The following is a 111282-nucleotide window of genomic DNA, read 5'->3' as shown; positions in this document are numbered from 1 at the left end:
CCTATTGTCTCCGCTGGGAATTGAGGCGGTGTCGGCGAAAAATCTTGGCCTTGAGGACCCGGAAGAGACCGGCACGACCTTCGCCGAGAACGCCGAATTGAAGGCGCTGACCGCTGCGCGGGCCGCAAACCTGCCGGCGCTGGCGGATGATTCCGGCCTGGCGGTGACGGCGCTGGGCGGCGCGCCGGGGATTTTCTCCGCCCGCTGGGCCGGCGAGCCCCGCGATTTCACCCTCGCCATGAAAAAGGTCGAAACGTCGCTTTTCGACAGCGGCACGGAAGATTTTTCCGCCCGCTTTGTCTGCGCCCTGTCCCTCGCTTGGCCGGACGGGCATACCGAGACTTTCGAAGGCGACGTTAAAGGCGTGCTGGTGTTTCCGCCGCGCGGCGACAAAGGGTTCGGCTATGATCCGATCTTCGTGCCGGAAGGCTATCACGTCACCTTTGCGGAAATGGACCCGGAAGAAAAACACTCCATCTCCCACCGCGCCGATGCATTCCGTAAGCTGATGAAAGCGCATTTTTGATGTTGAAGAAATTTTTCGCCGCCGGGTTTTTGATTTTCTCAAGCGCCTGCTCGAGTCTTGGCGGCAAGACGGCGCAGCCCGAGCCGCTGCCGGAACCATCGCTGGAAAAGATCGCCGACAATGTATGGATCCACAAAAGCTATGCCATGGCCGGCTCCTGGGGCCTCGTCCTCTCGCAAGGGCTGGTCGTCGATACGGGCGCCGGAGTCGCGCTGGTGGACACCGCATGGACTGATGAAGAAACGCAAACTTTGTTGAATCTGATCGAGGCCGAACTCGGCGTGCTGCCGGATATTGCGATTGTCACCCATGCGCATTCGGACAAGATGGGCGGCGTCAAAACCCTGCAGGACAACGGTATTGGCGGGCGCGCCCATCGCTTCACCAATGAAGATGCGCCAGCGCGCGGCCTGCGCAAAACCATGTTCACCATTCTTGATACAAGCGATCGCGACGAATTGCTCGGCGCGCAAGACGAAGACGGAGTGATCGCCTTTTATCCCGGCGCCGGACATACGCGCGACAATATCGTTGTCTATTACGCCCCGGCGAAAGTGCTGTTTGGCGGTTGCCTGATCCGTCCCGGCGATACGGATAATCTCGGCAACACCGCCGATGGCGATGTTGGGCATTGGGCGCAAGCGGTTCGCAATGTCGCCGAAGCTTTTCCCGATGCGCAGATCATCATCCCGAGCCACGGGGCGCCGGGCGGACGCGAATTGCTCGATCACACTATCGCGCTTGCCGAAGCGGCGGCCGCCGCACCATGAACAAACCGCTCGGGGTTTATGTTCACTGGCCCTATTGCGCCCGCATCTGCCCCTATTGCGATTTCAACGTCTATAAGAACCGCGAGATCGACGCGGCGGCGTGGATCGCGGCGCTGACCCGCGATCTTGAGTTCTTTGCAACAAGAACATCAGGGCGGAAACTCAACAGCCTTTATTTTGGCGGCGGCACGCCGTCGCTGGCGCCCTTGCCGGTGATCGAGGCCGTCATTGAAACCTGCGAAAAGCTCTGGGGCTTTGCGCCGGACGCGGAAATCACCCTTGAGGCCAATCCGACGGATGCGGAGCAATCGCTGTTCGAAGGCTTTGCGCAAGCGGGCGTCAACCGCCTGTCGCTGGGGGTGCAGTCCCTGCGCGATGAACCGCTCACCTTTCTCGGGCGCGATCATGACGCAGCGAGCGCGCGGCGCGCGATTGAAGCGGCGCAAAGAAATTTTGCGCGCGTCACGTTTGATCTCATCTATGCGCGCCCCGGCCAGTCTCTGGATGACTGGCGCGCCGAACTTTCCGAAGCGCTGACGCTCGGCGTAACCCATTTGTCGCTCTATCAACTCACCATCGAGCCGGGCACAGCCTTCGCCAAGGCCGTCGAAAAGGGGCGCTGGGCGCCGGTCGATGACGATCTCTGCGCCGATATGTTCGATGCGGCGCAGGAAATGACGGCAGCTGCGGGCCTTCCCGCTTATGAAATCTCAAACCACGCGGCGCCGGGCGAGGAGAGCCGGCATAATCTCGTCTACTGGACCTATGGCGACTATCTGGGCGTTGGTCCCGGCGGGCATGGCCGCCTGACGGAAAACGATATTCGCATCGCAACGGAAACGCCGCTGGCGCCGAAGGACTATCTCGCCGGCGCGCCCCACACAGAGGCGCCGCTGTCCGCGCGCGAGGCGGCTATGGAGCGCCTTTCCATGGGGCTGCGGCTGGTCGCCGGCATTCCCTTCACGGAGACCGATCCTTATTTCGCAGAAGCCGGCGGCTATGAAAAACTCGACCGGCTGATCGGCGACAAACTGCTCCTGTGGGACGGGGAAATCCTCGCCGCCACGGCGGATGGGCGGCGGATTTTGAACCGCGTGCTTTACGAACTCTTCGGATGATCGCAGAAAGACCCTCATGAACGAACTTTCCGACATCGCCCATCTTGTTGAGCTTGCGGTCGCGCCGGTTTTCCTGCTGGCGGGGATTGGCTCGCTGCTCGGCGTCGTCACCACGCGCCTCGCCCGCGTCATTGACCGCGCGCGCATTCTTGAAGAGCGTCTTTACCAACCGCGCAATGACGATGAGGAAGCGCGCATGCGTGGCGAGCTTTCCTCCCTCGACCGGCGCATGGTGCTGGCGCAGCGCGCGATTTTTGTTCTCGACCGCAGCCCTGATGGTCTGCCTCGTCGTTGCGATGCTGTTTGTCGGTGAATTCATCGCCATCTCAGCAGCGCCGGTCGTGGCGATGATGTTCATCGCCGCGATGTTCGCGATGATCGGCGGGCTGACGCTATTCCTGATGGAAATCTCCATCGCCACCGGCGCCATCCGCGTACGCGCCGAATTGCTGTCAAAATGACCCCTGAAGAACGAGAACGCTACGCCCGCCACATCCTGCTTCGCGAGGTTGGCGGACAGGGCCAGCAAAAACTGAACGCCGCGCGGGTGCTGGTCGTCGGCGCCGGCGGGCTCGGCAGTCCAATCCTTTCCTATTTGGCGGCGGCGGGAGTCGGAACCATTGGCATCGCCGATGACGATGCGGTCGCGCTGTCAAACCTGCAGCGGCAAACGCTGTTCCGCACGGAGGATGTGGGCCGCGACAAGGTGGAAGCCGCGGCGGGCGCCCTTGCGCGGCTCAACCCGCATGTGAAAACCGCGAGCCATCCGCGCATTGACGAGGCCAACGCGCGCAGCATTGTTTCCGCTTATGATCTGGTGGTTGAAGGCGTCGATAATTTTGCAACGCGTTATGCGCTGAACCGCGCCTGCATCACCGAGAAGAAACCGCTGGTCTCCGCCGCTGTGGGCCGGTTTGAGGGCCAGCTTTCAACCTTCAAACCCTTCGCCGATCCGGGCGTTTTGCCCTGTTATCGCTGCCTGGTGCCGGAAGAACCGCCGCGCGATGAACAGGTGAACTGCGCCGAGGAAGGCGTTTTGGGCGCCGTCACCGGCGTGATGGGCACGCTCGCCGCCATGGAAGCGCTCAAGGAATTGTTATCCCTTGGCGACGGCCTTGCGGGCAGGCTCATGCTATATGACGGGCTTGCCGGGGCCTTCCGCACGGTGCGCCTGCCCGCCGATCCCGCCTGCCCCGATTGCGGGAGCGGCCAATAGGCGGAAAGGCAGAGAGAAAGAGAATTCATGTCGCTTCTCCGCCTGCTGATCATTCCTGCAATCGCGCTTCTCGCCGGATGCGCATCGGCGCTGGCCCCGGTGCTGAAACCCAATGTGGAGCAAGGCGCGAGCGCCCTGCGCGCCGGACAATATGAACTGGATGAAACCCATGCGGCGCTGATTTTTCGCATCAATCATCTGGGTTTTTCAGAATTTGTCGGACGCTTCGACGCCTTCAGCGCCAGCCTTGATTTCGATGAGGCTGACCCCGACGCGGCGAAGATCGACGCGGTGATCGACATGACCAGCCTCGATGTCGCCAATGACGATTTCGCCGCAACCTTGATGGGCCCGCAATGGTTTGATGCGGCGGCATACCCACAGGCGCGCTTCACCTCCACCGCCATCGCCATCACTGGCGAAACCACAGGAACGATGACCGGCGAGTTGACGCTGCATGGCGTCACCCGGCCGGTGACGCTGGATGTCGTGTTTAATGGCGGCGCGCGCGACCGGCTTCGCGGCAATGCTTATATCGCCGGATTTTCCGCCCACGGAACAATCAGCCGCGCCGCCTTCGGCGTCGACCGGTTTTCAGGCGTGATTACGGATGATGTGGAAATTGAAATCCAGGCGGAATTCAAGAAGCGCTAGGGCTTAGTCGTCCAGCGTGATGACGACGACGCTGCCCGGGCCCGCATAGACTTTTGTTTCGTCATAACGGGGCTTGCGCAATTTCGGCTTTACGCCATTGGAAAAAGCCACCGGCTCTTTCGGACGCCCGAGCACCTTGCCGCGATTGAGCACGCCATCGCCATTCTCATCGAGATAGGCGGCGAAAGCGTATTCGCCGGGCTCGAGATCGCCAAGCGACAGCACCGCGACGCCATCCGCATCGAGCAGCGCCGCATGTTTGGCGCGCGCATGCTCAAGAAAGCCTTCTTCGCTGTCATAGATGGTGAGGCGCACAGCCTGGCCCGCCGCCGCCCGGAAGTCGGTCTTCACCGCAGCGACGATGTGGGACGGGTCGGAATATTTGGCAAAGCCGTCAATGCTCGCGGGAACGGAATCCGCATGGGCGACACTCGCCGCGGCGCACAACAGCCCAATCCCCAACAATTTACGCACTTCAGGCTCTCTTTCGGCAACGAAATAGGGCATTCTTTTGCGCCCGCGAAGTCATTTACAGTAAATCCGGCATGTAGAGAAGGCGCCAGAGAGGCGGCTTTACCGGACCTTAACTCAATGATGCGCCCTGATCGTTGCGATTCAACTAAAATTGGCGTCATTCGCGCGGAAGTGAGCCGATGTTACTTCACGGCCACGCCGCCGGTCACAAATCCCGCTATTTTCGGCATTCCCGGCAGGTAATGCTGGTCCATCGACTCGATCCGGAACCCGGCGGCGGAGACCAGTTCCGCCGGTTTGCGGTTGAGATGACAGCCGCCGGCGAGGCTCGCCCACAGGCCGTTCAGGCGGTTCTGCCAGCGGGCGACGCCGCGATCCGGGGCCGCCCCATGCTCGAGGAAGACCAGCTTGCCCTCGGGCTTCAGGACCCGGCGCATGCCCGCCAGCGCCTCTTCAACGCCCGGGATCGTGCACAGCGAAAAGGTCACCAGCACCGTATCCACCGACGCCTCGGGCAGCGGGATCTGCTCGCCGGGAAGGTCCAGCCACTCAACCGGAAAGGGCAAGTCCTTGACGCGCGGGGCGGCGAGCTTGCGCCACGAGGCGGAGGGCTCCAGCGCGTAAAGATGGGTGATATTCGCGCGATCATAATAGGGCGCGTTGTGACCCGAGCCGAAACCGATCTCGAGCACCTGACCCTTGGCGTCCGGCACAATCCGCGCGCGCTCTTTTGAGATCTGCGGCGACCCGCAAATGCACGAGACAAGGCGTGGTTCGATCTGATTGGCGTAAAAACCCATAATAGCGCTTTCCTGACTTTAGCGGACCGGCGAATAGCCGATGGCGCCGGCCGCCCCCACAAACATCCGATACGCATGCGCAGCTATCTTTAGTTATGGGCGGCCCGATGTTATGGCGGCGTCGACGCTTACACGATCCTTCCGGAGACCTCATGCGACACAACGCTGGCTTGGCGGCCTTGTCGACCTGCATCCTCGCGTTCTTCCCGACGCTCCTGCTCGCGCAGGACGAGGAGAGCGCGCGGCTTGTCGATGACAGCGCCACCTGGTCATTCGTATGGGAAAACGACTATTTCGCCAATACCGACCGCAATTACACCAATGGCTTGCGGATATCCTATCTGTCCGGGCTGAAGAAGCCGAAAGGCGTCTCCAGCATCCTCGCCTATGACATTCTCGGCGCCGATGCGGATGCCGGCATTCGCCGCGGTTTCGCCATCGGACATTCGATTTTCACGCCGGAAGACATCGCCGCAACCACGCCTTTGCCGGATCAGCATCCTTATGCGGGCTGGCTCTATGGCGAATATTCCGTCGTCGTCCAGCAGCGCCGTCATGTGCATCAGATCACGCTGCAGGCCGGCGTTGTCGGCCCCGCCGCGCAAGGCGAATGGGTGCAGAATAACTGGCACCGCGTGATAAACGGCGATCCGGTTTTGGGCTGGGACAACCAGATCCGCAATGAGGCGGGATTTGTGCTGTCCTATGACCGCCAGTTCCGGTCGGTGCGCGATTTTGGCGATTCCGGTTTCGGCGCGGATATCACGCCAAATGTGGGCGTTTCCGTCGGCAATGTGGACACCCGCGCGCGCGGCGGACTGACCCTGCGCATCGGCAATGATCTGCGTAATGATTATGGGCCGGTGCGCGTGCGCCCGGCGCTGGCCGGCGCCGGATTTTTCTCGCCGGTCGACGAGTTCAGCTGGTATCTGTTTCTCGGCGTCAATGGCAGCGCCGTCGCGCACAACATCTTTCTTGACGGCAGCCTGTTTCGCGACGGCGACCCAAGCGTCGATAAAAAAATCTTCGTCGGCGAAGTGCAGGCCGGCCTCGCGGTGCAGTTCCGCCGTGTACAGATCGCTTACACCTTCGTGACCCGCACACGGGAATTCGACATGCAAAACGGCGCGCAGCAATTCGGCGCGGTCAGCATCTCCACCAAGTTTTAAAACTAGCCCGCTTTGGGCAAGCGGCCGTCATCAAGGCCGAGGATCACCCGGTCCGGCGGCTTATGGCCGTCAGCGAACATCTTGATATTGATGATCATCCGCTCGCCCATTTCCATGCGGCTTTCCACCGTCGCCGACGCCATATGCGGCAGCAGCACCACATTCGGCGCTTTCAGCAGCTTTTCACTGGGCGCGCCGCGCTCATAGACATCGAGGCCGGCGCCGGCGAGACGGCCTTCCTCGATCATGCTGGCGAGCGCTTCTTCATCGACGATTTCGCCGCGCGAGACATTCACCACATAGGCTTGCGGCTGCAGCAATTCGAGACGCCGCCGCGACAGCAAATGAAACGTCGCCGGCGTATGCGGACAATTGATCGATACAATGTCGACCCGCGCCAGCATCTGATCGAGGCTTTCCCAATAGGTCGCGTCGAGTTCGTCTTCGATATGCGGATTGATCGGCGAGCGATTGTGATAGTGGATCGACAGGCCGAAAGCGCGGGCGCGCCGGGCGATCGCCTCGCCGACGCGGCCGAGCCCGATAATGCCGAGCTTCTTTCCGCGCACCCGGTGACCAAGCATCCATGTGGGCGACCAGCCGTGAAATTCTCCGGTCTCAAGCGCGCGCACGCCTTCGACAAGACGGCGCGGCACCGCAAGGATCAGCGCCATCGCCATATCGGCGGCGTCTTCGGCAAGCACGGAGGGCGTATTGGTGACAGTGATGCCGCGCGCATTGGCGGCGGCGACATCGATATGGTCTGTCCCGGCGCCGAAATTGGCGATCAGCTTCAGCCTGTCGCCCGCCGCTTCGAAAAACGCCGCATCGAGTTTATCGCCCAGCGTCGGCGCCAGAACATCCGCTTCGCGGGCGCGCTCAAGCAAGGCCGTGCGCGACAGCGGCGCGTCGCCATCATACAGCACCGTGTCGAAGAGATCGCGCAGCCGCGCCTCCACCGGCGCGGGCAGCTTGCGGGTCAGCACGACTTTCACGCTTTTTCCGCTCATCGGGCGCACTCCTGCGCGTAAATTACCGCCACGCCGCTTGCGCCGCCGCGCGAAACAGAAAATGAGCCCGTGGTTAACTCAAGATTAACGGCTTTGGCGTTGATTAAGGGTATATTCATCATTCGACAAATTTTTGAGCGTCTCCGCATGCCGCGTAACCGATCCGTATTGTACTTCAACCTGACGCTATGTCTCTATTTGACCGGAGCCGCCCCGGCGGCGCAAGCCGCCAATAGCGTGGTGACGGCGCTAGCCGCCAATAGCGTGATCGCCGCGCAAGCCGTCAATAGCGCAAGCGCCGCGCAAGCCGCTGGCGACAAGGACCGGGGGCAAATGGCCATACGCCTTGATACGCCATCCGGCCTGCCTGTGCCGCGTCTGGTTTCGTTGAAATCGGAAACCACTTTTTGCCGGGCGGGACCTAGCTTCGCCCATCCGGTTCGCCTGACCTTCATGCGCCAGGGTCTGCCGGTATTGATTGTCGCCGAAACCCGCGATCACTGGCGGAAAATCCGCGATGTTGAGGGCGATGAGTGCTGGACCCACAAATCCAAGCTTTCCGGCGCGGAGACCGCGCTGGTGCTGGAAGACGGGCTCGCCCTGCGGGCCAAGCCGGATGTCCGCGCCCCGGCGCGGGCGCGCCTCGGCCGCGGCGTCATCGCCCGGGTGGAGAGCGAAAAAAGCGGCTGGCTGCGGGTTTCCGCCGACGGGATGAAGGGCTGGGCCCGCGCTTCCGCGTTTTGGGGCTCGCGGGCCGAGGCCCCCTTGCCGGCCGCCTCGCGCCCCTGACCCGCAGCGATGGCGCCCGGGATCGCCTCCCGCGTGCATCAAACTGGCGATAAGAGCCAAATTCTTGACAGTAACGGCGTCAAAGGGGGCTGCTTCAGGGAATGTTGCAACGCATAATTGACCCTGTGCATGGCCGCCTTTACCAAGCGGTCTACTCGCGCGACAATCCGCTCGCGCGGTCGACTTACAACCCCTAAGGACGCATGAGCGAACAGAAAAACAGTTACAGCCGCGAGGAGCTCCTCGAGTGCGGCTATCACGGTCTGCGGGGCCCGGGCACAGCCCAGCTCCCGGTGCCTCCGATGCTGATGTTTGACCGGGTCACGGTGATCACGGGAGACGGCGGCGCGTATAATAAGGGCCGCATTGAAGCTGAACTCGATATCAATCCGGATCTGTGGTTCTTCGGCTGCCATTTCCCGAATGACCCGGTGATGCCGGGCTGTCTCGGTCTTGATGCGCTCTGGCAACTTGTCGGCTTCTTTCTTACATGGTCGGGACATCCGGGCCATGGACGGGCGCTGGGCGCCAAGGACGTGCGGTTTTCCGGCATGGTCACGCCGGAGGCCAAACGGGTCACCTATGAGATCGATGTGCGCCGGATGATGGCGCGGCCGCTGATTCTCGGCATTGCCGACGGCGCGGTAAAAGTCGACGGTCGCCAGATCTATGCGGCGAAGGACCTTCGGGTTGGATTGTTCTCCCGCGAGCAGCTTGAAGCGGGCGTGTCGCTTTAGCAAAAGCGGCGCAGCGTTTTCGCGAGATGACGAAAGGATATTTATGCGGCGCGTAGTCATTACCGGTATGGGGGTTGTCGCTTCCATCGGCGCCAATGTTGAGGAAGTCAAAGCATCTCTCATGGAGGGACGCTCGGGCATTGCTCATGATCCGAGCTTCGCCGAGCACGGCTTCAAGTGCCAGGTGTCGGCGCGGCCATCAGTGAAAATCGAAGAGGTTCTTGACCGCCGCACCCGCCGTTTCATGGGCGAAGGCGCGGGCTGGAACTATCTCGCCATGAAGGAAGCGCTGGAGCAATCCGGCCTTACCGATGACCAGGTCAGCCATCCGATGACCGGCATCATCATGGGCTCCGGCGGGCCGTCGACAAAGGCCATCGTCGAAGCCGCCGACATCACGCGCGCCACCGGCGCCACCAAGAAAATCGGCCCGACCGTCGTGCCGAAAGCCATGGCGTCGACCAATTCCGCCACGCTCGCCGTGCCGTTCAAGATTTTGGGCGTCAATTATTCAATCTCTTCAGCCTGCGCGACATCGGTGCATTGCATCGGCGCGGCGGCGGAACAGATCATGTGGGGCAAGCAGGACATCGTCTTCGCCGGCGGCGGCGAGGAACTCGACTGGACGCTCGCCAATATTTTCGACGCCATGGGCGCCATGTCGACCGGACACAACGACCATCCCGCAACCGCCAGCCGCGCCTATGACAAAGACCGCGACGGCTTCGTCATCGCCGGCGGCGCGGCGACTGTCGTGCTCGAAGAATATGAGCATGCGAAAAAACGCGGCGCCAATATTCTCGGCGAGATCGTCGGCTATTTCGCCAATTCCGACGGCTATGACATGGTGCAGCTTTCCGGCGAAGGCGCAGTGCGCTGCATGCGCGGCGCGCTGGAGACGGTTCGCCAGTCCATCGATTATGTGAACCCGCACGGCACCTCGACCCCGGTGGGCGATCAGAAAGAGACGCAAGCGATCCGCGAAGTGTTCGGCTCGGAAATTCCGCCCTTCTCCTCGACCAAATCGCTGACCGGCCACTCGCTCGGCGCGGTCGGCGCGCAGGAGCTGGTCTATGGGCTGATCATGATGCGCGACAAATTTCTCGCCGCCTCAGCGCATATTGAAAATATCGATCCGGAATTCGCTGACCTGCCGGTCATTCGCGAACGCGTCGATAATGCGAAAATCGACACTTTCCTCACCAACAGCTTCGGCTTTGGCGGCACCAATGGCTGCCTCGTGGTCTCACGGGTCTAGGGCGTGAACGAACAGATGATCGGCGCGGGATTTGTGGCTGCGGTGATCGCAAGCCTCGGCCTGTGGTGGTTTCGTCTGATTCTGCCCGTAGTGCGAAAGCAACCGCAAGCGACGCGCTTCGGCGTTTACGCATTTGTCTGGCTCGCCTATTTCATTCTCACCATCATGGTGATCAATCTCCGCGGCGCGTAAGCCCCGCGCCAGTAAGGGACGACACATTATGAGCGCCGAAACCACCTTTCCGAAGGGCGATCTGATGAAGGGCAAGCGCGGCCTGATCATGGGCGTCGCTAATAAAAACTCCATCGCCTGGGGCATCGCGCAGCAATTGGCGGCGCAGGGCGCGGAGATCGCCTTTTCCTATGTTCCCGCCATGGAAGGCCGGGTGCGCCAGCTTGCAGACTCAATCGGCGTTGAATTTCTCGTTCAGGCCGACGTGATGAGCGACGAAGACATGGATAAGGCCTTCGCCGAAATCAAAGACAAATGGGGCAAGATCGACTTTCTGGTGCACGCCATCGCCTTCACCGACAAGGAAGCGCTGAAAGGCTCTTTCGTTGAAAACACCACGCGCCAGAATTTCAAGGACACGATGGATGTGTCGGCGTTTTCTTTTGTCGATGCAGCGCGCCGCTCGGCTGAGATCATGCCTGATGGCGGCTCGATGATCACCCTCACCTATCTCGGCTCTGAACGCATCGTGCCGAATTACAATGTCATGGGCGTCGCCAAGGCCGCGCTTGAAGCCTCCATGCGCTATGTGGCGCGCGATCTCGGGCCGAAAGGCATTCGCGTCAACGCAATCTCCGCCGGGCCGATGAAAACGCTGGCCATGGCCGGCATCACCGGCGGTCGCCAGTTGATGTCCACGGGCCGCGAATGGTCGCTGCTGAAAGAAGACACCTCGATGGAAGGCGTCGCGGGTTCCGCGCTCTATCTTCTGTCCGATCTCGGCTTTTCCTGCGCCGGGGAAGTGCTGCATGTGGATGCGGGCTTCCACGCCGTCGCCGTGCCGGACGTCGCCGGCGCGTGACCGCTGACGAAATCATCGCCAAGCTGAAGCTTGCGCCCCACCCAGAGGGCGGCTGGTTCAAAGAGACTTGGCGCGCGGATGCGAAAGACGGTGAGCGCGCTAGCGGCACCGCGATCTATTACCTCCTGAAAGCCGGAGAGCGATCCCACTGGCACCGCGTCGATGCGACCGAAATCTGGCATTATTACGCCGGCGCGCCCTTGCAGCTTTCACTGTCCGAAGACGGAAAGACAGCGCGTGACGTCGTCCTCGGTCCCGATCTCGCCAGCAACCAGGCGCCGCAAATCGCGCTCGCGCCGTTCTGCTGGCAGGCGGCCCAAAGCCTCGGGGACTGGACGCTGGTCGGCTGCACCGTGTCGCCGGGATTTGAATTTTCAGGCTTTGAAATGGCCCCGAAGGGCTGGGCGCCGGGCGCGTAGTTTATTCCGCCGCGAGCGCCGCCGGCTCGCGACGTTCGCTCAACGCCGGGCCGGTGGCGTTTCCGTCGAAATCCGTCCACTGATGATTTTCATAATCATATAGCTTGCAGGCGCGCAGGATGCGGAAATAGTCGCGGAAAGAAAACTCATAGGCCGTCACCGCATCGCCATAATGGGCGCGCAGTAATTTTCCGGCCTTGTCGAGATGATAGATCGGGATGGTGGACAGCGCGTGATGGGCGGTGTGCTCCATCACATTGTAATAAAGCCCGAGCCATTTCAGCGAGGGGATTTCAAGATGCGTCGTGCCTTCGATGCAGGACTGATAAAACGACCATTCTTCCGGCTTGTCGAACCAGTGACCGTCTTCATGGGCGTGGTGCAGATAGAAACTGAACGAAGCGAGGAAGTTCCAGACGATCATCGGCACAACCCAGGCGATAGCAAAGATCGCCAGCAGGCTGCGCTCGGGCTGCCAGAATTTTCCAAGCATCAAGATCGCCGCGATGATCGCGCCATGGCCAACAACCACCAGCACGGAATCCCAGAAATAACGCTTCCACTGCGCGCGCACTTCCGGCGCGACAGGCAGGATCTGTTTCGGAAGCCAGATGCTCAGCGGATAGTTGAAAAACTGTCCCGGCAATCCGCGATTAAGCCGCTCGACAAACCGGCGTAGCGGCGAGGCGGCGCGATATTCCGCCAGCGACATGGGCGTCCAGACATAATCGACGCCTTTGAAATTGGTCTTGCCGTGATGAAAGCGATTATGCCCCGCCTCCCACAGGCTCGCCGAATGAGCCGACGGCAGAAACGCGATGCGCCCCATAATCTGGTTGGCGCGCAGCGGCGGGAAATAGCATTTGTGCACGCAGTCATGGCCGATGATGAAAAGCAGGCCGAGACAAAAGCCATTGGCGATTCCGGCGAGCAAATTCACCGCAAGCGGGAACGGCCCGATGGCGAGATAGAGCGTTGCGAAATAGGCGGCGAAATGCACCAGCGCGATCTGCGCGCCTTTCGACCAGGACGGCGTTTCCACCATCTTGCGGTCTTCCTCGCTCAGCCATTCATAGGGACGGCCGGTCTGTTGCGTGCTCGTGGCCACTGGCGCCCTCGCTTTTTCCACAAGAGAGATTAGCGGTTAGGACGTCGCAATCAAGATGGCGCGTCGCCACGCCGCTATTCGCCGGTCTTTTCCTTGATCCAGCGGTTGATTTTGCGCTCCAGCACAGGGAGCGGCATGGCCCCGGTCATCAGCACTTCGTCATGGAATTCGCGGATGTCGAAATCCGGCCCGAGCGCTTCTTCAGCGCGCTGGCGCAATTCGTTGATCTTCATCATGCCGAGCTTGTAGGAGCAGGCCTGTCCCGGCCAGACCGCATAGCGCTCCACCTCGCGGGTCACCTGATCGCGCGTATCGCCTGTGATCCCCTGCATATAGTCGATCGCCTGTTCGCGGGACCATTGCTTGTGGTGCAGTCCCGTATCGACAACCAGCCGCGCGGCGCGGAACAATTCCGATTGCAGCCTGCCGAGATCGCCCAGCGGATCGTCCGCATAGAGCGCCATTTCCGCCGCGAGCTGTTCGGCGTAAAGCGCCCAGCCTTCGGAAAATTCCGAATAGCCCAACATGTTGCGAATAACCGGAAGCCCCGCCGAACGCTCCAGCGAGCGCATGAAATGATGGCCCGGCGCCGCCTCGTGATAGGTCAGCGTCTTCAGCATGTGCTTCGGCCAGTCGGCGGTGTTTTTCAGATTGATCCAGTAAATGCCGGGCCGCGACCCATCGAGCGGCGCCGCAGAATAATATCCGCCCGGCGAGGAATCCTGTTCATAGACCGGAATGCGCCGCACTTCGACCGGCTGGCTGGGCAGCGTGCCGAACCAGTCGCCCGAGCGCGCCATGACGTCAGTGATCTGATCATTAAGATCGGCCAGCAATTCTTCACGCCCTGCATCATCATTGGCGTAGCGCATGCCGGGGCGCTGGCCGATGGCGGCGAAGCGTTCCGCGACGGAGCCTTGCGACAGACCTTGCGCCTTCAGGATCGCATCCATCTCAGCGGAAATCCTCTCCACTTCCGCAAGGCCGAGATCATGGACTTCATCGGGGGTCATGCCGCCCGCGCCATAGGCCGAAAGCGCATGGGCGTAGAACGCCGCACCCTCATCGCCGAGGCGCCAGATGCCCGCATCGGGCCCGGCCTGCACTTTGAGATTTTCCAGCGCCGCCGCCAGCCGCGCATAGGCGGGATAAACATTCTGTTCGACCTGCGACACGGCGCGGGCCGCCAGATCGGCGCGCTCATCCGCGGACAAACCCTCAACCGCCTCAAGCCTTGCGGCAAAGCTTTTCGCCAGCGGGTTTTCCGCCGGCGGCGCGGCGGTGAAACCGGCGATTGAATTCAGCGCGCCCTCAATCGCAAAGGCCGGCGGCGTCACCAGCAATGCCGCATCGCCGCTGACGGTCTCCACCGTTTCGTCAAAGGCGCGGCTGAATTCCCCGAGCCGCGAAATATAATCCTCCGCATCCTGATAGCTTTCGATCGGATGCTGCGTGAGCATCAGGCGCGGCAGGAAAAGATGCGGGCCGGAAAGCTGCGTCACCAGATAGGGACTGGCCGAGGCGAAGGGCGCGCCGCCGCCGAAGGAAAACTGGTTGCGCCTGGCGCCGGTCTGATAGGCGTCGCGCAACACGTCATAGGTAACCAGCGCCTGGCCCGTCAGCGCATCGCGGTCGAGGCTGCGGATCTCCTGCAGGAAGTCCTCGTTCAGCGACCGCACTCGTTCATTCGCTTCAAAGCCATAACCGCCAAGGCGCGCCGCAAACCCCTCGCCCGCCATATCGGCGCCGACGCCGAGCAAGGTCGCAAATTCCGGCGCGGCGGCGAGCACTTCGCGCGCATGGCGGTCGGCCATCGCCGCAAGCTGTTCATTGGCGGAAAGCGGCGCGGCTTCCGCCGGCGCTTCTTGTTGCTGGGCGCCGGTCTTGGGCGTCTCGCCGCCGCGCTCGCCACAGGAGACCAGCATCGCCGAAGCGGCGAGAGCCGATGTCACGAGAATTACTTGCCGGAAATCACGCATGCTCAATTCCCCTTCAAATGAGCCAAGCAGGTCGCAGTGTAGCCCCGCCCCGTCCTTCGCCATAGCCTTGCAGCAACTATCGCCGGTTAAAAAAAGAAAACCGGCGCCGGTTTGCCACAGAAGCCGCTTTTATTCATTTCGGCAATCAATTCAAGCGCTTACTAACTGCATCCGGTTTCCCCGCTCTGCCGGTCTGAAAACCCCGAACGAACATAGCGCCGCCTCTTCCAGATCATGACAGCCCGCCCCGCAGCAGCGCGGCGCCGAATTGACCTTTTGCCGCCACAAAGGAAGGATAGCCACACGAGCATCACTAGTAATCGTGAAGGGGGAAAGATGACTTCACACCGGAAAATGACCGCCCGCCTGCTGGCGGGGTCCGCGCTTGCGCTCCTTGTCGGAGCGGCGACAGCGCCCGCCGCTTATGCGGAAGAAAACGCGGATGATAATTACGACCAGCCGCTTCGGCTTATGAAGGCGAAACTCAAACAGAAATTTCCGAACCGCCCCGCGGTGATCGTCACCTCTTCCGACGGCCAAACCTTCACGGATGCGCGCCTGCGTCTCGGGAACCTGTCACCCTGGCGCATGTCGGCGGAATATAAATGCCCCAGCGGGGGATACACGCCCAACGGAAACTACATGCTGGCGCCGGCGCAGTTGAAAGAGCTCCGGTTTGAAGGAAGCTGGTTTCAGGAACTGGAGGAGACCCAGGGCTTGCTCGATTCCAATAGCGGCGAAGTGGACCTGTTTTACTGGAACGACGCATCGCAATCGCAGCAAGCGGAAATCACTGAAATCGCGCTGAACGCCTGCAACAACAAAGCCAGCCAGCTACGGGCCGCAAGTCCCGGCATGAGCGCAAAAACCGCGATGAGCCAAGTCGGCACGATCTATCCGTTCCGCAGCGCAGACCGGCGCTTCATGACCGGCGTCGGCGCAAAGCTGAAAGGCAAATGCCTCGCCGGCAGATATGAGCGCAATACGAGCAACCCCGGCATCTATGATAATTTTTCCGGATTTGAATCTTCAGATACGGGCGAGCTTTCTGTCAGTCTTGAGCTGCCGGTCAATTGCAGCGCCAAGGTGACGCCGCCCGAACCGGCCTCCGCCAGCCTGACCGCCGGCTTCACCATCACCGCCGTCGCCCTGGAGGCGCAGCCAAAGCTAGTCGCCGGGGTTTGTCCGCGTACGGTGAAATTCAACGGCCGGATTTCCGGGCAAGGCGCGGGCACGGTGCGCTATCGCATTCGCGGCAGTGACGGAAGCTTGAGCCCGATCCGCTCGGTGCGGGTCCGCTCCGGGCTGGAGCCGGGCGACATTGCGTTCAAGCACACATTTGGCGAAGACAGCACGGGCGGTCTGACAACGCCGCCGCCGGGCTCTTCCGACGCGCCGCGCGGGCTCTCCATTCAAGGCCCGCGTCCGGACCCGTCAGGCCCCGCCTTTGAAACCACGGCGCCGCCGCCTTCGGATCCGCCTTCCAGAGCGGGCGCGAGCTCGCTCGCCGGCGCCAAGGCCGAGGGAGAGCATTCAGGCTGGTACCGGATTGAAATCGTGTCGCCGCAAAGCGCTGTCTCCAAGTCGGACGAGGCGAATTACAAGGTGATCTGTCAGGAGCCGGAGCCGGGCCTTTCCGCCACGCCGCCTTCGGAACCGCCATCGGAAAGATCATTCCGCAGCAACAACTAGAACAAAAAAAGGGGACCGAAACGGTCCCCTTTTTTCTTCGATTACATGAACGCTTATTCGCTGCGTTCGATTTCCTTGCCAGTTTCCTGATCGACGATTTTCATCGACAGGCGAACCTTGCCGCGGTCGTCAAAGCCGAGAAGCTTCACAAAGACTTCATCGCCTTCCTTGACCACATCCGTGGTTTTTTCCGGACGGCCGTCAGACAGCTGAGAAATATGCACCAGCCCGTCGCGCGCGCCGAAGAAATTCACAAAGGCGCCGAAGTCCATCGTTTTCACGACCTTGCCTTTGTAGATCTCGCCAACTTCCGGCTCGGCGACAATGGAGTGAATCCATTTATACGCCGCGTCGATTTTCTCTTTGTCGCTGGAGGCGATCTTGATCAGGCCCTCATCATCGACATTGATCTTGGCGCCGGTCTCTTCAACGATCTGACGGATAACCTTGCCGCCTGAACCGATGACATCGCGGATTTTGTCTTTCGGGATCTGCATGGTTTCGATCCGCGGCGCATAATCGCCGAGGTCAGCGCGGGAGCTGTCGAGCGCTTTCGACATTTCGCCGAGAATGTGCATGCGGCCGTCTTTGGCCTGATCGAGGGCGACCTGCATGATCTCCTCGGTGATGCCGGCGATCTTGATGTCCATCTGCAACGATGTGACGCCCTGATCGGTGCCGGCGACTTTGAAGTCCATGTCGCCAAGGTGATCTTCATCGCCGAGAATGTCGGACAGAACCGCAAAGCGTTCGCCCTCAAGGATGAGGCCCATGGCGATGCCCGCCACCGGACGCTTGATCGGCACGCCGCCATCCATCATCGCCAGCGAACCGCCGCAAACCGTCGCCATGGACGACGAGCCGTTCGACTCGGTGATTTCCGACACAAGACGGATCACATAAGGGAATTCTTCCTGGCTCGGAATAACCGCTTTCAAAGCGCGCCATGCGAGCTTGCCGTGGCCGATTTCGCGGCGGCCGGTAAAGCCCATGCGGCCCACTTCGCCGACCGAATATGGCGGGAAGTTATAATGCAGCAGGAATTGTTCTTTGTAGGTGCCGGCCAGCGCGTCGATGAACTGCTCATCTTCGCCGGTGCCGAGCGTGGCGACGACCATCGCCTGGGTTTCGCCGCGCGTAAACAGCGACGAGCCATGGGTGCGCGGCAGGATGCCGGCTTCGGCGACAATCGGGCGAACCGTTTTGGTGTCGCGTCCGTCAATACGGCTGCCCGTATCGAGAATGCCGTTGCGGACGATGTCTGCTTCGATCGACTTGAACAATCCGCCGACAACGGATTTCGACAAGGCGTTCTCGTCTTCTTCGCCGCAGAAAGCTTCAATCGCCTTGGCTTTCGCCGCGTTGATTTTCTCAACCCGGTCCTGCTTGACGGTCGTTTTATAGGCTTCACGCAGATCGGATTCGACCAGTGCGCGAATTTTGCCTTCATGTTCGGAATGGTCAGCCGGGGTGAAGTCCCAGGCGTCTTTCGCGGATTCTTCGGCGAAATCGATGATCAGGCCGATGGCTTCTTTCGCTGCTTTGTGACCAAAGGCGACAGAGCCGAGCATGACTTCCTCGGAAAGCTCCTTGGCTTCCGATTCCACCATCATCACGGCGTCGGACGTGCCGGCCATGACCAGATCGAGCTGGGTTTCCGGCATCTCGTCGATGGTCGGGTTCAGCACATATTCGCCATTGATGTAGCCGACGCGCGCTGCGCCAATCGGGCCCATGAACGGCACGCCGGAAATCGTCAGCGCTGCGGAGACCGCAATCATCGCCACGACATCGGGATCGTTTTCAAGATCATGGCTCAGCACCTGCGCCACGACGAGCACTTCGTTTTTGAAGCCTTTGACGAAAAGCGGGCGAACCGGACGGTCGATAAGACGCGAGGTCAGCGTTTCTTTTTCAGTCGGGCGCGCTTCGCGTTTGAAATATCCGCCCGGCACGCGGCCAGCGGCGTAATAACGCTCTTGATAATGCACAGTAAGCGGAAAGAAATCGAAATTCGGGTTCGGTTCTTTCGCAGCGGTGACAGCGGCAAGCACAGTCGTGTCGCCATAAGTGGCGAGTACGGCGCCATCGGCCTGGCGTGCAATGCGTCCTGTTTCCAGGGTCAGCGTGCGGCCGCCCCATTCAATCGATTTTTTCGTGATATTAAACATGTTTTCTTTTCTCTTCTCGTAATGCGCCTTACGCGGATCGCAAGACGCCGTGGATATGAAGCCGAAAGCAATTGCGCCGCCCGTCTGGGGCGGCGCTTGCCTTATCTCGGCTGCATTCTGATGGCTCCATCGAGCCGAATTGTTTCACCGTTCATCATCACATTGCGACAGATCTCCATCGCCAGTGATGCGTATTCTTCCGGTTTGCCAAGGCGTTTGGGAAACGGGATCATGGCGGCGAGCGCATCCTGAACCTTCTGGTCCATGCCCGCCATCATCGGCGTCCAGAAAATGCCCGGCGCAATCGTGTTGACGCGAATGCCGATATTCATCAGGTCGCGCGCAATCGGCAAAGTCATGCCGACGATCCCGGCCTTGGAGGCGGAATAGGCCGCCTGCCCGATCTGGCCGTCATAAGCGGCGACCGAAGCGGTGTTGATGATGACGCCGCGTTCGCCATCCGCTTGGCAGTCATTCTTTTCCATCTCCGCCGCAACCAGGCGGATGCAATTGAAAGTGCCGACGAGATTGATGTCGATGACGCGCTTGTAATGGTCGAGACTGTGAACGCCGTTCTTGCCGAGGGTTTTCTCGGCCGTGCCGACGCCCGCGCAATTAACGAGGATCGACGGCGTTCCATGGGCGCTGACCGCTTTCGCAATCGACGCGGTCACGCTGTCTTCATCGGCGACATTGGTCTTGCAGAAAACGCCGCCCAATTGCTTGGCCAGCGCTTCGCCTTTTTCCTCATTGAGGTCGAACAGCGCGACTTTCACGCCTTCCTTCGCCAGCGCCTCAGCGGTTGCGGCGCCAAGACCTGATGCGCCGCCAGTGATGATTGCTGAGGTTCCGGAAAATTTCATAAAGGCGTCTCCTGGCCGGGCCAGATTTGGGGGCGTTTCCGCATGCGCCCGTTCAGAGCGCACGCGGCTGATAGCTTAGCGGCGCAGACCGAGTTCTTCGATCAGCTTCTGGTAGCGGGCTTCGTCGCCGCGCTTAACATAGTCCAGCAGCCGGCGGCGCTGAGAAACCATCTTCAACAGACCGCGGCGCGAATGGTTGTCTTTCTTGTGCTCTTTGAAGTGCTCTGTGAGGTTTGCAATGCGCTCTGACAGGATCGCAACCTGGACTTCCGGCGAGCCGGTGTCGTCAGCTTTAAGGGCGAATTTTTTGATGAGTTCAGCCTTACGGCCAGCCGTAATCGACATATGATCTTCTCCGCGACGTCGCTGAAATAACGGCCTCGCCGGGACGCCGTCCAGCAAGGTCATGGAATTGGGCGGCTTATGGGGGAAAAGAGCCGCCGATGCAAGGCTGGGATACGCCCCGCCGGGGCCTAATTACACGGCCCGGACAGCGCCCGAAAGCCGCTCTGGGCGGGCGGGCTGGCTCCATTTTAGCAATATCGCCTTCAATGGCTCGGGCTTGATGGGTTTTGAGAGATAATCGTCCATTCCGGCCGCCAGACAGCGCCCTTCATCGCTGTCCAGCGCATAGGCCGTAGCAGCGATAATCGGCGTTGGGGCAAGCTTTTCAGCCGCCTCCATCTCGCGGATTTGGGCGGTCGCCTCAAATCCGTTCATATTCGGCATCGAGACGTCCATGATGATGACGTCCGGCTGGAACCGCCGCCAGGCCTCCACCGCAAGCGCCCCATCCATGGCGGTTTCAACCTCCACCGGCTCGCTCGCCAGCAGCGTTTTCAGGACCATCTGATTGACCAGATTATCCTCCGCCAGCAGCACCCGCATGGGCGGCAGCACCGTTTTCGCCGCCGGATCTGGCGCAGGCTCCCTGGACTTGGCGTCCCCGGCCGCATGGGCGGCTTCGGCCCGGCCGCGGCTCACGGTTTCCGAGATCACCCGGCGCAAATGACCGGCGCTGACCGGCTTGCTGAGCCACGCGCTGATTTGCCCGTTGAGGCGCTTTTCGAGCGCATACTGATCCCCGACGGATGAGAGGATGATGAAGGGCGTGTTCCGCCATTGCTCGCTGGCGCGCACCGCGATAGCGAAATCTTCGCCATTCTGCTCGGGCATCTGGAAGTCGGAAATGATGAGGTCGAAGCCTTCCCCGCGGGCGGCGGATTTTTCCAGAACCGCGAGCGCCTCACGCACGCTGGCGCAGGCGACGGTGGAGACGCCCCATTGCTCGGCATATTCTTTCAGCACCTGGCGATTGACCAGATTGTCATCGACGATGAGCACGCGGGCGCCGGCGATATCCGCCAGCTGCACCGGCGGCGCTTCATAGGCGTCCTTTTCCAGCGGCAAATCCGCCCAGAATTTCGTGCCCACGCCAAATTCGCTTTCAAGACCAACCGAGCCGCCCATGGTTTCGACGAGGCCTTTGGTGATCGCCAATCCGAGCCCGGTGCCCTGAAAGCGCCTTGTGCTCGACATGTCCGCTTGCGTGAATTTGTCGAACACGGTCGAAATTTTGTCTTCCTTGATGCCGACGCCGGAATCTTCAACCGACAAGCGCACGCCTGATCCCTCGCCATCGCCCGCCGGACGCGCATGGATCAGCACATGACCGGCTTCGGTGAATTTCACCGCGTTGTTCACATAATTGGTGATGACCTGGCGCACGCGGCCGGCGTCGCCGAGAAATCGCTCCGGCAGAGTGGGATCATACCGAACGCAAATGTCGATCCCCTTCTGGTCGCACTGACCGGCAAACAGGGTCGCCGTATCCTCCATCAGCTTGCGCAGGTCAAAACCTTCCGCATACAGCTCTAGCTGGCCGGCCTCGATTTTTGAGAAATCGAGAATATCGTTGATGATGGTCAGCAGCGATTCCCCGGAAGAAATAATGACTTCCGCGATTTCGCGCTGCTTTGGCGTCAGGTCCATGCCCACCAGCACTTCGGCCATGCCGATGACGCCATTCATTGGCGTACGGATTTCATGGCTCATATTGGCCAGAAATTCCGACTTGGCGAGGGTCGCCGCTTCGGCGCGCTCCTTTTCAATCCGCAACTGATCCGCCAGCGCGCGAAGCTGCTGCGCTTCCTGCTCTTTTTGCACCGCCATGCGGCGGTCGAAATTCGCGGCGCTCAGCCCGGTCACCACCACCAGCACCGTCAGTCCGAGAATACTGACGTCAAGCATATCGCCGCGCAGGATCAACTCTGTGCTCGACGCATTGTCGATCGGCGCCATGGTCAGCGCCGCCATGCCGGAAAAATGCAGGGCGCAAATTGCGGTCAGCATGGCGATCATGCTGCCGATCATGCGCAGGGTTCTGGCGCCCGGCTTAAAGCTGAAAAAGAACGCGGCGCTCAGCGCAAAACAAACGCCCAGAGAAAAGGCGACAAGATTGTAGTCCCAGGACAGCACCGCGCTGGTCCGGTATGCGGACATGCCGGTGTAGTGCATGGAGCCGACCGCAATGACGAAAATCAGACTGGCGAAAAGTTTTCCGGGCGCGCCTTTTAAATAAGTATGCGCGCTGAAAGCGAGGAAGGAGACTATCACCGCCAATACCCAGGAAATCGCGGTCTGCCACAATCCGATGCCGGATGAAATCGCATATTCATACGCAATCATTGCAGTGAAATGCGTCGCCCAAATGCCGGACCCCGCGCAAAAGCCCGCAAGCGTCAGCCAGCGCAGGCGCGAAAGCCCTTGCGTGGCTTGCGCCCGGCCGGAAATGCTGATCGCCGCGCTACATCCCAGCGCGCAAATCGCCAACGCAACAAGAATCAACCTGAAATCATGCTGTTCCGTGATGCAGGCGTAGATTTTTACAAACACTTTGGCGCTCCGGTATTGATCGGCCAGATACGCAAAACTTGGTAAACAAATTCTTCTCCGGAGCGCGAATGTGCTGAATTTTCGGTAAAAATCCGTCACTTGCTCAAATTAGGAAACGCCGCAAATGCGGCGGCGCGCGTCAAGTTTTTTGACGGGCATACTTGCGATTAGCCGCAAGCGCGCCAACACTTGGCGCGATCCAATCATGAGTGAGGAATGACATGCGTTTCGCCGCCCCGGCCTTTATCCTGTTCGCCACCGCCTGCTCCGCGCCGAGCGATACGCAAGAGGCGCAAACCGAAGCGCACACAGCGCCGACGCTAGAGCAATTATGGGTCGCGGAGGGCTTTTCCTCGCCGGAAGGCGCAGCCGAAGCCCCGGGCGGCGGCTATTTCATTTCAAATGTCGCGGGCGAAGGCGCGGCCAAGGATGGCGAGGGCTGGGTTTCGCTGATCGACGCCAATGGCGGGATCGTCAATGAGCGCTTTGCAGACGGGTTCGATGCGCCAAAGGGCATGGCGGTGCTGGACGGCGTTCTTTACGTCGCCGATATCGACCGGGTGCGGACTTTCGACGCGGCGAGCGGCGAGGCGAAGGGCGACATTGAAGTCGACGGCGCGAAATTTCTGAACGACGCCACTGTCTGGAACGGCGTGGTGTATGTGTCGGATTCACTCACCAATACTGTGCTGAAAATCGAGGATGGCGCGGCGACGGCGTGGATCAACGACGACCGGCTCGGCAAGGTCAATGGCGTGCTCGGCGCCGGCGATGTCATGTATATCGTCACCATGGACACCGGCTCCCTCTATATGGCGGACCAGCAAGGCGGGCTGACGGAGATCGCCAACGGCATGGCGCCCGCCGACGGAGTCGGGCTGGTTCCCGGCGGCGGCTGGCTCGTTTCCACCGTGCCCGGCGAAATTTTTTATGTCTCGCCAGCCGGTGAAAAGACGCAATTGCTGGATACGCGCGAAGCGGGGATCAGCCAGAACGATCTCAACATTTACGGCGACACCGTCATCGTCCCGAACTGGCGCGCGGGCACGGTGACCGCCTGGCGGATCGCCGAATAGAAAATCAGTCGCGCGCGCCGGGCTTGCGATCGCCGCCCAATGCGGCGGCGGCGCGCATGGCGCCGGCCATATCCACATCAAACCCGTTAGGCTGCGCGGCGGGCGCCGGGATCACCCCCGGCGCCGGACCGAACGCCGGTTGCGGCTGATAGGCGACATTGGTCGCCGCATCGCCCGGCGCGCCTTCAAGCAGCTTCGCCACGTCATACATATAGGTGCCCATATTGATGCCGAAATTGCTCATGGTGAAACCGCCATCGAGCAACAGTTTCAGGCCGAGCAACGCCCGCCCGTCCGGCATCATCATCAGCGTCGCGATGTTCGACCTCTGGAAGTTGAAGTCATTCACATGGGAGAAGCTCAGACCATGGCCCTCAAAAATCGAATAGGGCTGCACCTGCACGCAGGGCGAAGACGACGCCTGGCTGGCGCAGCGCGAAAGCGCCACATACATGACGAATCCTTCCGGCGATGTCAGCTCGACCAATTGGTCGCCGTCGCTGGCGCCGACAATCTGTCCGGCCATGCCGACACCGGCGAAAAGCGTTACGATCTCATTGGCTGAAACGCCATTGCGCACTTGCGGCGCGGCGAAATTATTCTGCGCGACAGCAGGCGCAGCCCCCGCACCAGCCACAAGGCCGAGCGCCATCATCGCAGCAAACATCTTACGCATAGAATTCCCCTTCATTTCCCCAGCCCAAACGCTACCGGAAAAATTCCGGCCTGTCTCGCCGAAAAAGGACAGGTTTGGGAGCGAAAATGGCCTTTGCGGGGCCTGGACGCGAGGCAAAGGCGCAACGTGCGAGCGAGATGCCCGGATCAGGCGTTGAACACGCGGGTGGGCTTTAGCTTCAACCCGTCCAGCTCGCAGATCGCGACCGCTTCGTCATGCATGACCGCGAGCACGCCCTCGATGTTTCCCGCAATTTCGCCGCGCACGCCCTTGGCGGTTGCGGGCGAAATCACCGCCGGCTGGCCGCGGCGCAATTTATCCGCCTGCGGACCATCAATCGCCGCCTGCTTCATGTCCGAAAGCGCATCGATGATCGGCAGCAGCGCGGCGTCGCGCTCCTCCACCGTTTCCATCGCTTCAAGCTCTGCCAGCGTGATCCCGTTTTCAGCGCGCAGCGGCCCGACGGCGAGGCGGCGCAATTCGCTCACATAACCTTGCGTGCCGACGGCGCGGGCCATGTCGCGCACCAGCGCGCGCACATAAGCGCCCTTGCCGGTCACGGCCTCGAACACGGTTTCATCGGCGGAAGGCGTGTCGACCACGCGCAGATCATAGATCATCACCTGACGCGGCTCGAGCTTCACTTCCTCGCCGTCGCGGGCGATGTCATAGGCGCGTTCGCCGGCGACCTTGATCGCGGAGAATTGCGGCGGCACCTGTTCGATCTCGCCGGTGAAATCGGCAAGCACCGCCTCAAGTTCTTCGCGGGTCGGGCGCTTGTCGGAGGTCGCGATGACGTCGCCTTCCGCATCATCGGTGGCGCGCGCCTCGCCCCAATGGGCGGTGAAACGGTAATGCTTTTGCGCATCCATCACATAGGCCGATGTCTTGGTCGCCTCGCCGAACGCAATCGGCAAGACGCCCGTCGCCAGCGGATCGAGCGTGCCGGCGTGACCGGCTTTTTGCGCCTGAAACAGCCATTTCGCTTTGGAGACGGCCTCGGTCGAGCCGAAATCATAGGCCTTGTCGATGATCAGCCAGCCGGAAATCGGCCGGCCTTTTTTATTGCGCCGTCTGCCCATCAGGGGGCTCCTTCGATGTCTCTTGGTACTTGGGTCCTGTAACTCCCCGCGCCGGATTGGACGGCGGAACGGGTGCGTTGCGCCTTCAAACAGGTCCGGCGGCGAAGGTCAAGCGTTACGAGAAGGAGCGGGCCGTGCGGGCGCTAGTCTTTTTCAAGGTCGCGGGCGACGTCCGGCCGGGCGAGCAGCGCGTCAATCTTCTGCGCTTCGGCGAAGGTTTCATCGCGGCGGAATTTCAGCGCCGGCGTGAACTTCAATTCGATCTTCTTGCCGAGCAGGCCGCGCAGATAAGGCGCGACGCGATTAAGCCCGGCGATCACTTCATCTTCCTGACCGCCGCCCAAGGGCGCAGCGTAAACGCTCGCCTGTTTGAGATCGGGCGAGGCGCGCACTTCGCTGATGGTGACCGAAACCCCTTGCAAGGCGGGATCGCGCAAGGGCTCGCGCTGGAGGATTTCCGACAGGGCGTGACGGATTAACTCGCCGGCGCGAAGCTGGCGCTGGGACGGGCCCTTTTGACTGGTGAAACGACTGCTCATGGGGCGAAGATAATCCTTGGGGGCGCAATAAAAAGCCCCCGCTACAGGGAATTCGCGGTTAACGCGGCGCTTTCCATGGCCGCGGGTCGGTGTCGACAAGCCCCATAATGACGGAGTGGCGGACGCCGATATGGGTCTGCCAATTGGCGCGCAGCAAGCCTTCGCGCGCAAACCCTAGCCGTTCGAACAGGCGGATCGAAGCGGCGTTGTCCTCGTCAATATCGGCGAAGATGCGCCTTGCGCCGCGCTGGTCAAATCCTTCATCGATGATCACCCGCAAGGCTTTCGCCGCAAGGCCGCGCGCTCGCGCCGCCGGGCACATCATGATGCCGATTTCCCAGATATTGCGGGCGCGCGGGATCAGCGTCGCCCGGCCCAGCGCGTCGCCTTCGGGGTCTTCGACGATCACCCATGTCGTATCATTGACGCCCCAGTCATTCAGCAGACGGACGGTCTCCGCCACAGACGGCGCAGCCGGGTCGGCGAGAAAGGTGCAGCTTTCTTCATCGCCGAAGACAGCATGCAGCGCGGGACCGTCGCGGTCGGGATCGAGAAGACGGAGCATCACCATCTCCGGCCGGTGGGTTATAGCGTACGGGTGATCTTCTCAACCGAGAAGCACTCGATCACGTCGCCGGGGCGCATGTCTTCGTAATTGGCGAAGCTCATGCCGCATTCCTGACCTGACGGCACCTCTTGCACATCGTCCTTGAAGCGCTTGAGCTGCGACAGCTCGCCTTCGTGGATGACGACGTTGTCGCGGATGAGGCGGACTTTCGCGCCGCGCTTGACCTGGCCTTCGGTGACGCGGCAACCGGCGACTTTGCCGTGCTTGGAAATGTTGAACACTTCCAGGATTTCCGCATTGCCGAGGAATGTCTCGCGCAGTTCCGGATCGAGCATGCCGGAAAGCGTCGCCTTGATGTCGTCGATCAGATTGTAGATCACCGAATAATAGCGGATCTCGACTTTCGAACGCTCAGCTTCTTCGCGCGCCTGCTTGTTGGCGCGGACGTTGAAGCCGATGACCGGCGCCGATGACGCTTCGGCGAGAATGACGTCGCTTTCGGAAATCGCGCCGACGCCCGTATGCAAGACGCGCACGCGGACTTCTTCGGTGGAGAATTTCTCCAGCGAGCCGACAATCGCCTCGATCGAGCCTTGCACGTCGCCCTTGATGACGATCGGCAGTTCCTTGATCTCGGAGTCCTGAAGCTGCGCCATCATCTGCTCGAGCGAAGTGCCCGAGGTTTTGGCGGCGGCTTTTTCGCGGCGCTGGCGATGACGGAATTCCGCGATCTCGCGGGCTTTCGCTTCCGAGTCGACCACGTTGAACGTATCGCCCGGCTCCGGCACGCCGTTAAGGCCCAGCATTTCCGCCGGGAAAGCGGGACCGGCCGCGTCAATCGTCTTGCCCTTGTCGTCGGTCATGGCGCGGACCTTGCCCCATTCGGAGCCGACCACGACAATGTCGCCGCGTTTCAAGGTGCCGCGCTCGACCAGCAAAGTCGCAACCGCGCCGCGACCCTTGTCGAGACGGGCTTCAACCACCGCGCCATTCGCCGCGCGTTTCGGATTGGCCTTGAGGTCGAGAAGTTCAGCCTGCAGCAGGATGGCTTCGAGAAGACCGTCGAGATTCATTTTCTTCAGCGCAGAGACTTCAACGTCCTGAACGTCGCCGCCCATGCTTTCGACCTGGATCTCATGTTGCAGGAGATCGGTGCGCACTTTCTGCGGATTGGCGTCCGGCTTGTCGACCTTGTTGATGGCGACAATGATCGGCACGCCCGCCGCTTTGGCGTGGCTGATCGCTTCTTCGGTCTGCGGCATGATGGAATCGTCCGCCGCCACCACCAGGATGATGATGTCGGTGACGGAAGCGCCGCGCGCGCGCATCTGGGTGAAGGCGGCGTGGCCCGGCGTATCGAGGAAAGTGACCTTGCGATCGCCATCCAGCGTCACCTGATAGGCGCCGATATGCTGGGTGATGCCGCCCGCTTCGCCGGCGACCACATCGGTCTGGCGCAAAGCGTCAAGCAGCGAGGTTTTACCGTGGTCGACGTGACCCATAATGGTCACGACCGGCGGCCGCGGCTTCAGATCGTCTTCGGCGTCTACAGCGCCGTCGAGACCTTCTTCAACGTCGGATTCAGCAACGCGCTTGACCGTGTGGCCGAAATCTTCGGCGATCAGTTGCGCCGTATCGGCGTCGAGGGTCGTGTTCGCGGTGACCATCTGGCCCTGGTTCATCAATTCCTTGATGAGCTCGACGGCGCGCATGGACATACGCGCGGCAAGATCCTGCACCGTGATGATCTCGGGGATCGTCACATCGCGGACAACCCGGTCGCCGCCGCCGCGCTGCTGGCGGGCCAGTTTTTCGCGTTCGCGGGCGCGCTTCACGGAAGCCAGTGACCGTTGCCGCTCTTCATCGTCCAGCGCATTCGCGATGGTCAGCTTGCCGGAACGGCGGCGCGGCGCTTCTTTGGCCTTGCCGGCCTCACGGCGATCATCACCGCCCGCGCCTTTGCGTTTTGATTTCAGGCGGCCGCCAAGTTGCGCCAGCGGATTGTCGGCTTCGGCGGCGTCAGGCGCGCGCGCTTCGACATCTTCGCGGCCCTTGGCGCGCGCATCGGTTTTCGCGGCGTTGCGCTTTTTGCGCTCCAGCTCTTCTTCTTCCAGCGCTTCACGCGCAGCTTCTTCCGCCTTGCGGCGCTCTTCGGCTTCGCGGGCGCGTTTTTCTTCTTCAAGGGCGATGCGGCGGCGCTCTTCATCGAGACGCGAACGCTCTTCGGCCTCGCGCGCTTCTCGTTCGGCGCGCTCTGCGGATTCACGCTTGTCGCGTTCGGCTTTGTCCTTGCGCGACTTCGCCAGCGCGATGGCGCGCGCCTGCTTCTCGTCATTGGACAGGGTTCTGAGCACTGCGCCTTTGCGCTTGTCTTCAGCATCGCGCGACGGCGCCTGACGCGCAGGGGCCGCTTTGGCGGCGGGCTTGGCCGGCGCAGCTTTGGCCGGAGCGGGCGCAGCTTTGGGTTCAGCAGCCTTTTTCTCAGGCGCTTCCACCGCAGCGGTCTTGGCGGCGCCCTCATCCTTTTTCGGAGTGAGGACGCGGCGCTTTTTCGTTTCAACAACCACCGTCTTCGAGCGGCCATGGCTGAAGCTCTGCTTCACGGCGCCCGTTTCCGTGCGGCGCAAGGTCAATGGCCGGCGCGGTTTGCTGGTTTCAGTTTCGACGTCGTCGCTCATCCAATCTCCAAATGCGCCGCGCGGCGGCGCCTTCTTCTCGGTCATCGCGCTCGGGACCCATTGTCCCGCGCGAAAACCGCCTTCGACATACAGCCCCAAGAGGCCGGGGTCCACAGCGAACCCCTACGTTCATGCGGCTTTATGCGCCGCTTCGAAATCCTTCGAGGCGCCTCGTCTCCTTCAGGAAACGCTGCGCCGCCGGTCCGGCTTTCACGCCCACATGAACCGTCGGCCCGTCCCGGCCCAGCGCGGCGGCAAGCTCAGCCTCCGCAAACACCTCAACCACCACCGCATCGCCCGCCAGATTTGCGAGCTTGCGGCGTCCGTCTTCACCGCCATCGGCGGCATTGACCAGCACCGCGGCGGATTTCTCCGCCAGCATGGCGCGGGTTTTTTCAAAGCCCGTCACCACATCACCGGCCCGGCGCGCCAGTCCCAGCGCGGACAACGCCAATCTGGCGAGCCCCGCCTCAATCCGCGCGGCGATATCCGCCGGCGCCTTCACGCCCTCCCGGAAAGACCGGGCGAAAGCGCCTTTCTTCAGCGCCATCTCAAGCAGCGCCCGATCCGGCGTCAGCCAGGCGCCGCGTCCCGGCAGCTTGCCGGTGAAATCCGGCGCCAGTTCGCCTTCCGGCGACAAGACGAAACGCAACCCCGTCTCCGGCGTCAGCGCCGCGCCTGAAGCCACGCAGCGCCGCTCCGGCTCAGTCCTTTTACTCGCCGGCGGCAGCCTCGGCCTCCTCCGCCGCGGCGGCTTCTTCAGCAGCCTTCATGGCGTCGAGATCTTCCTGGGTCACCCAGCCGGCTTGCAGACGCGCGCGCATGATCAAATCTTCCGCGTCTTCCGCAGTGATTTTGTATGCCTCAAGCATGCCGTCATAATGTTTGCGCTCGCCATCAACCCGCTCGGTCCAGCCGGTGAGGTCGTCGGTGGCGCAGCCGGCGAGATCTTCGACCGACTTCACATCGTTTTCGCCAAGCGTGACGATCATTTTCAGATCAAGCCCGTCCATCTCGAGGATGTCGTCGGAAACGCCCAATTCCTTGCGGCGCTCATCAAGCTTTTTATTCTCCGCCTCGATGAAATCGCGGCCGCGAGCCTGAAGCTCCTGCGCGGTTTCTTCATCGAGACCATCAATGTCGATCAGCTCTTCGATTTCAACAAAGGCGATCTCCTCGATCTTGGAGAAGCCCTCGGAAACCAGCAGGCCGGCCATCATGTCGTCCACATCAAGGCCCGCCATGAACAGCTCGGTGCGCACCTTGAATTCTTCCTGGCGCTTCGTGCTTTCTTCTTCCTCGGTCATGATGTCGATTTCATAACCGGTCAGTTGCGAAGCGAGACGCACATTCTGGCCGCGGCGGCCAATGGCGAGCGACAATTGCTCGTCCGGCACCACGACTTCGATGCGTTTGAGATCTTCGTCGAGAACGACCTTGGTGACTTCCGCCGGCGCAAGCGCGTTAACGACGAAAGTGGCTTCATTGTCGTTCCACGGCACGATGTCGATTTTCTCGCCGCCAAGTTCGTTGACCACGGCTTGAACCCGCGAGCCTCTCATGCCGACGCAAGCGCCGACCGGGTCAATGCCGGGATCGTTGGAGAACACGCCGATCTTGGCGCGGCTGCCCGGATCGCGGGCGACGGCCTTGATCTCAATGACGCCGTCATAGACTTCCGGCACTTCCTGTTCGAACAGCTTGGCCATGAATTGCGGGTGCGAGCGCGACAGGAATATCTGCGGCCCGCGCGTTTCGCGGCGCACATCCATGATGTAAGCGCGCACGCGATCGCCATTGCGGTAATTCTCGCGCGGCAATTGCTGGTCGCGGCGGATGATCGCTTCGGCCTTGCCGAGATCGACAATCACATGACCATATTCAACGCGCTTGATGATGCCGTTGATGATTTCACCAAGGCGGTCTTTAAAGTCTTCATACTGACGGTCGCGTTCGGCTTCGCGCACTTTCTGCGTGATCACCTGTTTCGCGCCCATGGCGGCCTGACGGCCGAAATCGATCGGCGGCAAAGGCTCGGACATGAAGTCGCCGACTTCCGCTTCCGGATTGCGGTGCAGCGCTTCGGACAGGGCCATCTGCGTCTGGTCGTTCTCGACTTCCTCGATCACTTCGAGCAGGCGCCACAATTTGGTTTCGCCGGTTTTCGGATTGATCTCCGCTTTGACCAAAGTTTCATGGCCGTAACGGGTGCGCGCGGCGCGCGCCAGCGCGTCTTCCATCGCCTCGATGACGAGCGATTTGTCGATGGATTTTTCACGGGCCACCGCCTCAGCGATCTGGATCAGTTCCAGTTTGTTGGCGCTCACCGCGTTCATTGAGAGGACTCCATCTCATTTTCTCCTGTCGTTTGGCGGGCCTGTTTATCCGCCTTCATGGTTTCGCGTATCAGCTCATCGGTCAGAACAAGCTGGGCGCTGGCGATCCACTCAAGCGGAAACAGCGCCGTATCTTCTTCGCCTTCAATATCGAAAGCGGCCTTGCCGTCATCGACGCCGGCGACCACGCCTTTAAAGCGCTTGCGGCCTTCGACGAGACGATTCAATTCAAGCTTCGCCGGCCATCCCTGCCAGTCTTCGAAATCTTTCAGCCGCACCAGCGGCCGGTCGATGCCGGGCGAGGAAACTTCCAGCGTGTAATTGCCTTCGATCGGGTCCGTGTCATCGAGCACTGGCGACAGCGCCCGCGACAGCTTCGCGCAATCGGATGCGCTCATGGTCCGGTCGGGACGCTCCGCCATAACTTGCAACGTCTTGGTCTGACCGCCGGTGATGCGTACGCGCACGAGTTCAAACCCGGCGGTTTGAGCAACCGGCTCGATCATAGCAAAAAGGCGATCTTCAAGCAGCAAGCAAAAGCTTTCCGGCACAGGGCCTTTAGTAACGAAAAAGCGGGCCCCGCGGGGCCCGCTTATCAAATCTGACAGCGTTTGATTGGCTATATAGGCCTCAATTGGCCGCTTGTCAGCCCCCGCCCCGGCAAAGCCGGAAAAAAGGCCCGAAAATTGAAGGCTCCAGTACAGAATTTGGAGCCGCACCGGCATGAAAAGCCGCCTATCAACCCGCAGCGCCCTCGCATTGACCATCTATGTGGCGATGGTGACGAGCCTTTGCGCGCCGCTGGCCTATTATGCGGGCAAAGCGCGCGGGGAAAATCTCGCCAGCGCCAGCCTTGATCCGTCCCAGATCGAGACAGATACCGCCCCCGATTACGCCAGCCTGGTCAAGGCGCAGCGCGCCGGCGCCCGCTGCGGCGGCGCGGGCGATCCGGGCGTCGAGCGCCGCGGGCTGTGGGAAGTGTTCTGCCACCCCTATCAGCCGGGCGAAGCGCCTGGCGGCGGCGATCTCGTCGCGCAAAATCATCTCGCCGCGCCGGCACGCCCTCGCATTCTCGCCCGATCCGCGCCCCGTCAGGGCGATGCGCCCTTGCAAAAAGCGATGATCCGCGCCCTGTCGCAGGGCGATGGCGCCGGCGTGGGTCCGGCCGATCCCTATCCCGGCGACCCGTTCGCCCTCGCCATGGCGCCGGGACTGGCCCCCGGCGGAAGCGGTCTCGGCCCCGGAACGGTCCCGCCGGCAGGCGGCTTTCCGGGGGTTCTCATCCCCGGCTATGGCGGCCTGCCCGCCACCCCGCCGATTTCAGGCCCGCCTGATGGCCCGCCGTCAGGGCCGCCTGCGGGCCCTCCGTCCGGCCCGCCATCCGGCCCTCCAAGCGGCCCTCCCACAGGGCCCCCGACCGGTCCGCCGGAACCGCCGGTGCTGGTGACGCCCCTGCCGGGGGCGCTGCCGCTGATGCTCGCCGGTCTCGGCGGGATAATCGCCGCCACGCGCCGGCGCCCGCGCTAAAACCCAACCTTTCCAAGGCGTTCGCCGCTATGGATTTTGGCGGCCCGATCAGCCAAACTCACGGCTGGGGAATGACTGTCGAGGGGACACGCGCATGGGACGCTTTCTTGCTTTTCTGCTGGGCATTGCCGGCGCCGTAATCGGCAGCCAGGGGCCGGGTTTCACGCTGCAATATATGCAGAACCTTCAAGGCCAGCTTCACTCACTGGAAATCGTGGTGGAAGAGTTCGACGCCAATATCGCGCAATATGGCTATGGCCGCGAGCGCGCGCTGGGCGAATGCCGGACCGCGACAGGCCTTCTTGATGCGCTGTGCGACACCTATGTTTCCTCGGTCGAACGCTATGAGATTTTAAGCGCCCATATGGCCGAGCTTGAAGCCGCAAGCGACATGGTGCGCCCGCTGGTCCTGGCGCGCAGCCAGATGAAAGACATCACTCTGTCCGTCTACGAACAGTTTAAACCCGCCGTGCCCGCCACCATTGACGGGCTGGTCTATGCCGGCGGCGGCTTTGCGGTGCTGTGGGGCGGCGCGTCGTTTATCTTTGGCCTGCTCGGCGCGATGTTCGGCGGACGGCGATACGCCTGACGCCTGATTAACCCTTCTTGCACGAAAATTGCGTCCATGTATGAACGGGACGCATATGAACGATCAGCAAAATATTAACGACGAGACGACGGTTGGCGTGGTCATTATCGGCCGCAATGAAGGCGCGCGGCTGGTCGCCTGCCTGAACTCGCTCGGGCGCGCACACCCCATCGTTTATGTTGATTCAGGCTCCACCGATGACAGCGTCGCCGCGGCCCGCGCCCATGGGGCGGAGGTGGTCGCCCTCGATATGAGCCAGCCCTTCACCGCCGCGCGCGCGCGCAATGCCGGTTTCGCGCGCCTGACCCAGACAGCGGCGCCGGCTTACGTTCAGTTTGTCGATGGCGATTGCGAATTGGCGCCGGAATGGATCACCCGCGCCGCCGCCTTTCTTTCCGCCCATGCGGACGTCGCCGCCGCCTGCGGCCGGCGCCGTGAAAAATTTCCCGAAGCCAGCCTGTTCAATGCGCAATGCGACCGGGAATGGGCGACGCCGATCGGCGACGCTGACGCTTGCGGCGGCGATGCGCTGATGCGCGTTGCGGCGTTTGAGGCCGTGCGCGGCTTTAACGATACGCTGATCGCCGGCGAGGAACCGGAACTGTGTTTGCGGATGCGCGAACAGGGTTTTCGCATCATGCGCCTCGATGAAGAAATGACCCGCCATGACGCCGCGATCACCAGGCTCTCGCAATGGTGGAAGCGCGCCATGCGCGCCGGTCATGCTTATGCGGAAGTTTCAACGCTGCATAAAGCATCGCCAAAACGCATCTGGGCGGCGGAGGCGCGGCGCGCGCTTTTATGGTCGGCCTTTGCGCCCGCTGCATTGCTGGCGGCGCTCCTCGTTCACCCGGCGGCGCTGCTGGGCTTGCTGATATATCCGTTGCAGATCGCACGCATCGCGCTCGCGCGGGGCGGTTCGGCTTTTGACTGGGGCGATGCGACCTTGCTGACCCTCGGCAAATTCGCCGAAGCCCAAGGCGTGTTGAAATATCATCTTAACCGCATGACCGGGGCCAGAGCGCGCCTCATCGAGTACAAATCATGAGCGCCGAGACAACAACGCCGCGCATTGCGACGATCATCGTCAATTACCGCGCGGCGGATCTGATCATCGCCCATCTGGACGCCATGCTGACGGAGCAGGCGGCGTTTCCCGGCTCGAAAATTTATATTGTCGACAACGCCTCGCCCGAGGGCGACGCGGAAAAGCTCGCAGCCTTTGTTCGCGACAAGCATCTGGATGAGCAAGTCTGCTTCATGCCAGAGCGCGAAAATGGCGGCTTTGCAAAAGGCAACAACGCCGCCCTGCGCGAAATCCTCACCGAAGAAACGCCGGCGGACTTTGTGTTCCTGCTGAACCCCGACGCCTATCCGCGCCCCGGCATGCTGAAAACGCTCGTCGACTTTATGAGCGCCCACAGCCAGGCGGGGATAGCCGGCGCCAAGCTGGAAGGCGAAGACGGCGAGCCGCAGATTTCCGCCTTTCGCTATTTCACCGCGCTGGGGGAATTCGCCAACAGCTCGCAGACCGGGCTGTTCTACAAACTATTCAGCAAACAGATTATTGCGCCGCCGCAGCGCGACGAAACCTATGAGGAAGACTGGATCTGCGGCGCCGCGGCGCTGATCCGCCGCGAGGTCTTTGACGAGATCGGCCTCTTCGATGAAGCCTATTTCCTCTATTACGAAGAAACCGACTTCATGCTGCGCGCCAGGCGCGCCGGCTGGCAGACCTGGTATGTGCATGACGCCCGCGCGGTTCATCTGGTCGGTCAGTCGAGCGGCGTCACCGACGGCAAGACAAAAGATCAGGTCTCGCCCGCCTACTGGTTTCACTCTCGCAGCCATTATTTCCGCACCAATCACGGGCGCGTCTATGGATTTCTCGCCGATATCGGCTGGCTTGCGGGCTCGCTGCTGCATGCGGGCAAGCGCGTGGTGACCGGCAAGGACGCATCCGCTATTCTCGCCAATATTCGCCAGTTCATCAGGGTGAACATGCAAGGAGGCGACGCAAAGTGAGCGACGCAACGACAGACGCCAGCGCCCCGCCCTTGCCGCGCGGCGAAACCAATGAAAACCCGGCGGATATCGGCTATTGGGCGCTGGTCGCAGAGGATATGCGCGCACAGGAAGAAGGCTTCTGGGCGCAGGGCTTCTGGGCGCTGTTCAATCATCGCTTCGGCAATTGGCGCATGGGCGTCAAACCGAAATTACTGCGCGCGCCCTTAACGCTGCTCTATCGGGTATGGCGCAAATGGGTGCAGATGACCTGCGGCATTGATATTCCGTATACGGTGAAGGTCGGCCGCCGGGTGACGCTGGAACATTTCGGCGGCATGATTTTGGTCGCCCGCTCTATCGGCGATGACGTCACCATCCGTCAGAACACAACCTTCGGCGTCAAGAGCAAGAGGGACCTCAACGGCAAACCGATAATCGGCAATGGCGTCGATATCGGCGTCGGCGCGGTGCTGCTCGGTCATATCCGGATCGGCGACGGCGCGGTCATTGGCGCGAATTCAGTGGTGCTGAGCGACGTGCCGCCCGGCGCGCTGGCGGTCGGCGCGCCCGCGCGGATCAAAGAGCGCTAAAGCAATCACCGGCAGGTGAAATCATCCTCTCCCAATGGCCGGCAAAAATCCGGCCATTCATAAGCGCGCCAATATTCGACAAGCCCGATGTCGCGCACCAGATCCTTGAACCCATCAAGCCGGCGCATATCGGCCAGCACCGGCCGCCAGAAAAAAATATCAACTGCAAATTGCGGTCCGTTTCGCGTCTGGCGATGTCGAGCGCAAGTTCCGGATCGCCGAGATATCCGGCGATCTGCGCCATATCCTCTCCCACCGACGGATAGGTCTCAAACAGCCTTACATAATTCTCGCGCAACAGCGTCCGCGCAGCGGGACGGTCGTGAAGCACCATCGCCAGCTCCGCGTAAAAATCCGCTGTTTCGGGCGGCGCCATCTCGACCAATGCTGCGAATTTTTCGCGCAACACCTCCGGCGGATCATTCTTGTTGATGCTGTGTTGCCAGCGGGAATAGCCTTGCATTGTCGGCGAAAAAAACTGCGGCGCCAGTTCTTCCATGAGCGCTTCGGACTCCTCGACCCGCCCCTGCAACACCCACACAAAAGGAATGCGCGCGCGCAAGGTAACGCTCAAAGGGTCAAGCTCGACGGCGCGATGCAACGCGGCCAGCGAGTCATCTAGCCGCCCGCAGCGCAAGAAGAACATCCCGTCGCCCAGCAGGGTCAAATTATTCTGGCCAAGCTCGCGCGCCCGCTCATTCGCCTTCGCCGCGGCGACCCAATCGCCTCCCGACCAGAGAAACGAGGCGAGCACGGAATGCGATGCGGCGGCGTTAGGATCGATCGCAACCGCGCGCTCCGCCATTTCGCGTCCTTCCTTTTGCACGCGCCGGATTTCCGCGCTGACGCCTGTCGCGTAGGATTGAACTCCCGTCGCCAGCGCCAGTTGCGCCCAGGCCGCGCCATATTCCGGATCAAGCTCCACGGCGCGCTGAAAAAACGCCACCGCTTCCGCCCTAGGCCCGAATGTGGTGCGCGTGGTGGCGAGCCCGCGCAAATATTGCTCATAGGCTTCGAGATTGTCGGTCCCGGCGCCGACAAGCACATCAAGACGCTCAACATCGAGCGCGATAGACAAGGCGCCCGCGACCGACATGGCGATGTCTTTTTGAATGCCGAACAGATTTTCCGCCGTCAGCTCGTGATCGTAACTTTGCGACCAGATTTCGTAGCCCGTCTTTGCTTCAAGCAGCTCAGCGGCGATGCGCACGCGCCCGCCGCTCGACCGCACGGTGCCGTCAAGCACATAGGCGACATTCAGCGCTTCACCGATCTGCGTAAGCGTCGCAGCGCCATCGCCGTAAGTTTGCGATGAGATGCGGCCGGTGACGTTGAGGTCTTGTATCCGCGACAAGGTCGATCTGATTTCATCGGACACGCCGAGCGCAAAATAATCCTGCGCTTCTTGCGGGCTGAGATTTGTGAACGGGATCACCACAACAGAGGCGAGCGGCTTGACCGGCGCCGGCGCAAAAAACGCGGCGCCAGCAATATGACCGCGAGCGACGCCGCGGCCAAAGCGGCGAAGATCGCCCGGCGCCGCGTCACAAATATCCGGGCAAGGCTTTCTCGCGGTTCATCCTTCGCCGCACGAGGCGCCGGTTGAGACGGAGAAATCTCGGCGGCGGCGCTCGGCGGCGCGTCCGCCACCGGCGCGACGAAACGATAGCCGCGCTTGGGCACGGTCTCCACGATTTCTGCGTCTTCACCCAGATCCTTGAACGCCTTGCGCAGAAGCGATATGGCGCGCGACAGGCTTTCATCGCCGCCAAATTCAACGCCCCACACAGCCTCGATCAGCGCCTCGCGCGCCATCACCCCGCCGGGCCTCGCCGCCAGCGCGCAAAGAAGATCCATGACTTTCGGCTCTAGCCGCATTTCCGCGCCGTCTTTGACGAGCAGATTGCGCGCCGCAAAGACGGTGACGCCGCCCGCCATAAAGGGCCGGCGCGGCGGCGTCTGGGACAAGGCCGATTCCGGGATGCCAGACACGGATCGCATCTCCCCTGTGATCGATGGCCGGCGCGGCGTGTTGTGCGACGGCTTATGAACGTCCCTGGATGGAAGCATTCCTAACACAGGAACGGCGTTTCCGCTCGCTCTTTTTTGAAAATTACCGCGCCTTTTCAAGGCTTAAGAAATCCATCGCGAAAACCTCAGCGCGCGATCAGGACGTTTTGCGGCGTTCACGCAAGGCTTTGCGCATCACCCATCGCGGACAGTCCGCCCAGGAACAGGAGACACAAATGAGCAAACCCAAGCTGAAAACCGTCATCGCCGCTTTCGCCTTCACCGCCTGCGCTGCAGCCGCCGCACCGGCGCTGGCGGAGGAAGAAAAAGTCAAAATCGTGCTGCATTTCGATCGCGATGCGCCAGTCGAAGAAATTTACGCGGGTTTTATGCGGGACGCGCAAATTCATTGCCGCCAGTTGCATCGGCGCACCGCGATGACTTCGGTGGCGCCGAGATCCATCCGCGCCTGCCGCGACGATCTGGTGGCGCAAGCGGTCGCTAATGTGGCTGCGCCGGAGCTGACCGCCTATCACGCCCGCCAGACGGGCGCGTCCTATGCGGAGGCGCGGTGACTAACGCCCACCCCCTTCGCAGCCGCCGGCGCGCTCCCTTCCCTGGATAGCGTCGGCGGCGTTTTTATGTCGGGAGGTCTAGTTGCGGCGGTTTTCGAGCCATTCGGAAATGATCGGCGGCACGAATTTTTTCAAGGTGCGTTTGCTGCGCTCCATGGCGCTCGCTTCACCCGGACGATATTGGAAATTCGTCATATGCGCGTCGGAGACTTCCGTCTCGGGGCGGCCATTGGTGTAATAATACATGGCGATGGATCGGCGAATGCGTCCATCCGGCGTCGCCACCGGCTGCGGATTGCCGTGAAAGCTTTTATCCGTGGTGTTGAAAATCACGCAGCGATTAAACAGTGGCGCATAGCGTTTGACGCATGTTTTCATCGAGGTGTCCCACAGCTCCAGATTGCCGCCCCAATCTTCATCCCAATCCTTGTTGAGATAAACGAGAAGATTGATGCGGCGATCAAGGCGCATGTGTTTTTGAAAATTGAAATCCGCATGCACGCCGAGAAATCCGCCGGGACGCAATTCATGCAAGCCGCCGCCCGCCAGCAGCGGGTCGGGCACCAGCCCTTCAATGCCGGTCAGCTTTTCCAGGAACATGATGACTTCCTGACCGTTCAGGAATTGCACCAGCGCGCGGGTTTTCGGCCCCATCAGGCGGGTCGAATTGAGCGCGGATTTTTTCTGATAGCGATCGCTCATATCCGACCACTGCGCCGCGTCGCGCGCCTCCACTTCGGCGAGCACGCCATCGAGCACATCGCGGTGAATGAAATCATCCAATGCGATATGGGGAAACGGATCGCCATTTTCGTAATCGGCCCGGCGCTCCGCCGCAAAGGCGTCGAGGCGCGCCAGATCCGCTTCCATTCCGTTATTCACCGTCATCACCCAATGGTCTCCCCGAAACGCTCCGCATCGCCGCCCGTTGCAAATGATGCGCCAGCGCGATTATCGCCTGCAAGCCTTGTCAATTTCCAGTGCTTTCCGGCCGTCATGTCGCGGTCTTTTCGCCGCGCTCGAAAGCGCGCGCATCACCGCGCGGAAGGAAAATGCGCGTCCAGAAACTGCAAAAAGGCCGGCCAGTCTTCTTCAACCACCCCATGCGTGCCGGGGCGAATCCAGAAGGCGATATCCGCGTCTGGGCGCCAATCATCGAGCCGCGCCTGTTCCAGTCCCGCGCCGCCCAGCAATTCATAGGCCGCATCGGCGCCCATCGCCGCGCGAAACGCGCCATTAGGGTCTGACCAGACATCGCGGCGCGCATTGCCCAGCAGCACGGGGCGCGGCGCAATCAGCGCCAGCAGCGCATGCTGGTCGGTGCTCATCTCCTCTTCGCGCCCGGCCATGGCGGCATAATACTGCGAAAACCAATGGGGGTAGCCCTTGGTGATCGCTTTGACGCTTTCGCCCTTCTTGTTGCGATTGAGCGAGGCGCCGCCTGTGCCCGATTGATGCGCGATCACGCCGTCAATGCGGTCGTCAAAAGCGGCGGCGACCAGGGCGGCTTTGGCGTATCGCGAATGCCCCCAGGTGATGATCGCGTCCTGATCGATGCGCGGATCTTCCGCCAGCACGTCGGTCATGCGTGAAAACGCCCAGCCCCAGGCCGCAATGGCGCCCCAGCGCGTGTCGTCGTCTTCATGGCCCGCAGACAGGCGGCGCAATTGCGCCAGGCCGTCTTCTTTGCTGTCGGGAATGATTTCGCTCGGGAAGATCGTCGCGATTCCATAGCCCGCATCGAGGATCGCCTCGACCGGCGGCGTGCAGATATAGCGGCCAAAGACATAATTCATGACGCCGCCGCCCTGTTTCATTTCCTCCGGCGCGCCGGCGACCGCCGCGTCAGGCAAGGTGTTCCAGCGACTGCAGAAGGTCTCCATCAGGATGATCGGCGTCGGACCCGCCGCATTTTTCGGCAACGCCACATCCATGATGAAGCCGACGCTTTCATCGGCGCCCTTCGTCTCCACCGCCACGGCGTTGAAGGTCGCGGTGACCGCGAGCTGGTATTCTTCCAGCACCGCCTTGCCGCCAAAGGCCGACGGATTGATCACCTTGTGCGAAATCACCTCCGTCTTCGCGGCGTCGGGCATGTAGCCGTAAACCTCGCGCTGCAAGGCTTCGCGCAAGGCCGGCGCGCGCTGATCGCGCCATTGGTCCGGCGTCGTCACCGGCGGCGCGCCCGCAAAGACGGCCATGACCGGCGGCGTTGCGGCGTCGCCGGCAGGTTCAAGATCGGTCCATGCGATTGTCAACTTGGTGCAGGCGGGCAGCGCCAGCATGAGGGCGAGCAGCACAAGGCGGGAGATGGATTTCAACATGTCCGCATTTGTCCCGGCGCCGCCATGGCGCGCAAGTCAAAACTCCGTAAGCCGGGCCTGATGTGCGACGAAGCTTATTTCCGGCGAAAGATCAGATAGGCCGGCGTCCGCCCCTCGCGCAGGGACTTCGCCTCATAGCGGGTCTGCGGCCAGTCATCGGGCCGGTCTTGCCAGTCCGCCGCGCGCGCCGCCGTCCATTCAAAGTCAGGCGCATGTTGTGCATGCATCAAGGTCCAGCGGATGTAATCGCGAATGTCGGACGCCACCCGCAATTCGCCGCCGGGTTTGATCAGCCGCGCCGCTTCGGTGAAGAACCACGGGGAAATCATCCGCCGTTTATGGTGACGCTTTTTCGGCCACGGATCGGGATGCAGCACATAGATGCGCGACAGCGACGCATCCGGCAGCGCCTCGATCAAAGGGCGCGCATCATCATGATGGACGCGCACATTTTCCAGTCCGCCTTCGTCAATATGGGTCAGCAGCTTTGCGACCCCATTGATGAAAGGCTCGGCGCCGATGAAGCCGGTTTTGGGATGATGCGCCGCCTGCCAGGCGAGATGCTCGCCGCCGCCAAAGCCGACTTCAAGCTGATATTCCTCCGCCTGCGGAAAAAGCGCCGCAAGATCGATCTTGTTGGTCATCGGTACGGCGAGGCGCGGCAACAGCTCGCGCATCAACTGCGCCTGACGCTCGCGCAGCGGCTTGTCGATCTGGCGGCCATAAAGGCGGGGGATGTATTTGTCTTCGCTCATAATCCCGCGTCCTTAGCGAATGAGCAGACGGGTGCGCAAGGCTATGGTCCACCGCCAAGCCCCGAAAGGCGCGGACCATAGTTAATCAGCCTGCAAAACTGAAAGCCGCAAATCTAATGCGGCTTTGTCAACGCTGCTTTAGTCAGCGTCGCTTTGCGCCAGATGCACCGACACAACCTTATAGGGATGGTATTCCGGCTGCGCGACGGAGAACACTTCAGCCATATTCGGCGCGCCGCCGCCCTGAATGACTTTAACCGCCGCATCCACCGACGCCTGGTCTTTCCACTGCGCGTAGACAACGACATTTTCGCTGTTCAGGCTTTTGTGAATGCTCGATGAGAGGAACCCCGGCTGAAGGCTCATTTCTTTTTCCATTCCGGCCTGCAAAAGGCGGATCGCCTCGTCCTGTTTGCCGGGGGCGGGCGTCAGAACGTTGATCATCGTAAGAAAGCTCGCGTTTGGATCAATCACCACTGTTTTCGCCGAAGAGGATGGGCCGGAGGCGGCGCAAGCCGCCGCAGCCGCCGCTATTGCAAGGCTGATCGCTCCCTTACGGAGCAATGTCGTCGTAATCGCTTTCATGATGTTGCTTTCTGTTCCAGGCATTGCCCGGGCAAGCGGAAATGCAGGCGTCTGCATCGTCTCATGCGCTTGCCGGTGCGAAAATAATCCTCTGTCCGCCGCCGCGCAACGCAGATTTTATTCGCCGCCCTCACCCCTTGAAAAACACCAGCCCCGCGCCGCAGGCGATCAGCGCAAAGCCCGCAATCTGTTTAAGGGTCAGGGGTTCTTGCAGATAAAGCGCGGAAAACCCCGCGAAGACCACCAGCGTGATGACTTCCTGCACGGTTTTCAGCTCCGCCGCCGAATAGACCCCATGACCGATCCGGTTCGCCGGAACCGCGAGGCAATACTCAAAAAAGGCGATGCCCCAACTCGCCAGAATGATCAGGAACAAGGGCGCCGCCTTGACCTTCAGATGGCCGTACCAGGCGAAAGTCATAAAGACGTTTGACAGCGACAGAAGAATGATCGGCGCAATCATGTGCCAGAGGCTCGCCTGCATAAGTCACCCATAAAAAACGCCGCGCGGGGCAAACCCGCGCGGCGCGATGAAATCTAGAGCGCGCTTTTCGCGCGTAAAGACGTTTTTTATGCGAAGGCTTTTTTCAGCGCATCAACGAGGTCCGTCTTCTCCCAGGAGAAGCCGCCTTCCGCATCGGGCTCTCGGCCGAAATGGCCGTAAGCAGCCGAGCGCGCATAAACCGGCTTGTTAAGATCGAGCTGACGGCGAATGCCCGATGGCGACAGATCCATCACTTCGCCGAGCACCCGCTCAAGGGCTTCTTCCTCGACCTTGCCGGTGCCGTGCAGGTCAACATAGACCGACAAGGGCTGGGCGACGCCGATTGCATAGGAAAGCTGGATCGTGCAGCGGTCGGCAAGGCCTGCGGCGACAACGTTTTTCGCAAGATAGCGCGAGGCGTAAGCCGCCGAACGGTCGACCTTGGTGGTGTCCTTGCCGGAGAAGGCGCCGCCGCCATGGGGGGCCGCACCGCCATAAGTGTCGACGATGATCTTGCGGCCGGTCAGGCCCGCATCGCCATCCGGTCCGCCAATGACGAATTTGCCGGTCGGGTTCACATGCCATGCGCAATCAGCGGCGATCGGCAGACCCTCGACGGATTTGCGGATGTAAGGCTCGACCACTTCGCGCACCTTGGCGGAATTCCATGTCGGGTCGAGATGCTGCGTCGACAACACGATCGACGTGATCTCCACCGGCTTGCCGTCGCGGTAGCGCACGGTGACCTGGCTCTTGGCGTCAGGACCGAGACGGCCCGCTTCGCCTTCATTGGCGTGACGCGCGGCGGCGAGGTCTTCAAGAATTTTGTGGCTGTAATAGATCGGCGCCGGCATCAGCGTCGGCGTTTCGCGGCAAGCGTAACCAAACATGATGCCCTGATCGCCCGCGCCTTCTGCGTTTGCGTCAGCGGCCTTGTCGACGCCTTGCGCGATGTCTGCGGACTGGCCGTGCAGCAGCACCTGAACATCAGCGGTTTTCCAATGGAAACCGTCCTGCTCGTAACCGATGGCTTTGATCGCTTCGCGCGCGACCCGTTCAAAGGCTTCCGGCTTGACCCCGCCCTTGCCGTCCATCAGCGCTTCAGGCGCGCGGACTTCGCCGGCGATGACGACCTTGTTGGTCGTGGTCAGGGTTTCGCAAGCGACCCGCACATCCCACGGGCTCATGCCCGCCTTTTCGGCCTCACGGTAAATCAGGTCGACCACTTCGTCGGAGATGCGGTCGCACACCTTGTCAGGATGGCCTTCGGAAACGCTTTCGCTAGTGAACAGGTAAGTCTGGCGCGCCATAGAGCTGATAAATCCCACATATAAAGAAAAGTTTATATGTGGGGCTATAGCGAAACCACGCGGCTCTGTCCAACCGAAAGCGAAAAGAATTCAGCCCGGCCGATGCAAGGGTCAGGAAACCGGGCCGCCTTCGGTTTCGGCGATCGACCGCACCAGATCCAGCACCCGCTTCTTCACTTCCGGGTCTTTGATGCCGGAAAAATAGCGGCAAAGCTGCACGCCTTCCGCCGACGTCATCAGATCCATCACCGTGCCGCCGCTTGAGTCTTCTGCAAAACCGGGCGCTGGCGCCCCGCCGCCAGCGTCGCCGCCGGCGTCTTCGAAAAAGAACTGCACCGGCACGTCGAGCAATTGCGACAGCTCAAACATCCGGCTTGCGCCGATGCGATTGACGCCCTTTTCGTATTTCTGGATTTGCTGAAAGGTCAGGCCCAGTGATCGTCCGAGCGAGTCCTGGCTCATGCCCAGCACCATGCGGCGGAGCTTCACCCGCGCGCCTACATGAACATCGATCGGATGCGGCGCGCTGCGCTTTGGGCGCGCAAGCTCGCTTTCACCCGCTTTCTGCGGAATTGTCATGGCACTCCCCATGCCTTTCACGGGCCTTCTGGCGCCGCGTCTTCACTTCGGGGGGCCTTATAGAGGACATTGATTAGTCCCGCAAAGGTTGCGCTTTATGCGGTCGCGCGCGCAGGCCGCCAGGGCGCCAGGGCAAAACCCAAAAAGGCGAGCAACATCAAAAAGAAGACCCAATCGCCGAAGCGGTCGTAAAACGGGCGCGGCATGGCCTGCGGCAGCGGCGCGTCGATCTTTCCGGCTTGATAAAGCGGAATCCGGGCGAGCACCCTGCCCTTGCCGTCAATCAGGGCGGAAACGCCCGTATTGGCCGAGCGCGCCATGGGCAGGCCGGTCTCAATAGAGCGCAGGCGCGCCATATCGAGATGCTGACGCGGCCCGGAACTGTCGCCAAACCAGGCGTCATTGGTGGCGACCACCAGCCAATCGGGGCGCTGGTCCAGCGGATAGGACGCGCGCGGAAAAATCGCTTCGTAACAGATCATCGGCGAGAAGCGCGTTCCCCCGGCGGACAGCGTTTGCGGTCCCGGCCCGGCGGAAAACCCCTGATCCTGATAGGGCGTCAGGGCCGCGAGCCCGATGCGCTGGAAGAAATCAAAAAACGGAAGATACTCGCCGATCGGCACCAGATGAGACTTGTCATAATGCGCGGTGACGGCGGCGCCGGCGGGCGTCTGTTCGACCACGGCGATGGAATTATACCAGCGCTCCTGATCCGCGCCATCACGCTCGCGCCGCACCGTGCCCGCGATCAGCACCGTGTTTTGCGGCAGGTCCTCGCCGATCACTGCGAGCGCGGTTTGCGCCTCATCAAGCAGCGGCGCGCCGTTTTCCGGCCAGATAATATAGAGCGGCGCGTCTGCAACACCGGGCTTTGGCCCGCGCGAATGCTCCATCTGGCGCTCAAAATTTTTCGCCCAGAAATCCCAGTCGATTTTTTCGCGCTGGGGGATGTTGGGCTGCACGATCCGCACATAAGCTTGAGGCGAAGGCGGCGTTAGCGGGAAACCAAGTCGCAAAAAGCCAATGAGAAAAAGAACGCCGGTCCCGATGATTGCAACCGCGAGCCCGGAAAGCCCGTGCGGTTTGGCACCGCCCTGCAGTCCCGCCGCCGGCGCCATGGCGAGAAACACCGCGACAAGGCTTAATCCGTATGCACCGTAATAGGCTGCACTCTGCGCGCCGATCGCGCTGCCCGCCAAGGCTTGCCCGGCCAAATTCCACGGCAGCCCGCTCAGGATATGACCGCGCAGATATTCGATCATCGCGAAGACAGCGGCGTAAAGCGCAATGCGCGCCCAGCCCGTCTTGTCGAAGGGCGCGCAGATGAGTGCGGCAAGCCCGGTGAACAAGGCGAGAAAGGCCGGCATGCCGGTCATCGCAAAGGGCGCCATCCAGGCGAACTGATCCGCCTGCACAAAGAATGACAGCGCCATCCAGTACAGGCCGACCAGAAAATACCCGAAGCCCCAGAACCATCCGGCGGCGAAAGCGCTGCGGCGCGGGCGCTGATGCGTTTTCGCGCTGTCAATCAACAGCACAAAGACGCTTAAGGAGACCGCCAATAGCGGCAGCGCATAGATCGGCGCCATGGCAAGGGCGCCGGCGACGCCCGCAAAAAATGCGATCAGCCAGCGCCGCCATCCCGTCGCCGCGCGCAACCTCTCGGATGCCTCAAGAAGCAGCCCGGACGCACGGGAAAGGAATGAATTCAAGACCGCTACTCCGCAGCCTTGCCGGCAGGCGATGGAACCGCGGCGACCGCCGCTGCGGAGGGACGAATGCGCAGCTTGCGGACTTTGCGCGAGTCGCCTTCGGTCACTTCCAGATCGAAGCCGCCCGGGCCGGACAGGACTTCGCCGCGTTGCGGCACGCGCCCGGCGAGCGAAACAGCGAAGCCGCCCACCGTATCAATCTCGTCATCATCGCTATCAAGCTGCAAACCGGTTTCTTCCGCGAAGTCGGCAAGCTCGACGCGGGCGTCCACATCCCAGCCGCCGCCGGCGAGCGGTGAAATCACCAATTCATCTTCATCGTCATGTTCGTCATTGATCTCGCCGACAATCTCCTCGACCAGATCTTCAATCGTCACCAGCCCGTCCGTGCCGCCATATTCGTCAATGACAAGGCCCATATGAATGCGCGAGGCCTGCATTCTCAGCAGCAAGTCAGTGACGCGCATGGAAGGCGGCACATATAAAATATCGCGGCGCAAGGTTTTGAGGATCGGCCCGGAAGCCGGGATCGGTTTGGTCGGATCGGCAATCAGCCCAATCACATCCTTGATGTGGACCATGCCGACAGGATCATCGAGATCGCCGCGATAGATCGGCAGGCGCGAATGTCCCGCCTCGGAAAACATCCGGATCAGTTCCTGCAGCGGGGTTTCAATATCAACGGCGGAAATGTCGGCGCGCGGCGCCATGACATCGAAGACTTTCTTTTCGTCAAAGGCGATGACCCGCTCGATCATTTCCCGGCGCGAATGGGACAGTGTTCCGGCGTTCTGCGCGCCGCCATTGTCAATGTCGGCGGCGAGGTCTTCAGCGCGGTCCGGCTTTCCAATCATGGAACGCAGCCGCGCCATAATACTGTCGCCAAAGCCGTTTTCGTCGTCTCCATCTTCAACTGTCATCGTCTGTATCCGTCTCCGCCTTCTCTCGTCGTCTTCATTGTCTCAGGCTATGCATTTTCCTGGGCATTGCTTGTTCCCGGGCTTTGCATGCTCACGCATCGCCGTAAGGATCCGCGATCCCCATAGCGAGCAGGATGTCGCTTTCACGCCGCTCCATCACGGCGGCCTCGTCATCGCGCTCATGATCATAGCCGATCAGATGCAGCATGCCATGGATAATGAGATGGGCCGAGTGATCGCGCAATGGAATGTTTTTCTCCGCCGCCTCGCGCAGGCAGGTTTCCCGCGCCAGCGCGATATCGCCAAGAAAGCCCTCCGCCTCGCCGGACGGAAAGGAAAGCACATTGGTGGGTGTGTTTTTACCGCGAAACTGCGAATTAAGCGCGGTCATTGCGGCGTCGTCGCAAAGCAGCAGCGCGATTTCCCGGGCGAGCGCGGGCTCAGCCGCCGCGCCGGCGCGCTGGCATGCTTCCGCAAGGGCCTGCGGATCGGTCAGGCTGGCGGCCCAACCCTCATCTTCGACAATCGCTTCGATCATGGCCGGGCGGAACGCTGGGCGCGCTTGTCATAGGCGTTGATGATGCGCGCCACGAGCGGATGACGCACCACATCGGAGGCTTCAAAGCGCACTTCCGCGACGCCCTTGACGCCGCCCAAAACGCCCAGCGCATCGGCGAGGCCTGACATCTCGCCGGCGGGCAAGTCAGTCTGGCTGGGATCGCCGGTGACCGCCATATGCGCGCCTTCGCCGAGACGGGTCAGGAACATTTTCATCTGCGCCGCAGTGGCGTTTTGCGCCTCGTCGAGAATGACCGCCGCGCGCGACAGGGTGCGCCCGCGCATGAAAGCGATCGGCGCGATCTCGATGTCGCCCGCCGCGATGCGGCGCTCCACATAATCCGCATGCATCATATCGTGAAGCGCGTCATAGAGCGGGCGCAAAAACGGATCGACTTTTTCTTTCAGATCGCCGGGCAGGAAGCCGATGCGCTCGCCCGCCTCCAGCGCCGGACGCGACAGGATGATCCGCTCGACCTTGCCGGTGAGCAGCAGATTCACTGCATGGGCGACGGCGAGATAAGTCTTGCCGGTGCCGGCGGGGCCGACGCCGAACACCAGATCGTTCTGCGCAAGCTCGCGCAGATAAGCGGCCTGGTTGGGCGTGCGGGCGCTGATCACCCGCTTCGGCGTTTTAATGGCGGTGCTGGCGTCGCTGGCTATTGCGACCGGCGCTTCGGTGAGTTTCGCCGCCGCGCGCACATCGCCATCGCCAATCGTCTCGCCGCGCGCCAGCTTTGCATAGAGCGAAGACAAAGCCGCAATCGCGCGGGCGCGCGCGCCCTCCGCGCCGGTCACCGCAAAGCGATTGCCGCGCGGGTCGATGCGCACATCAAGCGCGTTTTCCAGCAGAGAGAGATGGGCGTCATGTTCTCCGGAGAGCGCGGCGACCAGAAGATTGTCGTCAAAGTCGATATGCTCGATCTCGCCCGCAGGCCCATTGGCTTTTTGTTGTTCGCTCAAGCGACAGCCTCTTCCCTGGTGCGCAGCGCCCCCGCCAGCGCGTTCGGCGTCACGCCTTCAATCCTCACCTTGGCGATCTTTCCAAGCATGGATAGTGGCGCCTCGACGTGAACGCTTTGCAAATAGGGCGAGCGGCCAATCAACTGGCCCTCAAAGCGGCCGGTCTTTTCGAACAAAACGGGCATGTCGGCGCCGATATTGGCGGCGTTGAAGGCCCGGCGCTGGCTTTCCAGCAGCTCTTGCAGGCGCGCCAGCCGGCCATCCTTTTCGTCTTCGGCGACCTGTTTGGGCATGGCGGCGCCCGGCGTGCCGGGCCGGCGTGAATATTTGAAGGAATAGGCCGAGGCGTAACCGACCGTCTCCACAAGCGCCATTGTCGCTTCAAAATCCTCACTCGTTTCGCCAGGGAAACCAACGATGAAGTCGCCGGAAAGGGCGATATCGGGCCTTGCCGCGCGAATGCGCTCGATCAGCTTGACGTAGTGCTCGCCGGTATGGCCGCGATTCATCGCCTTGAGAATTTTATCCGACCCCGCCTGCACCGGCAGATGCAGATAAGGCATCAGTTTTTCTTCTTCGGCGAAGGCGGCGATCAGCCCGTCATCCATGTCGCGCGGATGAGAAGTGGTGAAACGGATGCGATCGAGCCCGTCGATCTTCGCCAGATGCCGGCAAAGCTCGCCCAGCCCCCAGGCGTCGCCCGCGACCCCGGCCGGCGGTGCAGAAGCCCAGGCGTTCACATTCTGGCCAAGCAGCGTGACTTCGCGCACGCCCTGACTCGCCAGCGCCCGCGCCTCGGCGATGATCCCGTCCACATTGCGCGAGACTTCTGCGCCGCGCGTATAGGGCACCACGCAGAAGGTGCAGAATTTATCGCAGCCTTCCTGAATGGTGAGGAATGCGGTCGGGCCGTCCGCCTCGCGCATGGCGAGCCGGTCGAATTTCTCCTCCACCGCAAAGTCCGTATCGAGAACATCGCCGCGCTCGCGCGCCGCCCTGGCGATCAGTTCCGGCAGGCGGTGATAGGCTTGCGGGCCGACAACCATATCGACCACCGGCGCACGGCGCGTAATTTCCGCGCCCTCGGCCTGAGCGACGCAGCCCGCCACCGCGATCTTCATATCCGCTCCGGCTTCCGCCCGCTGGGCTTTCACCCGCTTCAACCGGCCAAGATCGGAATAAACCTTCTCCGCGGCCTTTTCGCGGATATGGCATGTATTGAGAATGACAAGGTCCGCCTTCTCCGGCGCCTCGGCGACGCCATAGCCAAGGGGCTTGAGCAATCCCGCCATCCGCTCGGAGTCGTAGACATTCATCTGGCACCCATAGGTGCGGATGAAGACGGATTTTCCTTGTTTTGGCCGCGGATCGGTCATGTTTGTCCAGCATTTACGAAAGCCCGCTATTTAGGCGGGCGAGCGGCGCGATGCAATCTTCCTTATAAGTCGTGTCGAATCTCGCAGTTTTGTGAGAAAGTTTGGTTTGATCGCGCACCGGGTGCGCGGCATTTTAAGGGCAGGGAGAGAGCGCGTATCTGCTTTCTTGAGGGTGACATGGGTATTAGACGACGGATTTCGATCCGCTTGCACGGCAAAATCGCCGCCGCGGGCCTCAGCCTTGCGGCCATGCTTTCGGCTGCTCCCGCCTTTGCTGACGATGCTGAAACCGCCCGTCCGGTGCTGGTTGAGCTGTTTTTGTCCCAGGCTTGCAATATGTGCCCGGCCGCAGCGGCGCTGTTTCCCGAGATCGCCGCCCGCGAGGATGTGGTCGCCCTGTCCTGGCATGTGGATTACTGGAACATGACCACCTCGGAAAATGGCCGCTGGGAAGATCCCTATTCCCACCCCGAGCACACCAAACGGCAAAAGCGCTACAATATGAATATCCGCCAGCGCAGCTCGATCTACACGCCGCAAGTGATTGTCGATGGCGAGACGCAGACGGTCGGCGCGAATGAAGAAAAAATCAGCGCCCTGATCGCCGCCGCGCCGGCGCGCGACGCCGACATCACCACCCGCCTTGAGAAAAACACCGTGCTCTTCGATGTCGGCAAAAGCGACGCCGGCGGCAACGCCTATCTCGTGACCTTCAAAAAATCCGCCATCACCCATGTCACCGGCGGCAAGAATTACGGCCGGGTGTTCAACGAAGTGAATGTGGTGACCGATGTGCGCCAGCTTGGCGTGGTGCGCCGCAGGGGCGGCGAGCTGACTGCGCCGGTTCCGAAAAACGGCGAAGGCTGCGCCCTGATCGTGCAGTCGCCGGGACAAAAACAGGTCATCGCCGCCGCTTATTGCCCGGCTTGAGCCTGCACGAACCGCAAAATCACCCTACAAAAACGTCTATAGTCCTGCATGCGCGCCCGATGCGCGAAGATGCGGCATATAAGCGAGGGGTTTCATGCGGAGATTATTTATCGTGCTGGCGGTCATCACGTCAGCCTTCACGGCGATTACGGCGCAGGCGCGCGACACGGCGGCGCAAAAGGGCGTCTACGCCGATCTCGATGCGTTATTCGCCGACGCACAGCTAGACATCAACGCGCCGGGCCTCGTCTATGGCGTGGTCGCGGACGGCAAGCTCGCGCATCTCAAAACCTATGGCCTTCGCAATATCGAAACCGGCGCGCCGGTGACCGCAAAGACCCGTTTCCGCATCGCCTCGATGACGAAGATGATGACCTCGCTGCTGGTGCTCGACCTCGTGGACGCAGGCAAACTCTCCCTCGATGATCCGGCGGAAAAATACGCGCCGGCGCTCGCCGCGCTCAAATATCCGACCACGGATTCCCGCAAGGTCACCGTGCGCGATCTCCTCCATCACACAGCGGGTTTCGTCACCGACAATCCCTGGGCCGACCGCCAGCTGGCGCGCAGCGCCGAAGAGTTCGACGCCTTTCTCGCCAGCGCCGCGCAATTGTCGCGCGCCCCGGGCGAGGCCTATGATTATTCCAATTTCGGCTACGCCATTATCGGCCGCATCATCGAAAACGTCTCGGGCCAGTCCTTCGCTGAACAGCTCGACAAACGCCTGCTGGCGCCGCTCGGCATGAATGACACCACGCTCGACATGAAGGCGATTCCCGAAAGCGAACTGGCCGAGGCTTATCACTGGCTGAACAACGATTATGTCAAAGAACCCGTGCTCGGCTCCGGCGCCTTCGATTCCATCGGCGGGGTTTGGACCACGGCGGACGACTACGCCAAATTCGTCGCATGGTATCTGGCCGCATGGCCTGCACGCGACGGCGCCGACACAGGACCGATCCCGCGCGCTGTGGTGCGCTCCGTTGTTGATGGCGTTTACTTTCTCGGGGCGTCACAACCACCCGGCCTCAAGGGCGGCCAAAGCTGCGTCATGTCCGCCGCCTATTCCATGGGCCTCCGGATGAGCCGCCATTGCAAGGCGGGCCTCATGCTCACCCATGGCGGCGGCCTGCCGGGTTACGGCTCTTATGTGATCATGATGCCGGAGCTTGGGTTGGGCGTCTTTGTCTTCGCCAACCGCACTTACGCGCCGACATCCGGCCCGGCCTGGGACGCAGCCCTTGACCTGGCTGACAGCGCCGTCGCCGCGAGGCCCGCCCCGGCGCCGGCGGACAAGCGCGTTCTCGCTGCTTATGCAAATGTCGCGAAAGTCTACGATGCGGGCGATATTAATGGCGGCGGCATTTCCTTCGCTGACAATTTCTTTCCCGACCGCTCCGTCGCGCGATGGAACGCACAGCTCGCCGAGATGAAAAAAGCCGCCGGCAAGTGCCAAACTGACGCGACCTTGATCCCCGACGGTCGCCTTGGCGGTCATTTCGAATGGGTCTGTGAAGACGCGCGCATTGTCGGCTCCCTGACCATGACGCCGATCGATGCGGGCGCGGTGCAGGAACTGCGGCTGCTGCTGGTCCAGCGCGGCGCCGGCGGGCGTGAGCTGATCACGGATCTGGATTTCCACTAACCAAGGGGCCCGCCGGGCTGCGGAAATTCTCTTGCTAACCCGCCCCGCACGGCGCATGGGTGATGGACTGCGCCCGCGCTTTTCGCGGCGCCACGCAGGCGACGAGCCTGCGTAAAAAAGGAACCGCCAAATCATGGCCAAAGGTCAGCAACGCAGCAACCGCGAAGCCAAAAAACCGAAACAGAACAAACCAAAAAAATCAGAGACGACAGCTTTAGGCGTAACTGAAACCTTTCACGGCAAACAAGCCGTCAAAGGCGGCAAAGGCCCGAACAAAAAATAGCCGCCCCAAAAGAAGCGCCGGCCCAGGCCTGCGCCGCCTTCGCTGGCAGCTTATATCCGCATGCTGAAAATAGACTGCGGAGGGAATTTTCACCCTCCGCAAGGCGTTTTACGCTTTTACAGCTTCGTTGGCTGGCGCGTCTTTTGACGGCTCCGCCGACTTCGCTGGCGCTGCGCCGTTTTCTGCGGCGGGCGTCGCGGACGCAGCTTTAACATCTGTTGTTTTCGCTTCTGGTTTCGGTGTTCTATCGCCTGGAATATTGCTTTTCTTGAACATGATTATGTCTTTCAAATGCGCGGCATTAATTTGCCCGCGCATTAGACAAGTGGGCGCAGCGAACGCCCATTGCAATAGACAACATCGACGTCAAATTTTTATTTTTATACTGACAATCTTAAGGTTTGACCGAAACGGCCAACAATAAAATTTATGCGGCTGCAAACCGGTCGGTCGCGCGCACCAGCGCATCGATAATCCCCGGCTCGCTGGCGGCGTGGCCCGCATCATCGATCAGCTTGAAATCCGCTTCCGGCCAGGCCCGATGCAAATCCCAGGCGGTCTTCATCGGCGTGCAGACATCATAGCGACCCTGCACGATCACCGCCGGAATGCTCCGTATACGGTCCACATGGGCGAGGATCTGATCGTCGCGATCGAAAAAGCCGCCATGATAAAAATAGTGGCACTCGATGCGCGCAAAGGCGAGCGCGAAGGCGTCAGATGAAAAGCTCTGCATGCGCTCCGGCGACGGCATGAGAGAAACCGTGCCGCCCTCCCACATGCTCCAGGCTTTTGCGCATTTGATCTGTTCGGCTTTATCGTCACCGGTCAGGCGCTTGTAATAGGCGGTGATCATGTCGCCGCGTTCGGCCTCGGGGATGGGACGCAGATAATCTTCCCAAAGATCTGGGAACAGCGCGCTCGCGCCTTCCTGATAGAACCATTCGATCTCTTCCCGGCGCAGGGTGAAAATCCCGCGCAGCACAAGTTCGCTGACCTTGTCGGGATGCGACTGCGCATAAGCCAGCGCCAGGGTCGAGCCCCAGGAACCGCCAAACACCTGCCAGCGGTCGAGACCGAGATGGCCGCGCAGCTTTTCCATGTCGTCGATCAATGTCCATGTCGTATTGTCGGTGAGATCCGCATAGGGGCGCGACTTGCCGCAACCGCGCTGATCGAAAAGAATGATCTTGTAGCGCGACGGATCGAAATAGCGCCGCATGGAAGGCGTCGTGCCGCCGCCGGGACCGCCATGACAGACCACAACCGGCTTGCCGTTCGGCGCGCCGGAAACTTCGTAATATATTTCGTGAACATCACTGACGCGCAGCATGCCGGCGTCAAAGGGCTCCATGGGCGAATACAAATTGCGAAGTTGGTTCATTTCCATGCTGACAAGGCCGTTTCGATGAGTTAGCGTTTAGGGGGAGAGACATGTGTAACAAGTCTTTCTGTGGAGTCGGGGTTTGTATAAACAGGGTACGGGGCTAGCAGGCGGATCTCGCCGCGCTCTTTTTGTTGTTGACCGGCGGTTGCGCCGTAAATCCGCTCACTTCATCGTCTTATGACAGACATGAGGCCGTATCCGAGCACGATATGCTCGCCGACGCGGCTTTATCGGTTGAAACCGCGCCATGGCCGCGCGTTGAAGAGGCCTCCTTTGTTTCCCGCATAACGGGCGCCGATTCTGACGGGAAGATGACCCGCAGCAAGGCGATCAGCGTTTATCTCGACGGCTTGCAGGCGGACGGGCTTCCGCTTGGCGCGCGCTTTGCGCAACTGGCCGGCGATGCGCAAGCCAATCTCGCCGCCGCTGACCGGCTGTTGACGGCGGCCGACGGGGCGCTGTCCGCCGCGCGCCTCAGCATGAATGATGTGGTGCTGGTTGAAACCGCGATCCAGGCCTTGAGAGAAAACCGTCAGATCTATGTGAGCGCCGCCAGGCAATTGGAAAAATCCGGAGAGCCGGTGGATGACGAACAGCTTGATGCGATCCGCGACGCCTATGCGGATGCGATCCGCGCGCTGGGCCGGTCCGCCGATACGCTGGCAGACCGGATTGAAGAGGACCGCACGGAGACTTACGCCGCGCCGGCGCCGCTCCACCGCCGGAACTTTTCCGGCGTCTAGGCGCTATTCCGCCGCAGCGACGCCCGAGGCCCCGAGCGCGGCGACCCCTTCGACATAGCTCTGGCGCTTTTGCTTGTTGATTTCGTCGAATTCCTCGGCGCGCTTTTCGTCATTCGCCGACATGGCGTTGTAATCGGCGTCCGCAAAGCCGATGACGCCCATTTCCTTGTAGGCGGCCTGAATTTTATCAGACCACAGACCAATATCGCGCACGATCGGCACGATGCGCTGGAACAGCATTGAGCGGAAATGGCGCTGATATTCCGAGTTCTGCTGCGCCTCGACCACTTCATCCACCGGCAGCCCCAGTTGCTCATAAAGCTCGCGCGCCTCGAACCGGTCGCGCATGTGATAACAAGCCTCGACCAGAAACTCCTCGCGCTCATCGCGCTCTTTCTGGGTCAGATGCGGGTAATATTCCTTCAAGGTCAGCCGGCCGAAAGCGACGTGACGGGATTCATCTTCCATCACATAGGCGTTGACCTGCTGCGAAAGCTGGTTCTTTGAAATGTCGCGAATATTGCCGAAGGCGGCGAGCGCCAGCCCTTCAATCACCACTTGCATGGCGAGATAGGTCATGTCCCAGCGGGAATCGCGCAGCGCCTGATCGACCAGCGTTTGCAGCGGTTTGGTCATCGGATAGGCGACGCCCATAATGCCGAGATATTTTTTATAGGCCTCAACGTGGCGGGCTTCGTCCATCACTTGCGTGGAGGCGTAAAACTTGGCGTCGAGATCGGGCACCTGCTGCACGATCTTCGCCGCGCAGATCAGCGCCGCCTGTTCGCCCTGCATGAATTGCGACATCGTCCATGACTGCATATGGCGGCGGAACTCGGCCTGTTCCTTCTTGTTCATCTTCGCCCATACCGGCGTGTGATAAATGCCGCTCAGTTCGTCAGGCAGCTCCATCGGATTTTCCGGATCAAGCTCAAGCGACCAGTCGATGCGATCGAGCGCATCCCACTGCATGTCCTTGCCCTTCTGATAGAGGTGCATCATCTGCTTGCGGCCCTCGTCATATTCCCAGTCGAAGGACGCTTCGAAATTCTGGGGGACGGTCCAGCAAGGGTCGATATCCGGGATCGGATAGAGCGAGCGCAAAGACGCTGATTGCGAAGAGGGTTGGGAAGCCATGCGTTTCCTCCAAAAGGGCTCGCGGCGGCTTGCTGTTGGTTTTTATTTGGCGCAGCCGCGATCTGCCAGTTTGCCTGAAATTACACTGACCGGTTTACCGAGGGGCGTCAAGAATTCTCGCCGCAATTTAGTCGAATCCGCTAAATTCGGAGAAAATCGACCGCGGCGGCGATCAACCCGCTTTCTGGGTCTTTTGCTGCGGCGACTCAAAGGCGAAATCCGCCGCCGGGCGGCCGAGGAAATAGCCCTGGCCTTTAGTGACGCCCAGCTTCTGCAGCGTTTCCAGCTCATGCGATGTCTCAATGCCTTCGGCGACGATCTCCGCACTGGTTTCGCGCGAATAGAACATCAGCGCCCCGACCAGCGCCCGCCTGGAAAGATCGATATCCACATCACGGGTGAGGCTGATGTCGAGCTTCACGATTTCCGGACGAAGCTGAACGATGTGACGCATGGAGGAATGTCCGGCGCCCGCATCGTCAACCGCCAGCCGCATGCCTTGTCGGCGCAGCGTGTCGATGGTCGACATCAGCCGGTCATAGTCGCGGACCTGCGCGTGCTCGGTGACTTCAAGCACGATTTTTTCCAGCGGCAATTTCGAAAACACTTTCAGAAACCGGCGCGACGTCACCGTCTCCGGCGATGCATTGACGGATATGTATTGCCCCTTGCCGATCTTCGGCAACGCGCTGAGCGCCATTTCAATCGCGGCGAGTTCCAGCTCGGTGTTCAGCCCGGCATTCGCCGCTTCGTGAAACCACAGATCGGGCGAGCGGTAAGGTTCGTCGCTGAACCGGCACAGCGCTTCAAAGCCTGCGGGCGACATGGATTTCAGATTCACGATGGGCTGATAGACGATTGAAAAAGCCTTGCGCGCCAGCACGCTTTCGATGCGCTCGCGCTGCTCCGCCCTGTACTGTTTCGCCACAAGATCGGCGTTCACCTGCTTGGCGGCGAGGTCGGCGAAGACGCGCATGGTTTTCAGATCGCGCGGATTGAGCGTCTTGTTCGCCGACGGGCTCAAGCAGCAAAACATTCCATAGGGCCGGCCATCCGCCAGCCGGATCGGGATGCTCATATGCGAACCGATCGGCACCGCCTTGGTGATCGGAAGCGCCGCTGCGATAGGCTCTTCTGCGGTGTCCGGGATCATCTCGGGCAGGCGGCCTTCAAGAATGTGATTGCAGTAAACATCTTCAAGGCTGTTGCTGTCGCCAACCTTGATCAGATGCTCAAGCCCAGGCGCATCGACGCACCGGAACACCGAACGGCCATCGACAAACTCGGACAGATACGCGACTTCCATCCCCAAATGTTCGCGGATCGCGCTCAAAGCGCTTTGCAACGGATCATCGGTTTCGGATTCCGGCGCACCGAGACGGGACGCGCCCGCGTCAAAGTCTGACATAACAACTCTACTGGCTACGCCATGAGTGGTTAGGGCCGACTTCTTTAATATTGATTAAGTTTTAGTGACCGGGCCGGACGCCGCCGGGCGCGGCGGCTAGTCCTTCGCCTTGTCCAGCGGCACGCCATAGAGCTCGAGCCGGTGATCGACCAGCTTGTAACCATGCTGTTCGGCGATGCGCTTTTGCAGGGCTTCGATCTCTTCATTGACGAATTCGATGACCTGGCCGGAGCGCAGATCGATCAGATGATCATGATGGTCTTCCGTCGCTTCTTCATAGCGCGCGCGGCCATCCTGAAAATCATGGCGCTCGACGACGCCGGCTTCCTCGAACAGCCGCATGGTCCGGTAGACCGTGGCGATCGAGATATTGGAATCGATTTCGGTGGCGCGCCGGTGGATTTCCTCAACGTCAGGATGATCCGCCGCGACAGACAACACGCGGGCGATCACCCGGCGCTGTTCCGTCATGCGCATGCCTTTATCCATGCAAAGTTTTTCGAGCCGGTCCATATCGACGTCCCCGGTTGAAAGCGATCCGATGCGCTCTGTGCGCTGGCCCCTTTATTGACGCGCCCGCCCTCGCCTTGCAACTCGAAAGCGAAGCTCTTTTCCGCCTTACAAGTCGAGCGCCAGCACGCTCGCATCAGATCCGTCGGGATAATAGCGTTTGCGCACGCCGACTGGGGAAAATCCGCGCCGCAGATACATCGCACGGGCGGATTTGTTGTCCTGCCCGACCTCAAGCAAAAAGCGGTGCGCCCCGCAGGCCCGCGCCTCGTCCAGCACCGCCGCAAGCAGCGCCGCGCCGAGCCCCCGCCGCCGCGCCGCCGCCAACACGCCGATGGTCAACAGCTCGGCCTCTTCCCCCAGATCACGCCAGACGGCAAAGCCCTGGGGCGCCGCCTTGCTTTCGCCGCCAAAAAGAACCGACACGCGGGACGCGACAAAACTCTCCTTCACATTGTCCGCGCCCCAGCTACGCCCGCCAAAGGCGAGCCCTTCAAGCTGCGCCAGCGCATCCGCATCTTCGCGCTGCGCGGTCCAGATGCGCCACTGGATCATGACGCGGCCACGCCGTCGAACGGGCCGGGCTTGCCGGGTTTTGCATCCGGCGCGCGCAGATAAAGCGGCGCTGGCGGGCCTTGCGGCGCGGGCGCAGCGGCGGCGAGCCGGGCGACCCGTTTCGCGTCGATCTCAGAACTGTCGGCGATCTTCCACCCGGCCGGCAAGGCGCCAAGCAGGGGCGCCCCCGACCCGGCAAGGGTCAGCGGCCCCTCGGCCTTTTCCGTCAGTATTTTCAATACCTTTTCCGGTTCCGAAATAAATGGCGGCGCGATGATTTCGCCATCCGGGCCATAGAGTCCGGCATAAAGCTGGCCGCGCCGCGCATCAATCACCGCCGCAACCGCCGCGCCGTCGCCGGCAACGCCCGCCGCCAGCGCCGCGAGGCTGGTGACGCCGACAATCGGAATATTCGTGCCCACCCCGAGGCCGCGGGCGAAGGACAGCGCCACCCGCACGCCGGTGAAGCCGCCCGGCCCGATCACCACCCCGACCCGGCCCAGATCGCGGACGCAAACGCCCGCCCTGGCGAGGGCGGCGGCGGCCATGGGCGCAAGGCGCTCCGCATGGCCGCGCTCCATCCTTTCGGATTCATCCGCAAGCACCGCGTCACCCCGTATAATCGCTACCGAGCAGCGTTTCAGCGCCGTATCGAGACCCATCACAAGCATGGGCGCTTTCCTACGCGACCCCGGCGCTGGCGCATATCCCTCTTTTCCCCAAGACAGGAGCCTGCCCATGACGGACCTCACGGCCGATCCGCGAGATTTTCAATTCGACCTTCCCGAAAAGCCCCGCCCCGCCTTCGACGGGCCCTTGCCCGAGCGCATCCACAAGCGGGCATGGGCGGCGGCGGGCGATGTCGCCTCCCTGCGCGGGGCGGAGCCGCGCGACGCGGTGCGCGTCATGGTCATACACGCCACCGCCGGCGCCTCGACCGATGGCGCCGTGTCGGTGATGCGCGACGGGCGGGCGAGTTTTCACTGGATTGTTCCGGGTAAGGACGAAGCCGCCCATGGCCGCCATGTCTGGGCGACCTGTCCCGAACGTCTCGCCGCATGGCATGTGCGCCGGCCTTGCGCGCATCCCGATATTTGCGCCGGAGCGACCAACATAAACCGCCTCTCGCTCGGGATCGAAATCGTCAACCGGCAGGATGGCGAGGACGCTTTCTCGCAATGGCAGATCGACGCGACGGCGATGATCGTGCGATATGCGGCGGCCAAATATCCGAAGCTTGCGCATGTGGTGAGCCACGCCCGTCTTGATCCGCAACGGCGCACAGACCCGGGCGGTAATTTTCCATGGGCGGTGTTTCAGCGCCAGATACTCGATTAAGGCCGACGCGCAATCACCAGAGTCTGACCGCGAAAATCCACGGGGCCTTCGAGGATTTTCCAGTTGTGAAAAAGATGGTCGCGCAAATAGGCTTCCGGGTGATAGGCCACATAGGTGCGCGAGCCTTCTTTCACCCGCCCGCGCACAACCAGCTCGCCCGCATCGAAGCGCGCCTGTTCTGCGGGCAATAATTGCCCCGGCGCCGGCTTCATATGAAACGCGCCAAAGAAAACCCCGTCCGGCGCCAGCACTCGCGCGATATCGGCAATCCATGCATCATGGGCCGCGGCGGAAAGATGGGTAAAAACCGAGAGCGCATAAACCGCATCAAAAGACGCTTCAGCTGCCGGCAGCGGCGGCAGCAATGCGTTATGAAAAAATTGCGCGTTTTTAATATGATCTGTACACCAATTGATCGCATGGGCGTTGTAATCAAACCCGGTCTTGTCATAAGCATCCGGCAAATGGCGCAGCACGCGCCCCAGCCCGCAGCCCCACTCAGCGACGCGCGGCGACTTCGCGCCGACATGCATGTCGATGCGTTCCGCCACCGCCATCGCCGTCGCGATTCCGGTGCGCCAGTAATGCTCGTACGAAGTGTGGCGATACATGTCATGCATCCACCACAAGGGCGGCGGAACGAAGTCAGGATGCGCTTCGCGAAACGCCTGATTGCTCGCCGCATATTTCCATTTCGAACGCATGAAATGTGCAGCGTCGAGCGCCGGCAACAATCCGGCGGCCCGCGCAATCGAGACAAGACTTTGCTTCACAAAAGACCAGGCTTCGCGAAAGGTCAGAGAATTTCGCAGGCGTCGTCGAAGGCGAGCCGTGGCGAGCGCGGGAAGAGATTTTCATCCGTGCCATAGCCGATATTGCAAAGGAAATTCGACTTGATGTTCGTGCCGGCGAAAAACTCTTTATCGACGCCGTCCTTGTCGAAGCCCGACATCGGCCCGCAATCAAGACCGAGCGCGCGCGCAGCAATCATGAAATAGGCGCCCTGCAGCGAGCTGTTGCGAAAGGCGGTTTCGGCGATCAGCGCGTCATTGCCTGCAAACCAGCTTTTCGCATCCGTATGCGGGAACAGCTCGGGCAGCTTTTCGTAAAATTCCAAATCCTGACCGATGATGACGCAGCACGGCGCCGCCATGGTCTTGTCCTGATTGCCCGCCAGCAGATGCGGCTTCAGCCGCGCCTTGGCCGCATCGGAGGAAACAAAAACAAACCGCGCCGGCGAACAATTGGCCGAGGTCGGCCCCCATTTGGTGAGGTCATAGACCGCCTGCATCAAGGTCGTCGTGACCTTGCGCGCCTCCCAGCCATTTCGCGTGCGCGCCTCGCGGAAAACGAGGTCGAGAGCTTGGTCGTTGATCATTTTGTCGGACATGAGAGTTTCTCCATCACCCCTTTAATTGCCGACCTTCATGCTATTTTTCTTGGCGAAAGCCAAGCTCCTGTCTAAAGCGCAACCTCCCCAACCGGCGCCACACCAACACCCTCAACAATAAATACGCAGCAAGCACACAACATACTAATTCAAGAGAATCCCTATTTTATACTTGAAAAATGCAAGTATTCATATTTATACTTATGTGTAGTCAATCAACTTATTTTCTGAGGGGGTGCTCAATGAAAGCTATCTTTTTTTTATTAGCGGACTTCTAATGTTTTCTACTACTAGCTGCGCCGAATCATCATGTAAGGAGATAGAAATTAAAGCTGTTGGCGCTGAATCAATTCAGTATGTATTTTTCTACCCTGAAAACCTTGAAATTGATTTCGAAGCACACGGCGTCGCAAAAAATGGCGGTGGTGTGCAAACCTTCCTTAGCATCAAACGCAATGGGATTGACCTAGACATACCGCCCGCCAGCCCAATTGATAGCTTCGATTCAGAAATCCCGACTAGAGTGGCGTTTCTAGACTTTGCCTACCAAGCTAACGACCTACTAGAGATCGTTGCGTATCAAGATCATAGATCCGGTGCACAGGGTCATTTTTCTAACTTACGCTTGGGCCTCGGCAAACTATGTAAGTTTGCTCCCAACAAATAGCATTAGAGCAACAACAACCTAACCGAGAAGCGTTTACGCCGCTTCGACGCGCACGACTTCGGGAACGAAATGCTTCAGCATGTTCTCAATCCCGCTTTTCAAGGTCATGGTCGAGGACGGGCAGCCTGAACAGGCGCCCTGCATCGACAGGAAGACGACCCCGGTGCGCGGTTCGAAATGTTTGAAAACAATGTCGCCGCCATCGGCCGCCACCGCCGGGCGCACCCGTGTTTCGATCAGCTCGATGATCTGCTCGACCACTTCGCGGTCTTCGCCTTCATAATCTTCCAGCGGGGTCGCCAGCGACGGCGCGGTCGCCGCGCCTTCGGTCATGACCGGCACGCCGGTGGTGAGAAAATCCGCAATCGCGCCGAGCAGCGCCGGCTTGATATGCAGCCATTCGACGGCTTCCGCCTTGGTGACGGTGATGAAGTCGGCGCCGAGATAGACCCCCATCACGCCGTCCGTATCGAACAGCATCTGCGCCAGCGGCGAGGCGCTCGCGCTTTCCAGCGTGGGAAAGTCAACGCCCAGCGCGCCCTCGCCCAGCACGGGCTGGCCCGGCAGGAACTTCATGGATTGCGGGTTCGGCGTGTCTTCGGTCTGAATGAACATAATGGTTTCCGGCGGTTTTTCTGGCCCTTACCTAAGAGCTCGCCGGACCCGCCGCAACTGCCGGCGCCTAATCGTGACGCATATGCTCGCGAGAAATCAGCAACACGCTCGCCAGCACGACGCCAAACCCCGGAAGGTGGCCCCACCGGAACGCCTCCCCCAGCAGGACATAAGACAGGACCAGCGCCGAAACCGGCATCAGGCCCATAAACACCGCCGCCACCGAGCCTTGCGATCTTGAAAGCCCGGAATACCAAAGCGCCGTCCCGAGGGCGAGCGTGCCCGCCCCATACCAGGCGACGGCGCTCCATTCGCGCGCGCTGACCGCGCCGGCGTCAAACCCGGCCCATTGAAACGCAGCGGCGACAGCAAAAAGCGGGATTGAGGCCGCCGCCGCCAGAAAGGCGACCAGCACCGGCGAGATGTCCGTGCTGACCTTTCTCCCGAGCAGCGTGTAAGCCGCCTCGCAACACACGGCGGCGAAAATCAGGGCGATCCCGATCAGCCCGGCGCCGCCGCTGTCACCTCCGCCCGAGCCGGAAAGATGCAATATCAGAACGCCGCCCAGCGCCAAGGCGAGCGCGATGAGTTTTCGCGAAGTCGCTTGCTCGCCGAAAAAGACAATGGCGCCCGCCGCCGTCACCGCCGGCGTCATGGCCATCACCACCGCGCCGCCGACGCCGGAGATCATGCGCATGCCGTAGAGCATAAAGGCGGAGAACCCGACCATGCCGAATAGTGCGATCGCCGCGATGGCGATGATGTCTGCGCGCGAGGCGGTTTTGAGATCGCCGAGCCGGGGCAGCGCGAACGGCGCCAGCACCAGGGCGCCAAACGACACCCGCAGCAGCGATCCGACAAAGACCGGCATGGCGTCCGTGACGATCTTGGAAACCGGGGTCGCCGATCCGAACAGGATCATGCCCGCCGCCAGATAGGCGAAATCGCAATATGACCGCCTCCTGAGGCGCCGGGCCTTTGCTGCGTCATACATAACTTGACAACCCAACCCCGCTAGAAACGTTCCGTTTCCAGCCCTTCCAAGGATTGCAGCGCCGGTGCGGGCCGCGTATGCCAGAGCCGAACCCCCGCATGAAGAGAACCTGATGGACGAAAACTCCAAGAAATTCACCGACCAAGAAGCCCTCGACTTTCACAGCCGCGGCAAGCCCGGCAAAATCGAAATCACGCCCACCAAGCCGATGGCGACCCAGCGCGATCTGTCGCTCGCTTATTCGCCCGGCGTTGCGGTCCCGGTTCAGGCGATCGCCGACGATCCCGACAAGGCTTATGACTACACCGCCAAGGGCAATATGGTCGCGGTGATCTCCAACGGCACCGCGATCCTCGGCATGGGCGATCTCGGCGCGCTGGCTTCAAAGCCGGTGATGGAAGGCAAGGCGGTTCTGTTCAAGCGCTTCGCCGATATCGACTCGATCGATCTCGAGGTCGACACCAAAGACCCGGAAGCCTTCATCAATGCGGTGAAATATCTCGGCCCGGCCTTTGGCGGGATCAATCTGGAAGACATCGCCGCGCCGGACAGCTTCATCATCGAGCAGCGTCTGAAAGAGGAAATGGACATTCCGGTCTTTCACGACGACCAGCACGGCACGGCGATCATCGCCGCGGCGGGCCTGCTCAATGCGCTCGACGTCACCGGCAAGTCGATCAAAGACATCAAAGTCGCGGTCTCCGGCGCCGGGTCGTCTGCGCTGTCCGTGATCGGCCTGATCAAGGCCATGGGCCTGCCGCCGGAAAACGCGCTGGTCTGCGACTCCCACGGCGTCCTGCATAAGGGCCGCCAGCTCGATCAGTGGCGTTCGGCCCATGCGGTCGACACCGACAAGCGCACTCTCGCGGAAGCCATGGACGGCGCCGATGTGGTGATCGGCTTGTCCGTCGCCGGCGCGATCTCGCAATCGATGATCAAATCCATGGCGAAAAATCCGATCATCTTCGTCATGGCCAATCCCAATCCCGAGATCACCCCGGAAGAGATTGTCGCGGTGCGCAATGACGCGATCATCGCCACCGGCCGCTCCGACTATCCGAACCAGGTGAACAACGTTCTCGGCTTCCCATATATTTTCCGCGGCGCCCTCGATGCGCGCGCGCGCACCATCAATGAAGAAATGAAGATCGCCTGCGCCCAGGGGCTTGCAAAGCTCGCGCGCGAGGACGTGCCCGATGAAGTCGCCGCCGCCTATGGCAAGCGCCTGAAATACGGGCCGGGCTATATCATCCCCGCGCCGTTCGATCCGCGCTTGATTTCCGAGATTCCGCCCGCCGTGGCGAAGGCCGCCGTCGATAGCGGCGTCGCCCGCAAGCCGATTGACAATTTCTACGCCTATAAACAAACGCTGGCGGCGCGCCTCGACCCGGCTGCGTCCTTCCTGCAAAAAATTCACTCTTCGCTGCGCGGCGCCGAAACCGCAAAGCGCGTGGTCTTCCCCGAGGGCGAAGAAGAAGCGGTGATCCGCGCCGCCTATGGCTTCCAGCAGGAAAATCTCGGCCGCGCCATCCTGATCGGGCGCGAAGAATATATCCGCAAGGGCCTGAAAGACGCCGGCCTGCCGGAAGACGCCGACTTTGAGATCCACCATTCGCGCACCGCGCAGCATAGCGATCTGTACACTGAATATCTGTACAAGCGCCTGCAGCGCAAAGGCTACCTCCATCGCGACGCCGTGCGCCTGGTCAATACGGACCGCAATGTCTACGGCGCCTGCATGCTCGCCCATGGCCATGCGGACGGCATGGTGACCGGCGTTACCCGCCATTATGACGCCGCCCTGTCGAATGTGCGTCTCGCCCTCGACCCGCGCCCCGGCGAACGGATGATTGGCGTGTCGATCATCCTGACCAAGAACCGCACGCTGTTTGTCGCCGACACCAACGTCACGGAACTGCCCGGCCCGGAAGATCTCGCGGAGATCGCCATGCAGGTGGCCCACGCCGCCCGTCATCTCGGCTTCCCGCCGCGCGTCGCCTTTGTCTCCTATTCAAATTTTGGCAATCCGGATACGGAGCATTCGCGCCGGGTCGCCGGCGCCGTCGAAATTCTCGACAAGCGCGGCGATGTGGACTTTGAATATGAAGGCGAAATGACGCCGCGCATGGCCCTGAATGAGCGGCTGCGGGAGATTTATCCCTTCTCGCGGCTCAAGGGCGAGGCCAATGTGCTGATCACGCCGGGCGTGCACTCCGCTGCGATCTCAACCAAGCTGCTCGGCGAAGTCGGCGGCGCGCTAGTGCTCGGTCCGGTGCTGATCGGGCTGGAGCGTCCGGTGCAGATCGCGCAGGTCGGCGCCGCGGTGGGCGACATCGTCACGCTGGCCGCCATGGCCGCCTATGAGCTTGATTCAGAGCATCGCAACTGGGCGGAAAAGACGGCCTAGCCAACTCGTATCATTGATTAGCACCGCTCCAATCAAATAGCGCAGCAATACAAACCACATTCATGCGAACTAGAAGTTTTAGCTTCGATGAAGTTGCCAATCGTCAAAAATCACTTCATGTAGCGGTTATTGATCTCGATCTTGAGGTGCTGCATGTTGTGGTCGGAGATGATCGATGTGCTCTCATTGAGCGCCGGACTAAATTTTGGATTTGGGGCATTCACCCAAATAGCCGATCAAATTTTAGTTCCAGAACGCGCTGAAATCGTCGCCTCAAAAAGAAACCTTGATAACCTAATTACAGAACGAAAAAAAATTCAAGGTAACTACGAAGCACAACACCAATCTACAATCGATAACCTTCGAGGTAAGATCCGGTCTATAGAGTCAAGAATTTCACGCATAAATAGCATTCACTCTGCAATAGGCGACTTCCTGCTTCCATGGATCTTAGTATGCGGAGGTACAGCAGTTTATTTCCTCATCGTCGCTGCTTGGCGTCTTAATGACCCCATTGGGGAATGGGGAATGAAGTTTTCACTAATTACAAATTCGGGTTGGCTACTATTCTTGATCTTGAACTTTGGCTCGTACGTGATATTGCGTTGGTTCGTACTCAGAAGCCGAAGAAGGTTTGACGCGTCGTTAGACGCCCTACCCAAAGCGCAATTAGTACGCTCATAGAGATACTTCATAGGAATTTTAGGTAGACACAAAAAAGTCATTGATATAAAAGCCGGTTTCTGGCCAAAAATTCAATAGGTTGGTTTCAAATGCCGGTCGAAATAATTATAAGAGATCAAGCGCTTAACCGAGCGGCATGCCCTAATTGCAATGACGATTTTCAACGCACATATGACGTCATTTCGAACATGGAACGAGTTACTGTTCCAAACCTTGAATCAGCTTTTGGTGAAGATCGAGTAGTGCACACTTATGGACCGAGCGTTCCCAAGAACTCTCGAGCCATCAAGCAAGATTGCGGGGGATTCATATCAATCTCCTACGGGAATGATCGCACTCGTTGCTATTTAGTATCGAGCTGTAGCTAACTGTACGCTAGGGTAAAGTCGCTTGTGAACTGCCCCCCCCCCTCTCAAAGCTCCCGCTGACGCGTATCAACCGCCACAGTGAGCAGCGCGAGGGCGCAATTGTTAACGACGTCATATATCCTTGCTTTTATTTCAGGAATGCGCATTTTTCCTGCGGAACCGTTTCGACTGGTTCTTGATCATTTTCTCCGCCCATGCGCGCGGCAGCAGGCGCACGAAGCAGGCGGTGAATTTGTTCCAGGCGCCGGGCACATAGACCGCGCGGCCGTTCTCGACCGCCTCGATGGCGCCGTCGACTACCGGCTCGGCCTCCATGAACATGTATTTCGGCAATTGCCCCACAAGGCCGCGGGTCGAATTGACGTCGTGAAATTCCGAATAGGTGAAGCCCGGACAAAGCGCCGATGAATTGACGCCCGTGCCGTCGCATTCGGCGGCGAGCGATTGCGCGAACATCACCAGAAAGGATTTCGACGCGCCGTAAAGCGTATGGCCCGCCGAACCGGGGACCAGCCCGGCCAGCGAGGCGACCTGAATGATGCGGCCGTAATCGCGCTCAAGCATGCCGGGCAATAACAGCCGGGTGAGATGCGCATAGGAGACCACCATCAGCTCCAGAAACGCCCGGTGGGTCGGCCAGTCATTTTGCGTATAGGTTCCCGGCAAACCGAAGCCGGCATTATTGACCAGAATATCGACGGCGATCGCGTCGGCGTTCAGCGCGTCAACAATGCGCTGCGGCGCGTCGGGCTCCGCGAGATCGGCGGCGATGATCCTGGTTTTGACGCCGTGCTTCTCCGCAAGTTCGGCGGCGAGCGTGGTCAGCCGGTCTTCGCGGCGCGCGACCAGCACGATGTTGGCGCCTTGCGCCGCATAGGCCCGTGCAAAGGTCGCCCCGATGCCTGCGGAGGCGCCGGTGATCAGCGCCCATTTTCCCTGATATGTCATGCGCAGAATTTAGGGTGATCTGGCCGCCTGCGTCTATGGAAAGGCGCACAAGCGGGAACCGCGCGCCCTTTGGTTAACGCCGATGCGGCGCTAGCATGACGCTTGCAAGGAATGGCGGCCATGGACATTTTGGAATTTCTTCTCATCATCACGGTCTTCGCGGTCGTTTTGATCTGGTATCTCAAAAACGCCGAAGCGAAGTCGGACGGGCTGTTGGGCTTGCTCGCCCTCAAGGCCGATCCCGAGATCGCCGACAAGCGCCGCCGCAAATCCTATCGGGTGAAGAGCCGTCCCATCCATAAGGCGAAGCGCCATGCGGACGGGTTGCATGACAGCCGCGCCGACGCCGCGCCCAAAACCTATCGCACCCAGGAAGAAGGCGAACGCATGCGCCGGCGGTTCCGCCGTCAGGATGAGGCGCGCTATCGGGTGAAAGACCTCGCCGCGAACTATCATCGCGGCCAGGATGGCGGCAAGCGGGACTAGCTGGTCAGCGCTTTCGCCAATACGGGCAAGCCCACCGCCATCACGACGGAAATCACCAGGCCCAAAAACGCCTTGCCCGCATCTACGGCGACAATCCGGCCCGTGGCGGCGGGCGAGCGGATTTTATCCAGCGTCGCAATGGCGAATTCACGGCCCGCGATCAGCCCCAAAAACACCCAGGTCGTGGACATCGGGATCGAGTTCACTTCCTTGAAATAGAACAACAGCGTCGCATAGGTGAAGTCGATGATGGTCGCAGACCGGATATCGGTGACGGCGGTTTTGGTTTTGAGAATGCGCTGCACCGGGCCGCCGCCATTCCAGAACGTGTAGGCCAGCAAAACGAGAATACCGGCGACGGCGACGCCCGCCTCTGTGGGATTAAGCGCCGGACCGCCCGCTTCATCGAGCCCGCGCGGCAGGAAGATGAAGATGTTGGCGAAATCCTGCATCAGCCAGACAGACCAGAGATAGCCGGTGCTGACCCATTGGGCGAGCACCCAGACAGGCGCATGTTGCTGCTGCGCGGTTTTCAGGAACCAGCGCTCCAGGGTGGGCGCCAAAATCGCATAGATGAGGCCGCCGGACAGGAACGCCACCGCATAGCCGATCAGCGACTTCACCAGCATGCTGTAAAGCCCGCCCATGGTCGCGAAGATCGTCAGCACCATGAAAGTCGTGGAGACGGGAATGCCGACGCGCGTAAGCACGAGCAGCATCAGCGGCGGCAAGGCGTGATACCATTGCGGCTCGAAGATCGGATATTTGTCGACATTGTTCAGGCGCCCGAAGGAGGGATCGCCGCCATTGGCCATATAACCGAAGGCGAAGACGACGACGAGCACGGTCGCCGCGTACAGAAACAACGCCCACCATGGCAGGCGGCGATTGGAATTGATAAAGGTGCCGAGGGTTTGCAGCGCGTCATTACCGACAACCGCGTAAGCCGCGAACGCAAAGCCAATGGCGGCCCACAATCCGATATCGATATCCATTACATTTCCTTCGTTCGACCCGGCCCCGGACAACCATGACCCCGGGCGTTCAAGGCCCCGGGCGACCCGGTCAGGACTCACCAGCGCACAGGGCGCGCCCGCTTCCCATTCGCGGCGCACCCTCTATTTTTTGTGTTTCACTATTGTGACAACCGGGCGGATTTTGCGTAAAGCCTGCGAGAATTACTGCAATTGATGAGGAAACCAGCATGAGTGATGCGGGCGCGACACCCCAAACGGCGACAGACCCCAAACCGGCGGGCCATCCGGCAATTGCGCCGGCGAAAACCGGCGTGCTGCTGGTCAATCTCGGCACGCCCGACGCCCCCGACGCCAGCTCGGTCCGGCGCTATCTGCGCGAGTTTTTGAGCGATGAACGGATTGTCGATCTGCCCCGCCCGATTTGGCTGCCGATCCTTTATGGCGTGATCCTCACCATCCGGCCCGCCGCGACCGCCCGCAATTACGCCAAGATCTGGCGCGCCGAAAGCAATGAAAGTCCGCTGCGCTATTACACCCGCGCGCAGGCCGAGGGGCTGGCGAAAGCCTTTCCCGGCGCGCGCATCGACTGGGCCATGCGCTATGGAAATCCGTCGGTCGCCTCAAAACTGGAGGCGATGAAAGCGGATGGCTGTGAGCGCATTCTGGTCATCCCGCTTTATCCGCAATATTCCGCGACGACGACCGCCAGCGTCGCCGACGCCGTCTTCGATGCGGTCAAGGCGATGCGCTGGCAGCCGGCGATCCGCATGGCGCCGGCCTTCCATGACGAGCCCCAATATATCGACGCGCTCGCCGCCGTGACGCGCCGCCATCTTGAGGCGCAGGATTTCGCGCCGGAGCGGGTGGTGATCTCGTTTCACGGCCTGCCCCAGCGCTATTTCGACGAGGGCGATCCCTATCATTGCCATTGCGCCAAGACGGCGCGTTTGCTGCGCGAGAAAATGGGGTGGACGGAGGAGTTCGCGCCCATGGCGTTCCAGTCGAAATTCGGCCGTGAGAAATGGCTGGAGCCCGCCGCCGATGCGACGATCAAAGCGCTCGCGGAAACGGGCGTGAAAAAGCTCGCCGTGATCATGCCGGGCTTTGTCGCTGACTGCATTGAAACGCTGGAAGAGATCGACATCGCCGCGCGCGAAACCTTCATGGAGGCGGGCGGCGGCGCCTTTACGTCGATTCCCTGTCTTAATGACGCGCCTGAAATGGTAGCCCTGCTGGATGCGCTGGCGCGGCGGGAAACAGCGGGCTGGGTTTAATCAGAAAGCGCCGCTGCAAGCGCTTCGATCTGGTCTTCATTGAAGACGCGAACGCCATGGGCGCGCAAGGCTTGCGTCGCGATTCCGGCGCCGGGAATGCGCTTGCCCTGAAACGCCCCGTCATGGATTTCGAGCGAGCCGCAGGACAGGCTGCCCTCTTTCAGCAAGGCAAAACGGCAGTGATGTTTCTGCGCCAGCGCCAGGGCGACGCCCGCGCCTTTGTGAAAAGCCTCGGTCACATCCTCGCCGGTATTGGTCACAACCCTGTCGCCCGATCTTTCCGCCGCCGGACGCGGCGTGCCCAGGCCGCCGGCTTCTTCGGGACAGACCGGCACAAGGCGGCCTTCCGCGCGCCAGCGTTCCAGCAACACGCTTTCAATGCGTTTGTGCCCGCCATCATAGCGCACCGGCGCGCCGAGCAGGCAGGCGCTGACCAGTATCTTATCCACAGAGTTTGCGGACGCGCTCGACAAAGCCATCCACCTCTTCTTCGGTTGTTCTGAACGAACAGATCAGCCGGTGTCCGCGCCCATCCGCCGGATCGCCGGGCGTCACCCAGGGATAGAAAATATCGCCGTCTTCATGCAGCGATTGCGCAACGCCGTCGGGAAAGGTGACGAACAACTCGTTGATGTCGGGGCGATAGAGAAAGTCGACGCCGTCGATTTCGTTCAACCCGGCGGCGAGGCGTTTCGCCATCTTGTTGGCGCGCGCCGCGAGCTTCAGCCACAGCCCGTCCTTGAGATAGGCGTCGAACTGCGCCGAGATAAACCGCATTTTCGACCATAAATGCCCGGCGCGCTTGCGCATGAAAGCGAAATCCTTCGCCTTGGCCGGATCAAAGAAAATCACCGCTTCGGCGGCGATGCAGCCATTTTTGGTGCCGCCAAAACACAAAACGTCAACGCCCGCCTTCCAGCTAAGCTCCGCCGGGCTCGCGCCCGTCGCCGCGACCGCATTGGCGAAACGCGCGCCGTCCATATGCACGGCGAGACCCGCCTCATGCGCCGCCGCACAGACGGCGGTTAGTTCGTTCACGGAATATGCCGTGCCGCATTCGGTCCCTTGCGTCAGGGACAGCGCGCTGATTGGCGAGCCATGGGGCGGACGGTCGGGAAAGCCTTTCAGCGTTTTACGGATCGCATCCGGCGTCAGCTTGCCGTTTTTTCCAGCGATCGGGAGCAGCTTGGCGCCGCCGGTGAAGAATTCCGGACCGGCGCATTCATCCATCTGCACATGGCTTTCTTCATGACAAAGCACCATGCCATAGGGCGGCGTCATCACCGACAGGGCAAGCCCGTTCGCCGCGCCGCCGGTGGCGACGAAAAACACCGCGCAGTCGCGCTCAAACACTTCGGAAAATTTCGCCTCGACCTGTTTGGTCAGCGCGTCGCCGCCATAGCCGGGCGCCGCGCCTTCATTGGCGCGCGCAATCGCGTCCAGAATCTCCGGCGCCGCGCCCGCCCAATTGTCCGATGCAAAACTCATGGTTCTCACTCTCCCGCAATGGCCGCGCGCCCGTCAAGCAAGGCGATAAAACCCGAAAAATCTTGCGCCAGCCTGTCGGCGCCGGCGGCGATGAGCCGTTCCCCATGGCCATCGAAAATATGACCGCCGCCGAGAAAGCCCCAGACGCTCATGCCCGCCGCGCAACCGGCCTTGACGCCGTTCTCGCTGTCTTCAAGCACCAGGCAGCGCGCCGGATCAACGCCGATCTTTTCCGCCGCATAAAGAAAAATATCCGGCGCCGGTTTGCCATGGGCGACAAGGTCGGCGGAATAAACATGCGGTGCCGCCAGATCATACAGCCCCGTGCGTTCGAGCTTTGACGACAGAAAATGCGCGCGCGAGGATGACGCAACGCCGATGCGGCCGACTTTTTCACGCGCCGCGCGCAAGGCCAGATCAGCGCCCGCAATCGAAGTCAGCAAATGTTTTTCGCGCGAGCGGCCGGCGAGCACCAACTCTTCGAAATCCGGCGGCGCCTCTGCGCCATGGGCCGCGCGATAATCTTCGCGCAACGCCGCAAAGAATGCGCCATCATGCAAGCCGACAAATTTGCGCACATAGTCCACCGGCGAATAGACAAGGCCCAGCGCCTCCAGCGCCGCACGCTCACCGCGGATCGACAGCACCTCGCTATCGACCAGCACCCCGTCGCAATCGAAGATCACCGCTTCAAACACAGTTAACGCATCCGCTTTCCACGGGCGCCGCGCCTTTGCGCTCGCCCATAACGAGAAATACCGGCTTTGCCGCCTGACGCGCTTATGGCGCCGCTTGAAATCAAACGCCATCCCGTCCGATACTCCCGCAAAATTCCGGTGCGGGAGAGTTTGCGATGAAAAAAACCAGATTGCTGATCACAGCAGCAGCTTTTGCTTTGGCGGGGGCGATGTCGACCAATGCCCTCGCGACGGGCGCAAAACACGGGCGCGACAAGGCCCACGACCAGCATCCCGCGCAAAATATTGAACGCGACCAGCATGAACGGGCGCGCGCAAAATATCGCCGCTATTTCGGCTGGCGCCCGCCGGCCTTTCATCAGGGCCGCGAAATCAGAAGTTTTGACGGGTCGGGCAACAATCCCCACGACACCGAAGCCGGCGCGACCTTCAACCAGCTTTCGCGCATGGCGCCCCATGATTATGCAGACGGGATCGCCGCCATGGCCGGTCCGCTTCGCAAAAGCCCGCGCGAGATTTCCAACATCGTCGTCGACCAGGACGGCCAGTCTTATCCCAACCCGTTCGGCACCAGCGATTTCCTCTGGCAGTGGGGCCAGTTTGTCGATCATGATTTTGCGCTGGGCGACGGCGTCAGATCCGATGACCGCTCGCACGATATTTCCGTGCCCATGGGCGATCCGCATTTCGATCCTTATCGCCAGGGCGACAAATGGATTCATTTCGACCGCGCGATTTTTGACGAGGAGACCGGCACTGATCTTTCCAATCCGCGCGAGCAGATGAACGAGATCACCTCCTGGCTCGACGGCTCCATGGTTTATGGCTCAAGCGAGGAACGCGCGAGCGCGCTGCGCGCCAATGACGGCAGCGGCCGGCTCAAGACCAGCGCGGGCGATCTTCTGCCCTTCAATACGGAGCTTTTGCCCAACGCCAATGAAGGCCCGATCGATCCGGCGACGCTGTTCCTCGCCGGCGATGTGCGCTCGAATGAACAGGTCGGCCTCACTTCCATGCACACGCTGTTTGTGCGTGAACATAATCGGTGGGCGGATCATATTCGCCGGACGCGGCCATGGTTTTCCGGCGATGATGTGTTTTACGCCGCGCGGCGCATGGTGATCGCGGAAATCCAGATCATCACCTATGAGGAGTTCCTGCCCGCCCTGATCGGCCATCGCGCCATGCCCCGCTATCGCGGTTACACGCCCGGCGATCCGGGGCTTTTCACGGAGTTCTCCGGCGCCGCCTGGCGCATGGGGCATACGCTGATCAATCCGCAGCTCATGCGCGTCGACCGGCGCGGACGGGAAATCCGCGAGGGGCATCTTCCCTTGCGCGACGCGTTTTTTGTGGCCCCGCTGATGATCACCGAACGCAACGACATTGACCCGATCCTGCGCGGCCTCGCTGCGCAGAAAAGCCAGACCTATGACAATATGATCGTCGATGATCTGCGGAACTTCCTGTTCGGCCCGCCGGGCGCAGGCGGTTTCGACCTCGCTTCGCTCAATATTCAGCGCGGGCGCGATCGCGGCTTGCCTTCACTCAATGATGCGCGCGCCGCCATGGGGCTCCCGCGTCATCGAGATTTCGCCGATGTGACGTCGGACCCGTCGCTCGCCGAAAAGCTGCGCCTTGCCTATGGCTCTGTGGATGACATCGATCTGTGGGTCGGCGGCATTTCCGAAGATCCGCTGGCCTGGCAGGGATCGCAGCTTGGCGAGACTTTCCGCCATATCGTGGTCGCGCAATTTACCGCCCTGCGCGATCATGACCGCTTCTGGTGGATGCGCGATCTGACCCGCACCGAGCAGGCCATGGTGAAGAACACCCGCCTCGGCGACATCATCGCCGCCAATACGGGGATCCGCCGGAAGGAACTGCCGCGCAATGTCTTCTATGTGGAGCGCCGCCCGCGCTGGCGATAGCGAAGATTGAATTCCTGTAAGTTTCGGCTCTTTTCCGCAGCCGCTGTGTTTGCGTCACGAACACACGAAGGAGAAGAGATATGCGTAAAGGAACTCTCATTGCGCTGGGCGCCGCCGGTCTGTTGACCGCAACCGCTGTCGGCGCCGTGGTCGCCGTCTCGTCGGATGACGATGACAACGCCATCACCCTGACTGAAGACGAAACGGCGGACAGTGTCGCGCTGGCGACGCCGAAACGCGATTGCCGCCTGGTGGCGACGCAGGAAACCGGATTCGACCCCGCGACGACGCCGGTCCCGGTGCGCGATGACGCAGGCAACAAGCAAGTGCTGAAAGGCGCCGCAACAGGCGCCGCCGTTGGCGCAATCGCCGGCGAGGTGATCGGCGGGAAGCCGGGCTATGGCGCCGCGGCCGGGGCCGCCGCAGGTGCGGCTGGCGGCCAGGCGGTTAAAGCCGACAAACAACAAACCGCTGATGAAATCTATGCGCAGCAAGCCGCCGCCTATGAGCAGCAAAAAGCGGCCTATGATTCCGCGCTCCAGGTTTGCCTCGACGACTAAGAGCCAAAACTCGCCTCAACAAAAAAGGGCCCCAATCGGGGCCCTTTTCTTTTCGTCCGTGTGCGCACGACTTAACCAGCGAGAGTCGCCAGCAGCAAAAGCGCCACGATATTGGTGATCTTGATCATCGGGTTCACCGCCGGGCCCGCCGTATCTTTATACGGGTCGCCCACCGTGTCGCCGGTGACCGCGGCTTTGTGGGCTTCAGAGCCCTTGCCGCCATGATTGCCGTCTTCGATGTATTTCTTGGCATTGTCCCAGGCGCCGCCGCCAGCCGTCATCGAAATCGCGACGAACAGGCCGGTAATGATGACGCCGATCAGCATCGCGCCAACCGCCGACAAGGCGGCTTCCTTGCCGCCAACGCCGTAAATAACGAAGTAGACAACGAGCGGCGACAGGATCGGCAGCATGGAAGGCACCACCATTTCCTTGATCGCGGCGCCAGTCAGCATATTCACCGCGCGGGCATAGTCCGGCTTTTCCGTGCCGGCCATAATGCCGGGCTTTTCACGGAACTGACGGCGCACTTCGTCAACGATGGCGCCGGCGGCGCGGCCCACCGCCTGCATGGCGAGACCGCCAAACAGGTAAGGCAGAAGGCCGCCAATCAGAAGGCCGGCGATCACATAAGGATCGGACAGCGAGAAGGTGACATCGACGCCTGCAAAGAACGGATACTCCGCCGGATGCGCGGCGAAATGTTCGATGTCCTTTGTGTAGGCGGCGAACAGCACCAGCGCGCCGAGGCCCGCTGACCCAATCGCGTAGCCCTTGGTGACGGCTTTGGTTGTGTTGCCGACTGCATCGAGCGCGTCAGTGGTTTCGCGAACCGAACCTTCAAGGCCCGACATTTCCGCGATGCCGCCCGCATTGTCCGTAACCGGACCAAAGGCGTCGAGGGCGACGATCATGCCAGCCAGCGCCAGCATGGTGGTCACCGCGGTCGCGATGCCGAACAGGCCCGCAAGATTATAGGCGGTGATGATCGCCACAACGATAACGATGGCTGGCAGCGCGGTGGCTTCCATCGATACCGCAAGGCCCTGAATGACGTTGGTGCCGTGACCGGACTCCGAAGACTTCGCCACTGACTTCACCGGACGATAGGCGGTGCCGGTATAGTATTCAGTGATCCAGACGATGAGGCCGGTGACAACGAGACCCAGCACGCCGCACAGGAACAGCGACAGGCCAGTGAACGGATCGCCCTGTTCAGTGTTGGCGATGGTTTCAGAGAACCCGAACATATGGAAGGTCACAATGCCGACCGCCACAAGCGACAGCAAGCCGGTGACAACGAGGCCCTTATAGAGCGCGCCCATAATGTTGGTGGAGCCTTTGCCCAGAGTCACAAAATAGGTGCCCGCGATCGAGGTCAAAATGCAGACCCCGCCAATCGCCAGCGGGTAGAACATGAACTGCGCGGCGTTGGCGGTGAACAGGATCGAGCCCAGCACCATGGTCGCTGCAACGGTGACCACATAGGTTTCGAACAGGTCAGCGGCCATGCCGGCGCAATCGCCGACATTATCGCCCACATTGTCGGCGATGGTCGCGGGGTTGCGCGGATCATCTTCAGGAATGCCGGCTTCAACCTTGCCGACCATGTCGCCGCCAACGTCTGCGCCTTTGGTGAAGATGCCGCCGCCGAGACGGGCGAAGACTGAAATCAACGAAGCGCCAAGCGACAGCGCAATGAGGCCGTTCACAACAGCGCGGCTTTCCGGTGCGTGACCCATGCCGACCGTGAGCACAGCGTAGTAACAAGCAAGCCCGATCAGCGCGAGACCGGCGACGAGCATGCCGGTGACGGCGCCGGCGCGAAACGCAACCGACAAACCTTTGGCGAGACTCTCGCTTGCGGCTTGCGTGGTGCGGACATTTGCGCGGACGGAAACCAGCATGCCGATATAACCGGCGGCGCCAGACAGGATCGCGCCGATGGCGAAACCGAAGGCCGGAATGAAGTCGAATTTGAACGCAACCAGCAGCACGATGAACACGACCGCGCCGGCGATGGCGATGGTCGTGTACTGTTTATTGAGATAGGCCTGCGCACCTTCTTGAATGGCGGCGGCTATTTCTTTCATACGATCCGTGCCCGCGGACAGCGACAGCACTTGTCTCGCAGTGACGGCGCCATAGACGATGGCGAGCAAGCCAGCCCCGATGACCAACCAAAGCGCTAAGCTCATGTCTTACCTCTCTTGGAATGATATATGTCGTGGTGAATGGATGTTTGCTGATATGGCCGCAGCTACGGAAAAGAATCCGGCGCGCGCTTCAACCAGCCCCCAGTTGATGTGTCGTGGAAACTGACAAAGCCCCCCGGCAAAATCAACATAAAGTTATGCGGCGCCGCACACTGACGGTTCACTCAGAACAGCGCAAAAAAGTGGCGCAGAACCTTGTCTGCGCCACGGTCGTTGACAGGAATGCCTGCTTTCGGAGGCGAAATGGCTAGGAGGCGGCGCCGCGATTGCGCATTTCCTTGCGGCCATCCGGTTCGGCCTCGGTAAGCTCGCGCACCCACGGGAATTTCTCCGCCATTTCATCCGTATAGCCAAGATTTCGGGCGGTTGGGCTGCGCGGCGCATCGGCAGTCTCGGGATAGAAGGTGCCGAAGGTCCGGTCCCAGAAAAATTCCGCAATGCCGAAATTGCCATGCTCATTGTGAAAATGATGGGCCAGGTGACGGCGCTTGATGTCGGCCCAGAATTTCGACTTGGGTTCAAACGCCAGATGTTCGCCCGCATGCAGAAATTCCGTATACATGGTCATCACGACCGTGCCGGTGATCGAGGCGCAGGCGCCGGGAAATCCGCCAATCAGCCAGCCAAGCGGCCCGGCGATGAGCAGGATCGTCGGCAGGGTCGTATGCAGCCCGCCAAACAGCACCGACAGATCGTTCGGAAAGCGGTGGTGATCGTAATGGACGCGCTTCCACAAGCTTGCGAGATAGGGCGTCTTGTACATCCAGCTGCCATGCAGAATGAACCGGTGGGTGATGTACCAGGCGATGGGAAAAAGCAGGGCGCCCGCCGCAAAAGCGGCTAAAAACAACCAGATAGAGTTGATCGTGACCAATCCCGCGACAAGCGCCACGATGATGATCGCAGCATAAATCTGAATCGCCGGATAGGTGACATAGGCTTTGACCAGATCGTCAAAGGTCATGCGGTTGAGGAGATATTCCTCCTCTTTCCAAGCCTTGTAGCCGATAAAAAGGCGCATCCTGGCGCTCCTGAGATCGTTGTGCTGAATTCTCTGAATTCTTTGTAATTCAATAAACCGGTAATTCCGGGCGCAGCGCAGGCGGCGCGCCGCCGCCTGCGGGGTCTGCGCACCGCGAAACTAGGCGTGTAAACTACCCGGTTCAAGCGGCGAAACGCCGCCCTGTCTGAAAAAGCAATCAATTCTCGCGGCGGTCATTGCAACAAGCTGTAACATCCGGCTGCAAATCTTGATAAGCATGCGCCGGACAAGCTCTTGCCCGTTGACCCAAGGCCTTGTATCGGCTCAAGATTAGCCCTGCGCCACGGCGCGGGGGTGTATGAGTGCGCGCCACGTATGATATTGTGGGCGAAGCCTGACAGAACACGTACTGCGTTCTGCCGTGGCCTCTCCCATGTCTGCGCGGCGAAGAAAACAATAACATGCCGGCGTCGGCTGGCGAGAGTGCGGGGCGTTGAATGACCGTCATTCCTAGCGAGGGACCAGAAGCAAAAGCTGGTCTGGAAAAGGCGGCGCCCTTGCCGAGCCGGAACGCGGCCTTGCCGTTGCGGCAAAGCGGGTTCGCCACACTCTGCGACGCGCTTGATTACGCGGCGCAAGGCGAGACCGGCTACACCTTTTTCAATCTGCGCGGCGAAGTCGCCAGCCGGCTGTCCTACGCCGATGCGCGCGCCCGCGCCCTTGAGGTCGCCGCGAAACTCGCCGGCCGGTTCGAGCGCGGCGATCGTCTCGCACTGGTCGCCGAAACCAGCCCGGAATTTCTCGTTACGTTTTACGCCTGCCAATATGCCGGCCTGATCCCGGCGCCGATGCCGATGCCGGTCAATCTCGGCGGCAAGAACGGCTATATCAATCAGATCCGCCAGATGATCGCCGGGGCCAAAGCGGTCGCCGCGATCGGCCCGGAAAGCCTGCGCGAATTTCTCGAAGAAGGCGCGGAAAAAGCCGGCGGCGCGGATGTCCTCAGCTTTGACGATGTGCAAGCGCTCGACGCAACCCTCGCCGAGCCGCAGCGCTTCGGCCCTGATGAATATTGCTACATCCAGTATTCGTCCGGCTCGACCAGCGCGCCGAAAGGCGTCATCGGCATGCAGCGTTCGGTTTGCGCCAATCTGACTGCGATTGCGCGCGACGGCATGTCCATCGTGTCCGGCGACCGCTGCACAAGCTGGCTGCCGCTCTATCACGATATGGGACTGATCGGCTTCGCGCTGACGCCGATGACGGTGCAGGTCAGCGTCGATTTTCTCGCCACGTCGGATTTCGTGCGGCGCCCGCTGCTGTGGCTGCGGATCATGTCGGATTGCAAATCCACCATCACCTACAGCCCGTCCTTTGGCTACGACCTCGCAGCGAAACGCTCGGCGCGGGCCGAGCCGGGATCGCTCGACCTTTCAAAGTCCGCGTCGCCGGCATTGGCGGCGACATGGTCCGCGCGGAAGCGTTGAACGCCTTCGCCGAAGCCTTTGGGCCGGTCGGCTTCAACGCCAACGCCTTCCTGCCGAGCTATGGCATGGCTGAAGCGACGCTGGCGATTTCCTTCCCGGAGCTTGGGGCGCCGGTCACCGTCGATAATGTGGATATGCGCCATTATACGCGCTCCGGCGTTGCGCAGCCTGCATCTGCGGTAACTTCGCCGGAACATACGCGCGGCTTCGTGCTGTGCGGCAAGGCGCTTGCCGGTCACAAGATCGAAGTGCGCGACGAAGACCGCAACCCGTGCAATGAGCGCCAGGTGGGCCGCATCTTCATCGCCGGACCAAGCCTCACGCCGGGCTATTTCTCGGACCCTGAAGCCTCCGCCGCCATGTATGACGGCGAATGGCTCGACACCGGCGATATGGGCTATCACCTCGACGGTCAGATCGTCATCACCGGCCGCGCCAAAGATCTCATCATCATCAATGGCCGCAACATCTGGCCGCAGGATATCGAATGGGCGGTGGAAGAAGTTTCCGGCGTGCGCGGCGGCGGCGTCGCAGCATTCTCTGTCGATGACGGACGCGGCGAACGCATCATCGTCATCACCGAGCGCCGCGGCGGCATGGACGCCGACGCGCTTACAGCGCTGAAACGCGAGATCGCCGGCGTCGTGCAAAACGCCGTCGGCGCTCCGGCGGAAATCGTGCTGGCGCGCCCGCACTCCATGGTCATGACCTCGTCGGGCAAACTCTCCCGCGCGAAAGTGAAACAGAAATATCTCGACGGCGCCTTCGCCGAGGAAACCCCGGAAGAAGCCGCTCCGCGCAGCCTCGCCGAGGCGCGCGTTTAAAGGCGGCCATTGTGAAAGCAGCAGTGACCGGCGGCACAGGCTTTGTCGGCGCTGCGCTGATTGGCTTGCTCGCCAATGAAGGATGGGACGTCGCCGCATTGGCGCGCGATCCCGCGAAGCTGGCTTCTGCGAACAAAGTGCGCATCGTCAAAGGCGCGCTGGAAGACGAAGCCGCCCTCGCCGATCTCGCATCGGGCGCCGATGTGTTTTTCCATCTCGCCGGCCTCACCCATGCGCGCCGCGCGGAAGATTACATGCGCGTCAATGTGGCGGGCGCCGCCAAAGCCGCCGCCGCCGCACAGCGCGCCGGGGCGAAGCTTGTGCACGCCTCCTCCATGTCGGCGCGCCGCCCGGAGGTCTCGCCCTATGCGAAAAGCAAATTCGACAGCGAGCAGGCGGCGGCGAGCGCCGGCGGCGACTGGCGCGCGCTCAGGCTGCCGGCGATCTATGGACCCCGCGACATGGTCACCCTGCCGTTTTTCAAACTGGTGAAGTCCGGCTTTGCTCTGGCGCCGAAAACCACGCCCCCGCCCGCGCCTCAATCCTTTATGTTGAGGACGCGGCAGGCGCCCTGCTCGCCGCTGCTGACGGCGCGCCCGCAGGGGTTGTGTATGAAGTCGGCGATGAGCGCGCTGAGGGCTTCGCCTGGAGCGAAATCGGCGCCATTCTGGGCGAAGTGCTTGGCGCATCGCCGCGCTCTATTGCGGTTCCCCGTCCGGCGATTGCGGCCTATCATGGCGTGGTGCGCATGGTTGAAAGCGCACAGGGCAAGACGCCCAGCGTGCGCGAGGGACAGATCAACGAGTTCTTCCATCCGGACTGGACGGCGCGGGAGAACTTACTAAGTGACGCTTGCCCCTGGCGCCCGAAAACGCCGTTGCAGGAAGGATTTGCAAAAACCGCCCGTTGGTATCAAGAACACGGTTTGCTTTAATCGGCGCGCGGCGCGACCCATCACGCCCGCAAAGGAGACAAGACCCATGTCCGGCATTCAGGAAGACGACGACCTCGTATTCCACAAAATCACCGCCCTGCTCGAACCCCTCAATGAAAAGGGCGTGAAACTGACGCGCGAGACCGACATCATCGCCGATCTCGAGATCGACTCCGTGTCGCTGCTCGATGTGGTGATGGATATCGAGGACAATTACGACATCTCGATCCCGGTCAACATCATCTCTGAAATCAAGACCATCGGCGAATTGGTCGACGCCATCCACGCGATCAAGAAAGAACAATCGAAGTCATGAGCCTGTTTGATAAATTCGAGAAAAACGCGGCGCTCTATGACCAATTATCCGCGATCGGAAAAAATCCGTTCACGGTGGTCATGGACGAAGTCCTCGGGCCGACACGCGCCAAGATCAAAGGCCGCGAAACGGTTCTTGCAGGCACCCATAATTATCTCGGACAAACTTTCGAGCCGAGCGCGATCAAGGCCGCCAAGGAGGCGCTCGATCATGAGGGCACCGGCACCACCGGATCGCGCGTCGCCAACGGCACCTTCTCCGGCCACAAAAAACTCGAGGCCGATCTCGCCGACTATCTCGGCATGGAACACTGCCTGATTTTTTCAACCGGCTACGCCGCCAATCTCGGCGCCATTGCAGGGCTGTGCAATCGCGGCAGCGACGCGGTGCTGATCGATGCGGATTGCCATGCCTGCATCTATGACGGCTGCCAGCTTTCCGGCGCGGAGACCATTCGCTTCCGTCACAATGACCCGGAAAATCTCGACAAGCGCCTGTCGCGCCTCGACCCGAAATATACCGGCAAGCTGGTCTGCATCGAGGGCATGTATTCGATGTATGGCGACATCGCCCCGGTCAAGGAATTCGTCGAGGTCGCGCATAAACACGGCGCCTATCTGCTTGTCGACGAAGCCCATTCCTTCGGCGTTTACGGCGAGACCGGCAAAGGCGTTTCCGAAGCCGAAGGCGTGATGGATCAGGTCGATTTCTACACCGGCACCTTCTCCAAATCCCTCGCCTCGATCGGCGGCTTTGTCGCCTCCAATCATCGCGAAGCGGAGTATTTGCGGATCTCGTCAAACCCTTACCGGTTCACCGCATCGCCGTCGCCTTCGACCATTGCCTCCGCCGGCGCGGCGCTCGCCAATATCAAGGCGCATCCGGAAATCCGCGGCAAGCTTTGGGAAAATGCAAAGCGCCTGCATGCGGCGTTCACGCAATTCGGCCTGCGCCTCGCCGCAGATCCCGCGCCGGTGATTTCGGTGTTGCTGCCGACCCGCGAAGATGCCTTCGCCGCCTGGGACTTCCTTCTGGAGCACGGCGTTTACGTCAATATGGCGATCCCGCCGGGAACCCCCGGCAAAGAGTCGCTGCTGCGTCTCGCGGTCTCGTCCGCCCATAGCAGCGACGATATCGACCGGCTGGTCGCCGCCTATAGCGCCATGGCCGAAACCTTTCCGGCCGCGCGCGTCAACGCCGGCGAATGAGATGCGAAGGCCTACACAACATTGTCGCAATTACTGGCTAAGGATGCCGGCTAATTGCGGCCCGGCTCACAATCGCGTCAGGCGTAAAATAGCCATATTTGCGCCCCACGGCCGGCAGATCGGCGCCGTATGAAATCGGCGAACAAGTCATGAGGAGCCCACTGTGAAGCGTTTAGGGATCATCACCACATTCATGCTGGCGACCGCCGCAACGGTTGGCGGCGCCGCCGCAGACGACAACGCCGTCCTCGCGGATGATGATTTCAACTTCGAACATGTGAGCTGCAATGGCCACCCGAACCAGATCCGCATCATCATCACCGGCGTCAAAGAAAGCGTCGGTCTGATCTCTGCGGACCTGTTTCCCAATAAGGAAGAAGGCTTTCTGCGCGGCAGCGGCCGCCTGAGCCAGGTGCGGTTCGCCGCCAAATCGCCGGTCACGAAATTCTGCGTCGACGCGCCAGAAGCCGGTCTGTTCGCCATGTCGGTCTATCATGACGAAAACGCCAATGGGCATTTCGACAAGACCGGCCTCGGCCTGCCCGCTGAGCCATGGGGCCTGTCGAACAATCCGAAAGTCCTGTTTCGCCCGCCGCCCGTGGAAAAGACCGTCTTTGACGTCACGCCTGAGGGCGGCGCCCATGTCCATATCAAGCTGAACTAGCCCCCGCGAGGCCCCCGTGCGGTTCGCATCGGCGCCGTTTCGCGCTAGCATGGCGGCGAAGATGCTTTTTGCTGGAATCCCACATGCTTGACACCGCCACGACCATCGACATCCGCCCGGTTGAAACCCCGGCGGACATGAAAACCTTCATTCGCCTCGCCAATGATATTTATGCGGACGATCCGCATTATGTGGCGCCGCTGGAATATGAAGTCTCCGCGCGCCTTGATGGCGACAAGAACCCCTCCATCAAGGGTTTTCCGCGCAAGCTCTGGATCGCCTATAAAAACGGCGCCCCGGCTGGCCGCATCTCCGCCATCGTCAACAAGACCCATCTTGAACGCCACCAGGACGGCGCCGGACATTTCGGCTTCTTTGAATCCGTCGATGATCCCGACGTCGCGAAAGCCCTGCTCGACACCGCCGCCGAGTGGCTGAAAGCTCAGGGCATGGCGAAAATTCTCGGGCCGTTCAACAGCACGATCAATGAAGAAACCGGCATGCTGGTCAGCGGCTTCGACACGCCGCCCTATGTGATGATGCCCCATGGCCGGCCTTATTACGCCGGCATGATGGAGGCGAACGGTTTCGCCAAAGCCGTCGACATGCATGCGCTGCGCTATATTCCGCGCGAAGAACTGATGCCCGAACGCCGCCAGCGCTTTATCGACAAGGCGCTCGCCAATCCCAAAGTCTCCTTCCGCACGATCGACATGAAGAGTTTCAAACAGGAAATTCACACGCTGGTGTCGATCTTCAACGACGCCTGGTGCGACAATTGGGGATTTATTCCGTTCACGGAAGACCAGATCGATCACATGGCCGAAGAATTGCGGCCGATCCTGTCGCCCTATAATGTCGTGTTCTGCGACTATGACGGCGAACCGGCGGCGTTCAGCCTCGTCCTGCCGGACGTCAATTATCTCGCCCGCGATTTTGGCGGCAAATTGCTGCCCTTCAACTGGGCCAAGTTGATCTGGCGGCTGAAATTTCAGCCCATTCCGCGCGCGCGCATGCCCTTGATGGGCGTTGTCCGCAAACTGCACCGGCGCCCGGTCGGCACCGCGCTCGCTTATAAAATGATCCTGATGTCGCAAGAGGCGAATGTGGCGCGCGGGGTTGTCGATTCCGAGCTTTCCTGGATTCTCGAAACCAATGAATCCATGCTGTCCTTGCTGCTCGATATGGGCGCGGAGATCTACAAAACCTATCGCATGTTTGAGAAGGCCCTATGAGAATGCTTGTCGTCCTTGCGGCGCTTCTCGCCGGTTGCGGCGCGGCGGACGCCGGGCCGGTTGAGCCGGACAGATACGGCTATCGCGTGCTCGAGAGCTATCCCCATGCGGCGGACGCCTTCACCCAGGGCCTGTTTTTCGATGGCGGCGCGCTTTATGAATCGACCGGCCAATATGGCCAGTCTTCCCTGCGCCGGATAGATCTTGAAACCGGCGAGGTTTTGCAGAAAACCGCTCTGCCGCAGTCGCATTTCGGCGAAGGCGCGGCGATGGCCAATGGCGATATTTTCGTCTTGAGCTGGCGCGAGGGCACCGCTTTCCGCTTCGATCCGGAAAAGTTCACGCTGGAAAAAAGCTACGCCTATGAGGGCGAAGGCTGGGGCCTTTCCTTCAACGGCGAAGAGCTAGTGATGAGCGATGGCAGCGCGCAATTGCGCTTTATCGATCCGCTCGACTTTACCGAAACGCGCCGCCTTACCGTCACCTTGCGCGGGAACCCCCTGCACAATCTCAACGAACTTGAATGGATCGACGGCGCGCTATTCGCCAATGTCTGGCAGACTGACGCGCTGGTCCGCATCAACCCGTCCAGCGGCGCGGTGACCGGCATTGTCGATCTGCGCGGATTGCTTTCCGACGAAGATCACCAGCAGGGCGCAACCGACGTGTTGAACGGCATCGCCTATGACGGCGAGAAAAACGTGCTCTATGTCACCGGCAAATACTGGCCGAAGCTGTTCAAGATCGAACTCGTCGAAATGAACAATTAGCGGAAAAACGGCTCGTCAAAGCTGCGCAATTTGCGCGAATGCAGGGTGCCCGCCTGCGCTTCCTCGCGCAGCAATTCAATCGCCCGCACGCCGATTTCCAGATGCTGGCTCACCCGTTCCTGATAGAACGCATCGGCCATGCCCGGCAGCTTGATCTCGCCATGCAGCGGCCGGTCCGAGACGCAAAGCAGCGTTCCGTAAGGCACACGGTAGCGATAGCCATTGGCCGCGATCGTCGCCGATTCCATATCGATGGCGATGGCGCGCGCCTGATTGAGGCGCACCGCATTGCGCTCAAAGCGCAGCTCCCAGTTGCGGTCGCTTGTGGTCACCACCGTTCCGGTGCGCAAATGCTCTTTTAGTTCTTTCTGTTCGATGCCGGAGACTTCGCGCACCGCCTGGGTCATCGCAAGCTGTACTTCAGCCAGCGTCGGCAACGGCACGGAGGGCGGCAACACATCGTCAAGCACCGCGTCTTCGCGCAGATAAGCATGCGCCAGCACATAATCGCCCAGGCGCTGCGACCGGCGCAAACCGCCGCAATGGCCGATCATCAGCCAGACATGAGGCCGCAACACCGCAACATGGTCAGTGATCGTTTTGGCGTTTGACGGCCCGACGCCGATATTGATCAGGGTCAATCCGTCATGGCCGGGCTGGACAAGGTGATAGGCCGGCATTTGCGGCAGGCGCGGCGACGCGGCGTCTGACGGCTGGCTGTCTTTGGTGGTGATGCGGTCGCCCGGCTCGATCAGCGCCTCGGCGCGCCCGGCGGCGATTTCGCCTTTCGCATATTCGACGAACTCATCCACATAGCGCTGATAATTCGTGAACAGAATATAGTTCTGGAAATGCTCCGGCTTGGTCGCCGTATAGTGCTGGATCCGGTGCAGCGAATAATCAATCCGCTCCGCCGTGAACAGCGACAAGGGCATCGCGCCGTGACGCTTCAGGATCAATTGCCCGTCGACAATATCGTCATTGGTCGCGACCAGATTGGGCGTGTGGAAATAACGCTGCAACAGATTGCGCTTCTCCGCCGTCAGCGCCGCCGTCGCTTTTTCCAGCGCAAAGGTCAGCGGGATCGGCGTGAAGGAGCGGCCCACATAGATCTTCGCCGAATAGCGCTCCATGATGTAGACGAGCTGCGAGGTGAGGTAGTTGGCGAACAGCGCCGGCTGGGTCACCGTCGCGCCATGCACGCTGAGCGCCGCAATCTGACCGAGCGCAAGCTTCGAGGTCTGGGGCGCCGCCTCCGCCGGGACCACCGCGCAGAGGTAAGGGTAAACCGCGCCGCCGCCTTCCTCGATCGACTTGTCCCCGGCGAGGTAACGGTCAAAGCGCTCGCGGGTCAGCGTATGGGCTTCGTCATAAAGCTCTATCAGGCGCGCAATCGCCTCTTCAGGCGTCGCACAGGCGACCAGATCGCTCGCAGGGGCGTCAAATTCGATGGATGAGGACACATCTTCCTCCGGTCAGGATAAAAAGTCCCGTCCCTTACACCGCCCGGCGATAATAGGCCAGCGCCGCCAGTAGTGCTTGGAAACCTTCCCAAGGCCGCCGCCATAGCCAGAGCGCCGCGCTAGTCGCCCCGCCACACTTAACCCCAGAATGGCGAGATTGGACCATACCTGTATTTGCGTACACAGCAGAGCACGGATATTGTGGTTATGGAATTATTTACCTTGTTTTACTTAACTATGCTTATAAAACAAGGGAGATAGAAATATGCAGCCCACCAAACTAAGCGCTGCCGCCGCTATTGCCGCCGCGCTTTTACTCAGCACGCCCGCTCACGCACAGGGCGGATCCGTTTACACACAGCTCAGCGCCGGCGTGAACATCAAATCGAACCTGCGCACGCCCGAGTTTATGTATGATGACGGCGTCGATACGTTTGACGGCTTTCTGCGCATGAACAGCAAGCCGAGATTCGCAGCAGGTCTCGAAGTCGGCGGCGCCGGAATCGCGAGGCGCTTTCGCGTAGGTCTGTCATATGATTACGCCAGCATGGGACTCGATTCCATCGATATCGTCGGCGCGCTTAACGGCGCCGCAATCGATGAAACGATTGATCTTGACGATTTCGAGCTGGATGATGTTGACCTTGTAACAGGCGCGCATTTCATGCAGGGCCAGGTAGCCGCGAATCTCCTGCCGCGCAACTCTCTGGTCAAAGCCTATGTCGGCGCAGGCGGCGGCGTGGCATTCGCCGACGGCGTGGACACCGGCGTCGCGCTGTCCGGAACGGCCGCCGTAGAATTTCCCATGGGCCAAGGCTTCGCCGGGGGTCTGCGCTATCGCTATATCCGCGCATCGAGTTTGACCGACGAGGTTCTCGATTTCGACTATGAGCCGGCGAGTTTGCACCTCATCTCGTTCACGCTTTCACTGAGTAACGAATAGGCGCGCCGCCAGCCGTGCGCTCAACACCGCCGCCCGGTCGCGCAAGGGAAGCGCGCCGGGCGCTGGCGGCGCAAATCCGCGAGCGCGGAGCCAGCCATTGGCGCGGCGCAGCGCCGCTTCCGCGTCAGAGGCTTCGCTGCGCCAGGTGATCGACAGCGAGATCGAAACCTCAGGCCCGACCCGCACCCAATGGGGCGCCTTGACCGGCGCATAAAGCGCATCGCCCGGCGACAGGGCGAAAATATCTGCGCCGTCTTCGAATTCATCGCGGTAAGGCAGGTTGCGATGGGCGCCGGCGCGATGAAAAGCTTCATGCTGTTCATCGCTGACGGTCGCGCGCGCCGGAAAAATCCTGAACGTCTTGGCGCCGGCGATCTGCATCAAAATATTGTGTTCCGGGTCCATGTGAAACGGCGTCACCGCGCCCGGCGAGGAAATGAAGATGAAGCCCGCGCGTTTATGCATGGCCCCGGTCGCCTTCGCCGCAATGGGCGCCAGCGCGTCAAGACAGCCATGCAGGAGCGCCGCATAGTCGGGGTCGCGTTCGATATTTTTAAGCACAAGCCAGGACTTGTTCTCGGCGATGCGGCGAAGGGTTTCCTCCGGGCTGAGCCCGTTCATCGGCGTTCTGTCCGGGTCCTGTCCAATCGGCAGGTCGCCGGAATTATATTCGATGCGATCTGCGGGCAGCGCGCGGGCGAGCGCCATGAGCCTGTCCATGGCGAAGAGCGGATGCGCGGCCAGATGATGGCGCAAGCGAACCGGCGCATCCGGATAGCGGACCGCAAAATCTTCAAGCGTTGCGGGCTCAAACACGCTCATCGCCGGTCCTTTCCACAAGCTTTTGCGGCAGCCGCGCCCGCGCGCCCTCCAGCAACCGGGCGAGGCCAAGCGCGCCGCGCGCCGCGACGCTGCGGCCGCTGACATTAAGGCCGGTGACGACGCGCCGGGCGCGCCACAGCCCGTTGATCATCTGATGATCCGGCGCGGCGCAGCTATCGGCGAAACGGAAATCAGAACGCCCCAGCAGCGCGCGCATCGCTTCAATTTCGATCATCACGCCGGGCGAGAATTTCGCATAGTCAGGGTCATGACAAATCTTCAGCGTGTAGGCGGCGCCGTTACATATCAGCGTCGCCAGCATCGCCACCGGTTTGCCGTCAAGATCGAGGCGCAGAAAATGCAAAGCCTGCGCCGCCGCCATGTCGCGCAGGGTTTCACGAAACCAGGACGCGTCCGCCTCATTCGATTTAAGCGAAGTGCGGCGGCGGCCTTTCCAGCTTTTATCTTCGAGGTTGAGGAAATCTTCCGTCCACTGAGAAAGGTCGTCGCCCGGCGACAGCTCGCGCAAGCGCACCGCGCCAAGTTCCTCCAGGCGCTTGCGCAATCGCGCCAGCTCCTTGCGCTTTTTCTTGCGCACATGCACCACCAGGGTCGCCTCGGCGGAAGCCCCGGCACGCAGCGCGGCGCGCGAAATCGCCCCGGCGTCATAGGCGAGGCGCCGTCCTGCATGGGCCGCCGCGACGCCCGCCCGCATCGCCGGCCCATCGCGTTCGATCCGCGACAGGCGCAAAAAAGCGCGTGCGCCCTCGCCCTCGCATAGCAAGGTGAACAGTCCTTGATAGGCTTCGGTTTCCGCCCCGCGCCGGATCAGTGGCGCGCCGTAATAGCAATGGGGATGGGTCCAGTTGGCCCAATAGGCGACAGGCAGGCGCGCATAAAATCGCCGCTTCGCAACCGGCAGCAATGCAATCAGCGCATCCCCGGACCAGACGCAGGCGAGCTGAACGCCCGGATCTGCAAAGCCTTCAAGCGCGGGGATCAGCGCGCCGGGCGTGTAAAACGGGTTTTCCTCCAGCAGCTCGGCGCAAAGGCTTTCCCATGCCGGGCGCAGGGCGCGCGCCTGCGCCATCGCGACGAAAGCGGCGTGCGCCGCCCCTTGCGATTCCACTTTTTCTGGCTCTGCTGACAAAACGCCGGTCCCCGAATTCAACAAGGGCCCGGCATGATCGATCCGGCCCCCTATGGCATCATGCATAGTCCGGACCGTTAACTGTGTTTCGGTTTGACGCGGCTCAGCTTGCGCGCATTTCCTGATCGCTCAGCGTGCGCGCCTCATCGACCAGCATGATCGGCACGCCGTCGCGAATGGGAAAAGCCAGCCCGGCTTTTTTGCTGATCAGCTCCCCGGCCTCGCGGTCATAAGTCAGCGCGCCCTTGGTCTGGGGGCAGACAAGGATCTCAAGCAACTTCTTGTCGATTTCCGGCTGTGTCTGCTCTTCGCTCATCGTCCCATCATCCTTTTGCTCATTGCTCTTCGTCTATTGCAATGGCGCGTCATTTTCATCGCCGCCCGCAAGCTCCATCAAGGTGATGAGGCATTGCGCCTGTTCGGCGAGGGTTTTCGCTTCGAGCAGGGCCTGTTTTTCATTGGGCTGAAACGGGCAACCCATGGCGAGCGAAACAATCAGCGACTGCGGCGACGCGTCTGCGGCTTTCTCCCATTCGATTTGCAGGTTTTCAATTTCGAGATAATCGCGCAACGCATCGAGCAGGTCTTCGCGATCCACATCGTCAATCGTCGGGTCTTCGCCCGCATCAATGTCGAAGGCGCTCCAGTCCGGACGGACGAGCCGGTAGGGCGTATCGCTCGCCAGTTCTTCGGCCAGCGCGAAACGCTGCGTGCCGGTCAGGTTGACGATATAGCGCCCGTCGCCGGTCTCTGCGAAAGAGGTGATGCGCCCGGCGCACCCGGCGCCATAGAGACGCGGGCGTTGCGCGCTCTCATCATCCATGGGCTGGATCATCCCGATCAGCCGGTTGCCCGCAAGCGCGGCGTCGACCATGGCGAGATAACGCGGTTCGAATATGTTCAGCGGCAACTGACCGCCCGGCAGCAGCAGCGCGCCGGTGAGCGGAAACAAGGGCAATGTTTCCGGCAATATTTTCGATTTTCCGGGCTTCGCCGCCCTCGTCATAGCCACCGCCGTCTTACGAAAACAGGATTGCCGAAAGGCGCCGGCGCCCGCGCACCGTCGCCGGATGCGCATGGCCCAACGCCTCAAACACAGTCAGAAGTTTTTGCCGCGCCGCCGCGTCATTCCACTCGCGGTCGCGTTCAATGATTTCCAGCAACGCATCCATCGCCGGCTCCATGGCGCCGCCGCCAAGCAATCCGTTAGCGAGCGCGAAGCGCGCTTCAAGATCGTCGGGCGCAGCTTCCGCCGCGGCTTGCAATGCGGCGAGGTCGCCGGTTTCGCCGCCGCTTTCAGCAAGCGCCAGCGCCGCCTTGACGCTCGCAACCGGCGCCTCGTTATGTTTGGCTTCCGGGATCATCGCGAATGTGTCGCGCGCCTGATCCTTGTCGCCAAGCGCCAGATGACACCGCGCAAGCCCGGCAATCGCGGCGAAGTTTTCCGGATCCTGTTGCGCCGCCTGCGCATAAAATTGCGCGGCGGTCGTTGGATCGCCAGCCTCAAGAGCGGCGTCGGCGGCGGCCACAAAGTCCTGGTCCTGACCGCCCATTGCGCCGGCGCCGTCAGCCTGCGGCAGGCGCTCGACAAATTGCTTGATCTCGCTTTCCGGCAACGCGCCCTGAAAGCCGTCCACCGGACGGCCCTGGAAAAACGCATAGACTGTCGGGATCGACTGAATGCGCATTTGCGAGGCGAGCATCTGGTTCTTGTCGATGTCGATCTTGACCAGCCGCACCTTGCCCTTCGCGGCGATGACGGCGCGTTCAAGCATCGGCCCGAGCTGTTTGCAGGGCCCGCACCAGTCCGCCCAGAAATCCACAATGACCGGAACCGTCATCGACGCCGCCAGCACATCGGCCTCAAAGGTCTCGACGGTGGCGTCCTTGATCAGATCCGCATCGCCGGCTTGCCCCGGTCCGTTGCCTATGCCGCTTCCGATAATCTCGCTCATGCCCGTCTCTCGCTCATGCTGGGCGTCGCCGCCCGATGTTTCCGCCCCGCCATTGCGGCGGGCACCCCTTAGATGAGGGCGCGCGCGGCGAAACGCAACCGCCCGGGAGGACCGTTTCAGCTCTCAAACGGTCGCTCGAGGGGGAGGATCAGCGGCTCAAAGCCGCATGCTTTCACGAAATCCACCAGACCGGCCGGGGAAACCGCCGTAGATGCGGTGTTTTCCAGCGGATGAAACCACACCGGATCATGCGCCAGCAGCGCTTCATCGAGGATCACCTGGGTCAGCGCCCGGGCGCTCTCATGGATCAGCGCGAAGGGCGTCACGGCGCCGGGAATGACCCCCATGGTGGCGGTCATCAGCTCCGGCCGGCCAAAAGAGAGCCGGCCCTTCGCGCCAAGGCGCTTGCCCAGCCCCACCAGATCGACCCTGGTCTCGCCAAGCGCCACGGCGAGAAAGAGCGCGCCCTTTTTGTCTTTCAAAAACAGGTTTTTCGAATGCCCGCCGGGCCATTGCCGCTTCAGGTCGCGACCCTCTTCGACGGTGAAAAACGCCTCATGCTCAACGGTTTTATGCGCGACGCCCAGCCCGTCGAGAAACCCGAACAACGCCGCGCGGTCGACTTGCGGCGGTTCAGCGCCCGCTTGCCCGGCGCCCTCGCCCGTTGCGTTTTTCCCCGCGCCCTGTTGATCGCTCATCGCCGCCTCGTCATCCCGTCAAAGGTCCCCAAAATCCGCGCGCTTTAGCGCTTGCCAAGCGCCCGGCCCTCGTGCATATAGCGGCCCCTGCTGGCCATCAAGGCTGCAGGAATACGTCAGTGAGCGGGCGTAGCTCAGGGGTAGAGCGAAACCTTGCCAAGGTTTAGGTCGTGAGTTCGAATCTCATCGCCCGCTCCAGTTTTCTTCACATCACCCAACACATCGCGCAATGACAGCTATGCGCCCGGCTGGCGATGCATGCGTCCGTTGGGCCTGCGCCGTGAATTTGATTTTCCCGGCGCGCTCTTAGACACCCTCGATCTTGACAGGTTGTATCCTATAGGATACATACACGTCCATGGAAATCCGGGAAACAGATGAGTTTTCAGGCTGGCTCCGCAAGCTGAAAGATCGTCAGGCCCGCGCCAGGATACTCGTTCGCATTGACCGCCTGGAACTCGGAAATCCCGGAGATGTAAGGCCTGTTGGGCAAGGCGTCTCAGAGATGCGCATCCCCTACGGGCCGGGATACCGGGTGTATTACGTTCAACGCGGCGAAACATTGATCGTGCTTCTCGCGGGCGGCGACAAAAGCACTCAGGACACGGATATTAAGACGGCGCTGGCCCTCGCGGAAGAAATTGAATGAAGTGCCTGAAGGCGAAACGAAAGGCGAATCCCATGGCGGTTAAAACCAGTCACTATGATGCAGCGGCATATCTCGAAACCGACGAAGATATCGCCGCCTATCTCGACGCGGTTTTCGAAGACGGCGATCCTGCGCTATTCGCCAAAGCGCTCGGCGCCGTAGCGCGCGCAAAAGGCATGGCGGATATCGCCGAGCAGTCCGGGCTCGGCAGAACCAGCCTTTACAAAGCCCTCTCTGAAGGCGGCAACCCTGAATTCGCCACGGTCATGAAGGTGATGAAAGCCCTCGGCCTGAGCATGAAAGTGGCGACCGCACCGGCTTCATGATCGCGCCGGCGTTCTCCCCAGGCCCTTCATGACGAAAACGACATGTTTTTCCGGCGGAAAATCTACAGATTGCGCGGCGGCGGGCACGGTTAATTAATCACCATTCCCGACAACAGAGTTCGTGATGTGCATTCGCACCGAATGCCGAAATACGGACCTTGTGTTGTGTTGCGTTTGACAAAGACCGCCGCCGGCTTGCCTTCGCTTTTCATGCTCGCCGCGTGCGGCGCCGTGGGAACCGCCGATGACGGCGCCCCCGCCGTGAATGTCGCGCCGAGCGTCGCCAGCGCCAATGCCGACCAGTCGGCCATGGTCGGTTACGCCTTTCAATATGACGCCGCGCAATCTGGCGCGACCTTTACAGACCCCGACAACAGCACGCTGAGTTATTCGGTTTCGTTTTCACCGGCCGGCGCCGGACTAAGCGCCAATGGCGCCGTGATCTCCGGCACGCCCGCCGCCGCAGGCCCGATAACCGTCACCATCACCGCGACAGACAGCGCCGGCGCCTCGGTCAGCGATGCGTTTACGATCGGCGTGACAATCGATCAGGACGCGGTGCTTGCGGCCTTTGGCGGCGCGATCAATCTTTCAAGCCTTGAAAACTACGCGACCCCTGTCGTACCCGCCTACATCACCAAATTCGAAGATGGCGGCAATCCGGTGACCAATGCCGGCGCCACTTTGGGGCGCGTGTTGTTTTACGATTTAAAACTTTCCTCCACCGATACGTTCTCCTGCGCGACCTGCCACAAGCAGGAATTCGCCTTTGGCGACAACGTCAATTACACATTCGGACAACTCTCCGAAGGCGAGCGCCACTCCTCCCGGCTGATCAACACGCAGTATGCGGAGGAAACCAATTTCTTCTGGAACGAGCGGGTTCCAAGCCTCGAAGCACAGGTGACAGAACCAATCCATCAAACCAACGAACTGGCTTTCAGCGGAGAATTCGGCCAGCCGGATTTCGCCGCGCTTGTCGCGAAACTGGAAGCGGTCGAGTATTACAACGAGCTTTTCCGCTTCGTTTTTCTCGATCCGGAAATCACCGAAGCGCGGCTGCAAATCGCCATGGGGCAATTCGTCAAAAGCATCGTCTCGTTTGATTCAAAATGGGATGAAGGGCGCGCCCAGGTCGCCTCGCAAGATGATCCGTTCCCCAATTTCACGCCTGACGAAAACGCCGGCAAGACCCTGTTCACGCGGGCTGTCGCCAGCGGCGGCGCAGGCTGCGCGTCCTGTCACCGGCCGCCGGAATTCGATATCGATCCGGCTGCGGGCCATAACGGCATCGTGACCGTGCTTAATGACACCCATAATTTCGACTATGAGAATACGCGCGCGCCATCCCTGCGCGATCTCGCCGATCGCGACGGCTCCCTGAACGGCCCTTACATGCATGATGGCGAGCAATTCACCTTGCGCTCGGTGATCGATCATTATGACAATATCGAGATTCCAGCCTTCGCCGATCCGGGCGAATTTGTCTCGACGCTGGATGCGCGGCTGCAAACCGGCGGCGTCCCGCAAAATCTCGCCCTGACCGAGCAGGAAAAGAACCAGCTTGAAGCCTATCTCCTGACCCTTGGCGGAACGACGGTGCATACGGATCCGAAATGGTCTTCGCCCTTCCCCGATTAAGCAGCAGTGAAGCCCGGCTTTGCGGGTTTGGCGCCGGTCCGGCGTTAAGGCCTTCTTTACGCCCCCGGGCCGACATTGCATGCGGCGCAACAAAACGAGAGAAAACAAGGCTCTCAGCCGGTTTTCCTGGGCTTTCGCCAAAGCCTCGTTAACCCTCTTCGGCTATTCAGTTTGTCATGGTGCAGAACGTCCCCTCCGCGCGCGCCCAACCGGTGCGGCCAAATCCGCTGAAATCGTTCCAGCAATCGCTGGAGCGTGACGGGATTTCGTTGTGGACGGGGGAGTTTCACGCCAAGCGTTCTGAAAAACATTATGTGCAGCATCTGGTCGAAACCGCCCTGCCGAATGAGCGGTCGCTATGGTGGGGCGTCATCGTCCTCTATTTCAGCTATGGCATTCTCGACGTCCTGACGATCAAGGAAAACCTCGAGGCCGTGCTGATTTTGCGCGCGGCGTTCGGCGTCATCATGATCGGTCTGGCGCTGCTGTCCTTTGCGCCGAAGATCAAACCGCATTTTCCATGGCTGACCGCGTTGAGCCTGTGGCTGTCTGCGCTGGCCGTGATTGCGATGATCGCGATCATCCCGCCTGCGGGCGCGCCGCCTTACATCATCGGCGTCCTCGTCGTCTTCATCGCCTCATCCTGCATGATGCGCATTCCCTTCCGGATGGCCGCGAGCGTTTATATTTCGCTGTCGATCATCTATCTCGCCTTGCTCAATCTCAATCCTGCCTTCTCCGCCACCGACATCATCGCCGGACATTTCTTCATGCTGTCGATCGCGTCCGTCGCCGTCGTGACCAACTACACCCAGGAAATCCGTTCACGGCGGATCTGGCTGCGCGATGAACAGCGCCAGCGCGATGCGGAAATGATTGAAAAACTGCTGATCGAAGCCACTGCGGCCGACCAGTCCAAGATCAACTTCCTGTCGATGATGAGCCATGAATTGCGCACGCCGCTGCACCAGATCATCGGCTATACCGAAGTGGTGACCAATTCCTGCCGCGCCGCCAACGACATGGACGACAATGTCCGCCATCTCAGCGAGATCCACGGCTCGGCTCATGTGCTGCTGTCGCGCATTCAGAAAATGCTGCGTTTCGTCGACGCCACGGCGGGCAAGATGAAATATGAAATCGTCGACACCGCCGTCAGCGAACTGATTGATGTGGCGCTGGAGCGGATGCGGGTCGGCGTCGAGAAGAAATCAATGCATGTGGACATTAGCGGCGTCGCGGAAGGCGTGATCCATATCGACATTGTCCATACCTGCTACGCGCTGAACAATATTATCGAAAACGCGATCAGCGCCTCGCCCGAAGGCTCGACCTTGTGGCTGAGCGGCGCCGAAACGCCGGACGGCGCCTATGAACTCATCATTCGCGACGAAGGCCCGGGCATGAACGAAGAACAGATCGCGCGCGCCTTGAAACCCTTCACCCAAGGGGAAACGGCGCTGGTGCGCTCACGCGAAGGGCTCGGCCTTGGCCTGACCCTCGCGAAACATATCTTTGACGATCAGCGCGCCTCGCTCGCGCTGATGTCCGACGGCGCCTCTGGCACCACGGTCAAGGTCCGGTTCGAGCCGAAACAGGTTCAGGAAAAACCGGCCAAGCAAAAAGCCGCAAGCTAAGGCTTATTAGACGGGCTTTTCGACCACGAGGAAGAACACCGCCTGCATCGGGTCAGACACCACCGACACTTTCGCGCCCGGTATGTCGCTCGCCATCGCCCGCATTTCGTCTTCATCGCGGAAATACAAGGTCCAGTCGGTGATATATTCGAGCGGCCAGATCATGCCGGTCTCGAGATTGTTCACATTGCCGATGATCACCTGGCCGCCCGGCTTTACAAACTCATAGAGCCGCTTGACGAAACGCTGCGCCAGCAGGGGGTTGAGGTAATCCACGAAGCCTGAGGAATAGATCACGTCATTATTGACGAAGATCGCATTATCCGGCGACGGACGAAGCATTTCGCGGAAGCTGATATTGAGGCCGGACGCATCGAGACGCTCGCGGTCTTTCATCGTTGAAATGCGTTCAAAGGCGAAGTTCAGCGCCGCAGGCTCCTGATCGACGAGATTGATCCGCCAGCGCACATCGTCCGGCGTTTCATCGAGAATGTCTTCAAGCTCGCGCGCCGGCCCGCAGCCGACGCTGGTGATGACGAATTCCGATCCTTCGCCGGCGGCGCGCTCGCCATGGCGTTTGTTGGCGTATTCGGCGATCAGCTTGGCCACCATCTCCATCCGGGTGATGATCGGCCGCGACGCGCTCATGCCCAGCAGGTGCAGGAACTTCTGCGCAACCGTTTCGCCTTCCGGGCGCTGCTCATAGCCGTAATTCATGATCTTGTAGTCGCCGGGATAACCGGCCGGCTTGTAATAGCAGCGCGCCCAGCCCGGACCGTTCAGCAGCATCTGGGACACAGTGCGCTCGGTATAGGTCTTGTAGCCGATGCGCTGTTGCTTGTCGTCGTGGATCTCGCCGGTCAGACGATTGCCGCGCTGAACCAGGTCTAGCCATCCGGCTTCCGACGCGGTCGCCAGCTCGCGCGCAATGTCGCTGCGCTCTTCATCGCTCAATTTGTCTTCGATCGGCGCAACATATTTCTGTATGCGGAGAAGGTAGCCGCCCACATAGGCGGTGATGTCCGCGCAGAAACTCTTATAGGAAATGTCCGGCTCCATGGCCGGGTCCGCGTGCCCGGCGTCGCGCGCGAGCACCGTGGCGTTTTCCCGGATCAGCCAGTCGAGGTCGAAATTATTGGCTTCCAGCTCGAAACCGGCGGTGATGCCGGTGGGGCCGTGCTCGCTGCGCGCCTTGCGCGCCGCGCCGAGAAACAGCTCCTGTCCGTGCTGGGTAAGCCGCAAAATGCCTTTCGCGCCGGGTGAAAGCGCATCCTCGCCGCGTCTGCGGGCGAGCACGCCGGCGCCGCGGGAGGAAATATTCTCAAGTTCGAAGACCTCGTCTTCGAAAATCAGACGGGGGGCGTTTCCGGAAAAAATTTCCGACGCTTCATACCTGTTAGGACGGAAAAATCGCGCTTTTCCCGCTGCGCCAGGCAGATTTTCATAGGTCTTAGACATACGCCACCCAGGTTCATCACCACTCCCCTGACCCAGTGTATGCCTAACAAATCGTAAATAGCAATCGCGACTAAGGGATTTGCACCAGCAATCAAGCCGTTAATCGTGAATTTGATCCGGATACGGGAGGTTAGCGAGGCAATGAAAATCAATCTCAGGCGTCCCTGGTGCGCGAAACGCAGGGTCAGGCGGCGTCGTCTCCGGCCAGCACCTCGCGCTTGCCGGCGTGATTGGCAGCGGAGATAACACCTTCTTCTTCCATCCGTTCGATCAGCGTCGCAGCGCGGTTATAGCCGATTTGCAGGCGGCGCTGGACATAGGAGGTCGAGGCTTTGCGGTCCCGAAGCACCACCGCCACGGCCCGGTCATAGAGCACATCGCCGGATGAGGTGTTGCCGCCGACCTCGAACGGATCGAGCTCGCCGCCCTCTTCGTCACGCATTTCGGTGACTTCCTGAACATAGCTCGGCGCGCCCTGTTTCTTCAGGAAGCTGACGATCTTTTCGACCTCGTCATCGGAAACGAAGGCGCCATGGACCCGGCGCAATCGTCCGCCGCCCGCCATATGGAGCATGTCGCCCTGGCCGAGCAGTTGTTCCGCGCCTTGCTCGCCCAGGATGGTGCGGGAGTCGATTTTCGAGGTGACCTGGAAGGAAATCCGGGTCGGGAAGTTCGCCTTGATCGTGCCGGTGATGACGTCGACCGACGGACGCTGGGTCGCCATGATGAGGTGGATGCCGGCGGCGCGGGCCATCTGCGCCAGGCGCTGGACCATCGCTTCGATGTCCTTGCCGGCGACCATCATCAAGTCAGCCACCTCGTCGATCACGACGACGATGAACGGCATGGGTTCGTATTCGAGTTCTTCGGTTTCATAGACCGCTTCGCCGGACTCTTCGTCATAGCCGGTATGGACGGTGCGCGAGAGCGTCTCGCCGTTTTCTTCAGCTTCGGCGACGCGCTGGTTGAAGCCCTCAATATTCCGTACGCCAACCTTTGACATTTTCCGGTAGCGCTCTTCCATTTCGCGCACAGTCCATTTCAGCGCGACCACCGCCTTGCGCGGATCGGTGACGACCGGCGAGAGCAGATGCGGAATGCCTTCATAGACCGACAGCTCGAGCATCTTCGGATCGATGAGGATGAGTTTGCACTGCTCCGGCGACAAGCGGTACAGCAGTGACAAGATCATGGTGTTGATGCCGACGGACTTGCCCGAGCCGGTGGTGCCGGCGATCAGCAAATGCGGCATGCGCGCAAGGTCGGCGAATGTCGGTTCGCCGCCAATGGATTTGCCCAGCGCCAGCGTCAGGTCGCCGCCGGAATGTTCGTAATCTTCCGCACCCAGCAGCTCGCGCAGCACCACCATTTCGCGGTCCTGGTTCGGCAATTCAATGCCGATGACATTGCGTCCGGGCACCACCGCGACGCGGCAGGCGACGGCGCTCATGGAGCGGGCGATATCGTCGGAAAGACCGATAACACGGGAGGATTTGACCCCTGCGGCGGGCTCAAGTTCGTAAAGCGTGACCACAGGGCCGGGCCGCACATTGATGATTTCGCCGCGCACGCCGAAATCGCCCAGCACGTTTTCAAGCATGCGCGCATTCTGCTCCAGCGCCTCGTCGGAGATCACCGCGCGGCGCGCGCCATTCGGTTTGGCGAGCAGATTGAGCGGCGGCAATTCGTAATCGTCTGCGGAGAAGACGGGCAACATGGGCTGCGCTTCGCGGCGCTCGCGGCGGCTGTCGCGTTTCCTGCCATGCTTGCGAATGATCTTGCGTTTCTTTGAACGCGCGGGCGCGGCCAGAACCGGCTCGCCATCTTCATCATATTCGGTTTCGAGGTCGCCGACGTCTTCATCTTCCTCGTCATATTCTTCGTCTTCGTATTCGTCTTCCTCGTATTCTTCTTCCTCGCCCTCGACTTCTTCACCGGTGATGCGCGCGCGCAAATCAGCGACCATATCGCGCGCCATGTTGACGCTGTCTTCCACCGCCCACCACGCATCGGCGAGACGCTCGCGGGTGAGCCCGCACAAGATCGCATAAGAGACAAGCGCCGCAACGGCGAAGACGCCGCCCATCAGGGCCCGCGCGAAACCGGCGCCAATGAAGGAAAGCAATCCGGCGACGCCGTTGAACAAAACGCCGCCAATCAATCCGCCCGCGCCGACCACATAAGGCCAGTCCGCCGGCACCGGCCAGCTCGCCAGAAACGCCGCGCCCGCCAGCACCGCCGCCGGGGCGACCGCCAGGCGGCACCAGAATTCTGAAGGGTCTCTTCGGGCGCGCCCTGCACCATCGCCATCGCGCCCCAGATCACCAGCGGCGCCGGCAGCAAGAACGCCGCCCCGCCAATAAACTGCAACAGCAGATCCGCGAGGATCGCGCCCAGCGGCCCGCCGAGATTTTGCACGGCGGCGGGCGTTGCCGTGTTGAAGCTCGGATCTGAAATTGTGAAGGTCGCCAGCGCGGCGACGAGCCAGCCCGCTAGCAGGATCATCGCGGCCCCGCCCGCGCGCATCAGCACATTGCGGGAAAACGCCTGAGCCCGTTCGGCGAGCTCAGCGAAAGGATCGCGCCGCCCTCTCGAGCGGGCGCCGGAGCGGGCATAGGTGTGTGTCGAAGACGGCATAAAAACTAGGTCGGATGCTGGTGAAAATGCGTTAACGCCACTGTGCCACGGGTTTTTTTAAAATGGGTTAACGCGCGTTAACGATTTCCCGCCCCCGGGCGATTTTCCGGCTATCGATTTGCCGAATGCATCGTCTCCATCGGGGCCGAGCGCACGCCGATCGTATATTTGAGCGCCGTCCAGATCAGCAGGCTCATCACAAAGCAAAAGCCCGCCGTGGCGAAGGTCCCGAGCAACTGGCCCGGCAGCCAGATCCGCTCGGTCATCCAGAAGGCGACAATCGCCCCCAGGCGCCGCAGAAACAATGCGCGGGAATGACAAAGCCCGCATCATCGAGCCGGAAACGGTCGAGGAAGGGCGGCGTCACCGTGACGATCACCCCGCCAATGGCGCCGATCATCGCCGCCTGCCAGATCGCCGGCGACACCGGGTCGGCGGCGACGGAAATCACCCCCGCCACCGCGCCGGTCATGGTCGAGACCAGCCCTGTGCGTTTGTAAACTGTCTGTGTCAGGATCATTGCGGCGAGCGCCCCGGCTGCGGAAGCGATCATCGCATTGGACACCACCGCCCCGGCGGTCACCGCCGCTTCAACCGAAGATAATGACCCGCCAAGCCCGACGATTAAAAAGACCAGCGCCGCGGTGCTGAGCATCAGGCCGAAAGCCGATAAAGGCAGCGCCGTCGACATTTGCGGGCGGGTGACGCCTTGCCCGAAACGCCCGGGGCGCGGGCCCGCGACGATGACTGCGGCCAGCGCAGCAGAGCCTGCGGACAGATGCACCGCCGCCGCGCCGCCAAAATCGCGGAAACTCCATTCATCGGCAAAGTAACCGCCGCCCCAGACCCAGCTCGCGGCGATGGGATAAATCAGCCCCGACCAGATCGCGGCGAAAAACAGGAACGGCCACAGGCGCACGCGTTCCGACACCGCCGAAGACACGATCACTGCGCCAAGCGCCGCCAGCGTCATATGGAAGAACCAGTGCGCGCCGGATGCATAGCCGACCGCGCCGGGATCTTCATCCGCCGGCGCCCAGCTTTGAAACGGTCCGAGAAACCCGCCCGGTTCAATCGAGAACAGCAAATGATAGCCGCTGATCCAGAACGCAAAGACAGAGACCGCCAGCGCGCCGAATGTGCGCAGACAAACCTGCGGCGCGTTCTGGGTGCGCGACAGGCCGATATCGCGCAGGGCGAAACCGGCGATGGCGACCAGTCCGGCAATCCCCGCCGCGATCAACAGCGAACTGTCGAGGACATAGCGCGTCACATCGCTCGCCGCCGACATATCCTGCGCGGCGGCGGGAGACGCCAATCCAGCACAGCTCACCACTGCAATAAGAGCAGGCTTCCAAAATTTTGCAGCGCTGGCGGTCATGCCTTTACCTTCTCATCCGCTCTTCCCCGCGAAAGCGGGGATCCAGAAACCATTTTATCGGCGCCCGACTGAGGCGGCTCCGTCCGGCCCAACTCCCTAGACCCGTTCGCATAGAAAACGCACGGCCGTCTGGATCCCCGCTTTCGCGGGGATGAACGGTTATGGGTGGATTTTCGTTAACAAATCGAGCCGCTCTCTAGTGCGGCCTTTAGGCGGTGGACGAGAGCAACGTGGCGGGCGATGGTGCCCCCATGAGCGACATCCAGCATTTCGACATTGTGATTATCGGCGGCGGGCCTTCCGGCGGGCTGGCGAGCCTTGCGCTGGCCGCGCGCGGCTTTTCCTGCGCCCTTGTTGACGCGGCGGACCCGGCGGTCATGCGCGGCGCGGCGTTTGACGGGCGCACCTCGGCGATTTCCTACGCCTCCGCCCGGGTGTTCCGGCGGCTTGGCCTGTGGGACGCCATCGCCCCGGAAGCCGAGCCGATCCGCGACATCCTGGTCACCGACGGCAGCGCCAAATCGCGCTTTTCCGATGGCGCGGTCTCCAGCTTCAATCTGCATTTCGACAGCCGCGAGCTGGAGGACGGGGCGCCGCTGGGGTGGATTGTCGAAAACCGGGTGATCCGCGATGTGCTGTTTGACGCCATCGACGCGGCGGGCGGCGTGACATTGTTCGCCCCCGCGACGCGCGCAGCGACAAAGTTCAATGCGGGCGAAGCGATTATCGATCTTGCGGACAGAACCAGACTTTCCGCCGCGCTGGTCGTCGCCGCAGACGGGCGCAATTCAGCCCTGCGCGCTGAGGCCAATATCAAGACCAACAACTGGCGCTACAACCAGACCGGCATTGTCGCCACTGTCGCCCATGAGCGTTCGCATGAAGGCGTCGCGCAGGAATTCTTCCTGCCCGCCGGTCCCTTCGCGATCCTGCCGATGACCCCCATCCGCGAAGACGGACAAACACTTAAACACCGTTCGTCTCTGGTCTGGACCGAAAGCGCCGCCGCCGCGCCCGCTTATATGGCGCTTGACGACGATAAATTCCGCATAGAGATCGAAAACCGTTTCGGGCCTTATCTCGGCGCGCTTGAGCCCGCCGGCCCGCGCTGGTCATACCCCCTCGCCTTCACCCTGGCGCAATCTTATGTGAGCCCGCGTCTCGCGCTGATCGGCGACGCGGCCCACGCCATCCACCCGATTGCGGGACAAGGCTATAATCTCGGCATTAAAGACATCGCGGCGCTGGCTGATGTGTTGGGCGACGGGCGCGATGTGGGTCTTGATATTGGCGCGCTCACCGTCTTACAGAATTATCAGCGCTGGCGGCGTTTCGACAGCGCCTCGCTGGCGCTCGGCACGGACTTGCTCAACCGGCTGTTCTCCAATGATATCGGGCCGCTGCGCTTCGCTCGCGATCTCGGCATGGGCGCGGTGAATTCGGTCGCGCCCTTGCGCAAGTTTTTCATGAAGCAAGCCGGCGCCGATATGGGCGCGCTGCCGAGCCTGATGGCGCGGGAAAGCTAAACCAATAAGGGGAACCCCGATGCAGCTTACCAAACGCGATCTGATCAAGACCGCCGGCCTCGCTTCTATTGCTGCGGCGACGTCTGCAAAGGCGGCGACAACGCCCGCGCTGGCCGACATGACGGCGGGCGCCGTTCCCATCAGCGTTGCCGAACGCAAGGCGCGCATCAACAAGGCGCAACGCTTAATGCGCGACCAAGGCGTCGCGGCGCTGTTGCTCGAAGCGGGCTCCGCCATGGTCTATTTCACCGGCATTCGCTGGTGGCGCTCGGAGCGCCTGACCGCCGTGGTCATTCCCGCAGATGGAGAGATCGCCGTCGTCACGCCGTTCTTTGAAGAACCGTCGATCCGCGAGAGCATGACATTCGGCGATGACGTGCGCAGCTGGCACGAACATGAAAGCCCCTATGCGCTGGTCGCGGGCATCCTCAAAGATCGCGGCCTGAAAGGCGGCAAGCTCGCGGTTGAAGAGACCGTGCGCTATTTCATCGTCGATGAAACAGCGAAGGCGGCGCCGGCGTTCAAAATCGTCCCCGGACAGGCGATCACCCGCGGCTGCCGCATGTATAAATCCCCCGCCGAAATCGCCCTGATGCAAAAGGCCAATGACATCACCATGGCCGCCTATGCGCATGTGCATGCGCATGTGGAGACCGGCATGAGCGCGCGCGATGTTTCCGCGATGATGAGCGCCGCGACGACCGCGCTTGGCGGCGAAGTTCAATTTTCCATGGCGCTGCTCGGGGAGGCGAGCGCCTATCCCCATGGGTCAGGCGCGCCGCAGACCGTCACGGCGGGCGGCGTCATCCTGATGGATTGCGGCTGCTCTGTGCATGACTATGAAAGCGATATTTCCCGCACCTGGGTGCATGGAGAAGCCACGCCGAAACAGCGCGATGTCTGGGACACCGTCAAGGCCGGACAGGAATTAGCGCTTGAAACCGCGCAGATCGGCGCGGAAGCGGGCAAGGTCGACGATGTGGTGCGCGGCTTTTATGAAAGCAAAGGTTATGGGCCGGGTTACAAAACGCCGGGCCTTTGCCACCGCCTTGGCCATGGCATCGGCATGGATGGCCACGAGCCCGTCAACTTCGTGCACGGAGAAAAAACCATCCTCGCGCCTGGCATGTGTTTTTCCAATGAGCCGGGGATTTATCTTTTCGGCGAATTCGGCGTGCGGCTGGAAGATTGCCTCTATATGACCGAAGACGGCCCGCAATTATTTTCCGCGCTCTCGCCGTCAATCGACAAGCCGTTTGGCTAACCCCTGAGCACCAGCTCGCCGCGGCGCGCTTCGACGCTTTCAAGACGCGACAGGAAGCTCATGCCGAGCAGATTCACCGAGAGCTGATCGTCCTGCAGGATGAAGGCTTTGACGCCTTCAATCCGGATGTCGTCAATTTCGATCTCGTCAATGGTGACAAAGGCGGCTTTGGTTTCGCCATTCGCCGTATGCACCGGATAGGTATAGTCCGTATAGGAAACATATATGCCGGCGTCGCGCGCATCGCTGTCGCGCAGCGCCACATAGCTGGCGCCGGTATCCACCAGAAAGCGGAATTCGCTGCGATTGACCGAGGCGTTCACATAGAACTGGCGGTCCGGCGCGGCGGCGATGCGGATTTCATCGTCCCAGCGCGCCGCCGCCGGGGTCAGGGAAGCGGCGCGGCCCGCGCCCGCCGCGTCGCGCTCGCGCTCTTGGCTTTCGGCGACAAGCGCCATCTGTTCCGCGCGATCAGCATCGTCCATGCGCCCGTCAACCACGCGCACGCCGATAACGGCGCCGGTGACAATAACAGTGGCGAGAAGAATGTCGTTTCGCATGAAGGCCCCTTTGAACGAAGGGCCAGTCTGGCAAAGCTTGGTTTCACGACGGTCTATAGATAGGCGGAATTTCCGCCTATCTGATTAACCATGACGGCTCAGAAAAGCCCGAGCACGTCGCGCATGGAGTAAAGCCCCGGCGGTTTGCCGATGGCCCAGCGCGCCGCCGCGACAGCGCCCTTCGCGAACAGACCGCGATCAATCGCCGAGTGAGACAAGGTGATGACTTCCTGCATGCCGGCGAATGAAACCTTGTGTTCGCCGACAATGCCGCCGCCGCGCATCACTGAAAAGCCGATATCGCCGGGCTCGCGCTTGCCATTGCGATCCATGTCTGTGCGCTTGTCGTTGAAGTCGACTCCGCGTCCGCGCGCCGCCGCATGGCCCAGCATTAACGCCGTGCCCGACGGGGCATCGAGTTTCGCCCGGTGATGGGCCTCGAAAATCTCGATGTCATATTCGTCGGAAAGCGCCTTCGCCCCGGCCTCGACCAGCGCGGTGAGCACATTGACGCCGACGCTCATATTGCCGGATTTCACCACGGGAATTGTTTTCGCCGCCTCCGCAATCGCCGCCTCATCGGCTTCGGAAAACCCCGTCGTGCCGATCACATGGGCGACGCCCTGCGCGGCGGCGGCCCTGACATTGCGGACAGAGGCGGAGGGCGCGGTGAAGTCGATCAGCGCGCCGGCGCGCGCCAGGCCCGCCGCCGCCGCATCTTCGACTTTGAGCCCAAGCGCATCGAGCCCGGCGAGCACGCCGATATCCTTGCCGATATCGGCCGCGCCCGGGCGCTCAAACCCGCCCGCCAGGGTCGCGCCCGGCGTCTTCAGGATTTCCGCAACAACGGCGCGGCCCATGCGGCCGCCTGCGCCGGCGACGAGGATCGATGTTTTGGCCATGGACTGCTCTCTCGACTGTTTCGCTGCATCTGTTCGAAGCGCATGGCCTAGCGCACTGGACGCAAAGCGCAACCGTTTGAACGCGCCTTTACCGCGCCCTCGCCGTCACTCCGCTTCGCGCGCCGCCGCCGGGTCGCGCTCAATCATCGGCGATAGCACCCGCTGATAGAGCGCCGCGACCCCGACCAGCGCGGCGCCAAGCCCAAGGAAGGAGGTCGCCCGCAAGACGCCGGAAAGCCCCGCCATGTCAAACAGGAAGACCTTGCCCACAGCAAGGAAGAGCGCGGCGAACCCGGCATAGCGGAACAGGGCGCTGCGCCGTACGGCGCCGAGCACGAGAACAAGAGTGGCGAAGGCGATTGCGGCGAAAGAATAGGCCCAGGACTCGCCGTCGCCGATGCCGCCACGGGAAAGATCCGGTGCGTGAAAACTATGGCGGATGCACAGCATCAACCAGACATAGGAGAGTAGCGCCGCGAACAAGGCGGTGATCCGCGCCATCATGCGGCTGCCCGCGCGGCGGCAGAACATGGCGGCGGCGGCGAAAGCGAGCGCCGGCCCGAGATAGTAAAGCAGCAGCATGTTGAATACCGGCGCGCCCGCAATATCCGGCCCGCGATCACCCCACCACGGATTGCGCACCGTCAATGGCGCCAGGAGTGTCTGAAACGCCGCGAGCGCCAGCAGCGCCTTTTCCGCCCAGGCGCGCACAAAGCTGAGCGCGGCGCCGAAGCGCCAGCGCATGAAAGCGGCGACGCCGGCCCATGTCATGGTCTGCAGGCTGATTTCGAGAAGATCCGTATAGGGCGCATCGAGATCGCCGCCATTCAGCAGGTGGCGGATCTCAAGGCTTGCGAAGACGCAGAAGAGCATGATCGCCGCACCCTCCATCGCCTGCACCACGACAGATGACCGCGCGGTTCCGCCGCCCTCGAACCAGCGTGCGGAAAGCCAGAAGCCGGCGGCGGGCAGCAAATAGGCGGGGATCAGCCAGTTGAAGACCGGCAGTGCGCCCACTTGCGTGCTGAGGATTTCGGGAAAGAACAAAAGCCGCCCCGTTGACAGCGCGCCCAGCGCGATCGCGGAAAGTTTCAGCACCGGCAGGCTGAAGCGCCGCCACAGCCAGGCGAGGATCGGCGCCTGCAACGCAAAACCGACGCTCATGGCGAGCCCTTCCGCGCTCATGGCGACGGCGAGCGTGACCGCCAGCGACGCCGCCAGAGCGAACACCGATGTGGCGGCGGGGTTGGCGTCAAAGCCGCCGGGCCGGCGCGCCAGATCACCCAGCACCGCCATGTGACTGACCGCCACCACCAGCGCCGCCGCGCCCCAGCCAAGCGCCTGTTGCAAGGAGCCGACCGCGTAAAACAGCGCCGCCAAAATCATCACCGGACCGAAGGCCGATGCGAGCGCAAGCGGCGCCGACAGATCGCGCCGGCGCATGACTTCATATCCGGCTGCGCTGTAAAACACCGCGAACAAGGCGCCGGTCATGATCAGGGGCATTCCCGGGGCCGCGTCCGCAAACGCAAAGACGCTCGCCACGGCGAGCGCACTCAGCGCCGGCGCCAGAGAGAAACCCTCGCGCCGCCAGGCGAGCAGCAGCGCCATGACGGCGAAGGCCGCCCACATCAGCACCGTCAGCACGCTTAACGCCTCAACCAGCGTGAAGAGGAAAGCGAGGAACAGCGTTCCCGCCGCGGCGATGTAAAATGCGGCCACCGCGACGGGCATGTTTTCGGTTCCGCTCCAGCGGACGCGCCAACCCTGCGCATGGTCCCAGGCGACAAAAGCCGCCATCGCCAGAAACGCGGGCAGATAGATGGCGAGCGGCAATGCTTTTTCCGGCCCGACGCCCGTCGCCATGATCAGCACCGGCCATAAAAGACCGCCAGCAAGGGCGAGATAGGAAATCATCCGCCAGCGCATGACGCGCGCCACCGCAAGGCCCGCCAGCGACACGCCATAGACATAGAGCAACATCACCGCCGCGCCGCCCGGCCCGTCCGAAGTGATCACCGGCGACAAATGCGCGCCGACAAGCGCCAGCCCGGCCATGGCCGGCATGCGGTGAATGACCGCGAGCACCACCATGCCGACAGACGCGGCGACAAGCAGAATGAAGGCGACAAGCGCCGGCATCATATCATATAATCCGTATGCGGCGTAAATCGCCCCATAGACCGTCGCGCCGCCGGCGCCCGCGAGTACGGGCGGCGCCAGGCTTGCCTCCATGCCTTCCCGATCCAGCAGCCATTGCGCGGCGGCGATCATCGCGGCCCCGGCGACAAGCGCCGACAGGATCCGGACTTCAGGCCCGAAAAAGCCCGCATCAATGGCGGATTTGACCAGAAACGCCCCGCCAAGCACCAGCGCGGCGCCGCCGAGCCAGATCAGCCAGTTGCCCGCCAGGCGCGCCTCAAGCCCGCCGCTTTCGTTCAGCGCATAAGGGCGCGCGCCCGGATCGCGCGCCGCCCCATCATCAGGGGCGCCCATTTCCGCAAACGCCGCCGCCGATGCGGCTGCAACTTCGCGCTGCGACGTGACCGCTTCGCGTTCCTCCGTAGGCGGCGTTGTTTCACCGGACGCCGGTTCAATGCCCGGTTCAATGTCTTGCTCAACATCTGGCTCAATGCCAGACGCAAGATCAGGCGCGGCCCCGGACTGCGGCGCATAGGATGGCGCCATGCCGGTTCTTTCCAGCAAGCTCAACCGTTGCGACAATTCTCTGATTTCACCGCGCGCAGACAGCGCCATGAAGAAGGCCGCCCAACCAAAGAGGCAGCCAATGACGAAGAGCCCGCCAAACAAGACTATCATTTCCATGCTTGTTCACTTCCTCGCCCGCAATCATCACAGCATGGATGATTTCAGATGCGAACAACAGCTTGAAAGGTGGTAAATGAACGCGGTGAACACTCACTCACGCAAGGCTCGCCAGCTCAACGCGCCGCGTCCATCGCGCCGCCGCCATCGGCCATATAGGTATAGCCGGTGAGATAGCGCGCTTCATCGCTGGCGAGAAACACTGCAAGCGGGGCGATGTCCTCCTCCGCCGAGCCAATCCGGCCCAAAGGCGGCATCGGCGGCGGCCCGCCGATCCCCGCCTCCTGAAACATCTTGCCCATGGTCATCAATCCGTCGGTCATCGCGAATGGACAGAGGACATTGACCCTTATTCCTTTTGGGCCCCATTCGCGCGCAGCGACGCGGCTGAGCGCGCGAGATCGATTCCTTCGCCATGACAAATGGCGCAAGCATGCCCATGCCGGCGATGGCGAGCCCCGTACCGAAATTGATGATGCTGCCGCCTGTCGCTTCCATATGCGGATAGACGCCTTGCATGAAGCGCATGCAGGCTATCGGACCAAGCTCCATTTGTCCGTGTACGTCTTCAGCGCTTACGCCGTTAAGCGGTTTGACGCCCGCCGCATGGGCCGACGCATTGTTGACGAGAATACCGACGCCGCCGAACGCTGCGACGGTATCCTTTACGGCCCTCTCAATCTGATCAGCATTGGCGATGTCGCATTGAAAACCGGCGGCCTCGCCGCCCGCCGCCTTGATCGCGGCGACCGTCTCCTTGATCTTCTCCGGTGTTTTTGAAACAACCGCGACTTTCGCACCTTCTTTCGCAAAGGCCAGTGCAATCGCTTTGCCAATGCCGCGGCCGGACCCGGTGACAATAGCAGTTTTGCCTTCAAGCCTGCC

Annotated in this window: 109 protein-coding genes, 1 tRNA gene and 3 pseudogenes (2 of these 113 cut by a window edge); 48 read left to right on the top strand and 65 right to left on the bottom strand. The window is 61.2% G+C overall.

What is annotated here, in order from left to right; genetic code table 11:
* The 6 genes and pseudogenes from rdgB to AC0L8G_RS03410 form a co-directional block, all read left to right on the top strand.
* Positions 1-526, top strand: partial view of an RdgB/HAM1 family non-canonical purine NTP pyrophosphatase gene (gene rdgB, locus AC0L8G_RS03435; RefSeq protein ID WP_473386807.1) — the 3' portion only. The gene continues 83 nt to the left of window position 1, outside the view; 526 of the gene's 609 nt are visible here — the last part of the coding sequence; its start codon lies off the left edge, out of view; the stop codon is at positions 524-526.
* A complete protein-coding gene (gene bla / locus AC0L8G_RS03430; RefSeq protein ID WP_473386806.1) occupies positions 526-1296 on the top strand; it encodes a subclass B1 metallo-beta-lactamase in 771 nt (256 codons plus the stop codon). The genes rdgB and bla overlap by 1 nt, the downstream gene beginning before the upstream one ends.
* On the top strand, positions 1293-2414 hold the full coding sequence (gene hemW / locus AC0L8G_RS03425; RefSeq protein WP_473386804.1) for a radical SAM family heme chaperone HemW: 1122 nt from the start codon (positions 1293-1295) through the stop codon (positions 2412-2414). The genes bla and hemW overlap by 4 nt, the downstream gene beginning before the upstream one ends.
* Before the next feature lie 16 nt (positions 2415-2430).
* Positions 2431-2875, top strand: a pseudogene (locus AC0L8G_RS03420) (DUF2721 domain-containing protein).
* Positions 2872-3630 (top strand): HesA/MoeB/ThiF family protein, encoded by a 759-nt coding sequence (locus AC0L8G_RS03415; protein WP_473386803.1) that lies wholly within the window; start codon positions 2872-2874, stop codon positions 3628-3630. Before AC0L8G_RS03420 ends, AC0L8G_RS03415 begins: the two are co-directional and overlap by 4 nt.
* Before the next feature lie 27 nt (positions 3631-3657).
* Positions 3658-4284, top strand: a complete 627-nt coding sequence (locus tag AC0L8G_RS03410; protein ID WP_473386802.1) for a YceI family protein — start codon at positions 3658-3660, stop codon at positions 4282-4284.
* A 3-nt stretch (positions 4285-4287) separates the two neighbouring features.
* On the opposite strand, the gene AC0L8G_RS03405 is transcribed toward AC0L8G_RS03410, so the two are convergent.
* Entirely contained in the window at positions 4288-4758 is a 471-nt protein-coding gene (locus tag AC0L8G_RS03405) for a DUF2141 domain-containing protein (protein ID WP_473386801.1), read from the bottom strand.
* Between the two features lie 182 nt (positions 4759-4940).
* Complete coding sequence (locus tag AC0L8G_RS03400; protein ID WP_473386800.1) at positions 4941-5558, bottom strand: class I SAM-dependent methyltransferase; 618 nt, start codon at positions 5556-5558, stop codon at positions 4941-4943.
* Between the two features lie 152 nt (positions 5559-5710).
* Here AC0L8G_RS03400 and AC0L8G_RS03395 point away from each other — a divergent pair, with 152 nt between their 5' ends.
* Positions 5711-6727 carry a lipid A deacylase LpxR family protein gene (locus AC0L8G_RS03395; protein ID WP_473386798.1) on the top strand — a complete coding sequence of 339 codons (1017 nt, stop codon included), beginning with the start codon at positions 5711-5713 and terminating at the stop codon, positions 6725-6727.
* Between the two features lie 2 nt (positions 6728-6729).
* On the opposite strand, the gene AC0L8G_RS03390 is transcribed toward AC0L8G_RS03395, so the two are convergent.
* Positions 6730-7737, bottom strand: coding sequence for a 2-hydroxyacid dehydrogenase (locus AC0L8G_RS03390; protein WP_473386796.1), 1008 nt, complete (start codon positions 7735-7737; stop codon positions 6730-6732).
* Between the two features lie 147 nt (positions 7738-7884).
* Between AC0L8G_RS03390 and AC0L8G_RS03385 the strand changes: the two genes are divergently transcribed.
* From AC0L8G_RS03385 to AC0L8G_RS03360, 6 genes are all read left to right on the top strand, one after another.
* Positions 7885-8526, top strand: a complete 642-nt coding sequence (locus AC0L8G_RS03385; RefSeq protein WP_473386795.1) for an SH3 domain-containing protein — start codon at positions 7885-7887, stop codon at positions 8524-8526.
* Between the two features lie 203 nt (positions 8527-8729).
* A complete protein-coding gene (fabA, locus tag AC0L8G_RS03380) occupies positions 8730-9263 on the top strand; it encodes a bifunctional 3-hydroxydecanoyl-ACP dehydratase/trans-2-decenoyl-ACP isomerase (protein ID WP_473386793.1) in 534 nt (177 codons plus the stop codon).
* Positions 9264-9306: 43 nt separating this feature from the next.
* The gene (gene fabB / locus AC0L8G_RS03375; RefSeq protein ID WP_473386791.1) at positions 9307-10521 is read left to right on the top strand and encodes a beta-ketoacyl-ACP synthase I; all 1215 of its coding nucleotides are present in this window, start codon (positions 9307-9309) and stop codon (positions 10519-10521) included.
* Positions 10522-10524: 3 nt separating this feature from the next.
* The gene (locus AC0L8G_RS03370) at positions 10525-10713 is read left to right on the top strand and encodes a hypothetical protein (RefSeq protein WP_473386789.1); all 189 of its coding nucleotides are present in this window, start codon (positions 10525-10527) and stop codon (positions 10711-10713) included.
* A gap of 28 nt (positions 10714-10741) precedes the next feature.
* Entirely contained in the window at positions 10742-11554 is an 813-nt protein-coding gene (locus tag AC0L8G_RS03365; RefSeq protein ID WP_473386787.1) for an enoyl-ACP reductase FabI, read from the top strand.
* Complete coding sequence (locus AC0L8G_RS03360) at positions 11551-11973, top strand: cupin domain-containing protein (protein ID WP_473386783.1); 423 nt, start codon at positions 11551-11553, stop codon at positions 11971-11973. The genes AC0L8G_RS03365 and AC0L8G_RS03360 overlap by 4 nt, the downstream gene beginning before the upstream one ends.
* A gap of 1 nt (position 11974) precedes the next feature.
* Here AC0L8G_RS03360 and AC0L8G_RS03355 read toward each other — a convergent pair whose 3' ends face one another.
* The gene (locus AC0L8G_RS03355) at positions 11975-13081 is read right to left on the bottom strand and encodes a fatty acid desaturase (RefSeq protein ID WP_473386780.1); all 1107 of its coding nucleotides are present in this window, start codon (positions 13079-13081) and stop codon (positions 11975-11977) included.
* A gap of 74 nt (positions 13082-13155) precedes the next feature.
* The gene (locus AC0L8G_RS03350) at positions 13156-15060 is read right to left on the bottom strand and encodes a DUF885 domain-containing protein (RefSeq protein WP_473386777.1); all 1905 of its coding nucleotides are present in this window, start codon (positions 15058-15060) and stop codon (positions 13156-13158) included.
* Between the two features lie 336 nt (positions 15061-15396).
* On the opposite strand from AC0L8G_RS03350, the gene AC0L8G_RS03345 reads away from it, so the two are divergent.
* A complete protein-coding gene (locus AC0L8G_RS03345) occupies positions 15397-16752 on the top strand; it encodes a hypothetical protein (RefSeq protein ID WP_473386775.1) in 1356 nt (451 codons plus the stop codon).
* 53 nt (positions 16753-16805) lie between these two features.
* Here AC0L8G_RS03345 and pnp read toward each other — a convergent pair whose 3' ends face one another.
* From pnp to AC0L8G_RS03325, 4 genes are all read right to left on the bottom strand, one after another.
* Positions 16806-18923 carry a polyribonucleotide nucleotidyltransferase gene (gene pnp, locus AC0L8G_RS03340; protein ID WP_473386774.1) on the bottom strand — a complete coding sequence of 706 codons (2118 nt, stop codon included), beginning with the start codon at positions 18921-18923 and terminating at the stop codon, positions 16806-16808.
* Between the two features lie 101 nt (positions 18924-19024).
* Positions 19025-19786 (bottom strand): 3-hydroxyacyl-CoA dehydrogenase, encoded by a 762-nt coding sequence (locus tag AC0L8G_RS03335; RefSeq protein WP_473386772.1) that lies wholly within the window; start codon positions 19784-19786, stop codon positions 19025-19027.
* Between the two features lie 75 nt (positions 19787-19861).
* Positions 19862-20194, bottom strand: coding sequence for a 30S ribosomal protein S15 (rpsO, locus tag AC0L8G_RS03330; RefSeq protein ID WP_473386769.1), 333 nt, complete (start codon positions 20192-20194; stop codon positions 19862-19864).
* A gap of 69 nt (positions 20195-20263) precedes the next feature.
* Positions 20264-22681, bottom strand: coding sequence for a response regulator (locus AC0L8G_RS03325; RefSeq protein ID WP_473386766.1), 2418 nt, complete (start codon positions 22679-22681; stop codon positions 20264-20266).
* Positions 22682-22902: 221 nt separating this feature from the next.
* Between AC0L8G_RS03325 and AC0L8G_RS03320 the strand changes: the two genes are divergently transcribed.
* Entirely contained in the window at positions 22903-23757 is an 855-nt protein-coding gene (locus tag AC0L8G_RS03320) for an NHL repeat-containing protein (protein ID WP_473386764.1), read from the top strand.
* Positions 23758-23761: 4 nt separating this feature from the next.
* On the opposite strand, the gene AC0L8G_RS03315 is transcribed toward AC0L8G_RS03320, so the two are convergent.
* From AC0L8G_RS03315 to rimP, 8 genes are all read right to left on the bottom strand, one after another.
* Positions 23762-24433: a hypothetical protein gene (locus tag AC0L8G_RS03315; RefSeq protein WP_473386762.1), complete on the bottom strand. Its 672-nt coding sequence runs from the start codon at positions 24431-24433 to the stop codon at positions 23762-23764.
* Between the two features lie 146 nt (positions 24434-24579).
* The gene (gene truB / locus AC0L8G_RS03310; RefSeq protein ID WP_473386761.1) at positions 24580-25515 is read right to left on the bottom strand and encodes a tRNA pseudouridine(55) synthase TruB; all 936 of its coding nucleotides are present in this window, start codon (positions 25513-25515) and stop codon (positions 24580-24582) included.
* Positions 25516-25658: 143 nt separating this feature from the next.
* Positions 25659-26054, bottom strand: coding sequence for a 30S ribosome-binding factor RbfA (gene rbfA, locus AC0L8G_RS03305; protein ID WP_473386759.1), 396 nt, complete (start codon positions 26052-26054; stop codon positions 25659-25661).
* A gap of 58 nt (positions 26055-26112) precedes the next feature.
* On the bottom strand, positions 26113-26619 hold the full coding sequence (locus AC0L8G_RS03300; protein WP_473386757.1) for a GNAT family N-acetyltransferase: 507 nt from the start codon (positions 26617-26619) through the stop codon (positions 26113-26115).
* A gap of 20 nt (positions 26620-26639) precedes the next feature.
* The gene (infB, locus tag AC0L8G_RS03295; protein ID WP_473386755.1) at positions 26640-29300 is read right to left on the bottom strand and encodes a translation initiation factor IF-2; all 2661 of its coding nucleotides are present in this window, start codon (positions 29298-29300) and stop codon (positions 26640-26642) included.
* A gap of 139 nt (positions 29301-29439) precedes the next feature.
* The gene (locus tag AC0L8G_RS03290; RefSeq protein WP_473386754.1) at positions 29440-29988 is read right to left on the bottom strand and encodes a DUF448 domain-containing protein; all 549 of its coding nucleotides are present in this window, start codon (positions 29986-29988) and stop codon (positions 29440-29442) included.
* A gap of 25 nt (positions 29989-30013) precedes the next feature.
* Entirely contained in the window at positions 30014-31636 is a 1623-nt protein-coding gene (gene nusA / locus AC0L8G_RS03285; protein ID WP_473386752.1) for a transcription termination factor NusA, read from the bottom strand.
* Entirely contained in the window at positions 31633-32142 is a 510-nt protein-coding gene (rimP, locus tag AC0L8G_RS03280) for a ribosome maturation factor RimP (protein ID WP_473386750.1), read from the bottom strand. The genes nusA and rimP overlap by 4 nt, the downstream gene beginning before the upstream one ends.
* Positions 32143-32359: 217 nt before the next feature.
* On the opposite strand from rimP, the gene AC0L8G_RS03275 reads away from it, so the two are divergent.
* The 5 genes from AC0L8G_RS03275 to AC0L8G_RS03255 all read left to right on the top strand — a co-directional run bounded on the left by AC0L8G_RS03275 (position 32360) and on the right by AC0L8G_RS03255 (position 36349).
* The gene (locus AC0L8G_RS03275) at positions 32360-33163 is read left to right on the top strand and encodes a hypothetical protein (RefSeq protein WP_473386748.1); all 804 of its coding nucleotides are present in this window, start codon (positions 32360-32362) and stop codon (positions 33161-33163) included.
* A 94-nt stretch (positions 33164-33257) separates the two neighbouring features.
* Positions 33258-33752, top strand: a complete 495-nt coding sequence (locus AC0L8G_RS03270) for a DUF2937 family protein (protein WP_473386746.1) — start codon at positions 33258-33260, stop codon at positions 33750-33752.
* A gap of 55 nt (positions 33753-33807) precedes the next feature.
* The gene (locus AC0L8G_RS03265; protein WP_473386745.1) at positions 33808-34800 is read left to right on the top strand and encodes a glycosyltransferase family 2 protein; all 993 of its coding nucleotides are present in this window, start codon (positions 33808-33810) and stop codon (positions 34798-34800) included.
* On the top strand, positions 34797-35777 hold the full coding sequence (locus AC0L8G_RS03260; RefSeq protein WP_473386744.1) for a glycosyltransferase family 2 protein: 981 nt from the start codon (positions 34797-34799) through the stop codon (positions 35775-35777). Before AC0L8G_RS03265 ends, AC0L8G_RS03260 begins: the two co-directional genes overlap by 4 nt.
* Entirely contained in the window at positions 35774-36349 is a 576-nt protein-coding gene (locus tag AC0L8G_RS03255) for a serine O-acetyltransferase (protein WP_473386743.1), read from the top strand. The genes AC0L8G_RS03260 and AC0L8G_RS03255 overlap by 4 nt, the downstream gene beginning before the upstream one ends.
* Here AC0L8G_RS03255 and AC0L8G_RS03250 read toward each other — a convergent pair.
* Complete coding sequence (locus tag AC0L8G_RS03250) at positions 36336-37787, bottom strand: tetratricopeptide repeat protein (RefSeq protein ID WP_473386742.1); 1452 nt, start codon at positions 37785-37787, stop codon at positions 36336-36338. The genes AC0L8G_RS03255 and AC0L8G_RS03250 overlap by 14 nt on opposite strands.
* Positions 37781-38341 (bottom strand): winged helix-turn-helix domain-containing protein, encoded by a 561-nt coding sequence (locus AC0L8G_RS03245; RefSeq protein ID WP_473386740.1) that lies wholly within the window; start codon positions 38339-38341, stop codon positions 37781-37783. The genes AC0L8G_RS03250 and AC0L8G_RS03245 overlap by 7 nt, the downstream gene beginning before the upstream one ends.
* Positions 38342-38595: 254 nt before the next feature.
* Between AC0L8G_RS03245 and AC0L8G_RS03240 the strand changes: the two genes are divergently transcribed.
* On the top strand, positions 38596-38934 hold the full coding sequence (locus AC0L8G_RS03240; RefSeq protein ID WP_473386738.1) for a hypothetical protein: 339 nt from the start codon (positions 38596-38598) through the stop codon (positions 38932-38934).
* A 78-nt stretch (positions 38935-39012) separates the two neighbouring features.
* On the opposite strand, the gene AC0L8G_RS03235 is transcribed toward AC0L8G_RS03240, so the two are convergent.
* From AC0L8G_RS03235 to miaB, 12 genes are all read right to left on the bottom strand, one after another.
* Complete coding sequence (locus AC0L8G_RS03235) at positions 39013-39822, bottom strand: 2OG-Fe(II) oxygenase (RefSeq protein ID WP_473386737.1); 810 nt, start codon at positions 39820-39822, stop codon at positions 39013-39015.
* Between the two features lie 146 nt (positions 39823-39968).
* Entirely contained in the window at positions 39969-41258 is a 1290-nt protein-coding gene (locus tag AC0L8G_RS03230) for a glucuronyl esterase domain-containing protein (protein WP_473386735.1), read from the bottom strand.
* Positions 41259-41332: 74 nt separating this feature from the next.
* Entirely contained in the window at positions 41333-42013 is a 681-nt protein-coding gene (gene trmB / locus AC0L8G_RS03225; protein WP_473386733.1) for a tRNA (guanosine(46)-N7)-methyltransferase TrmB, read from the bottom strand.
* Between the two features lie 138 nt (positions 42014-42151).
* Positions 42152-42598: an antibiotic biosynthesis monooxygenase family protein gene (locus tag AC0L8G_RS03220; RefSeq protein ID WP_473386732.1), complete on the bottom strand. Its 447-nt coding sequence runs from the start codon at positions 42596-42598 to the stop codon at positions 42152-42154.
* Positions 42599-42728: 130 nt separating this feature from the next.
* The gene (locus tag AC0L8G_RS03215) at positions 42729-43082 is read right to left on the bottom strand and encodes a DMT family protein (protein WP_473386730.1); all 354 of its coding nucleotides are present in this window, start codon (positions 43080-43082) and stop codon (positions 42729-42731) included.
* Between the two features lie 86 nt (positions 43083-43168).
* Positions 43169-44392, bottom strand: a complete 1224-nt coding sequence (gene metK / locus AC0L8G_RS03210) for a methionine adenosyltransferase (RefSeq protein WP_473386728.1) — start codon at positions 44390-44392, stop codon at positions 43169-43171.
* Between the two features lie 111 nt (positions 44393-44503).
* Positions 44504-44971, bottom strand: a complete 468-nt coding sequence (locus tag AC0L8G_RS03205) for a helix-turn-helix domain-containing protein (protein WP_473386726.1) — start codon at positions 44969-44971, stop codon at positions 44504-44506.
* 95 nt (positions 44972-45066) lie between these two features.
* Positions 45067-46683 carry an apolipoprotein N-acyltransferase gene (gene lnt / locus AC0L8G_RS03200; protein WP_473386724.1) on the bottom strand — a complete coding sequence of 539 codons (1617 nt, stop codon included), beginning with the start codon at positions 46681-46683 and terminating at the stop codon, positions 45067-45069.
* A gap of 5 nt (positions 46684-46688) precedes the next feature.
* On the bottom strand, positions 46689-47603 hold the full coding sequence (locus AC0L8G_RS03195; protein ID WP_473386723.1) for a hemolysin family protein: 915 nt from the start codon (positions 47601-47603) through the stop codon (positions 46689-46691).
* Positions 47604-47694: 91 nt separating this feature from the next.
* Positions 47695-48141 carry an rRNA maturation RNase YbeY gene (ybeY, locus tag AC0L8G_RS03190; RefSeq protein ID WP_473386722.1) on the bottom strand — a complete coding sequence of 149 codons (447 nt, stop codon included), beginning with the start codon at positions 48139-48141 and terminating at the stop codon, positions 47695-47697.
* Positions 48138-49124, bottom strand: coding sequence for a PhoH family protein (locus AC0L8G_RS03185; protein ID WP_473386720.1), 987 nt, complete (start codon positions 49122-49124; stop codon positions 48138-48140). Before AC0L8G_RS03185 ends, ybeY begins: the two co-directional genes overlap by 4 nt.
* Positions 49121-50500 carry a tRNA (N6-isopentenyl adenosine(37)-C2)-methylthiotransferase MiaB gene (gene miaB / locus AC0L8G_RS03180; RefSeq protein WP_473386719.1) on the bottom strand — a complete coding sequence of 460 codons (1380 nt, stop codon included), beginning with the start codon at positions 50498-50500 and terminating at the stop codon, positions 49121-49123. The genes AC0L8G_RS03185 and miaB overlap by 4 nt, the downstream gene beginning before the upstream one ends.
* A gap of 177 nt (positions 50501-50677) precedes the next feature.
* Between miaB and AC0L8G_RS03175 the strand changes: the two genes are divergently transcribed.
* From AC0L8G_RS03175 to AC0L8G_RS03165, 3 genes are all read left to right on the top strand, one after another.
* Positions 50678-51430, top strand: a complete 753-nt coding sequence (locus AC0L8G_RS03175; RefSeq protein WP_473386717.1) for a DUF1223 domain-containing protein — start codon at positions 50678-50680, stop codon at positions 51428-51430.
* A 94-nt stretch (positions 51431-51524) separates the two neighbouring features.
* Positions 51525-53075 (top strand): serine hydrolase domain-containing protein, encoded by a 1551-nt coding sequence (locus AC0L8G_RS03170; protein ID WP_473386716.1) that lies wholly within the window; start codon positions 51525-51527, stop codon positions 53073-53075.
* Between the two features lie 133 nt (positions 53076-53208).
* Positions 53209-53358 (top strand): hypothetical protein, encoded by a 150-nt coding sequence (locus tag AC0L8G_RS03165; protein ID WP_473386714.1) that lies wholly within the window; start codon positions 53209-53211, stop codon positions 53356-53358.
* A 427-nt stretch (positions 53359-53785) separates the two neighbouring features.
* Here AC0L8G_RS03165 and pip read toward each other — a convergent pair whose 3' ends face one another.
* Positions 53786-54748, bottom strand: a complete 963-nt coding sequence (pip, locus tag AC0L8G_RS03160; RefSeq protein WP_473386712.1) for a prolyl aminopeptidase — start codon at positions 54746-54748, stop codon at positions 53786-53788.
* A gap of 206 nt (positions 54749-54954) precedes the next feature.
* Between pip and AC0L8G_RS03155 the strand changes: the two genes are divergently transcribed.
* Positions 54955-55488, top strand: a complete 534-nt coding sequence (locus AC0L8G_RS03155; protein ID WP_473386710.1) for a hypothetical protein — start codon at positions 54955-54957, stop codon at positions 55486-55488.
* 3 nt (positions 55489-55491) lie between these two features.
* Here the strand turns inward: AC0L8G_RS03155 and AC0L8G_RS03150 are convergent, their stop codons facing one another.
* The 5 genes from AC0L8G_RS03150 to tsaB form a co-directional block, all read right to left on the bottom strand.
* Positions 55492-56625 carry a diiron oxygenase gene (locus AC0L8G_RS03150; protein WP_473386708.1) on the bottom strand — a complete coding sequence of 378 codons (1134 nt, stop codon included), beginning with the start codon at positions 56623-56625 and terminating at the stop codon, positions 55492-55494.
* A gap of 172 nt (positions 56626-56797) precedes the next feature.
* Positions 56798-58033: a sensor domain-containing phosphodiesterase gene (locus tag AC0L8G_RS03145; protein WP_473386706.1), complete on the bottom strand. Its 1236-nt coding sequence runs from the start codon at positions 58031-58033 to the stop codon at positions 56798-56800.
* A gap of 96 nt (positions 58034-58129) precedes the next feature.
* On the bottom strand, positions 58130-58546 hold the full coding sequence (locus AC0L8G_RS03140) for a Fur family transcriptional regulator (RefSeq protein ID WP_473386705.1): 417 nt from the start codon (positions 58544-58546) through the stop codon (positions 58130-58132).
* A 105-nt stretch (positions 58547-58651) separates the two neighbouring features.
* On the bottom strand, positions 58652-59098 hold the full coding sequence (locus AC0L8G_RS03135; RefSeq protein WP_473386702.1) for a GNAT family N-acetyltransferase: 447 nt from the start codon (positions 59096-59098) through the stop codon (positions 58652-58654).
* Complete coding sequence (tsaB, locus tag AC0L8G_RS03130; protein ID WP_473386699.1) at positions 59095-59769, bottom strand: tRNA (adenosine(37)-N6)-threonylcarbamoyltransferase complex dimerization subunit type 1 TsaB; 675 nt, start codon at positions 59767-59769, stop codon at positions 59095-59097. The genes AC0L8G_RS03135 and tsaB overlap by 4 nt, the downstream gene beginning before the upstream one ends.
* Before the next feature lie 67 nt (positions 59770-59836).
* Here tsaB and AC0L8G_RS03125 point away from each other — a divergent pair, with 67 nt between their 5' ends.
* Positions 59837-60436 (top strand): N-acetylmuramoyl-L-alanine amidase, encoded by a 600-nt coding sequence (locus AC0L8G_RS03125; RefSeq protein ID WP_473386697.1) that lies wholly within the window; start codon positions 59837-59839, stop codon positions 60434-60436.
* On the opposite strand, the gene AC0L8G_RS03120 is transcribed toward AC0L8G_RS03125, so the two are convergent.
* Together AC0L8G_RS03120 and AC0L8G_RS03115 are read right to left on the bottom strand one after the other, a co-directional pair.
* Positions 60433-61209 (bottom strand): class I SAM-dependent methyltransferase, encoded by a 777-nt coding sequence (locus AC0L8G_RS03120; RefSeq protein WP_473386695.1) that lies wholly within the window; start codon positions 61207-61209, stop codon positions 60433-60435. The genes AC0L8G_RS03125 and AC0L8G_RS03120 overlap by 4 nt on opposite strands.
* Before the next feature lie 23 nt (positions 61210-61232).
* Entirely contained in the window at positions 61233-61826 is a 594-nt protein-coding gene (locus tag AC0L8G_RS03115) for a malonic semialdehyde reductase (RefSeq protein WP_473386694.1), read from the bottom strand.
* 235 nt (positions 61827-62061) lie between these two features.
* Here AC0L8G_RS03115 and AC0L8G_RS03110 point away from each other — a divergent pair, with 235 nt between their 5' ends.
* Positions 62062-62493, top strand: coding sequence for a hypothetical protein (locus AC0L8G_RS03110; RefSeq protein ID WP_473386692.1), 432 nt, complete (start codon positions 62062-62064; stop codon positions 62491-62493).
* 33 nt (positions 62494-62526) lie between these two features.
* On the opposite strand, the gene AC0L8G_RS03105 is transcribed toward AC0L8G_RS03110, so the two are convergent.
* Both AC0L8G_RS03105 and AC0L8G_RS03100 read right to left on the bottom strand, forming a co-directional pair.
* Complete coding sequence (locus tag AC0L8G_RS03105) at positions 62527-63108, bottom strand: NifU family protein (RefSeq protein WP_473386691.1); 582 nt, start codon at positions 63106-63108, stop codon at positions 62527-62529.
* Positions 63109-63175: 67 nt separating this feature from the next.
* On the bottom strand, positions 63176-64102 hold the full coding sequence (locus AC0L8G_RS03100; protein ID WP_473386689.1) for a DMT family transporter: 927 nt from the start codon (positions 64100-64102) through the stop codon (positions 63176-63178).
* A gap of 112 nt (positions 64103-64214) precedes the next feature.
* On the opposite strand from AC0L8G_RS03100, the gene AC0L8G_RS03095 reads away from it, so the two are divergent.
* The gene (locus tag AC0L8G_RS03095; RefSeq protein WP_473386688.1) at positions 64215-66509 is read left to right on the top strand and encodes an NADP-dependent malic enzyme; all 2295 of its coding nucleotides are present in this window, start codon (positions 64215-64217) and stop codon (positions 66507-66509) included.
* A 1184-nt stretch (positions 66510-67693) separates the two neighbouring features.
* Here the strand turns inward: AC0L8G_RS03095 and AC0L8G_RS03090 are convergent.
* On the bottom strand, positions 67694-68509 hold the full coding sequence (locus tag AC0L8G_RS03090) for an SDR family NAD(P)-dependent oxidoreductase (protein ID WP_473386686.1): 816 nt from the start codon (positions 68507-68509) through the stop codon (positions 67694-67696).
* Between the two features lie 120 nt (positions 68510-68629).
* Here AC0L8G_RS03090 and AC0L8G_RS03085 point away from each other — a divergent pair, with 120 nt between their 5' ends.
* Positions 68630-68995 (top strand): hypothetical protein, encoded by a 366-nt coding sequence (locus AC0L8G_RS03085; RefSeq protein ID WP_473386684.1) that lies wholly within the window; start codon positions 68630-68632, stop codon positions 68993-68995.
* Here AC0L8G_RS03085 and AC0L8G_RS03080 read toward each other — a convergent pair.
* Positions 68992-69984, bottom strand: a complete 993-nt coding sequence (locus AC0L8G_RS03080) for a hypothetical protein (protein ID WP_473388792.1) — start codon at positions 69982-69984, stop codon at positions 68992-68994. The two genes, AC0L8G_RS03085 and AC0L8G_RS03080, sit on opposite strands and share 4 nt — an antisense overlap.
* Positions 69985-70199: 215 nt before the next feature.
* Here AC0L8G_RS03080 and hemH point away from each other — a divergent pair, with 215 nt between their 5' ends.
* Complete coding sequence (hemH, locus tag AC0L8G_RS03075) at positions 70200-71246, top strand: ferrochelatase (protein WP_473386683.1); 1047 nt, start codon at positions 70200-70202, stop codon at positions 71244-71246.
* Here hemH and AC0L8G_RS03070 read toward each other — a convergent pair.
* From AC0L8G_RS03070 to AC0L8G_RS03060, 3 genes are read right to left on the bottom strand one after another with little or no spacing between them, the layout of a single operon-like run.
* Positions 71243-71725: a 2-thiouracil desulfurase family protein gene (locus tag AC0L8G_RS03070; protein WP_473386681.1), complete on the bottom strand. Its 483-nt coding sequence runs from the start codon at positions 71723-71725 to the stop codon at positions 71243-71245. The genes hemH and AC0L8G_RS03070 overlap by 4 nt on opposite strands.
* Positions 71688-72734, bottom strand: coding sequence for a threonine aldolase family protein (locus AC0L8G_RS03065; RefSeq protein WP_473386679.1), 1047 nt, complete (start codon positions 72732-72734; stop codon positions 71688-71690). Before AC0L8G_RS03065 ends, AC0L8G_RS03070 begins: the two co-directional genes overlap by 38 nt.
* Before the next feature lie 5 nt (positions 72735-72739).
* Positions 72740-73543 (bottom strand): HAD family hydrolase, encoded by an 804-nt coding sequence (locus AC0L8G_RS03060; protein WP_473386677.1) that lies wholly within the window; start codon positions 73541-73543, stop codon positions 72740-72742.
* A 44-nt stretch (positions 73544-73587) separates the two neighbouring features.
* Here AC0L8G_RS03060 and AC0L8G_RS03055 point away from each other — a divergent pair, with 44 nt between their 5' ends.
* Entirely contained in the window at positions 73588-75363 is a 1776-nt protein-coding gene (locus tag AC0L8G_RS03055; RefSeq protein WP_473386675.1) for a peroxidase family protein, read from the top strand.
* An 80-nt stretch (positions 75364-75443) separates the two neighbouring features.
* Positions 75444-75923, top strand: coding sequence for a YMGG-like glycine zipper-containing protein (locus AC0L8G_RS03050; RefSeq protein WP_473386672.1), 480 nt, complete (start codon positions 75444-75446; stop codon positions 75921-75923).
* Between the two features lie 71 nt (positions 75924-75994).
* On the opposite strand, the gene AC0L8G_RS03045 is transcribed toward AC0L8G_RS03050, so the two are convergent.
* Together AC0L8G_RS03045 and AC0L8G_RS03040 are read right to left on the bottom strand one after the other, a co-directional pair.
* Positions 75995-78121, bottom strand: coding sequence for a sodium-translocating pyrophosphatase (locus AC0L8G_RS03045; protein ID WP_473386669.1), 2127 nt, complete (start codon positions 78119-78121; stop codon positions 75995-75997).
* Between the two features lie 265 nt (positions 78122-78386).
* Positions 78387-79160 carry a sterol desaturase family protein gene (locus AC0L8G_RS03040; protein ID WP_473386667.1) on the bottom strand — a complete coding sequence of 258 codons (774 nt, stop codon included), beginning with the start codon at positions 79158-79160 and terminating at the stop codon, positions 78387-78389.
* Positions 79161-79618: 458 nt separating this feature from the next.
* Here AC0L8G_RS03040 and AC0L8G_RS03035 point away from each other — a divergent pair, with 458 nt between their 5' ends.
* The 8 genes from AC0L8G_RS03035 (at position 79619) to AC0L8G_RS03000 (ending at position 86559) form a co-directional block, all read left to right on the top strand.
* Positions 79619-80608: an AMP-binding protein gene (locus tag AC0L8G_RS03035; protein ID WP_473386663.1), complete on the top strand. Its 990-nt coding sequence runs from the start codon at positions 79619-79621 to the stop codon at positions 80606-80608.
* Entirely contained in the window at positions 80587-81432 is an 846-nt protein-coding gene (locus tag AC0L8G_RS03030) for an AMP-binding protein (RefSeq protein WP_473386660.1), read from the top strand. The genes AC0L8G_RS03035 and AC0L8G_RS03030 overlap by 22 nt, the downstream gene beginning before the upstream one ends.
* 11 nt (positions 81433-81443) lie before the next feature.
* Positions 81444-82277 carry an NAD-dependent epimerase/dehydratase family protein gene (locus AC0L8G_RS03025; protein ID WP_473386658.1) on the top strand — a complete coding sequence of 278 codons (834 nt, stop codon included), beginning with the start codon at positions 81444-81446 and terminating at the stop codon, positions 82275-82277.
* Between the two features lie 135 nt (positions 82278-82412).
* Positions 82413-82682 (top strand): acyl carrier protein, encoded by a 270-nt coding sequence (locus AC0L8G_RS03020; RefSeq protein WP_473386656.1) that lies wholly within the window; start codon positions 82413-82415, stop codon positions 82680-82682.
* Complete coding sequence (gene spt, locus AC0L8G_RS03015; RefSeq protein WP_473386655.1) at positions 82679-83890, top strand: serine palmitoyltransferase; 1212 nt, start codon at positions 82679-82681, stop codon at positions 83888-83890. Before AC0L8G_RS03020 ends, spt begins: the two co-directional genes overlap by 4 nt.
* A gap of 163 nt (positions 83891-84053) precedes the next feature.
* Positions 84054-84554 carry a DUF2141 domain-containing protein gene (locus tag AC0L8G_RS03010; protein WP_473386653.1) on the top strand — a complete coding sequence of 167 codons (501 nt, stop codon included), beginning with the start codon at positions 84054-84056 and terminating at the stop codon, positions 84552-84554.
* Positions 84555-84637: 83 nt separating this feature from the next.
* Positions 84638-85789, top strand: coding sequence for a dATP pyrophosphohydrolase (locus tag AC0L8G_RS03005; protein ID WP_473386651.1), 1152 nt, complete (start codon positions 84638-84640; stop codon positions 85787-85789).
* On the top strand, positions 85786-86559 hold the full coding sequence (locus AC0L8G_RS03000) for a glutaminyl-peptide cyclotransferase (RefSeq protein WP_473386648.1): 774 nt from the start codon (positions 85786-85788) through the stop codon (positions 86557-86559). Before AC0L8G_RS03005 ends, AC0L8G_RS03000 begins: the two co-directional genes overlap by 4 nt.
* On the opposite strand, the gene AC0L8G_RS02995 is transcribed toward AC0L8G_RS03000, so the two are convergent.
* Positions 86556-88022 (bottom strand): AMP nucleosidase, encoded by a 1467-nt coding sequence (locus tag AC0L8G_RS02995; RefSeq protein WP_473386647.1) that lies wholly within the window; start codon positions 88020-88022, stop codon positions 86556-86558. The genes AC0L8G_RS03000 and AC0L8G_RS02995 overlap by 4 nt on opposite strands.
* A gap of 265 nt (positions 88023-88287) precedes the next feature.
* On the opposite strand from AC0L8G_RS02995, the gene AC0L8G_RS02990 reads away from it, so the two are divergent.
* Entirely contained in the window at positions 88288-88965 is a 678-nt protein-coding gene (locus AC0L8G_RS02990) for a hypothetical protein (protein WP_473386646.1), read from the top strand.
* Here the strand turns inward: AC0L8G_RS02990 and AC0L8G_RS02985 are convergent.
* The 6 genes from AC0L8G_RS02985 to AC0L8G_RS02960 form a co-directional block, all read right to left on the bottom strand.
* Positions 88948-89787 (bottom strand): cupin-like domain-containing protein, encoded by an 840-nt coding sequence (locus tag AC0L8G_RS02985; protein ID WP_473386645.1) that lies wholly within the window; start codon positions 89785-89787, stop codon positions 88948-88950. The two genes, AC0L8G_RS02990 and AC0L8G_RS02985, sit on opposite strands and share 18 nt — an antisense overlap.
* Positions 89774-90937: a GNAT family N-acetyltransferase gene (locus tag AC0L8G_RS02980; RefSeq protein WP_473386643.1), complete on the bottom strand. Its 1164-nt coding sequence runs from the start codon at positions 90935-90937 to the stop codon at positions 89774-89776. Before AC0L8G_RS02980 ends, AC0L8G_RS02985 begins: the two co-directional genes overlap by 14 nt.
* Before the next feature lie 103 nt (positions 90938-91040).
* On the bottom strand, positions 91041-91253 hold the full coding sequence (locus tag AC0L8G_RS02975) for a Trm112 family protein (RefSeq protein WP_473386642.1): 213 nt from the start codon (positions 91251-91253) through the stop codon (positions 91041-91043).
* A 33-nt stretch (positions 91254-91286) separates the two neighbouring features.
* On the bottom strand, positions 91287-91943 hold the full coding sequence (locus AC0L8G_RS02970) for an LON peptidase substrate-binding domain-containing protein (RefSeq protein WP_473386641.1): 657 nt from the start codon (positions 91941-91943) through the stop codon (positions 91287-91289).
* Between the two features lie 13 nt (positions 91944-91956).
* Positions 91957-92883 carry a tetratricopeptide repeat protein gene (locus tag AC0L8G_RS02965; RefSeq protein WP_473388791.1) on the bottom strand — a complete coding sequence of 309 codons (927 nt, stop codon included), beginning with the start codon at positions 92881-92883 and terminating at the stop codon, positions 91957-91959.
* Between the two features lie 125 nt (positions 92884-93008).
* A complete protein-coding gene (locus tag AC0L8G_RS02960; RefSeq protein ID WP_473386639.1) occupies positions 93009-93590 on the bottom strand; it encodes a prolyl-tRNA synthetase associated domain-containing protein in 582 nt (193 codons plus the stop codon).
* 123 nt (positions 93591-93713) lie between these two features.
* Between AC0L8G_RS02960 and AC0L8G_RS02955 the strand changes: the two genes are divergently transcribed.
* The 5 genes from AC0L8G_RS02955 to AC0L8G_RS02935 all read left to right on the top strand — a co-directional run bounded on the left by AC0L8G_RS02955 (position 93714) and on the right by AC0L8G_RS02935 (position 97843).
* Positions 93714-93788: transfer RNA gene (locus tag AC0L8G_RS02955), tRNA-Gly, on the top strand.
* 160 nt (positions 93789-93948) lie between these two features.
* The gene (locus tag AC0L8G_RS02950) at positions 93949-94239 is read left to right on the top strand and encodes a type II toxin-antitoxin system RelE/ParE family toxin (protein ID WP_473386638.1); all 291 of its coding nucleotides are present in this window, start codon (positions 93949-93951) and stop codon (positions 94237-94239) included.
* 32 nt (positions 94240-94271) lie between these two features.
* Positions 94272-94565: an addiction module antidote protein gene (locus AC0L8G_RS02945; RefSeq protein ID WP_473386636.1), complete on the top strand. Its 294-nt coding sequence runs from the start codon at positions 94272-94274 to the stop codon at positions 94563-94565.
* A gap of 165 nt (positions 94566-94730) precedes the next feature.
* The gene (locus AC0L8G_RS02940) at positions 94731-96206 is read left to right on the top strand and encodes a cytochrome c peroxidase (protein WP_473386634.1); all 1476 of its coding nucleotides are present in this window, start codon (positions 94731-94733) and stop codon (positions 96204-96206) included.
* A 176-nt stretch (positions 96207-96382) separates the two neighbouring features.
* A complete protein-coding gene (locus AC0L8G_RS02935) occupies positions 96383-97843 on the top strand; it encodes a sensor histidine kinase (RefSeq protein WP_473386632.1) in 1461 nt (486 codons plus the stop codon).
* A 6-nt stretch (positions 97844-97849) separates the two neighbouring features.
* Here the strand turns inward: AC0L8G_RS02935 and AC0L8G_RS02930 are convergent, their stop codons facing one another.
* The 5 genes and pseudogenes from AC0L8G_RS02930 to AC0L8G_RS02910 all read right to left on the bottom strand — a co-directional run bounded on the left by AC0L8G_RS02930 (position 97850) and on the right by AC0L8G_RS02910 (position 103319).
* Positions 97850-99301 (bottom strand): class I SAM-dependent methyltransferase, encoded by a 1452-nt coding sequence (locus AC0L8G_RS02930; protein WP_473386630.1) that lies wholly within the window; start codon positions 99299-99301, stop codon positions 97850-97852.
* A gap of 184 nt (positions 99302-99485) precedes the next feature.
* Positions 99486-101198 (bottom strand): annotated as a pseudogene (locus tag AC0L8G_RS02925) (DNA translocase FtsK); the annotation flags it as partial.
* A gap of 260 nt (positions 101199-101458) precedes the next feature.
* Positions 101459-101938: a DNA translocase FtsK 4TM domain-containing protein gene (locus tag AC0L8G_RS02920; protein WP_473386628.1), complete on the bottom strand. Its 480-nt coding sequence runs from the start codon at positions 101936-101938 to the stop codon at positions 101459-101461.
* 110 nt (positions 101939-102048) lie between these two features.
* Positions 102049-102204, bottom strand: coding sequence for a hypothetical protein (locus AC0L8G_RS02915; protein WP_473386626.1), 156 nt, complete (start codon positions 102202-102204; stop codon positions 102049-102051).
* Positions 102201-103319, bottom strand: coding sequence for an ammonium transporter family protein (locus tag AC0L8G_RS02910; protein WP_473386624.1), 1119 nt, complete (start codon positions 103317-103319; stop codon positions 102201-102203). The genes AC0L8G_RS02915 and AC0L8G_RS02910 overlap by 4 nt, the downstream gene beginning before the upstream one ends.
* Before the next feature lie 251 nt (positions 103320-103570).
* On the opposite strand from AC0L8G_RS02910, the gene AC0L8G_RS02905 reads away from it, so the two are divergent.
* Both AC0L8G_RS02905 and AC0L8G_RS02900 read left to right on the top strand, forming a co-directional pair.
* The gene (locus tag AC0L8G_RS02905) at positions 103571-104845 is read left to right on the top strand and encodes a UbiH/UbiF/VisC/COQ6 family ubiquinone biosynthesis hydroxylase (protein WP_473386623.1); all 1275 of its coding nucleotides are present in this window, start codon (positions 103571-103573) and stop codon (positions 104843-104845) included.
* Between the two features lie 19 nt (positions 104846-104864).
* Positions 104865-106109, top strand: coding sequence for a M24 family metallopeptidase (locus AC0L8G_RS02900; RefSeq protein WP_473386622.1), 1245 nt, complete (start codon positions 104865-104867; stop codon positions 106107-106109).
* Here AC0L8G_RS02900 and AC0L8G_RS02895 read toward each other — a convergent pair.
* From AC0L8G_RS02895 to AC0L8G_RS02875, 5 genes and pseudogenes are all read right to left on the bottom strand, one after another.
* Positions 106106-106669 (bottom strand): retropepsin-like aspartic protease family protein, encoded by a 564-nt coding sequence (locus AC0L8G_RS02895; protein WP_473386620.1) that lies wholly within the window; start codon positions 106667-106669, stop codon positions 106106-106108. The genes AC0L8G_RS02900 and AC0L8G_RS02895 overlap by 4 nt on opposite strands.
* A 98-nt stretch (positions 106670-106767) precedes the next feature.
* A complete protein-coding gene (gene dapB, locus AC0L8G_RS02890) occupies positions 106768-107571 on the bottom strand; it encodes a 4-hydroxy-tetrahydrodipicolinate reductase (protein ID WP_473386619.1) in 804 nt (267 codons plus the stop codon).
* A 105-nt stretch (positions 107572-107676) separates the two neighbouring features.
* Positions 107677-110397 carry a DUF2339 domain-containing protein gene (locus AC0L8G_RS02885; protein WP_473386617.1) on the bottom strand — a complete coding sequence of 907 codons (2721 nt, stop codon included), beginning with the start codon at positions 110395-110397 and terminating at the stop codon, positions 107677-107679.
* Positions 110398-110513: 116 nt separating this feature from the next.
* Entirely contained in the window at positions 110514-110819 is a 306-nt protein-coding gene (locus tag AC0L8G_RS02880) for an SDR family oxidoreductase (protein WP_473386615.1), read from the bottom strand.
* Positions 110820-110865: 46 nt separating this feature from the next.
* Positions 110866-111282, bottom strand: a pseudogene (locus AC0L8G_RS02875) (SDR family NAD(P)-dependent oxidoreductase) (its annotated part continues 3 nt past the right edge of the window); the annotation flags it as partial.

This window comes from Hyphococcus sp. D3-15, from assembly GCF_055809375.1.
The sequence above is the reverse complement of the archived record's forward strand: the minus strand, read 5'-3'. Positions and strand labels throughout refer to the sequence as shown.

Excerpts from the sequence above, each read along its gene's own strand:
- metK (WP_473386728.1), bottom strand. The coding sequence starts at position 44,392 with ATGGCGCGCCAGACTTACCTGTTCACTAGCGAAAGCGTTTCCGAAGGC.
- AC0L8G_RS02975 (WP_473386642.1), bottom strand. The coding sequence starts at position 91,253 with ATGAGCGAAGAGCAGACACAGCCGGAAATCGACAAGAAGTTGCTTGAG.
- AC0L8G_RS03300 (WP_473386757.1), bottom strand. The coding sequence starts at position 26,619 with ATGCTCCGTCTTCTCGATCCCGACCGCGACGGTCCCGCGCTGCATGCT.
- rbfA (WP_473386759.1), bottom strand. The coding sequence starts at position 26,054 with ATGAGCAGTCGTTTCACCAGTCAAAAGGGCCCGTCCCAGCGCCAGCTT.
- AC0L8G_RS03090 (WP_473386686.1), bottom strand. The coding sequence starts at position 68,509 with ATGACATATCAGGGAAAATGGGCGCTGATCACCGGCGCCTCCGCAGGC.
- rimP (WP_473386750.1), bottom strand. The coding sequence starts at position 32,142 with ATGATCGAGCCGGTTGCTCAAACCGCCGGGTTTGAACTCGTGCGCGTA.
- pnp (WP_473386774.1), bottom strand. The coding sequence starts at position 18,923 with ATGTTTAATATCACGAAAAAATCGATTGAATGGGGCGGCCGCACGCTG.
- AC0L8G_RS03145 (WP_473386706.1), bottom strand. The coding sequence starts at position 58,033 with ATGTCAGACTTTGACGCGGGCGCGTCCCGTCTCGGTGCGCCGGAATCC.
- AC0L8G_RS03315 (WP_473386762.1), bottom strand. The coding sequence starts at position 24,433 with ATGCGTAAGATGTTTGCTGCGATGATGGCGCTCGGCCTTGTGGCTGGT.
- AC0L8G_RS03105 (WP_473386691.1), bottom strand. The coding sequence starts at position 63,108 with ATGTTCATTCAGACCGAAGACACGCCGAACCCGCAATCCATGAAGTTC.
- AC0L8G_RS03170 (WP_473386716.1), top strand. The coding sequence starts at position 51,525 with ATGCGGAGATTATTTATCGTGCTGGCGGTCATCACGTCAGCCTTCACG.
- AC0L8G_RS03335 (WP_473386772.1), bottom strand. The coding sequence starts at position 19,786 with ATGAAATTTTCCGGAACCTCAGCAATCATCACTGGCGGCGCATCAGGT.
- AC0L8G_RS03040 (WP_473386667.1), bottom strand. The coding sequence starts at position 79,160 with ATGCGCCTTTTTATCGGCTACAAGGCTTGGAAAGAGGAGGAATATCTC.
- AC0L8G_RS03235 (WP_473386737.1), bottom strand. The coding sequence starts at position 39,822 with ATGACGGTGAATAACGGAATGGAAGCGGATCTGGCGCGCCTCGACGCC.
- AC0L8G_RS03175 (WP_473386717.1), top strand. The coding sequence starts at position 50,678 with ATGGGTATTAGACGACGGATTTCGATCCGCTTGCACGGCAAAATCGCC.
- AC0L8G_RS03150 (WP_473386708.1), bottom strand. The coding sequence starts at position 56,625 with ATGGCTTCCCAACCCTCTTCGCAATCAGCGTCTTTGCGCTCGCTCTAT.
- AC0L8G_RS02905 (WP_473386623.1), top strand. The coding sequence starts at position 103,571 with ATGAGCGACATCCAGCATTTCGACATTGTGATTATCGGCGGCGGGCCT.
- AC0L8G_RS03265 (WP_473386745.1), top strand. The coding sequence starts at position 33,808 with ATGAACGATCAGCAAAATATTAACGACGAGACGACGGTTGGCGTGGTC.
- AC0L8G_RS02945 (WP_473386636.1), top strand. The coding sequence starts at position 94,272 with ATGGCGGTTAAAACCAGTCACTATGATGCAGCGGCATATCTCGAAACC.
- AC0L8G_RS03205 (WP_473386726.1), bottom strand. The coding sequence starts at position 44,971 with ATGACAATTCCGCAGAAAGCGGGTGAAAGCGAGCTTGCGCGCCCAAAG.
- AC0L8G_RS03030 (WP_473386660.1), top strand. The coding sequence starts at position 80,587 with ATGGTCCGCGCGGAAGCGTTGAACGCCTTCGCCGAAGCCTTTGGGCCG.
- fabB (WP_473386791.1), top strand. The coding sequence starts at position 9,307 with ATGCGGCGCGTAGTCATTACCGGTATGGGGGTTGTCGCTTCCATCGGC.
- rpsO (WP_473386769.1), bottom strand. The coding sequence starts at position 20,194 with ATGACCTTGCTGGACGGCGTCCCGGCGAGGCCGTTATTTCAGCGACGT.
- AC0L8G_RS03275 (WP_473386748.1), top strand. The coding sequence starts at position 32,360 with ATGAAAAGCCGCCTATCAACCCGCAGCGCCCTCGCATTGACCATCTAT.
- AC0L8G_RS03060 (WP_473386677.1), bottom strand. The coding sequence starts at position 73,543 with ATGGCGTTTGATTTCAAGCGGCGCCATAAGCGCGTCAGGCGGCAAAGC.
- AC0L8G_RS03215 (WP_473386730.1), bottom strand. The coding sequence starts at position 43,082 with ATGCAGGCGAGCCTCTGGCACATGATTGCGCCGATCATTCTTCTGTCG.
- AC0L8G_RS02985 (WP_473386645.1), bottom strand. The coding sequence starts at position 89,787 with ATGAGCGTGTTTGAGCCCGCAACGCTTGAAGATTTTGCGGTCCGCTAT.
- AC0L8G_RS03385 (WP_473386795.1), top strand. The coding sequence starts at position 7,885 with ATGCCGCGTAACCGATCCGTATTGTACTTCAACCTGACGCTATGTCTC.
- AC0L8G_RS02960 (WP_473386639.1), bottom strand. The coding sequence starts at position 93,590 with ATGAGCGATCAACAGGGCGCGGGGAAAAACGCAACGGGCGAGGGCGCC.
- AC0L8G_RS03050 (WP_473386672.1), top strand. The coding sequence starts at position 75,444 with ATGCGTAAAGGAACTCTCATTGCGCTGGGCGCCGCCGGTCTGTTGACC.
- hemH (WP_473386683.1), top strand. The coding sequence starts at position 70,200 with ATGAGTGATGCGGGCGCGACACCCCAAACGGCGACAGACCCCAAACCG.
- ybeY (WP_473386722.1), bottom strand. The coding sequence starts at position 48,141 with ATGATCGAAGCGATTGTCGAAGATGAGGGTTGGGCCGCCAGCCTGACC.
- AC0L8G_RS02895 (WP_473386620.1), bottom strand. The coding sequence starts at position 106,669 with ATGCGAAACGACATTCTTCTCGCCACTGTTATTGTCACCGGCGCCGTT.
- AC0L8G_RS02910 (WP_473386624.1), bottom strand. The coding sequence starts at position 103,319 with ATGACCGCCAGCGCTGCAAAATTTTGGAAGCCTGCTCTTATTGCAGTG.
- dapB (WP_473386619.1), bottom strand. The coding sequence starts at position 107,571 with ATGGCCAAAACATCGATCCTCGTCGCCGGCGCAGGCGGCCGCATGGGC.
- AC0L8G_RS02930 (WP_473386630.1), bottom strand. The coding sequence starts at position 99,301 with ATGTCTAAGACCTATGAAAATCTGCCTGGCGCAGCGGGAAAAGCGCGA.
- truB (WP_473386761.1), bottom strand. The coding sequence starts at position 25,515 with ATGGGCAGACGGCGCAATAAAAAAGGCCGGCCGATTTCCGGCTGGCTG.
- AC0L8G_RS03100 (WP_473386689.1), bottom strand. The coding sequence starts at position 64,102 with ATGTATGACGCAGCAAAGGCCCGGCGCCTCAGGAGGCGGTCATATTGC.
- AC0L8G_RS03350 (WP_473386777.1), bottom strand. The coding sequence starts at position 15,060 with ATGCGTGATTTCCGGCAAGTAATTCTCGTGACATCGGCTCTCGCCGCT.
- AC0L8G_RS03085 (WP_473386684.1), top strand. The coding sequence starts at position 68,630 with ATGGACATTTTGGAATTTCTTCTCATCATCACGGTCTTCGCGGTCGTT.
- AC0L8G_RS03410 (WP_473386802.1), top strand. The coding sequence starts at position 3,658 with ATGTCGCTTCTCCGCCTGCTGATCATTCCTGCAATCGCGCTTCTCGCC.
- AC0L8G_RS03195 (WP_473386723.1), bottom strand. The coding sequence starts at position 47,603 with ATGACAGTTGAAGATGGAGACGACGAAAACGGCTTTGGCGACAGTATT.
- AC0L8G_RS03000 (WP_473386648.1), top strand. The coding sequence starts at position 85,786 with ATGAGAATGCTTGTCGTCCTTGCGGCGCTTCTCGCCGGTTGCGGCGCG.
- AC0L8G_RS03005 (WP_473386651.1), top strand. The coding sequence starts at position 84,638 with ATGCTTGACACCGCCACGACCATCGACATCCGCCCGGTTGAAACCCCG.
- AC0L8G_RS02935 (WP_473386632.1), top strand. The coding sequence starts at position 96,383 with ATGGTGCAGAACGTCCCCTCCGCGCGCGCCCAACCGGTGCGGCCAAAT.
- pip (WP_473386712.1), bottom strand. The coding sequence starts at position 54,748 with ATGGAAATGAACCAACTTCGCAATTTGTATTCGCCCATGGAGCCCTTT.
- hemW (WP_473386804.1), top strand. The coding sequence starts at position 1,293 with ATGAACAAACCGCTCGGGGTTTATGTTCACTGGCCCTATTGCGCCCGC.
- AC0L8G_RS02970 (WP_473386641.1), bottom strand. The coding sequence starts at position 91,943 with ATGACGAGGGCGGCGAAGCCCGGAAAATCGAAAATATTGCCGGAAACA.
- nusA (WP_473386752.1), bottom strand. The coding sequence starts at position 31,636 with ATGAACGCGGTGAGCGCCAACAAACTGGAACTGATCCAGATCGCTGAG.
- AC0L8G_RS03240 (WP_473386738.1), top strand. The coding sequence starts at position 38,596 with ATGAGCAAACCCAAGCTGAAAACCGTCATCGCCGCTTTCGCCTTCACC.
- miaB (WP_473386719.1), bottom strand. The coding sequence starts at position 50,500 with ATGACCGATCCGCGGCCAAAACAAGGAAAATCCGTCTTCATCCGCACC.
- AC0L8G_RS03155 (WP_473386710.1), top strand. The coding sequence starts at position 54,955 with ATGCTCGCCGACGCGGCTTTATCGGTTGAAACCGCGCCATGGCCGCGC.
- AC0L8G_RS03230 (WP_473386735.1), bottom strand. The coding sequence starts at position 41,258 with ATGTTGAAATCCATCTCCCGCCTTGTGCTGCTCGCCCTCATGCTGGCG.
- AC0L8G_RS03415 (WP_473386803.1), top strand. The coding sequence starts at position 2,872 with ATGACCCCTGAAGAACGAGAACGCTACGCCCGCCACATCCTGCTTCGC.
- AC0L8G_RS03135 (WP_473386702.1), bottom strand. The coding sequence starts at position 59,098 with ATGATCCAGTGGCGCATCTGGACCGCGCAGCGCGAAGATGCGGATGCG.
- AC0L8G_RS03260 (WP_473386744.1), top strand. The coding sequence starts at position 34,797 with ATGAGCGCCGAGACAACAACGCCGCGCATTGCGACGATCATCGTCAAT.
- tsaB (WP_473386699.1), bottom strand. The coding sequence starts at position 59,769 with ATGCTTGTGATGGGTCTCGATACGGCGCTGAAACGCTGCTCGGTAGCG.
- AC0L8G_RS02950 (WP_473386638.1), top strand. The coding sequence starts at position 93,949 with ATGGAAATCCGGGAAACAGATGAGTTTTCAGGCTGGCTCCGCAAGCTG.
- AC0L8G_RS03065 (WP_473386679.1), bottom strand. The coding sequence starts at position 72,734 with ATGAGTTTTGCATCGGACAATTGGGCGGGCGCGGCGCCGGAGATTCTG.
- AC0L8G_RS02915 (WP_473386626.1), bottom strand. The coding sequence starts at position 102,204 with ATGACCGAGCGGATCTGGCTGCCGGGCCAGTTGCTCGGGACCTTCGCC.
- AC0L8G_RS03345 (WP_473386775.1), top strand. The coding sequence starts at position 15,397 with ATGACTTCACACCGGAAAATGACCGCCCGCCTGCTGGCGGGGTCCGCG.
- AC0L8G_RS03320 (WP_473386764.1), top strand. The coding sequence starts at position 22,903 with ATGCGTTTCGCCGCCCCGGCCTTTATCCTGTTCGCCACCGCCTGCTCC.
- AC0L8G_RS03115 (WP_473386694.1), bottom strand. The coding sequence starts at position 61,826 with ATGTCCGACAAAATGATCAACGACCAAGCTCTCGACCTCGTTTTCCGC.
- AC0L8G_RS03390 (WP_473386796.1), bottom strand. The coding sequence starts at position 7,737 with ATGAGCGGAAAAAGCGTGAAAGTCGTGCTGACCCGCAAGCTGCCCGCG.
- AC0L8G_RS03140 (WP_473386705.1), bottom strand. The coding sequence starts at position 58,546 with ATGGACCGGCTCGAAAAACTTTGCATGGATAAAGGCATGCGCATGACG.
- AC0L8G_RS02920 (WP_473386628.1), bottom strand. The coding sequence starts at position 101,938 with ATGCCGTCTTCGACACACACCTATGCCCGCTCCGGCGCCCGCTCGAGA.
- trmB (WP_473386733.1), bottom strand. The coding sequence starts at position 42,013 with ATGAGCGAAGACAAATACATCCCCCGCCTTTATGGCCGCCAGATCGAC.
- AC0L8G_RS03365 (WP_473386787.1), top strand. The coding sequence starts at position 10,742 with ATGAGCGCCGAAACCACCTTTCCGAAGGGCGATCTGATGAAGGGCAAG.
- infB (WP_473386755.1), bottom strand. The coding sequence starts at position 29,300 with ATGAGCGACGACGTCGAAACTGAAACCAGCAAACCGCGCCGGCCATTG.
- AC0L8G_RS03125 (WP_473386697.1), top strand. The coding sequence starts at position 59,837 with ATGACGGACCTCACGGCCGATCCGCGAGATTTTCAATTCGACCTTCCC.
- AC0L8G_RS03270 (WP_473386746.1), top strand. The coding sequence starts at position 33,258 with ATGGGACGCTTTCTTGCTTTTCTGCTGGGCATTGCCGGCGCCGTAATC.
- AC0L8G_RS03045 (WP_473386669.1), bottom strand. The coding sequence starts at position 78,121 with ATGAGCTTAGCGCTTTGGTTGGTCATCGGGGCTGGCTTGCTCGCCATC.
- AC0L8G_RS03070 (WP_473386681.1), bottom strand. The coding sequence starts at position 71,725 with ATGGCTTTGTCGAGCGCGTCCGCAAACTCTGTGGATAAGATACTGGTC.
- AC0L8G_RS03095 (WP_473386688.1), top strand. The coding sequence starts at position 64,215 with ATGGACGAAAACTCCAAGAAATTCACCGACCAAGAAGCCCTCGACTTT.
- spt (WP_473386655.1), top strand. The coding sequence starts at position 82,679 with ATGAGCCTGTTTGATAAATTCGAGAAAAACGCGGCGCTCTATGACCAA.
- AC0L8G_RS03055 (WP_473386675.1), top strand. The coding sequence starts at position 73,588 with ATGAAAAAAACCAGATTGCTGATCACAGCAGCAGCTTTTGCTTTGGCG.
- AC0L8G_RS02900 (WP_473386622.1), top strand. The coding sequence starts at position 104,865 with ATGCAGCTTACCAAACGCGATCTGATCAAGACCGCCGGCCTCGCTTCT.
- fabA (WP_473386793.1), top strand. The coding sequence starts at position 8,730 with ATGAGCGAACAGAAAAACAGTTACAGCCGCGAGGAGCTCCTCGAGTGC.
- AC0L8G_RS02990 (WP_473386646.1), top strand. The coding sequence starts at position 88,288 with ATGCAGCCCACCAAACTAAGCGCTGCCGCCGCTATTGCCGCCGCGCTT.
- AC0L8G_RS02885 (WP_473386617.1), bottom strand. The coding sequence starts at position 110,397 with ATGGAAATGATAGTCTTGTTTGGCGGGCTCTTCGTCATTGGCTGCCTC.
- AC0L8G_RS03220 (WP_473386732.1), bottom strand. The coding sequence starts at position 42,598 with ATGAAAGCGATTACGACGACATTGCTCCGTAAGGGAGCGATCAGCCTT.
- AC0L8G_RS03035 (WP_473386663.1), top strand. The coding sequence starts at position 79,619 with ATGACCGTCATTCCTAGCGAGGGACCAGAAGCAAAAGCTGGTCTGGAA.
- AC0L8G_RS03395 (WP_473386798.1), top strand. The coding sequence starts at position 5,711 with ATGCGACACAACGCTGGCTTGGCGGCCTTGTCGACCTGCATCCTCGCG.
- AC0L8G_RS03020 (WP_473386656.1), top strand. The coding sequence starts at position 82,413 with ATGTCCGGCATTCAGGAAGACGACGACCTCGTATTCCACAAAATCACC.
- AC0L8G_RS03165 (WP_473386714.1), top strand. The coding sequence starts at position 53,209 with ATGGCCAAAGGTCAGCAACGCAGCAACCGCGAAGCCAAAAAACCGAAA.
- AC0L8G_RS03400 (WP_473386800.1), bottom strand. The coding sequence starts at position 5,558 with ATGGGTTTTTACGCCAATCAGATCGAACCACGCCTTGTCTCGTGCATT.
- bla (WP_473386806.1), top strand. The coding sequence starts at position 526 with ATGTTGAAGAAATTTTTCGCCGCCGGGTTTTTGATTTTCTCAAGCGCC.